The organism is Prevotella multiformis DSM 16608, assembly GCF_000191065.1.
In the GTDB taxonomy this organism is placed as follows: Bacteria; Bacteroidota; Bacteroidia; order Bacteroidales; family Bacteroidaceae; genus Prevotella; species Prevotella multiformis.
Genome location: NZ_GL872283.1, coordinates 426,227 through 541,569, shown reverse-complemented (window position 1 = coordinate 541,569; position 115,343 = coordinate 426,227). Strand labels below are relative to the sequence as shown.

General features: G+C 51.3%; 101 protein-coding genes, 2 tRNA genes and 1 pseudogene (2 of these 104 running past the window's edge). 77 read left to right on the top strand and 27 right to left on the bottom strand.

The window, feature by feature from the left end; genetic code table 11:
• Positions 1-1,961, bottom strand: the 5' portion of a protein-coding gene (locus HMPREF9141_RS07560) for a C10 family peptidase (RefSeq protein WP_007368049.1). It extends 622 nt beyond the left edge of the window; 1,961 of the gene's 2,583 nt are visible here — the first part of the coding sequence; its start codon is at positions 1,959-1,961; the stop codon falls past the left edge of the window.
• A 761-nt stretch (positions 1,962-2,722) separates the two neighbouring features.
• On the opposite strand from HMPREF9141_RS07560, the gene HMPREF9141_RS07555 reads away from it, so the two are divergent.
• The 5 genes from HMPREF9141_RS07555 to radC all read left to right on the top strand — a co-directional run bounded on the left by HMPREF9141_RS07555 (position 2,723) and on the right by radC (position 7,415).
• Positions 2,723-3,511 carry a DeoR/GlpR family DNA-binding transcription regulator gene (locus tag HMPREF9141_RS07555; RefSeq protein WP_007368047.1) on the top strand — a complete coding sequence of 263 codons (789 nt, stop codon included), beginning with the start codon at positions 2,723-2,725 and terminating at the stop codon, positions 3,509-3,511.
• 29 nt (positions 3,512-3,540) lie between these two features.
• A complete protein-coding gene (locus HMPREF9141_RS07550; RefSeq protein ID WP_007368046.1) occupies positions 3,541-4,740 on the top strand; it encodes a 1-acyl-sn-glycerol-3-phosphate acyltransferase in 1,200 nt (399 codons plus the stop codon).
• Between the two features lie 6 nt (positions 4,741-4,746).
• Positions 4,747-5,436: a NigD1/NigD2 family lipoprotein gene (locus HMPREF9141_RS07545; RefSeq protein WP_007368045.1), complete on the top strand. Its 690-nt coding sequence runs from the start codon at positions 4,747-4,749 to the stop codon at positions 5,434-5,436.
• 214 nt (positions 5,437-5,650) lie between these two features.
• Positions 5,651-6,691 carry a glycosyltransferase family 2 protein gene (locus tag HMPREF9141_RS07540; RefSeq protein WP_007368044.1) on the top strand — a complete coding sequence of 347 codons (1,041 nt, stop codon included), beginning with the start codon at positions 5,651-5,653 and terminating at the stop codon, positions 6,689-6,691.
• Between the two features lie 25 nt (positions 6,692-6,716).
• The gene (gene radC / locus HMPREF9141_RS07535) at positions 6,717-7,415 is read left to right on the top strand and encodes a RadC family protein (RefSeq protein WP_007368043.1); all 699 of its coding nucleotides are present in this window, start codon (positions 6,717-6,719) and stop codon (positions 7,413-7,415) included.
• A gap of 1,027 nt (positions 7,416-8,442) precedes the next feature.
• Here radC and HMPREF9141_RS07520 read toward each other — a convergent pair.
• The 4 genes from HMPREF9141_RS07520 to argS all read right to left on the bottom strand — a co-directional run bounded on the left by HMPREF9141_RS07520 (position 8,443) and on the right by argS (position 12,762).
• Entirely contained in the window at positions 8,443-9,732 is a 1,290-nt protein-coding gene (locus tag HMPREF9141_RS07520; protein ID WP_007368041.1) for an L-cysteine desulfidase family protein, read from the bottom strand.
• A gap of 64 nt (positions 9,733-9,796) precedes the next feature.
• Positions 9,797-10,210, bottom strand: coding sequence for a hypothetical protein (locus HMPREF9141_RS07515; RefSeq protein WP_007368040.1), 414 nt, complete (start codon positions 10,208-10,210; stop codon positions 9,797-9,799).
• 139 nt (positions 10,211-10,349) lie between these two features.
• Complete coding sequence (locus HMPREF9141_RS07510) at positions 10,350-10,808, bottom strand: RNase H family protein (protein ID WP_007368039.1); 459 nt, start codon at positions 10,806-10,808, stop codon at positions 10,350-10,352.
• 133 nt (positions 10,809-10,941) lie between these two features.
• Positions 10,942-12,762, bottom strand: coding sequence for an arginine--tRNA ligase (gene argS, locus HMPREF9141_RS07505; RefSeq protein WP_007368038.1), 1,821 nt, complete (start codon positions 12,760-12,762; stop codon positions 10,942-10,944).
• A 232-nt stretch (positions 12,763-12,994) separates the two neighbouring features.
• Here argS and HMPREF9141_RS07500 point away from each other — a divergent pair, with 232 nt between their 5' ends.
• Complete coding sequence (locus HMPREF9141_RS07500) at positions 12,995-13,471, top strand: hypothetical protein (protein ID WP_007368037.1); 477 nt, start codon at positions 12,995-12,997, stop codon at positions 13,469-13,471.
• Between the two features lie 107 nt (positions 13,472-13,578).
• Here the strand turns inward: HMPREF9141_RS07500 and metG are convergent, their stop codons facing one another.
• Together metG and HMPREF9141_RS07490 are read right to left on the bottom strand one after the other, a co-directional pair.
• On the bottom strand, positions 13,579-15,642 hold the full coding sequence (metG, locus tag HMPREF9141_RS07495; protein ID WP_040554674.1) for a methionine--tRNA ligase: 2,064 nt from the start codon (positions 15,640-15,642) through the stop codon (positions 13,579-13,581).
• Between the two features lie 634 nt (positions 15,643-16,276).
• Positions 16,277-17,368: a mannose-1-phosphate guanylyltransferase gene (locus HMPREF9141_RS07490; protein ID WP_007368035.1), complete on the bottom strand. Its 1,092-nt coding sequence runs from the start codon at positions 17,366-17,368 to the stop codon at positions 16,277-16,279.
• A 187-nt stretch (positions 17,369-17,555) separates the two neighbouring features.
• Here HMPREF9141_RS07490 and HMPREF9141_RS07485 point away from each other — a divergent pair.
• Positions 17,556-17,637: transfer RNA gene (locus HMPREF9141_RS07485), tRNA-Leu, on the top strand.
• Between the two features lie 100 nt (positions 17,638-17,737).
• Here HMPREF9141_RS07485 and HMPREF9141_RS07480 read toward each other — a convergent pair.
• The 9 genes and pseudogenes from HMPREF9141_RS07480 to dgt form a co-directional block, all read right to left on the bottom strand.
• Positions 17,738-18,721 carry an ISAon1 family transposase gene (locus HMPREF9141_RS07480; RefSeq protein WP_442512536.1) on the bottom strand — a complete coding sequence of 328 codons (984 nt, stop codon included), beginning with the start codon at positions 18,719-18,721 and terminating at the stop codon, positions 17,738-17,740.
• A 1-nt stretch (position 18,722) separates the two neighbouring features.
• Positions 18,723-19,067: an ISAon1 family transposase N-terminal region protein gene (locus tag HMPREF9141_RS07475; protein ID WP_007368033.1), complete on the bottom strand. Its 345-nt coding sequence runs from the start codon at positions 19,065-19,067 to the stop codon at positions 18,723-18,725.
• 28 nt (positions 19,068-19,095) lie between these two features.
• The gene (locus tag HMPREF9141_RS07470) at positions 19,096-20,052 is read right to left on the bottom strand and encodes a phospholipase effector Tle1 domain-containing protein (RefSeq protein ID WP_007368032.1); all 957 of its coding nucleotides are present in this window, start codon (positions 20,050-20,052) and stop codon (positions 19,096-19,098) included.
• A gap of 16 nt (positions 20,053-20,068) precedes the next feature.
• A complete protein-coding gene (locus HMPREF9141_RS07465) occupies positions 20,069-21,208 on the bottom strand; it encodes a DUF2931 family protein (protein WP_007368031.1) in 1,140 nt (379 codons plus the stop codon).
• A gap of 4 nt (positions 21,209-21,212) precedes the next feature.
• A pseudogene (locus HMPREF9141_RS13875) lies at positions 21,213-22,514 on the bottom strand (phage baseplate assembly protein V); the annotation flags it as partial.
• Between the two features lie 38 nt (positions 22,515-22,552).
• Positions 22,553-23,176: an FG-GAP repeat protein gene (locus tag HMPREF9141_RS07455; protein ID WP_257009584.1), complete on the bottom strand. Its 624-nt coding sequence runs from the start codon at positions 23,174-23,176 to the stop codon at positions 22,553-22,555.
• Between the two features lie 246 nt (positions 23,177-23,422).
• Positions 23,423-26,803 (bottom strand): DEAD/DEAH box helicase, encoded by a 3,381-nt coding sequence (locus tag HMPREF9141_RS07450; protein WP_007368028.1) that lies wholly within the window; start codon positions 26,801-26,803, stop codon positions 23,423-23,425.
• Positions 26,804-27,069: 266 nt separating this feature from the next.
• Positions 27,070-28,065 carry a YqiA/YcfP family alpha/beta fold hydrolase gene (locus HMPREF9141_RS07445; RefSeq protein ID WP_007368027.1) on the bottom strand — a complete coding sequence of 332 codons (996 nt, stop codon included), beginning with the start codon at positions 28,063-28,065 and terminating at the stop codon, positions 27,070-27,072.
• A gap of 117 nt (positions 28,066-28,182) precedes the next feature.
• Positions 28,183-29,520 (bottom strand): dGTP triphosphohydrolase, encoded by a 1,338-nt coding sequence (gene dgt, locus HMPREF9141_RS07440; RefSeq protein WP_007368026.1) that lies wholly within the window; start codon positions 29,518-29,520, stop codon positions 28,183-28,185.
• A gap of 163 nt (positions 29,521-29,683) precedes the next feature.
• Here dgt and dut point away from each other — a divergent pair, with 163 nt between their 5' ends.
• The 8 genes from dut to HMPREF9141_RS07405 all read left to right on the top strand — a co-directional run bounded on the left by dut (position 29,684) and on the right by HMPREF9141_RS07405 (position 39,417).
• The gene (gene dut / locus HMPREF9141_RS07435; protein ID WP_040554669.1) at positions 29,684-30,121 is read left to right on the top strand and encodes a dUTP diphosphatase; all 438 of its coding nucleotides are present in this window, start codon (positions 29,684-29,686) and stop codon (positions 30,119-30,121) included.
• Positions 30,122-30,144: 23 nt separating this feature from the next.
• On the top strand, positions 30,145-31,881 hold the full coding sequence (locus HMPREF9141_RS07430) for a tetratricopeptide repeat protein (protein ID WP_007368024.1): 1,737 nt from the start codon (positions 30,145-30,147) through the stop codon (positions 31,879-31,881).
• Entirely contained in the window at positions 31,878-32,774 is an 897-nt protein-coding gene (gene lolB1 / locus HMPREF9141_RS07425) for a lipoprotein insertase outer membrane protein LolB1 (protein WP_007368023.1), read from the top strand. The genes HMPREF9141_RS07430 and lolB1 overlap by 4 nt, the downstream gene beginning before the upstream one ends.
• Positions 32,775-34,745 (top strand): murein hydrolase activator EnvC family protein, encoded by a 1,971-nt coding sequence (locus tag HMPREF9141_RS07420; protein ID WP_007368022.1) that lies wholly within the window; start codon positions 32,775-32,777, stop codon positions 34,743-34,745.
• Positions 34,746-35,345: 600 nt separating this feature from the next.
• Positions 35,346-37,154 (top strand): AMP-dependent synthetase/ligase, encoded by a 1,809-nt coding sequence (locus HMPREF9141_RS07415; protein ID WP_007368021.1) that lies wholly within the window; start codon positions 35,346-35,348, stop codon positions 37,152-37,154.
• A gap of 147 nt (positions 37,155-37,301) precedes the next feature.
• Positions 37,302-38,417: a peptide chain release factor 2 gene (gene prfB / locus HMPREF9141_RS07410; RefSeq protein ID WP_007368020.1), complete on the top strand. Its 1,116-nt coding sequence runs from the start codon at positions 37,302-37,304 to the stop codon at positions 38,415-38,417.
• A gap of 160 nt (positions 38,418-38,577) precedes the next feature.
• Complete coding sequence (locus HMPREF9141_RS13590; protein WP_007368019.1) at positions 38,578-38,718, top strand: hypothetical protein; 141 nt, start codon at positions 38,578-38,580, stop codon at positions 38,716-38,718.
• A 201-nt stretch (positions 38,719-38,919) separates the two neighbouring features.
• Positions 38,920-39,417, top strand: coding sequence for a CYTH domain-containing protein (locus tag HMPREF9141_RS07405; RefSeq protein ID WP_007368018.1), 498 nt, complete (start codon positions 38,920-38,922; stop codon positions 39,415-39,417).
• On the opposite strand, the gene HMPREF9141_RS07400 is transcribed toward HMPREF9141_RS07405, so the two are convergent.
• Entirely contained in the window at positions 39,377-39,769 is a 393-nt protein-coding gene (locus HMPREF9141_RS07400) for a VanZ family protein (protein WP_174256068.1), read from the bottom strand. The genes HMPREF9141_RS07405 and HMPREF9141_RS07400 overlap by 41 nt on opposite strands.
• Before the next feature lie 72 nt (positions 39,770-39,841).
• Between HMPREF9141_RS07400 and HMPREF9141_RS07395 the strand changes: the two genes are divergently transcribed.
• The gene (locus tag HMPREF9141_RS07395) at positions 39,842-41,203 is read left to right on the top strand and encodes a sodium-dependent transporter (protein ID WP_007368016.1); all 1,362 of its coding nucleotides are present in this window, start codon (positions 39,842-39,844) and stop codon (positions 41,201-41,203) included.
• Positions 41,204-41,321: 118 nt separating this feature from the next.
• Positions 41,322-42,293, top strand: coding sequence for a ComEA family DNA-binding protein (locus HMPREF9141_RS07390; RefSeq protein ID WP_007368015.1), 972 nt, complete (start codon positions 41,322-41,324; stop codon positions 42,291-42,293).
• A gap of 436 nt (positions 42,294-42,729) precedes the next feature.
• On the opposite strand, the gene HMPREF9141_RS07380 is transcribed toward HMPREF9141_RS07390, so the two are convergent.
• The gene (locus tag HMPREF9141_RS07380; RefSeq protein WP_007368013.1) at positions 42,730-44,793 is read right to left on the bottom strand and encodes a DUF262 domain-containing protein; all 2,064 of its coding nucleotides are present in this window, start codon (positions 44,791-44,793) and stop codon (positions 42,730-42,732) included.
• A 904-nt stretch (positions 44,794-45,697) separates the two neighbouring features.
• Positions 45,698-46,264, bottom strand: coding sequence for an elongation factor P (efp, locus tag HMPREF9141_RS07370; RefSeq protein ID WP_007368010.1), 567 nt, complete (start codon positions 46,262-46,264; stop codon positions 45,698-45,700).
• 228 nt (positions 46,265-46,492) lie between these two features.
• On the opposite strand from efp, the gene rpmH reads away from it, so the two are divergent.
• From rpmH to HMPREF9141_RS07355, 4 genes are all read left to right on the top strand, one after another.
• A complete protein-coding gene (gene rpmH / locus HMPREF9141_RS12995; protein WP_007368008.1) occupies positions 46,493-46,648 on the top strand; it encodes a 50S ribosomal protein L34 in 156 nt (51 codons plus the stop codon).
• 191 nt (positions 46,649-46,839) lie between these two features.
• Positions 46,840-47,619 carry a PASTA domain-containing protein gene (locus HMPREF9141_RS07365; RefSeq protein WP_007368007.1) on the top strand — a complete coding sequence of 260 codons (780 nt, stop codon included), beginning with the start codon at positions 46,840-46,842 and terminating at the stop codon, positions 47,617-47,619.
• A 6-nt stretch (positions 47,620-47,625) separates the two neighbouring features.
• Complete coding sequence (locus HMPREF9141_RS07360; protein ID WP_007368006.1) at positions 47,626-48,720, top strand: RluA family pseudouridine synthase; 1,095 nt, start codon at positions 47,626-47,628, stop codon at positions 48,718-48,720.
• Between the two features lie 150 nt (positions 48,721-48,870).
• Positions 48,871-49,869 carry a D-alanine--D-alanine ligase gene (locus HMPREF9141_RS07355; RefSeq protein WP_007368005.1) on the top strand — a complete coding sequence of 333 codons (999 nt, stop codon included), beginning with the start codon at positions 48,871-48,873 and terminating at the stop codon, positions 49,867-49,869.
• A gap of 596 nt (positions 49,870-50,465) precedes the next feature.
• On the opposite strand, the gene HMPREF9141_RS07350 is transcribed toward HMPREF9141_RS07355, so the two are convergent.
• Positions 50,466-52,343: a heavy metal translocating P-type ATPase gene (locus tag HMPREF9141_RS07350; RefSeq protein ID WP_007368003.1), complete on the bottom strand. Its 1,878-nt coding sequence runs from the start codon at positions 52,341-52,343 to the stop codon at positions 50,466-50,468.
• A 300-nt stretch (positions 52,344-52,643) separates the two neighbouring features.
• On the opposite strand from HMPREF9141_RS07350, the gene dusB reads away from it, so the two are divergent.
• Entirely contained in the window at positions 52,644-53,603 is a 960-nt protein-coding gene (dusB, locus tag HMPREF9141_RS07345) for a tRNA dihydrouridine synthase DusB (protein WP_007368002.1), read from the top strand.
• 344 nt (positions 53,604-53,947) lie between these two features.
• Here the strand turns inward: dusB and HMPREF9141_RS07340 are convergent, their stop codons facing one another.
• Entirely contained in the window at positions 53,948-54,313 is a 366-nt protein-coding gene (locus tag HMPREF9141_RS07340) for a helix-turn-helix domain-containing protein (RefSeq protein WP_007368001.1), read from the bottom strand.
• Between the two features lie 153 nt (positions 54,314-54,466).
• On the opposite strand from HMPREF9141_RS07340, the gene HMPREF9141_RS12990 reads away from it, so the two are divergent.
• The 49 genes from HMPREF9141_RS12990 (at position 54,467) to HMPREF9141_RS07100 (ending at position 101,224) form a co-directional block, all read left to right on the top strand.
• Positions 54,467-54,664 (top strand): helix-turn-helix transcriptional regulator, encoded by a 198-nt coding sequence (locus HMPREF9141_RS12990; RefSeq protein WP_083809441.1) that lies wholly within the window; start codon positions 54,467-54,469, stop codon positions 54,662-54,664.
• A gap of 117 nt (positions 54,665-54,781) precedes the next feature.
• Entirely contained in the window at positions 54,782-55,045 is a 264-nt protein-coding gene (locus HMPREF9141_RS07335) for a hypothetical protein (RefSeq protein ID WP_007367999.1), read from the top strand.
• 383 nt (positions 55,046-55,428) lie between these two features.
• On the top strand, positions 55,429-56,082 hold the full coding sequence (locus HMPREF9141_RS07330) for a master DNA invertase Mpi family serine-type recombinase (protein WP_007367997.1): 654 nt from the start codon (positions 55,429-55,431) through the stop codon (positions 56,080-56,082).
• Between the two features lie 39 nt (positions 56,083-56,121).
• Positions 56,122-56,481 (top strand): hypothetical protein, encoded by a 360-nt coding sequence (locus tag HMPREF9141_RS07325; RefSeq protein WP_007367996.1) that lies wholly within the window; start codon positions 56,122-56,124, stop codon positions 56,479-56,481.
• A 38-nt stretch (positions 56,482-56,519) separates the two neighbouring features.
• A complete protein-coding gene (locus tag HMPREF9141_RS07320) occupies positions 56,520-56,921 on the top strand; it encodes a hypothetical protein (protein WP_007367995.1) in 402 nt (133 codons plus the stop codon).
• A 3-nt stretch (positions 56,922-56,924) separates the two neighbouring features.
• Entirely contained in the window at positions 56,925-60,899 is a 3,975-nt protein-coding gene (gene dnaG, locus HMPREF9141_RS07315) for a DNA primase (protein WP_007367994.1), read from the top strand.
• A 550-nt stretch (positions 60,900-61,449) separates the two neighbouring features.
• The gene (locus tag HMPREF9141_RS07310; protein ID WP_007367993.1) at positions 61,450-61,977 is read left to right on the top strand and encodes a hypothetical protein; all 528 of its coding nucleotides are present in this window, start codon (positions 61,450-61,452) and stop codon (positions 61,975-61,977) included.
• 53 nt (positions 61,978-62,030) lie between these two features.
• Positions 62,031-62,384 carry a hypothetical protein gene (locus HMPREF9141_RS07305; protein ID WP_007367992.1) on the top strand — a complete coding sequence of 118 codons (354 nt, stop codon included), beginning with the start codon at positions 62,031-62,033 and terminating at the stop codon, positions 62,382-62,384.
• 52 nt (positions 62,385-62,436) lie between these two features.
• The gene (locus tag HMPREF9141_RS07300; RefSeq protein WP_007367991.1) at positions 62,437-63,426 is read left to right on the top strand and encodes a S49 family peptidase; all 990 of its coding nucleotides are present in this window, start codon (positions 62,437-62,439) and stop codon (positions 63,424-63,426) included.
• Between the two features lie 27 nt (positions 63,427-63,453).
• Positions 63,454-65,457 (top strand): hypothetical protein, encoded by a 2,004-nt coding sequence (locus HMPREF9141_RS07295; RefSeq protein WP_007367990.1) that lies wholly within the window; start codon positions 63,454-63,456, stop codon positions 65,455-65,457.
• A gap of 111 nt (positions 65,458-65,568) precedes the next feature.
• Positions 65,569-66,570 (top strand): hypothetical protein, encoded by a 1,002-nt coding sequence (locus HMPREF9141_RS07290; protein WP_007367989.1) that lies wholly within the window; start codon positions 65,569-65,571, stop codon positions 66,568-66,570.
• 56 nt (positions 66,571-66,626) lie between these two features.
• Complete coding sequence (locus tag HMPREF9141_RS07285; protein WP_007367988.1) at positions 66,627-67,154, top strand: hypothetical protein; 528 nt, start codon at positions 66,627-66,629, stop codon at positions 67,152-67,154.
• A gap of 32 nt (positions 67,155-67,186) precedes the next feature.
• Entirely contained in the window at positions 67,187-67,606 is a 420-nt protein-coding gene (locus tag HMPREF9141_RS07280; RefSeq protein WP_007367987.1) for a hypothetical protein, read from the top strand.
• Positions 67,603-68,928 (top strand): DNA-methyltransferase, encoded by a 1,326-nt coding sequence (locus tag HMPREF9141_RS07275; RefSeq protein ID WP_007367986.1) that lies wholly within the window; start codon positions 67,603-67,605, stop codon positions 68,926-68,928. The genes HMPREF9141_RS07280 and HMPREF9141_RS07275 overlap by 4 nt, the downstream gene beginning before the upstream one ends.
• Positions 68,916-69,245 carry a hypothetical protein gene (locus HMPREF9141_RS07270; RefSeq protein ID WP_007367985.1) on the top strand — a complete coding sequence of 110 codons (330 nt, stop codon included), beginning with the start codon at positions 68,916-68,918 and terminating at the stop codon, positions 69,243-69,245. Before HMPREF9141_RS07275 ends, HMPREF9141_RS07270 begins: the two co-directional genes overlap by 13 nt.
• Positions 69,242-69,889 carry a hypothetical protein gene (locus HMPREF9141_RS07265; RefSeq protein WP_007367984.1) on the top strand — a complete coding sequence of 216 codons (648 nt, stop codon included), beginning with the start codon at positions 69,242-69,244 and terminating at the stop codon, positions 69,887-69,889. The genes HMPREF9141_RS07270 and HMPREF9141_RS07265 overlap by 4 nt, the downstream gene beginning before the upstream one ends.
• Positions 69,882-71,654 carry a hypothetical protein gene (locus HMPREF9141_RS07260; protein ID WP_007367983.1) on the top strand — a complete coding sequence of 591 codons (1,773 nt, stop codon included), beginning with the start codon at positions 69,882-69,884 and terminating at the stop codon, positions 71,652-71,654. Before HMPREF9141_RS07265 ends, HMPREF9141_RS07260 begins: the two co-directional genes overlap by 8 nt.
• 268 nt (positions 71,655-71,922) lie before the next feature.
• Positions 71,923-72,240 (top strand): hypothetical protein, encoded by a 318-nt coding sequence (locus HMPREF9141_RS07255; protein WP_007367982.1) that lies wholly within the window; start codon positions 71,923-71,925, stop codon positions 72,238-72,240.
• The gene (locus tag HMPREF9141_RS07250) at positions 72,237-73,706 is read left to right on the top strand and encodes a hypothetical protein (protein ID WP_007367981.1); all 1,470 of its coding nucleotides are present in this window, start codon (positions 72,237-72,239) and stop codon (positions 73,704-73,706) included. The genes HMPREF9141_RS07255 and HMPREF9141_RS07250 overlap by 4 nt, the downstream gene beginning before the upstream one ends.
• A complete protein-coding gene (locus tag HMPREF9141_RS07245; protein WP_007367980.1) occupies positions 73,703-74,593 on the top strand; it encodes a hypothetical protein in 891 nt (296 codons plus the stop codon). Before HMPREF9141_RS07250 ends, HMPREF9141_RS07245 begins: the two co-directional genes overlap by 4 nt.
• The gene (locus HMPREF9141_RS07240) at positions 74,593-75,561 is read left to right on the top strand and encodes a hypothetical protein (protein WP_007367979.1); all 969 of its coding nucleotides are present in this window, start codon (positions 74,593-74,595) and stop codon (positions 75,559-75,561) included. The genes HMPREF9141_RS07245 and HMPREF9141_RS07240 overlap by 1 nt, the downstream gene beginning before the upstream one ends.
• On the top strand, positions 75,558-76,139 hold the full coding sequence (locus tag HMPREF9141_RS07235) for a hypothetical protein (RefSeq protein ID WP_007367978.1): 582 nt from the start codon (positions 75,558-75,560) through the stop codon (positions 76,137-76,139). Before HMPREF9141_RS07240 ends, HMPREF9141_RS07235 begins: the two co-directional genes overlap by 4 nt.
• A gap of 37 nt (positions 76,140-76,176) precedes the next feature.
• On the top strand, positions 76,177-76,614 hold the full coding sequence (locus tag HMPREF9141_RS07230; RefSeq protein ID WP_007367977.1) for a bacteriophage holin: 438 nt from the start codon (positions 76,177-76,179) through the stop codon (positions 76,612-76,614).
• A 2-nt stretch (positions 76,615-76,616) separates the two neighbouring features.
• On the top strand, positions 76,617-77,135 hold the full coding sequence (locus HMPREF9141_RS07225) for a glycoside hydrolase family 73 protein (protein WP_007367976.1): 519 nt from the start codon (positions 76,617-76,619) through the stop codon (positions 77,133-77,135).
• A gap of 3 nt (positions 77,136-77,138) precedes the next feature.
• Positions 77,139-77,801: a DUF6549 family protein gene (locus HMPREF9141_RS07220; RefSeq protein ID WP_007367975.1), complete on the top strand. Its 663-nt coding sequence runs from the start codon at positions 77,139-77,141 to the stop codon at positions 77,799-77,801.
• A gap of 216 nt (positions 77,802-78,017) precedes the next feature.
• A complete protein-coding gene (locus HMPREF9141_RS07215) occupies positions 78,018-78,962 on the top strand; it encodes an amidoligase family protein (RefSeq protein ID WP_007367974.1) in 945 nt (314 codons plus the stop codon).
• Positions 78,959-79,348 (top strand): hypothetical protein, encoded by a 390-nt coding sequence (locus tag HMPREF9141_RS13870; protein ID WP_007367973.1) that lies wholly within the window; start codon positions 78,959-78,961, stop codon positions 79,346-79,348. Before HMPREF9141_RS07215 ends, HMPREF9141_RS13870 begins: the two co-directional genes overlap by 4 nt.
• Before the next feature lie 183 nt (positions 79,349-79,531).
• Positions 79,532-79,783 carry a hypothetical protein gene (locus HMPREF9141_RS07205; protein WP_007367972.1) on the top strand — a complete coding sequence of 84 codons (252 nt, stop codon included), beginning with the start codon at positions 79,532-79,534 and terminating at the stop codon, positions 79,781-79,783.
• Positions 79,752-80,108, top strand: a complete 357-nt coding sequence (locus HMPREF9141_RS07200; RefSeq protein WP_257009582.1) for a hypothetical protein — start codon at positions 79,752-79,754, stop codon at positions 80,106-80,108. The genes HMPREF9141_RS07205 and HMPREF9141_RS07200 overlap by 32 nt, the downstream gene beginning before the upstream one ends.
• Positions 80,105-81,301, top strand: a complete 1,197-nt coding sequence (locus HMPREF9141_RS07195; protein ID WP_007367970.1) for an SNF2-related protein — start codon at positions 80,105-80,107, stop codon at positions 81,299-81,301. Before HMPREF9141_RS07200 ends, HMPREF9141_RS07195 begins: the two co-directional genes overlap by 4 nt.
• Complete coding sequence (locus tag HMPREF9141_RS07190) at positions 81,298-81,504, top strand: HP1-YO09 family phage-derived protein (protein ID WP_007367969.1); 207 nt, start codon at positions 81,298-81,300, stop codon at positions 81,502-81,504. Before HMPREF9141_RS07195 ends, HMPREF9141_RS07190 begins: the two co-directional genes overlap by 4 nt.
• Positions 81,501-82,757 (top strand): DUF3440 domain-containing protein, encoded by a 1,257-nt coding sequence (locus tag HMPREF9141_RS07185; RefSeq protein WP_007367968.1) that lies wholly within the window; start codon positions 81,501-81,503, stop codon positions 82,755-82,757. The genes HMPREF9141_RS07190 and HMPREF9141_RS07185 overlap by 4 nt, the downstream gene beginning before the upstream one ends.
• Complete coding sequence (locus tag HMPREF9141_RS07180; protein WP_007367967.1) at positions 82,754-83,254, top strand: IbrB-like domain-containing protein; 501 nt, start codon at positions 82,754-82,756, stop codon at positions 83,252-83,254. The genes HMPREF9141_RS07185 and HMPREF9141_RS07180 overlap by 4 nt, the downstream gene beginning before the upstream one ends.
• Entirely contained in the window at positions 83,251-83,643 is a 393-nt protein-coding gene (locus tag HMPREF9141_RS13865) for a hypothetical protein (RefSeq protein WP_007367966.1), read from the top strand. The genes HMPREF9141_RS07180 and HMPREF9141_RS13865 overlap by 4 nt, the downstream gene beginning before the upstream one ends.
• Positions 83,636-83,815 carry a ribbon-helix-helix domain-containing protein gene (locus tag HMPREF9141_RS12970; RefSeq protein ID WP_083809438.1) on the top strand — a complete coding sequence of 60 codons (180 nt, stop codon included), beginning with the start codon at positions 83,636-83,638 and terminating at the stop codon, positions 83,813-83,815. The genes HMPREF9141_RS13865 and HMPREF9141_RS12970 overlap by 8 nt, the downstream gene beginning before the upstream one ends.
• A 400-nt stretch (positions 83,816-84,215) precedes the next feature.
• The gene (locus tag HMPREF9141_RS07165) at positions 84,216-84,470 is read left to right on the top strand and encodes a DUF5053 domain-containing protein (protein ID WP_007367964.1); all 255 of its coding nucleotides are present in this window, start codon (positions 84,216-84,218) and stop codon (positions 84,468-84,470) included.
• Between the two features lie 163 nt (positions 84,471-84,633).
• The gene (locus HMPREF9141_RS07160; protein WP_040554958.1) at positions 84,634-85,158 is read left to right on the top strand and encodes a BRCT domain-containing protein; all 525 of its coding nucleotides are present in this window, start codon (positions 84,634-84,636) and stop codon (positions 85,156-85,158) included.
• Between the two features lie 316 nt (positions 85,159-85,474).
• The gene (locus tag HMPREF9141_RS07155) at positions 85,475-85,783 is read left to right on the top strand and encodes a hypothetical protein (protein WP_040554957.1); all 309 of its coding nucleotides are present in this window, start codon (positions 85,475-85,477) and stop codon (positions 85,781-85,783) included.
• Positions 85,780-86,085 (top strand): hypothetical protein, encoded by a 306-nt coding sequence (locus HMPREF9141_RS07150; RefSeq protein ID WP_007367961.1) that lies wholly within the window; start codon positions 85,780-85,782, stop codon positions 86,083-86,085. Before HMPREF9141_RS07155 ends, HMPREF9141_RS07150 begins: the two co-directional genes overlap by 4 nt.
• Positions 86,082-86,363 (top strand): hypothetical protein, encoded by a 282-nt coding sequence (locus HMPREF9141_RS07145; RefSeq protein ID WP_007367960.1) that lies wholly within the window; start codon positions 86,082-86,084, stop codon positions 86,361-86,363. The genes HMPREF9141_RS07150 and HMPREF9141_RS07145 overlap by 4 nt, the downstream gene beginning before the upstream one ends.
• Positions 86,356-86,631: a hypothetical protein gene (locus tag HMPREF9141_RS07140; RefSeq protein WP_007367959.1), complete on the top strand. Its 276-nt coding sequence runs from the start codon at positions 86,356-86,358 to the stop codon at positions 86,629-86,631. The genes HMPREF9141_RS07145 and HMPREF9141_RS07140 overlap by 8 nt, the downstream gene beginning before the upstream one ends.
• Positions 86,632-86,764: 133 nt before the next feature.
• Positions 86,765-88,099 carry a DNA cytosine methyltransferase gene (locus HMPREF9141_RS07135; RefSeq protein WP_007367958.1) on the top strand — a complete coding sequence of 445 codons (1,335 nt, stop codon included), beginning with the start codon at positions 86,765-86,767 and terminating at the stop codon, positions 88,097-88,099.
• Between the two features lie 275 nt (positions 88,100-88,374).
• Positions 88,375-88,776, top strand: coding sequence for a hypothetical protein (locus tag HMPREF9141_RS12965; RefSeq protein WP_083809436.1), 402 nt, complete (start codon positions 88,375-88,377; stop codon positions 88,774-88,776).
• A 6-nt stretch (positions 88,777-88,782) separates the two neighbouring features.
• Complete coding sequence (locus HMPREF9141_RS07125) at positions 88,783-92,439, top strand: SHOCT domain-containing protein (protein ID WP_007367956.1); 3,657 nt, start codon at positions 88,783-88,785, stop codon at positions 92,437-92,439.
• Positions 92,436-94,535: a hypothetical protein gene (locus tag HMPREF9141_RS07120; protein WP_007367955.1), complete on the top strand. Its 2,100-nt coding sequence runs from the start codon at positions 92,436-92,438 to the stop codon at positions 94,533-94,535. Before HMPREF9141_RS07125 ends, HMPREF9141_RS07120 begins: the two co-directional genes overlap by 4 nt.
• 69 nt (positions 94,536-94,604) lie before the next feature.
• Positions 94,605-97,331 carry a hypothetical protein gene (locus HMPREF9141_RS07115; protein ID WP_007367954.1) on the top strand — a complete coding sequence of 909 codons (2,727 nt, stop codon included), beginning with the start codon at positions 94,605-94,607 and terminating at the stop codon, positions 97,329-97,331.
• Between the two features lie 15 nt (positions 97,332-97,346).
• On the top strand, positions 97,347-98,372 hold the full coding sequence (locus tag HMPREF9141_RS07110; protein WP_007367953.1) for a hypothetical protein: 1,026 nt from the start codon (positions 97,347-97,349) through the stop codon (positions 98,370-98,372).
• A gap of 5 nt (positions 98,373-98,377) precedes the next feature.
• Positions 98,378-100,738, top strand: coding sequence for a hypothetical protein (locus HMPREF9141_RS07105; RefSeq protein WP_007367952.1), 2,361 nt, complete (start codon positions 98,378-98,380; stop codon positions 100,736-100,738).
• Between the two features lie 123 nt (positions 100,739-100,861).
• Entirely contained in the window at positions 100,862-101,224 is a 363-nt protein-coding gene (locus tag HMPREF9141_RS07100) for a hypothetical protein (protein WP_007367951.1), read from the top strand.
• Between the two features lie 138 nt (positions 101,225-101,362).
• Here the strand turns inward: HMPREF9141_RS07100 and HMPREF9141_RS07095 are convergent, their stop codons facing one another.
• The 4 genes from HMPREF9141_RS07095 to HMPREF9141_RS07080 form a co-directional block, all read right to left on the bottom strand.
• On the bottom strand, positions 101,363-102,556 hold the full coding sequence (locus HMPREF9141_RS07095) for a tyrosine-type recombinase/integrase (protein ID WP_007367950.1): 1,194 nt from the start codon (positions 102,554-102,556) through the stop codon (positions 101,363-101,365).
• A 134-nt stretch (positions 102,557-102,690) separates the two neighbouring features.
• Positions 102,691-102,763: transfer RNA gene (locus HMPREF9141_RS07090), tRNA-Pro, on the bottom strand.
• 78 nt (positions 102,764-102,841) lie between these two features.
• On the bottom strand, positions 102,842-104,158 hold the full coding sequence (locus HMPREF9141_RS07085; RefSeq protein ID WP_040554663.1) for a UDP-N-acetylmuramoyl-tripeptide--D-alanyl-D-alanine ligase: 1,317 nt from the start codon (positions 104,156-104,158) through the stop codon (positions 102,842-102,844).
• A gap of 246 nt (positions 104,159-104,404) precedes the next feature.
• Entirely contained in the window at positions 104,405-105,238 is an 834-nt protein-coding gene (locus HMPREF9141_RS07080; protein ID WP_007367948.1) for an SPFH domain-containing protein, read from the bottom strand.
• 485 nt (positions 105,239-105,723) lie between these two features.
• Here HMPREF9141_RS07080 and glpA point away from each other — a divergent pair, with 485 nt between their 5' ends.
• The 6 genes from glpA (at position 105,724) to HMPREF9141_RS07050 (ending at position 113,385) form a co-directional block, all read left to right on the top strand.
• The gene (glpA, locus tag HMPREF9141_RS07075; RefSeq protein ID WP_007367946.1) at positions 105,724-107,331 is read left to right on the top strand and encodes an anaerobic glycerol-3-phosphate dehydrogenase subunit A; all 1,608 of its coding nucleotides are present in this window, start codon (positions 105,724-105,726) and stop codon (positions 107,329-107,331) included.
• Positions 107,332-107,494: 163 nt separating this feature from the next.
• Positions 107,495-108,745: a glycerol-3-phosphate dehydrogenase subunit GlpB gene (gene glpB, locus HMPREF9141_RS07070; RefSeq protein ID WP_007367945.1), complete on the top strand. Its 1,251-nt coding sequence runs from the start codon at positions 107,495-107,497 to the stop codon at positions 108,743-108,745.
• Positions 108,746-108,749: 4 nt separating this feature from the next.
• Positions 108,750-110,003 carry an anaerobic glycerol-3-phosphate dehydrogenase subunit GlpC gene (gene glpC, locus HMPREF9141_RS07065; protein ID WP_007367944.1) on the top strand — a complete coding sequence of 418 codons (1,254 nt, stop codon included), beginning with the start codon at positions 108,750-108,752 and terminating at the stop codon, positions 110,001-110,003.
• 87 nt (positions 110,004-110,090) lie between these two features.
• Positions 110,091-111,581, top strand: coding sequence for a glycerol kinase GlpK (gene glpK, locus HMPREF9141_RS07060; RefSeq protein ID WP_007367943.1), 1,491 nt, complete (start codon positions 110,091-110,093; stop codon positions 111,579-111,581).
• Between the two features lie 184 nt (positions 111,582-111,765).
• Positions 111,766-112,512, top strand: coding sequence for an MIP/aquaporin family protein (locus tag HMPREF9141_RS07055; RefSeq protein ID WP_007367942.1), 747 nt, complete (start codon positions 111,766-111,768; stop codon positions 112,510-112,512).
• Positions 112,513-112,632: 120 nt separating this feature from the next.
• Positions 112,633-113,385, top strand: coding sequence for a hypothetical protein (locus HMPREF9141_RS07050; RefSeq protein WP_040554659.1), 753 nt, complete (start codon positions 112,633-112,635; stop codon positions 113,383-113,385).
• 586 nt (positions 113,386-113,971) lie between these two features.
• Here HMPREF9141_RS07050 and HMPREF9141_RS07045 read toward each other — a convergent pair.
• On the bottom strand, positions 113,972-114,874 hold the full coding sequence (locus HMPREF9141_RS07045) for a hydrogen peroxide-inducible genes activator (RefSeq protein ID WP_007367938.1): 903 nt from the start codon (positions 114,872-114,874) through the stop codon (positions 113,972-113,974).
• Between the two features lie 163 nt (positions 114,875-115,037).
• A protein-coding gene (locus tag HMPREF9141_RS07040; protein ID WP_007367937.1) for a RagB/SusD family nutrient uptake outer membrane protein crosses the window boundary here: on the bottom strand, positions 115,038-115,343 show its end. It continues 1,248 nt past the right edge of the window; 306 of the gene's 1,554 nt are visible here — the last part of the coding sequence; its start codon lies off the right edge, out of view; its stop codon occupies positions 115,038-115,040.

The following is a 115,343-nucleotide window of genomic DNA, read 5'->3' as shown; positions in this document are numbered from 1 at the left end:
ACATCCCGCTTCTTCCCGTCCTCCACCGTGACCTTGTAAGGTCCGTTCAGGGGGCGGTCGTTTACCCTGCAGGTATTCCCATCGGCATTGACGATTGTCACACGCAGCCGGTATTCGCCTGCGGCGGTACCGTAGGGAACGGTAAACGGCAGCCTGACCCTCGTCGTGGCATACATATCGAAGTCCACCTTGTTCTTTGTCTGCGAGGTATAGACAGCTGTCCCCTCGCCGTCAACCAGTTCAACCTTCACAGTTCCGTCAAAGACCTGTGCATCCAGTTTACGGATGGACAAGAGCAGCCTGTTCTCCTCACCGGGAATCAGCCTGCCGTCCAACTGCGGGTCGGCTGCGAGCTGATAGGCAGGTGTCTTCGACGGCAGTTCCAGATAGTCGATTTTCCCATCTGCCACCTCCATCACCACTCGCGGTGCCTTCTTCATCCTTACCCACGTGCCCAGCGTACCGTCTTCCTGCAGCCCGGCCACAATGGGCGACAGCGTGTAAGTGCCGTTGGCCAGTGCAGAGAAGTCGAGCGTAAAGGGTATCTCCTCGTCTATAACAGCCCCTGAAGTCATCTTCTCGTCATTATAGACAAAGCGGACTTTGGTGAATATGCCGTTCCCCTTCTGGCTATAGGGAAAAACGTTTGTCAGTCTGCCGTCCGCATCATAGATTCCCACGCCGATATCACCCATGAAGGGGTCGTTGCTCTGATTGGTGAAATCTTTGTACATCAGCTTCACGCCGGCAGCAGGCACTGCAGGCGCTTCACCCTCGAAAGCCATCTCACTGCCAAGTCTGAAAGCTATGTTCGGCGACTTGTAGGCGATGTCGGCATCAATCTTGGGCGTATTCGGCTTGTTGGGATGTATGGCGATCACGTGGAGCGAACGGTTGAAAGTGAGCGGTTTCCCTCCGAACTCACTGCCTGTGGAAGTGATGTTCAAGGCCGTGACGGAGTAGTAGCCGTTGGCCTGACCGCCCCAGCCGAGGTTCATGTGGAACCGGTCTTCGCTGTCGAAGCCGTCGCAGACCCACGCATGGCCGCCTCCGCCGCCGGCCGACATCCCAGACATATAGAGCGGGAAACCATTTCGGATTTCCTTTTTCAGTATCTCCACGAAGTGGGCAGCCCCCTCGTCAGACCGCCCTATGAGGGAGGCATCGTAATCGAAATAGTCGCGCAAAGCCCGCTCTGCCAGATAGTCCTGTGTACCGCTTGAGGCAGGCGTGTACTGCATGGCCGTGGCGATACCCACGTCGCTCATCAGCTTTGCCACGGCATTGTTCTGCCGTTCCGTAGCCCTCACGTGGGCATAATCGGGCAGCATGTCCCCCCAGTCGTAATGCGACTGGGAGAAGTCGGCCGACCTGACAGTATTGTCGTAAGTCACCCGATAGCTTGCCTGTCCCTTTCCCTGCTCCGGCCACCGGTGGTAAAACATGACCTGCGCCACTGCCGTAGCCACACAGCCCGTCGGGTAATCACCGCCCACCAGCAGATTGTAAGGATCGAACTGGCTCCATTTCGTGCTGACCAGCGGGTCCACATGGTCGCCCGCCGCCGTGGCAGCGGCCGCACGCGTGGTAAGCCGCCTGTCCTTCCCCAATATCTCGTAGACCTTCCGGTAGGCATCGAAGAGATAACGGGCCTCGGGACTGAGACGGGTCATGTCGATCGAGGTCTCGTCGCCGTAGGCCAGCACCTCGCCCATCCTGTCGTCGCCGGCAACGACCACGAAGCCCTTTCCGGCAGCATCATTGAAGACATAATAAGGCTGCGGAACCGTCGATGCCGCCATGCGTGTCTTCCGGTTTACGGAAACCTTGCGGTCAACCTTCACATAACGGCGGGCAATGCGCAACGCCGTCTTGAAATCTCTGTTGTCGGCAGAGCCGACCGTGACGGAACACAGGAAGGCCAGTGCAAGGAAGCTCCTGCACAGGAAGGTATCTGACATACGATGACCGTGTCCGCCCTGAATCCCTCGAAATAATAAATGTATCATATCAGGTTTGTAATCCTATTGAATAACCGGCTGCAAAATTACAGTATTTTTTCCAATTACCGGCAGAGAACAAGCCGAAATCGGATGTCCAACCAAATGAAAACGAACAGAGGACGTTCCCGGCAGAGCAAACGGAGAAGAGAACAAGACACAGCAGCAGGATCCGCAAACAACTTGTTTACAGCAGGATACAATGCGATGTATGAAAACCGGGACACCTTTCTCCTTCCCTTATCTCTGCGCTTATGACCTGCTTCACCGCCAGGCGCCAGCCTCCAGCCTGCTTTATTCTGCAGACGGACTGTGACAGGACATGCGTGCGAGCCCTCAGCACAAGGGGTGTCTGCCACCAGCACAAGGGGTGCCTGCCACCAGCACGAGGGGTGTCGGGAAGCGGCAGGGCAGCCCCGTTCCATTCGTCCATATCGTAAGAAGCGGAGACCGCCTGATACGGAAAATGCCTGACAGACAGCAAGGTATGCAGAACATTAAAGCTCCTGACAGACGAAGCTTCTTGAATCCATCGTCCCCGGGCTTTCTGCCCCTGCCGGATTGCCGTCCGGTCCCGTTCGGAAGCTGAAACTGTTAATCTTCTGTTAAACGGACGTGAACGGCCTTGCCTGTCGGTTTATTTTGGCTATATTTGTACAAACTCTTCTAAACGGCAAAGCGAGACGGATTTCTACTGAAAGCTGCCGGAAAACTATGTTGACATGACAAAAGAAGACAGACAGAACGCCATTCTCGAGCAGCTTCTGGCACAGGAGTCCATACTGGTCTCCGACCTGGCGGTTTCCCTGGATGTGTCGCTGGTCACGATCCGGAAAGACCTGACCGAACTGGAGCGGGCAGGGAAGCTGTACCGGAGCCACGGCAAGGCCATCCTCATCAACCCCTTCACCAACAACCGGTCGGTGAACGAGAAGGAGAAACTGAACGCTGAAGAAAAACAGCTTATCGGGGCTGAAGCCGTCAAGCTGCTCACAAAGGACGATTCCATCATCCTCGCCTCCGGGACAACCATCCATGCGCTGGCCTGCAACATACAGCCGGCAGGACGGCTGACAGTCGTGTCGGCCTCCCTGCGCGCCACGATGACGCTGACCGCCAACGACAACATCGACATCATACAGCTCGGAGGCATGGTCAGACACAGCAGCGTGTCGGTCGTCGGACAGTACAGCATGGAGATCTTACAGGGCTGCTCGTTCAGCAAGCTCTTCCTCGGCGTGGACGGCATCGACCTCGACTTCGGCATCTCGACCACCGACATGCGGGAAGCCGAACTGAACCGGGTCATGATGCAGGCAGCACAGAAGACCGTCGTCCTGGCCGACTCCAGCAAGTTCGGCCGGCGGGGCTTTGCCAGGATCAGCAGGCTGGAAGACGTCGACATCATCATCACCGACTCCAAAATACCGCAGACGGTGGCGAAGAAGATAGAGGAAACGGGGATAGACCTCATCATTGCGAAGTCGGCCGGCATAGAACAAAGGACATAAACAGAAAACATACCAATTCACTTACGATTATGAAAATACCATCAGAGTTTGACCCTATCCGTCCGTTCGAGCCGGAGGAGTTGCCGGCTGTCTACGACCGGATCCTTGCTGACAAGCAGTTCCAACAGGTGCTGGCGTATCTCTACCCTGATGTACCCAAGGAGGCGCTGGCGCAGAAGATGCACGCCTGCAAGACCAACCTCGACTTCCAGAAGGCTTTCTGCTATCCGTTCCTCCAGCGTCTCGTCACGAAGCTGAGCCTGGGGTGCAGCATCGATGCGGTGAACATCAACACACGGAACCGCTACACCTTCGTCAGCAACCACCGTGACATCGTACTCGATTCCGCCTTTCTCGACAAGCTGCTCCTCGACGTGGGCTTTGCGACCACCTGCGAAATCGCCATCGGAGACAATCTCCTCTCGCAGGACTGGGTGCGCGACCTGGTACGCATCAACAAATCTTTCACCGTAGAGCGTGCCCTCCATTCCGTGGAGATGCTCCGTGCCAGCAAGCGCATGTCAGAGTACATCCACTTTGCCATCGCCGAGAAAAAGGAGAACGTATGGATCGCCCAGCGGCAGGGGCGCGCCAAGAACTCCAACGACCTTACCCAGCCGGCCATCCTGAAGATGATGGCGATGGGCGGCGAGGGTACGGTCATCGAAAGGCTGAAGCAGCTGCACATCGTGCCGCTGGCCATCTCCTATGAATACGACCCATGCGACTACCTCAAGGCGCGCGAGTACCAGCTGCGGCGCGACGTTCCGTTCTGGAAGAAGACGGCCGAGGACGACATGGAGAGCATGCTGGTAGGCATCAAGGGATACAAGGGACATATCTTCTACAAGTGCGCCTCCTGCATCGACGAATGGCTCGACACGGTGGACGGGGAACAGCCGAAGAACAAGCTCTTTGACGAAATCGCCGCACACATCGACCACGAGATCCACTGCAACTACAGGCTTTATCCGGTCAATTACGCGGCACTGGACATGATTCAGGACACACGTGTCTACGAGGAGTATTACACGCCTGAAGACTATCAGGACTTCGAGCATTATCTTGAAGGGCAGATTGAGAAAATCGACATTGAGAACCGTGATGACAAGTTCCTGCGCACCTGCCTGCTGACACAGTATGCTTATCCTGCCAAGAACTACATCGCCGCATCGCCTGAGAACGGGCGTTTTAAATCGCTGCTGAACCGTCTTACCTTCAAGAAGTGATGCCCCGTGGACGGATTCAGCAAGAGATTTCACGGCATCGTGACGATGGTGACGGCACTCGTGTCGTTACTCATCCTCTCCGCCTGCGACCATGACTTTTACAAGACCGGGGACAGTGACCTGTCCTATCTCCACACCGATTTCGTCGAGGCCAGGACAAACAGTGCGTCCGCCTTCATCTCCGCACGTACGGATGACGGCGCACAGCTGACCCTGCAGCCGGCATTGAAAACACCGTGGGCGACAAAGGGAGACACCGTTTACCGTGCACTGCTGCATTATAATAAGGTGGAGAAGGGTGTGACGGAACCGGTCGGCATCAGCCCGGTCGCCGTCCTGCACATACGTCTCTCCATCGATCTTCCGCAGGTACCGGCCGATCCCGTGACCTTTGAGAGTGCGTGGGTAAGCCGGAACAGGAAGTATCTGAACCTCGGACTGAAGCTGAAGACAGGACAGAGCAGCGGAGCACGGGCCGTCCAGTCATTGGGCATCGTCTGCAATTCTGTCCGCCGGCAGCCCGACGGCGGCCGCACCTTCTATCTGCAGCTGTACCATCAGCAGAATGGTGTCCCCGAGTACTACAGCACCCGCGTCTTTGCAAGCATTCCCCTGGCGGACCTGAAAGAGAAGGATTCCATCGTCCTGGACATCAATTCCTACAAGGGAAAAGTCAGGAAACGCATCGCCTTCTGACCGGAAAGAAAGGATAAGCCGGCTCTCCCCGCAGGTCGTCCAGGCAGCGGACATACGTGCGCCGTCTGCGGCGAGGCCTTACGGAACAAGGCCGGAGAGGAGTAGTTTCCGGGTACGGCCTCCGGCGGAGGACAGCATATCAGGAGGGAGTCCTCTGAATAGAAGCCGACAGTCTGCCTGTCATTTACAAACAAAGTGTCATCTTTGCCCTATTATGAAGTACAGCATCATCATTCCTGTATTCAACCGGCCGGAGGAGGTCGACGAACTGTTGGAGAGCCTGCTCGGACAGGAGGAAAAGGATTTTGAAGTCGTCATCGTGGAAGACGGCTCGCAGATTCCATGCAAGGAGGTCTGCGGAAAGTATGCGGACAGGCTCGACCTGCATTATTACCAGAAAGAGAACTCCGGCCCCGGACAGAGCCGCAACTACGGTGCAGAACGTGCCGGCGGAGACTATCTGCTCATCCTCGACTCTGATGTCGTACTGCCGAGGGGGTATCTTCGTGCAGTCAGCGAAGAGCTGGACCGTAAGCCGGCCGATGCCTTCGGAGGCTCCGACCGTGCGCACGATTCCTTCACCGATACCCAGAAGGCCATCTCCTATTCCATGACTTCCTTCTTCACGACCGGCGGCATCCGGGGCGGCAAGAAGAAGCTCGACAAGTTCTATCCCCGCTCGTTCAACATGGGCATCCGCCGTGATGTCTATCAGGAACTGGGCGGTTTCTCCAAGATGCGCTTCGGCGAAGACATCGACTTCTCCATCCGCATCTTCAAGGCGGGCAAGCACTGCCGTCTGTTTCCCGAAGCATGGGTATGGCACAAGCGGCGCACCGACTTCCGCAAGTTCTGGCGGCAGGTCTACAACTCCGGCATCGCCCGCATCAACCTCTACAGGAAATACCCCGAATCGCTCAAGCTCGTCCATCTCCTGCCGATGGTGTTCACCGTGGGGACGGCTCTCCTCGGCCTGCTTGTCCTCACGGGCATTCTCCTGCTGTGCTTCCCCGGTACAAGAGCGGAAGGATGGTGTCTCCTCCTGACAGGACTGATACCGCTGCTGCTGTACAGTGCCGTCATCTGCACCGATTCCGCCCGTCAGAACCACAGTCTGAAAATCGGACTGCTCAGCATCCGTGCGGCGTTCACCCAGCTCACCGGCTACGGCTGCGGATTCATCAGTGCCTGGTGGAAACGCTGCGTATGCGGTAAGGACGAGTTCTCTGCATACAACAAGAACTTCTATAAATAGAGTCCATCAAGACGGATGCAGGATTATGAATGAGGAACTCAACCGGCTGTCCATCAACCACTGGGCGGAAGCCGACCGACCGCGTGAGAAGCTCGAAAGGCTGGGAGCGGCAGCGCTCAGCGATGCCGAACTGCTTGCCATCCTGATCGGCTCGGGTACTGCGGACGAGAGTGCCGTTGACCTGATGAAACGCATCCTCAACGACTGTAAGAACAATCTGAACACCCTGGGAAAACTGTCCATCCGTGACCTGACGACCTACAAAGGGATCGGGCCGGCAAAGGCAATCAGCCTCCTTGCGGCCTGCGAACTGGGGAAAAGGCGGCAGAATGCCGCTGCCGAGAAGGCTCCGCTGCTGGACAACGCCAAGAAGGTGTATCAGTTCATGCACACGAAGATACAGGATCTTGACATTGAAGAGGGCTGGATGCTGATGATGAAACAGAACTTCCGCCTCATTGAGGCAAAGCGCATCTCCATCGGAGGACTCACGATGGCACCGGTAGACATACGGCTCATGATGAAAGAGGCACTGCTGAAAAACACCACCATACTGGCCTTCTGCCATAATCATCCAAGCGGAAGCACGAATCCGAGCCGGGAGGATGACAAGCTGACGACATCCATCCAAAAGGCATGCAGCGTGCTCCACATTCATTTTGCAGACCATGTGATACTTGCTGACGGCAGCTACTTCTCCTATCGGGAAGAGGGGGAGCTATGACCATGGGGGGCGCGTAAGGGAGAGAATATACCTAATAAAGGGTGTTCAGAAACGGGATGATGCATGTTCTTTTCTTTGACCCATACCATGAAAATAATCCATACAGATAATAAATAAAGCAGCTCTGATAGGGCTGCTTTATTTATTTCCATCAAATATGACAGGATCTCCCACCGGCATCAAAAGTACTTTCCCTTTCGGTCCTTTCACTCCGGGAAATATGCAGAATCCGCTTTTAAAAGACCGGAGACACATCTCAACAAACAAAAACAAACGGCTGAAAAGGGTTCTTCCGTTAAATGCGTAGATTAGAAATAGAATAAAGGCTTATATACTTGCAGGGGATGACCATTCAAAACCAGATGGTCTTACAAAGGAGGACAAACTACAGGATGAAGTGCAGGAAAGGAAAATGGATACGATGCCTGTCCATCAGCATTTCTTTCCGTCTTCCGCAGACAACTTTTTCCCATATCACCGGTGTTTGTAAACTGTTTTCATGCACTACAAGCTGGCACATGGTCTTCTGGCTTCTAAAAGATGCCTGATTGACCTGCAACAGGTGCTCTCTTAGCGTGTTACCAACGCCCTTTTGAAGTCCAATCAAGCACCTTTTACGAACGACTTGATAACCTACTGATTGACTGCTGGTTACAAACCCACTTTTTGCACGTGTATTTTTATATCTGAAGATGATCTGTCTGAAATTGTGTAATGGTTTTTCAAAATATTATCAGTGTCTTCACGTATCAAAATGAAAAAGTCTTTGTATCGGAGGATGATAACAGGATAGACAAGTTGACAGTCTTGGCCATGTTTTGTTGAATGAATCACTTCGGTTCTTCCGTTCAAGCTATACGAAAAGCATTCACGCATTGAACGGAAGAACCCTAAAAAGGACTTGTCTTCATGGAAAGAAATATCTTCTTTCCATGAAGACAAGCATGAAAAACACGACAGGAAATCATTTCTTACCGTGAAGAGGGAATCACAGGAGATGCGGAATCAGGGACGCAGCGCACCCTGCTCAATTGCACTTATGCGTCATGATATTCAGCACCATATCATCGGTGTTGCACATCGCTTCCTTACCGATGCTGGTCAGATTGCGGATGGACTTGTCGACATCTTCATCGATGATTCCCTCGGCTGCCGTCACGTGTTTGCCCTCCATGGACAGGGTGGCGGAAAGGATAGCCGTGGAGACACCGGACGAAATCTTCAGCGAACAGCTGGGCTTGGCACCGTCGCAGATCATGCCGGTAAGATTGGCTATCATATTCTTTACCGAATGGCAGACATTCACGTAATCACCTCCCATCAGATAGGTGATGCCGCAGCTGGAACCGATACTTGCCACCACACAGCCGCAGAGGGCCGACAGCGCACCGAGGCTCTGCTTGATGTAGATGGCGGTAAGGTGACTCAGGACGAGCGCACGGATGAGTTCTTCCCGCGTATTCTCGTTCTCCTTGGCAAAAACGGCTACCGGATTGGTGGCACAGATACCCTGGTTGCCGGAACCGCTGTTGCTCATCACAGGAATCAGGGCACCGCCCATGCGGGCATCGCAGGCAGAAGCTGTCTTGGCTATGATGTGCGAATAGATGCTGTTCCCGAAGATGCCACGGCTCAGCGGACGGTCCATGATCTTCCCCAGGCAATGCCCGTAATTTCCCTTCAATGCCTCCGCCGCTGCACGGAGATTGTAGCGTTTGGCTTCCAGGATGAAGTCTATTTCCTCCACCGGAGCAGTTGTGGCAAACTCCCATACCGTACGGAGATCCAGACAGAGCTGCGCAGTATCAGCAGCAGCCGCACTCGGCTTCAGTCTGTCGAGCAGGACTTTCCCGTCGGTCTCTTCGAAGACAATGTTCGTATGGCTGCCGCTGATGACGGCCGTCGCACAGTGCCCGGCGGTTTCACAGCAGACTTCTATATACAGTTTCTCCGTGATACCTTCCTTCAGCTTGATGTCAATCCGGTCCTCACCGATGAACCGTTTTCCGGCTTCCAGACTTTCCGGCGTAAGATCCTTGATGACCTCCAGCCGGTAGTCCGACTTCCCGATCAGGACACCCAGGGCAATGGCGATAGGCAGCCCGATCATCCCTGTGCCCGGGATGCCCACTCCCATGGCGTTCTTCAGGATGTTGGCGGAAAGCAGTACGCTGACTTTTTCCGGTTTCTCTCCCAGCAGCTCTGTGGCACGTGCGGCACACAACGCCACCGCCATCGGCTCCGTACAGCCCACGGCAGGGACGACCTGCCGGTGGATCAACTCGATAATCTGTTCTCTGATATTCGGCTCAAGCATAATGATTGTTATGGGTTTAGTCTGACGCTGTTATGATCACAAGGGTTATTCAGTTCCTCCGGCATCAGTGTGCCAGAGGCAGGATTTCGCCTAATTCCCGGCGCATAGCATCCATCTTCTGCCGTCGTTCGATAGAGAAAGTAGAGTCGTGCGCCTCCACGTAGTCGAACAGACAGTACGCTTTCTCCTGCAACATCTGCCGCAAGGGCTGCCCTTTGCAGCTCGCTTCGGCATACAGCAGTTCCGCAAGCATGCCGATCCGATCTGTCCGCTCGTCCTCCTTCCACTGCTCTCCGGCATATTTCAGCAGGTCGCCGACAGAGAGGTTGCGCAGGTCATCATATTCTCCGACATACTGTCTGTAAAGGTCTTTCAACTCCTTATCCCGCTTCAGGTCGTCTTCTTTCTTCACGAGAAAACGCGACACGGCAGCGTTGAATTCCTCTATCAGGCGAATAAAATAATCTCGTTGTAACATAGTAGGTTTCCGTTTATGGTACAAAAGTAAAGAAAAAAATGGTATAAATCCACTTTTCATGGAGTTTTTACACAAAAAGTCAATGGGAACGTTTCCCGGCCTGGGCTGTGAAACAGATAATACCCGCTCCTAAAGAATCTTACTTCTTCCGGCCGAAATCGGCCGGAATCTCGCCCCACTGCCTTGTCTCCCATTTGATGACAGGTGTCGTGACCTTATGGGTCTTGAGCCAATGCTCGGCACGGGCGATGACCTGATAGAGCTGTTCGGTCTCCGCATTGCGGACAAGTGTCGTCTTGCAATGCTTCTTGTTCACCCACAGGATGGCATTGTAGGAATCGCTGTAGATGACCTTGTCTGTTATTCCCTGCCGCTCCATCAAGGCCAAGGCGTGGACGATGGCAAGGAACTCTCCGATGTTGTTCGTCCCCAGCACGGGGCCGAAATGAAACACCTGCAGCCCGGTCTGCAAGTCGACACACCGGTATTCCATCGGTCCGGGGTTTCCGGAACAGGCGGCATCGACAGCCCAGGCAGCCCGTCCCTCTGAGACTGGGGAAGGCTGCGTACCTGTCCGTTGCTTGTAATCTGTTGGCATGTTATCTTGTCATGTATTCCTGGTCCGACCGTCCGGCCAGACCAGCTTCCATCGCTCATATCGCTTTCCCGGTTTTTCCTGACGGCAGTCCGTCAGGCCTCCTCCCCCTTCGGGGAGAGGGCGGGACTTTCCCTTACATTCTCTCCGGCACCTCAATGCCCAGCAGTGCCATACCGTTCCTGATGACTTTTGCCACATTCTTCGCCAAGACAAGCCGGGTGATCTTCTCGGCCTCGGTGTCAGCGCTGAGGATGCTGTAGTCATGGTAGAACTGGTTGAACTCCTTGGTCAGTTCGTAACAGTAGTTGGCGATGCCGCTGGGACTGTAGTCGATGCCTGCCTGTGCGACGGCAGTACCGAAGTCGTTGAGTTTCTGGATGAGTTCTATTTCCTTCTCGTTCAGCGGGGCATCATCGGCCAGCGATGCCGGCAGGAGGATGTCCTGCGCCGCTGCCTTGCGGAGAATGCTGCGGATGCGGGCGTAAGTGTACTGGATGAACGGACCCGTGTTGCCGTTGAAGTCGATGGACTCCTCGGGATTGAAGAGCATGTTCTTGCGTGCGTCCACCTTGAGGATAAAGTACTTCAAAGCCCCCATTCCCACGATGCGTGCTATCTCGTTCTTCTCTTCCTCGGTGATGCCCTCGAGCTTGTTCACCTTGTCTTCGCTGAGTTTCTTGGCATTCTCTATCATGGAGGCGACCAGATCGTCGGCATCGACAACCGTACCCTCACGGCTCTTCATCTTGCCGTTCGGCAGTTCGACCATGCCGTAGGAGAAGTGTACAAGATCCTTGCCCCACTTGAAGCCCAGACGGTCCAAGAGGATGGAAAGCACCTGGAAGTGGTAGTTCTGCTCGTTCCCGACGACGTAGATCATCTTGTCGATGGGGAAGTCGTTGAAGCGCATCTCGGCCGTACCGATGTCCTGCGTCATGTAGACCGACGTACCGTCCTTGCGCAGCAGGAGCTTCTGGTCCAGCCCCTCTTTGGTGAGGTCGGCCCATACGGAGTTGTCGTCCTTGCGGAAGAACAGTCCCTTCTCCAGACCTTCTTCCACCTTCTTCTTGCCGACAAGGTAAGTGTTCGACTCATAGTAGATCTTGTCGAAGCTCACGCCCAATGCCTTGTAAGTCTCGTCGAAACCGGCATACACCCAGCTGTTCATCTTCTCCCACAGCGCACGTACCTCCGGGTCGCCCTGCTCCCACTTGACGAGCATCTCGTGTGCTTCCTTGATCAGCGGTGCTTCCTGTCCGGCTTTTTCCTTGGCGGCATCAGGTGTCATGCCCTCCTTCTCATACTGTTCCTGCAACTGTCTGCACTCTTCTTTGAAGTGCTTGTCGAAGAGGACATAGAAATCACCGATCAGGTGGTCGCCCTTCTTGCCGGCCTTCTCGGGCGTGATGCCGTTGCCCCACTTCAGCCAGGCCAGCATCGACTTGCAGATATGGATGCCGCGGTCATTGACGATGTTTGTCTTCACCACCTTGTTGCCGTTGGCTTCCATGATCTGTGCCAGCGACCATCCGAGCAGGTTGTTGCGCACGTGGCCGAGGTGAAGGGGCTTGTTGGTGTTCGGTGAAGAGTATTCGATCATTACCAGCGGACTGTCTGCCGTCACCCTTTTCTCACCGAACTTCTCATCGGCATTGATGTCGTTCAGCAGTCCTGTCCATGCCGCCTGTGCGATGACAAGGTTGAGGAACCCCTTGACGACGTTGAAGTCGGCAACCGCCTTGCAGTTCTTCTTCAGGTATTCGCCCAGTTCCTGCGCCGTCTCCTCGGGCTTCCTGTGCGAGGTCTTCAGCAGCGGGAAGGTGACGAGGGTGAGGTTGCCCTCGAAATCGCTGCGTGTCTTCTGCAGCTGGATCATCTTCTCCGGAACTTCGGTTCCGTACAACTCCTTGACAGCTGCAAGTGCAGCACTGGTAATTTGCTCTTCTATCTTCATCTTTCGTTTGTCTTTTATTCTGATTGCAAAGTTACGGAAAATCAGCCGAATAACGGAGAAGCTGGATTGTTAATTCATCATTCATCCTCCCATATTCTTATTCCGGGCAGCCTCATCTCCTTGTTTCCGATCTTTCCCAACACATGTTTTTACAAAAAAAATACGAAAAACACTTTTACTTTCCATATAAAATCTTACCTTTGCAAACGATTAACTTCTAAATTAAAACAACATGACAAAGAAATTCCAGCAATGGGCGTATGCCCTTGCGGCGGGCGTGATTGCCCTGACAATGTGTTTCAGTATCAGTGCGTGCAGCAGTGACAATGACGACAACAACGGAGGTGACGGAATCAGTCCTGTCCTTTTCAGCGACTTCAATGGGACGATTGGCGTCAACTATCCATTGGGATTTACCGGCCAATTCGTAGGTTTCTCCATCCCGAAGAGCATGGCGGGAAAAGAAGTCGACCTGACGAAGCCGGGCGAATGGACTGCCGGCGGCTCCGTTGTGAAAGGACTGTACAACTATGATGAACATTTCTTCCAGAAAGGCAGCTATGTCTATCTTCGCCAGACCGGCGAGCACGAGATAGAGCTCCGCTTCAAGTTCATCTGGAAAGACGGGACAAAGGAAGGCAGCTACAAGGGCAGGATGACCACACAAAAGGATGCCCTCGACTGGGCGCACAAGCAAGGTCTGTATTAACAGACAAGACTTCCGACGGACAGGAAAATCCCTGTATCAAAATGAAACAGGCGGACAGACGAAAGGGTCTGTCCGCCTGTTTTGCGGTTTCATACAGGGCATACGCATCATCCCACCTGGCTGCCGGGCTTCACCTCGCCCAGCGTCGTCGTGACGGTGAGCGACCCGTCGGAGTTGACGGCCGAGAGAATCATTCCCTGGCTCTCGATGCCCATCATCTTGCGGGGGGCGAAGTTGGCAACGAAGAGAACGTCCTTGCCTATGAGCTGTTCCGGATCGTAGTAGGCGGCGATACCGCTGAGGATGGTACGCTCCGTACCGGAACCGTCGTCGAGGGTGAACTTCAGCAGCTTCTTGCTCTTCTTCACCTTCTCGCACCGGAGGATGTGTCCTACACGGATGTCCAGCTTCTCGAAGTCGTCGAAAGGAATCTCCTTCTTCACCGGCTCGGCCTTGTAGGCAGCCTCCTCGTTGGCCTTGCGGGTCTCTTCCAGCTTGCGGAGCTGTGCCTCGATGGCCTCGTCTTCAATCTTATCGAAAAGGAGTTCCGGTTCGGCCAGCTGCTTGCCGGCAGGAAGCAGGTCGGTAGACCCAAGCTCGCTCCAGTCGTATTCCGTCATGTTGATCATGCTGCGGAGCTTCTTGCTGCTGAACGGAAGGAACGGCTCGAAGGCGATGCTGAGGTTGGCGACGAGCTGGAGCGAGAGGTTGAGGATGGTCTCCACGCGCTTCGGATCAGTCTTCCATACCTTCCACGGCTCACACTCGGTGATGTACTTGTTGCCGATGCGGGCAAGATTCATCGCCTCCTTCTGCGCCTCGCGGAACTTGAACGCCTCGAGATAGGCCTCCACCTTTTCCTTGACATCCTTGAACTCCTGGATAGTCTGGCGGTCGACATCGTGCAGCTCGCCGCAGGCAGGAACGACACCGTCCCAGTACTTCTTCGTCAGCTGCAGCGCACGGTTCACGAAGTTGCCGTAGACAGCCACCAGCTCGGAGTTGTTGCGCTCCTGAAAGTCCTTCCAGGTGAAGTTGTTGTCCTTGGTCTCCGGAGCGTTGGCTGTCAGCACATAGCGCAGCACATCCTGCTTTCCTTCAAAGTCGCGGAGGTACTCATGGAGCCACACGGCCCAGTTCTTGCTCGTGGAAATCTTGTTGTCCTCGAGGTTCAGGAACTCGTTTGCCGGCACATTGTCGGGCAGGATGTAACCGCCGTGCGCCTTCAGCATCGTCGGGAAGATGAGGCAGTGGAAGACGATGTTGTCCTTTCCGATGAAGTGGACGAGACGCGTCTCCGGGTCCTGCCACCACTTCTGCCAGCTGCCGAAACGTTCGGGGTCGCTGTCACACAGTTCCTTGGTGTTCGAGATATAGCCGATCGGCGCATCGAACCATACGTAGAGTACCTTTCCTTCAGCCCCTTCAACCGGGACAGGGATGCCCCAGTCGAGGTCGCGGGTCATGGCACGGGGCTGCAGGTCCATGTCGAGCCAGCTCTTGCACTGTCCGTAGACATTCGGACGCCACTCCTTGTGGTCCTTGAGAATCCACTGCTTCAGCCACTCCTGATAGTTGTTCAGCGGCAGATACCAGTTCTTCGTCTTCCTGATGACAGGCTGCGAACCGGAGATGGTAGAGTGCGGGTTCTTCAGTTCCATCGGGCTGAGGTCGCTTCCGCACTTCTCACACTGATCGCCGTAGGCGTTGGGATTGCCGCAGTGAGGACATTCGCCCATGATGTAACGGTCGGCAAGGAACTGACGGGCTTCCTCGTCGTAATACTGTTCGCTCTCCTTTTCGACGAGCTTGCCGTCATCGTAGAGCTTGCGGAAGAAGTCGGAAGCGAACTTGTTGTGGGTGGGACTTGTCGTGCGGCTGTACACGTCGAACGAGATGCCGAACTCCTCGAACGAATCCTTGATCAGCTTATGATAGCGGTCGCACACGTCCTGCGGCGTGACACCTTCCTTCTTGGCACGGATCGTGATGGGCACACCGTGCTCGTCGCTGCCGCCGATGAAGACGACCTCCCGCTTCTTCAGCCGGAGATAACGCACATAGATGTCTGCCGGGACATACACGCCGGCAAGATGTCCTATATGTACACCGCCGTTGGCGTAAGGCAGAGCCGCTGTCACCGTGGTGCGCTTGAATTTCTTTTCTTCCATAAATATATGCTTGTTGTTTCTTTGCTCCAATCTGACGAATCTGTACCAAGGCGCTATTCCCCTTGCACTATACACATCCGGAAATCTGCTGCAAAGTTACTGTAAATAAGGTAAACAGCAAAGAAATTAGAGACAAAAGCCTGTTGCGGTCCATGCCGTCATCACATTTCTGCCGACTTTCCCGAGGGGCTGCCAAAACATACAGGCGGACAAAGATTGGCCTCCGCAGCCCGTGCGGTTCACCTGTCAGCAGCCATCCTACCCGGCTCTCTCAGCCGGAGGGCTACGCCTCTTAACCCGTCAGCCAGGCCTGAAAGCAAGACGAAACGCTGTCAACCAAAAACATTAGATTACGGTCTGAATCCGACTTCACGGTCGGGCGGCATGTCCCGGACGTCTGGGAATCCTGTTCCCAACGCCCGGGAACAGGACTCCCAACGGCTGGGAGCAGGATTCCCAACCGATTGGGAACAGCAGTCCCGGCAGCCGCACCATGGGAGGACTGCCCTCCAGCGGAAAAGGAAACATGGGTCTCGTCTTATCCTCTTCCGCCGCTCGTGAAGGAACCTGCGTGTGTCATAGGACAATTGAGTGTCTATAATAGACGGAAGAGGCGGGGCAGGCTCCGGAAACCTCATACATACGTCTCCCCTTTCTTCATCTGTACCTCATTGACGTATTTCCTCACCAGTGCAGAAGAATCCTCTTTTTTGCAGATAAACAGCACATTGTCCTTCTCTGCCACGATATAGCCGTCCAGACCGTTGATGACCGCCAGCCTGCCCTTGGGCAACTTGATGATGTTGTCCGTTGCGTTCTCAAGAATGACATCCGAATCGACGACGACATTGTCATTCTCGCATTTGCTCATCGCCTCGTAGAGTCCATGCCATGTTCCCAGATCCGCCCAGCCGAAATCACATTTCATCACATAGACATTGTCCGACTTCTCCAGCACCCCGTAGTCTAACGACATATTCGGATAGAGCGGGAAATTCTCCTGCATGAAGTTGTCTTCCGCCTCTATCGTGGTAATCTTTTCCTTACGCTCCTCCGTGTGCAGGAGGGAGGGGAGGACTTTGGAAAGACTCTGCCGGAAGTAGCGGGCATTGGCGAGGAAGAGACCTGTGTTCCAGTACCATTCCCTGCTGTCCATGAACATCCGGGCAAAACTCCTGTCGGGCTTCTCCGTGAACGCCTGCACCTTATATATACCGTTCGCCCCCGTATAGACACCCTTCTGTATATAGCCGTAACCGGGCTCGGGACGGGTCGGCCTGACACCCATCGTGAGCAGTGCGTCGTTGGCCTCGACAAACTGCAGTCCGTCTTCAACGTTCCGGCGGAAGTCCCCGTCGTTGACGATATGCTGGTCGGAGGGCGAAACGACGAGGTTGGCCCTGGGGTTGGACATCATGATGCGGTGTACAGCCCAAGCCACGCTGGGGGCGGTGTTCCGGTGGATCGGCTCTGCCAGGATATGCTCCATGGGGATCTCGGGGAGCTGGCCGCGGACAATGTCAAGGTATTTCCGACTGGTATTTATATAGATGTTCTCCCTGGGAAGGATGCGGACAAAGCGGTCGAAGGTCTGCTGGAGCTGCGTCCGCCCTGAACCGAAGAAATCAATGAACTGCTTAGGATACCTGTCCCTGCTGCAGGGCCAGAGCCGTCTGCCCTTACCGCCAGCAAGAATCACGCAATAGTTGTTTTGTTTCGTAGTCATTATTTGTCTAAGCTAACCTGTTTCTATCCCCAAAGATACCCTATATATATCATACCTCCAAATCTTTTTTGTTTAAATACCAAAAATCACGACGAATCATGGAACGCCCGAGATTTTGTCACTTAAAAATTTGCCGCATTCAGATTTTCTCCCTAACTTTGCACCTGTTGTTCCGACAACAATTTATGCCCAGATGGCGGAATAGGTAGACGCGCTGGTCTCAAACACCAGTGGAGCAATCCATCCCGGTTCGAGCCCGGGTCTGGGTACTATAAATCCCTTGCAAATCGCTGATTTACAAGGGATTTTTCTTTTTCGGCATGTACTAAAAGTGGGTCAGTCCTAAAACCCAGTTGCAAGCCTATCCTCTTAAGCACACAATTTCATAAGCCTATATAAAAAGAAAGGAATATCTGTCACTCCTCTGAACTGTGCCCTGAATGCCTTAACCTTAGCATTGAATGACTCGGCATTTGCATTTGTAGCTCTGTTTACAAAGAAATTGAGTATGGTTTGATAATGATTTTCAAACGTGTCAATCACTGTGTAGAAATTGTCCACTCCCAGCTCTTCAACCTCATTGAACCATTTAGCCAGCTTCAGCCTTGCAGCATCCTTGATGCTCTTGATGTTATAAATATCGGTAAGTTTCATAGCCAGCTCATATGCCTTTTTCAGTGTAGGATAATGTTCAAAGATGATTTGTGCCCTGGTTTTCTGTGCTTCAGTCCACCTGGTCTTGTGCTTGGTCAATATGAACTTTGCCCTGGCGAGCAACTGCTTACGCGTGTCACCATTGCTGTATCTAAATGGTATATATTCCTTTCCCTTACTTTTAGCTTCTTTTATCTCCTCATTCTCTTTATCTCTTGCCATCCACCGGTAAGCGATACGCATGTCATCCAGAGCATCATAATACAGTTTCTGCACATGAAACCTGTCATTGGTAATGAGTGCTTTGGGAAAAACAGAGCGGGCTATGCGCATCATCGAGGATGACAAATCGAGTGTTATCTCCTTGACAGTCTTCCGTTTAGAAAGGTTTATCTTCTTGAGAATCTGGATGACGTCCTCTGCCTTGGTCCCTTTAACCACAGCTACCAAAGTCCCTTTTCTGCCCTTTCCCGCCTTGTTGGTCAGAAAAGTATAAACCTCGCCACTGCTTAGACAGGTCTCATCAATACTTAGACTCTCACCTATGTTATTTTCAAACAACAGCCAGTCTTGAGCATGATCCAGCTGATCCCAGCTGCGGTAGTCACTGAAATGTTCCTTGTACTGTGTGGATAACTGCTTGCCATTTACGCCATAGTGCGCACCGATGCTTGCGATGCTCTCTGCAGTGGACTCAATTCTATTCTTTTAAAAAAGAAACGAACTCGGGGGATAGTCTACTGCCCTCAGCCGTCAAATCATCATATGAATAAGTAAATATCTCTCCGTTGGAACTGTCACGCCACTTGCGACGGCGAACATGGAGGTAAACTGCTTTGCCACGAAGGGGGAAGTCCTGAATTACACGCTCGCTGGTAAAACCATAACTGCTTACAGTGCCTAACTTATGGTCTGACTTTTCCATAAAGTTACGCTCGTCAAGCCAAAAATCAAACTGGGAAACACTCTCGTGAATATCGACAACACCAAAGTAGTCGGCAAGTACATCTGGAAAGATGCAACGTAATAGTTGGTCACTCTTCATGATGCAAAGGTAATAAATACTTATGAAATTATGCGCTTAAGAGGATAGGCTTGCAACTGGATTTTAGGACTGACCCGAACTTTATAGAATTCTCATCTGTTAAATCATATGTTGACGGCCATTTTTCCCATTCTTTCACATGTGTGTTAGTATTAAAATAATAGAGATAGTCAACCGCATCTTGATTGTAGCCTCCACCTATATCAGAATGTGCTCCAGGAAGGACTATCTCTATATAGTTTGAGCGTAATTTCTTACCTTTTTCCTTTATGCTTGTTACAGGGAAATGTTCTCTATACTCGTTCGCCGCTACAAGGTGTACTACTTTTTTAATATCAGATTGTAATTTTAGTTCAATGCCAGATAAAATACTATATTCAGATAAGACCGTGTCAAAGAGACCAAGAAAATTTATACTTATACGATAATTATTTAAAGCGGTTCCAAATTCTTCGTATAGTAGAGGAACTATATTCTGTGGACTAATAAAACGTCTCGCTTCTGCTGCACCACGACTAAAACCAAAAACATCCATTTTTATATTTACAATGGTATTTGGAGGATATTTGTCAGCTAATCTCTTGGTTATTATATTATTAGCCTTTCTAATTTTACTTCCCATACTTTCTATCCAATTACCAGATGCTGCCGAGGCTAGAGAATCTGCTGCGCCTATGGAATAATAAACTTCATTACCAGATTCATCTAATTTACATAAAGGTGAAACCGTTCCAGGTCCTTCTATATAAATTTTAAAATCATGCCCTTGGGTAAAGTATGTGTTATATAGTTTAGCGACATTTGTATAGTCCCCCCTATAACTATCATATAGATTAAAACCCTTATCGTTATATTTTTTGTTGGGATTTTTTACGGTAATCTGTATTATAAAAGTTATTTGATGTACCATCAAAGAATACACCAATATGAATATTAACACTTTTAGTTTTCTTGTCTTTGAGACTTGGAGAGCCATTTCTAACATAAACTTGTCCCATGTTTTATTCTCCTATAAAATTAAGAATATCATTACCATCTTGAGGATGATTATCATAAATTACAACCGCCTTGTCATCAGAGTCATTAACTCCTTGCTTAAAGACATGAATCTTTGTCTTTTCAAATTTATATTTCTTGTTGCCCGCTTCCAAATAGATATCGAACCAATTATTATATTTACTTACTTGAATGATAATTTTTCCTGGCTGAGTAGGATTGTTGCCATAAACATCCATAAATGCTTTCTTCACTTCTTCTTCATCAAAATAAAAATGTCCCGTATAGAGCATATCATCTGCAATCCATTGGAACTCTATCTTGTTGGGTCTTGAAGGCTGTTCAAAATATCCAGGGTCATCATGATTCAGTATCTCACCATTGGCAAAATTAATAATAAAATTCCCTTTGCGTAACTCTGTTTGCTTATTTTCAAATTGTATATCAAATTGATAGTTAAAACGCTGCGCATAAATTCCCCAGATTTTGTCATACTCTGATCCATGTTCGATAATGTAAGGTGTGTCATATCCATCGGCACAAAGACTATCAACAGTTTGATATGCATTATAAAAGTCTTCGCTGAATTCTTTAAGTGTCATGTGTATTTCTTCCCCCTTTAATGTATCGCAAATCAGCACCCTTCTTAAATTTCCTATTCCCAAGTATAGCCATAGATGTCCTCCTGGAAGAATTGTTACATCCAACTCGTTAAAATCCATATTACTTTCTCTCCAATGGCTATAAAATCCTTCCCTAAAGGCTTTTAGAAGTTTGTTTTGTATTTGTTGGGAAAATTTGATATTTGCCCTATAAATCTTTTTATCTGCTATTGATACCCAAACCATGTCTATACCTTTGGGAATACTTACTTCACCAGTGGGTGGATTCACAGAATAAGTTGTTGCATTAACGTTTCCAAGTCCACGCAGAGTAGACTGATCTATTACATCTGTCGTCTCATTATTATCCCCATAATAAACTTTTGCATACTTTATTTGTGAGCAATAATGGACAGGGGATGAGATATAAAAATTCCAACTAAACTTTGTTCTCATGTCATTCTTTCCGTTTGATAAGCCCTTGCATGACAGTGTTGTCACGCAAAAGACCAAAATAAATAATACAGGATAAATCTTCTTCATATTCTTATTCTTTAGCTATATCCACATTGGTGCTGCTTTTAAGGTATAAATTATCTTGTGATGTAATTGTGGTGACCCCATACGATTCGTAAGTTGAGTCTTCACTTATTTTTGTTTTAACTGACTTCATAACGCTTAAGTTCATATTACCATAAATGTCGGTCGTTTGGTCACCACTAATAGTCGATTTGACATTTTCCATTATACTCAATACGGAACTTCCATTTATAGAAAGCGAAGAATCTTTTCCGATACTGACAGACGACTGTTCTCCCACCTGCATTGTGAAGTTCTTACCCACATTTACATTCATGTTCTCTGATGCATTGATGTTGACATTCTTTGTGTTGACATTTACTTCTTCGGCAGAAGATATGGTGATGGTGCCATTTAATTCGTCAATGAAGATTTTATTGGCACGAGTTGTTTGTAGAAGGATAGTGTGGGCGGTATCGTCAAAGGTGACGGTCGAACCGCTTCGGGTGGTAAGACTTTTCTTGTGGTTGGCAGCAAAGCCTCCGCTACCTGTAGTTCCGTTAAACAGGCTACCCATAACATATGGTCTTGCAGGGTCTCCATGACGGAAACCGAGGAGGACTTGGTCGCCTACCTCTGGGATAAATACAAAACCGCGATTGCTCCTTACGTCCTTACTGCTACCGCCATCTGGTGTCATCACACGCACCCACCCTGTCTGCATACCATCCGTTTGCCAATTCATACGCACGCGCACACGGCCTTTACCCTGTGGGTCAGCATTGCTAAGCACAGTTGCCATCTGTGTTTCTGCTAATGGCATACGAACCTTTGGACTTGGCAGTGCTTTTATCGTTGCAGGGATAGCCTTGAAGCGGTTTTTGTAGTAGCTTCCTTGGCTCACCTCATGGGTTATCTCGATAATGATAAAGTTACCCAAACTCTCTTCTGATAGGTCTCCTACACGTTCCAAGAATGAACTGTAGAGACTTATAACGGAACCTACACGCAGGATCGGTACCTGACTCTCAGCTGTGATATAATGTGTCTCAGCAGTCTCAGCAGCTTGCTTACGTCCCATGTAATTGATGAGCTCCGTTTCATTGCTGACACGTGGCAGTGCATGCTGTCGTGCGGGTTTTGAGAACATTCCCAGTGATGCACGGAAAGCCTCACCCGCAAGTTTGTCATGACCATATGCCAAGTCTGGCGTCATACGTTGCATCTCACGGTCAGCACCGGAGTGATAAGAGAACACCTGTTCTGAACGTGCCAATGTCTGTAACCCAATGTCAAGTGAAGACAGTGTTGTTCCATATTCTAATCTTAAAGTGTACTTTCTAACAAAACACAAGACACAGGCCGGGACTAACAGCTGAAGTCGTCATCTACCACGGCGGCTTTCCCAAGCTGCTGCCCGCCCTGCGCACAAGATGACAGAAACAGCACGACCCTGAGATTCTCATAATGTGCCGGTACCGAAAGAACCAGGTCCAGCTTCCCGTCACCATCCAGGTCGCCGGCAAAGAGAAGACGGAACCAAGCATCATCCACCTGCGCTTGCCGGACAATCCGCTCTCCGTTCAGCAGCAGACAGTAATTCTTGTAGATGTCCTCCCCTTTCGCCTTTGCCTCCAACTTGTAACGTTTCCCGGAAAAAGTGAAATTACGGACAGTACCGGGTTCAAGGTAAGAACTGTCTGAGAGTTCAACGTCGGCCACCTGTACCTTTCCCATTCTTATGGGCAGCTGATTGACAAACAGAATCGTTTTCCGCTTTCCCCGCAGGTCTGATGCCAAATCACCTGTACAGGGGTCTTCCTCTTTCCGAATTCGATAATGCGCCTTTCCAACGTAATAATCCTTTCCTTGCTGGTAAAGTTCAGCCCAGTCCCTGTCTATCAGCGTGTCCGGGTCACACAGGCGATAGAGGAAGGGTACAAGAATCTTATACGTAAGCGGCTTCGCTTTCACGGTTTCTGCAACCTCCATTTTCTTTGCGGAGACTGTATCTTTCCGCAATACCGGTTCCTCATGAACGCTGCTGACAGGTTTCCTGTCCGTACACGACAGGAGCATCACACAAAGAACCGGCAATAAGAAAAGTGTCTTTTTCCTCATCATAATCATACGCTTAACGCCTTCCGGCATACGACATCTTCCATCTAAACACATTGCAAAAATAATGTTTTTCCTTGTATATTACAACCTGCCGGCTGTACTTTTCCACATACCGTTTCAACAGCCGTCTTCGTAGTAGCCACCTTTTTCCTTGATGTAGTCGATGAGTTCTGCGAAGAGCGGGTTCTGTCTTAACGTTGCCTCATTGCCGGTAAGAACCAGCTGCTTGCGTGCCCGTGTGATGGCGACGTTCAGCTTCCGGTCGATGGGCTGGCCGTCCTCATAGAAAGTATTGGCGGTGAGGAAATCGAGCTGGTAACGGCTTTGAATCGTGAAGGAATAGAGGATGATGTCACGCTGGCTGCCCTGGTAGCGTTCGACCGTGTCGATGCTGATTTCTTCCAGTCCCGGGATGCCGAGTTTCTCGATTTCCTTGCGAATCATGGCTATCTGATTGCGGTAGGGAACGATGACTCCCACGGATTTCTGCGGATTGAAGTCGCTGCCGAGCTGCCGGTGCAGACGGCGGAGCAGATCGGCAATGATCCGTGCTTCTTCCGTGTTTACCTTTTCGGAAACATTCAGTTCCCGGCAGGGTTTTGAAGGAATGAAGATCATGCGATGGGTCTTCAAGATGTCGTCAGTCTCGTCTTCGCTTACTTCATGATAAGGCAAGGTCCGTTCCAGCTGATGCGCCAAGGGCACACATTCCAGTTGCTCTTTCGCATAGAACCTGCGGTTGGCAAAATCGGCAATTTCAGGGTGCATTCGTCCTTGTCTGTGCAGTGTGCCGATGAAGTCTGTGCGTCCTGCTGCCCGCTCTGTGAGGATGAGCCGCTCGAAGAGGGAGTTGGCGCAGGAGGTGAGGTGGATAGCTTCCAGTGTTTCGTCTTCGACAATCACTTCCGCATCACTCTGTTGCACAACCGCCGGCAGCTGTTTGTGGTCGCCGATCAGTATGAACTTCCGGATTGCCCGCTCTTCCCCGTGCCGGCTTGTCAGCAGCCCGATAATATTCGGTTCTAATATCTGACTCGCCTCGTCGATGACGGCGAGGTCAAACTGCTTGATGTTGAACAGGGCAGAACGGGAATTCATCGTTGAGGTGGTGGCTACCACAATCCGCGCATTCTCTAAGGTCGACCTGATGGTGTGAAGAGACGGGTTCCCGTCGATGACCTCCTGTAACAGATGGTCGCTGTATTCCGGGGAACAACTGAACTCATTACCCACGCGGATATAATCGAGCTTGTTCGCTGAAAGCATGTTGCAGATCTCGTCGACAGCACGATTTGTATAGGCCAGGAGAAGGATTGAACTTTGAGCCTTGGGCTTTGGGCTTTGAACATTATTACATTCTGCTAACTGTTCACGCACAAGGAACTGCAGTGCCTGTGAGGTCTTCCCCGTCCCCGGAGGACCGATGAGGAGAAAATAGTCCTGCGCCTGCTTTGCTTTCAGGAGAATCTCGTCATAACCGGGATGGTAACTGTGCGACAATCTCAAAGTCTTGTCCACACGTGGCGCACGCTGGCCGAGGAGCAGCCGGCGGCGGTCTGTTTCCGAAGTGATGAACGTGTAGAGGCTCCGGATGGCCGATGTGCCGCCGATGTCGCTTCCGGCATGTTCGATGGCGAAGCGTTCTCCGCTGATCAGGTCGGGGTTCTGCTGTCCGTCGCTGAGGTGTACGACGATCCGGTCGCTGTGTATCTCCTGCAGCGATCCCTTGAAGAGAATGCTTTTCCGCACGTCCGGTTCTTCGTTTTTCCTGTACGCATAGAGGTAGACCATGTCTCCTCTGCGGAAATTCGGCAGGAAGTCATCCCCCTGCCGGGGTATGCAGAGTGTCACCGTGTCGTAGCCGTTGGACGAAGTGCTGCGTTCTTTGCCCATGAGAGTCAGTTCTGTGTAGATGTTGCCTGTCTCTTTCTTCTCTGCCAGGGGCATGTTCCAGAGGTCGGCACAGCTGTTTCCCACGCCCTCCTGTGCTCCCACTTTCGATACAAGCTGTTCCTTGATGACGAAGGTCATCATACGCATGAAGTAGGCCCGTTCCAGACTGTCGAGCCGGTGGAGGGGTGCAAGCGTCTCCGTAAGCTGTGGCAGGAGGTATTCATGATAGAACCGGTCGTTCTGTTTCCCGGTGTTCAATGTCTGTGGGGTAAGCAGTGGCAGTATTCTGCCAAATCCGTTCTCTGCCATCCAGAACTCCGTCGCCACGGCCTGGTTGCGGAAGCGGATGGCCTCGTGCAGGAGCGATTGCAGCGGCTCCACCTCGAGCAGTCCGTCGGGCAGAGGATATTTCGAGTACATCAGCCGGATGTGTGCCTGTTTCGGGGTAAGGCGGAAGTTGTATTGCAGAATGCCGTAGTAGAGGAGCAGCTGTACATAATGTTTCTCCACATGGAGTGACCCGTGCGGATTCCGGAACTTGCGTTCGATAAAGATGTTCTTGCCCGACTTCTGTTCGACAAGCAGCTTCAGGTCGGTCGTCATCAGGTCCACACGTCCCTGTATGCCCAGCTGTTCGCAGACGAAAGACGGCTCGAGGATGGCTTTTCTACGGTCGAAAGTGCGGAAGATTTCATCCACAATGTCCTTGATGTTCTCCACCTGCCGTCCGGCCTCCTGCTTGAAGGCTGCGGCATCAAAGTCGGGGCAGGTGGCGAAGTCCAGTGCCTTCTCCCGGAAGTTGGAGCGGAAGGTGTCCTTGATGTCGTAGTGTCCGGGATGGTTGATGATGTCATCGAGTGCAGCCCCGGCGAAGTTACCCAGCACGGTGTATTTGTTGGCAGGCCGTGTACCGAGCCGGTTGACCGTGAAGAGCAGCGGGTGATGCCCGTAACTCTCAAAGCAGTTGGCGATGGCGGATATATCCAGCAGATAGTCGGGCTCTACGACGATGAGCCTTGGCACCACCTTCCGGTGTGTGACGGTGCAGTCGAGGAGGTTCAGCTGCATCCCCTCGCGCAGCAGCGGTCGCAGATAGCTGAAGTCGACATATTCCGGCGTGTCCGTATAGTCTACCGTCAGGAGCTTCTCACTGCAGTCCTGGTTGGTCACGGCCACCTGTATGGTCTTCTCGTTCCACTTCCTTACGATGCAGCGGATGTAACGGTAGTTTGCAATCTGTATGTGCTCCGTCATGCGTCCGTGTTCCGGTATCCTGCCGACAAGGAACGGGGGGACCGGCTCCTGTACGACGGCAGAGACGAAGAGAGCGAGGGCACGGCAGTCGTAAGCCACGTCGTCGGGCAGGACGGGTGCGCTGGAATTGCTGTGCCGGCGCATCTTCTGGATGGCGACGATGTCCTGTGGAGCTATGTTATGCTGCCGGCAGAGCGACTCTACCTGCGACGAGAGGTTGCCGAAACCGTGGCGGGTCTCCTTCAGTCCTTCGTGACAGGCGATGACGAGTGCCTCGTGCATGATGCGCGGCTGTGCTTCTGCCGGCGCTGAGAGGATGTCGGCGATGCGTGTGAAAAGTTCGTGTGCCATAGAAAAGTATCTCTCCGTCCTTCCCGAAGAAGAGGAGTTGAAATTATGCAGTGCGTGAGGACGGAATCTTTAGTGTATGTCCTGTGTGAAAGCTGTTGCCTTGAAACCGGGTCATTACAGATTGTCTTTGCAGTCAGACGGCACTTGTCCTGAATTATTTCCATGAAGAGAAGAATTTCTTTTCACGAAGAAAAACATTTCTTTTCATGAAGAAAAATATTTCTTTTCACGAAAATAATTCCGCAAAGATAGCTTTGCCCTGTTCTTTACTGTCCTCCCAGGCGTTCAAAGAAAGTGATGATTTCTTCCCAGGTCTTGAACTCATCGCTGCCGAAGTGCAGTGTTGTTCCGAGGAAGTCGTCGTTTCCGGTGCTGCTGATGAGGTAGTCGCCATAAAGAAGCTGTGGCTGGTTGGTGAAGACGACGTGATTCCATGCCGGCGTACTGAAGGTCTCTTCAATCCATTCCTGCTGTCTGGCAATGGCTTCCGGACTGTTCGTCGGGGCAGGACAGACGAAGAAGACGTTGTAGTTGTCGAGTAAGAACTCGTAGGCTTTGTGGAGGCTCGACTTCGGTTTTCCGTACCCGTCGGCAAGGGTGTTCTGGTCGATGAATACTGTCCGGCGTTCGCACCCCTCCTGACGGTCGTCAATCCATCGGACGACCGGCATGAGATAGTGGAAGATGGCCTTTTCTATGAGGCGGTGTTCTCCGTGGAAGCGGATGGCCTGCGGGTAATGCTCCCGGAACAGATCGAAGGTGTGTACGACGGAGTCGGCATCGCCGAAGAGCCCGAAGACGTGCTGCCGTTCCTCCTCGTTCACCTGTGAGAAGCATTGCTCCGTCATGTCCCTGTATTCCTTCACCAGTGCTTTGGTAACGATGACCTCCTGTACGCCGTCCTGCCGTTCGTTCTGGTAGACCTGTTTCCCCATCATATTGCTCTCGGTAAGGGTTGCTCCCATCTGGAAAGCAGGGTTTACGCAGATGCGGTCGATGCCATAGAGCATCTCCGTGTACATGCCTCCCATCGACGTGCCGATGATGAGGTCGGGCTTCTCTGTGCCGACGAGATTCCGCAGCAGTTCCATCGCCTCTTCGGGATGTATGGGGAGGTCGGGGGCGATGACGGTTGCCTGGGGCATGTAGTCGCGCAGAATCTGTGCGGTGTGGGTGGATCCGGCTGACATGAAGCCGTGAACGTAGATGATTTTCTTCCCAGCCATGAGGTCGGGGAAGGTTTTCTTATATTGATTTTCCATAAGCGGTGATAGGTGGTGATGGGCGGTGTGATAGGCGATGATGGGTGGTGATGAGTCTTACCCTGACTGGCTTCCGTCAGGCACTCCCCTCCTTCTAAGAGGCTGGGGGAGGCTTCACTATACCAGCGGCAGGCTGATTCCGTTTATCTTCTGATAGATGTCCAGAGCATAGATGTCCGTCATGCCGCTGATATAGTCGAGCACCGCCATGATGCGGGTCTCCTTGTCGGGACTCTGGATGTCGTACTGGCTGGAGAAGCGGTGGATGAGCTGCCGGCTGTGGAAATGGTCCGGCTCGACAGCTGCACCGATGAGGGCTTCCATGAGCGTCTCCATGATCTTGTAGCCTGACAGCTCGACGTCGAGAACGGCCTTGCTGCGGTAAATCTTGTCTTTGGACACCTCCGTACAGTGCCTGTAAGCCTGACAGGGCAGCTCGGAGATATGTTGGATGAGCGACCCCTCGAACGTCCCGTTGAGAATATCCTCCTCGCGTTCGACAAAGACCCTGACGCACTCTGCCTCCAGCAGGCCTACGGCACAGGCCCGGAAGTAAACCACCTGTTCGTTCCGGTCGGTCACCCCTTCCTCCTCTATCCGCCTGCGGATGCTCTGCTTCGCCTGCTCATCGAAAAAGCCGAGAAGCAGATCGGCGGTCTCCTCGAACGACAGGAGCTTGAGCTTGTGCGAATCCTCGATGTCCATGATTTCATAGCAGATATCGTCTGCTGCCTCCATCAGATAGGTCAGCGGATGTCGGACGTAGCAGATGCCTTCCGCCGAACCGTCTTTGCGGATGATGCCCAGTTCGTCTGCTATCTTCTGATACGTTTTCTCCTCCGTGGCAAAGAATCCGAACTTGCCGTGCTTCCCTGCATAGGAAGAGCTGAAGGGGTACTTCACAATGCTGGCCAGCGTACTGTAAGTCATGACGAATCCGCCCTCCCTTCTGCCCAGGAAACGGTGCGTGAGCAGACGGAAGGCGTTGGCGTTGCCCTCGAAGTGGGTGATGTCGTCCCAGAAGCGGCGGCTCACATCCTTCTCCAGACCGGCTCCCGGCCCTTCGATGAAGAATGCCTGGATGGCCTTCTCGCCGCTGTGACCGAACGGAGGATTCCCCATGTCGTGCGCATAGCAGGCTGTCTGTACGATCGTGCCGATCTCTTCGAAGAGCGTCCCGCGCAGCTCCGGATGGACTTCCGTCAGTTTCCGTGCTACGTCATCGCCCAGCGACTTGCCCAGTGAAGCCACCTCCAGCGAGTGGGTAAGGCGGTTGTGTACGAAGACGCTGCCCGGAAGCGGAAACACCTGGGTCTTGTTCTGCAGCCGCCGGAACGGTGCGGAATAAATCAGCCGGTCGCTGTCGCGTTTGAACTCGGAGCGGTCGTCGTGCCGCAGTGCGTGCCGGTCTTCCTGTCCGAGCCGCTTGTTGGAGATGAGTCGTTGCCAGTCCATAAGTGTTGGGTGTTGATGAATTGCCGACGGGGTGTCGGGTTGAGGCGGAATATTGAAAGCCACACGCAAAAGTAATTAAAATTGGCTAAAAACCATCTTTTTAGCCCGTATAAATATAGTTTTATGGTATTAATTGCTTAATTTTGCACCTTATTATATGACAATGATACGGATAAAAGTAATCAATAAAGGGCATCAGCAGCTTCCTGCCTATGCCACTTCACAGAGTGCGGGGATGGATCTCCGTGCCAATATCGACACCCCGATTGTATTGCAGCCCATGGAGCGGAGGCTCATTCCTACAGGACTTCACATCGCTCTTCCTGCCGGATTCGAGGCACAGGTGCGGCCACGCAGCGGACTGGCCCTGAAGCACGGGCTGACCGTCCTCAATTCTCCAGGCACGGTCGACGCCGATTACCGGGGAGAAATCATGGTGCTGCTCATCAACCTGTCCAATGCGCCTTTCACTGTCAACGACGGTGAACGCATCGCCCAGATGGTCATCGCACGCCACGAACAGGCGGCGTTTGCCGAGGTGGAAGAGCTGGACGAGACCGAACGGGGCGAAGGCGGCTACGGACATACAGGCCTGAAGTGAAGACAGAGAAAGGGATCCGATAAATGTTCGACAAGAATATACTGAACGTCAAAAAGACGCGCCGGCTTTTCCTCGTCCTGCTGCTGACGGGGGCTTCGCTGGCGGTGCAGGCCGACCGGAAGGACAGTCTGCAAAGCTATGATTACTTCTATCTGGAGGCTTTGCGGCAGCAGGACATGGGCAACCTGACAGCTGCCTTCGACCTCCTGTGCCATGCCCGTGACCTCAATCCGCTGGCGCCGGAGGTGTATTTCCAGCTGGCGGGCTATTATGTGGACATGAAGAACGACTCCCTGGCACGTGCATACTTCGAGAAGGCGGCGGCACTTGACCCGGACAACACGGCCTATCAGGAGAAGCTCGGACAGCTCTACGTGACGCAGAAAGATTATCCCGACGCCATCAGAGCCTATGAACGGCTCTATGATTCCAACAAGGCACGCACCGACGTGCTGCAGCTGCTCTACCAGCTCTACGGCTCGCAGAATGATTACCGGAAGATGATCAGTACGCTGGAACGGCTGGAGACCGTCGAAGGCAGCAACGAGCAGATCTCGCTCAGCAAGATGCAGATCTACGAGCAGCTGGGGGAGAAACGCAAGGAGTATGACGAACTGAAGTCGCTTGTCGACAGCCATCCACTCGACCTCAACTACCAGGTGATGTTCGGGAACTGGCTTCTGCAGAACGGCAAGAAGAAGGAAGCCCTGCAGAAATACCGCGACGTGCTGAAGGAAGATCCTGCCAACTCGCCCGCCCGGCTCTCGATGATGGATTACTACAACAGCATCGGCGACCAGCCGACTGTAAATGCCATCCGGCAGGAACTCCTGCAGTCGGCCAAGACGGAGCAGAATACAAAGGTGGAACTGCTGCGGCAGGTCATAGCAGCCAGTCAGAAAGACAACAACCCCGACAGCACGGAAGTCATGCGCCTCTTCTCCACGGCCCTGGCGACCCCGCAGGAAAATGCCGACATCCTCATGCTGAAAGCGGCCTACATGACACTCCGCAAAATGCCGAAGGCCGACATCAACCGGGTCTACGAACAGGCCATAGAAGCAGAACCCGACAATTCGAGGGCGAGGATCTTCCTCATCCAGAACATCTGGGAGACGGAGGACTACGACCGGGTGATCGCCATCTGCCGGCCGGCTCTGGAATACAATCCGGACGAGATGGCGTTCTATTACTTCCAGGGAATGGCGCAGTACCAGAAGCATGAGAATGATGCCGCCCTGGCGACATTCCGGAAAGGAGTCGACCAGATCAGACCCGACAGCAACCCCGACATCGTGTCGGACTTCTACGCCATCATGGGCGACATCCTCCACGAGAAAGGACGCAACGGAGAGGCCTTCCAGGCCTACGACAGCTGCCTGCAGTGGAAACCGGACAATACGGCGGCGCTGAACAACTATGCCTATTACCTCAGCGTGGAGAAAAAGAACCTCACGAAGGCCGAGCAGATGAGCTACAAGACCATCAAGGCCGAACCTTCCAACAGCACCTTCCTCGACACTTACGCATGGATTCTCTTCCAGGAGAAACGGTATGAGGAGGCGAAGATCTACATCGAGCAGGCCATCCGAAACGACTCGACACTCAGCGGGGTCGTCAAGGAACATGCCGGCGACATCTATGCGCAGACCGGCGACATGGAGAAGGCCCTCGAGTACTGGCGGCAGTCGCTCGAAGGGGGCAATGCGAGTGCCACACTGAAAAAGAAGATACAACTGAAAAAATACATAGCAGAATGAAAACGACAAAGATCTTGCTTGCCGGCATGACGGCTCTCCTACTGGCTTCATGCGGTACACATAAAACGCTGATGGAGCAGAAGCCCGCGCCCGGCGACACGCCCCGGCCGGCAGCGGACTCGACCAGCCATAAACTTTCCTACGTACAGCACATATCCGACAAGGCGCTTTATCAGAAGAATGTCGTGTCGAACCTTACTTTTACGGTCAACAACGGCCGCAAGGACATCACCGTTCCGGGCATTCTCCGTATGCGCAAGGACGAGGTCGTCCGTCTGCAGCTGCTCATTCCGATCCTCAGAAGCGAGATAGGACGCATCGAGTTCACAAAGGATTATGTCCTGTTCATCGACCGCATCCACAAGCAATACGTAAAGGCAGGCTACAACGATGTCGCCTTCCTGCGTGACAACGGCATCAGCTTCTACACGCTCCAGGCGCTTTTCTGGAATCAGCTGTTCATCCCCCGCCAGCAGAGAGTGAGCGAGGCCGATATGTCACAGTTCTCGGTCGACACCCATCGGCTGGAGGTTGACGGCAGTGCGAAAATCGTTCTGAGGGATGGCAAGATGACCTACAAGTGGGTCATACCGGCCCTATGGGATCAGATTGCACACACCGCAGTCTCTTACACCAGCCCCACCCACGGCACATCAGAACTTTCCTGGTTCTATGAAGATTTCAGACCCTTCGGCTCAAAGCAGTTCCCCGCCAGTCAGTCGGTAGAAATCCATACGCCGGCCATCGGTCAGCGGCCGGCGAAGACGCTCAAAGCCAGCTTTGAACTCGACGGCTTCAGCGACGCCGGCGACTGGGAGCCTTTCACAACTCCTTCGGACAAATACAAGAAAGTAAGCGTAGAGGAAATCCTCGGCAAACTAATGAACTTTTAAATGAAACGACTTTTTCTATCATTCCTGTTCTCGTCGATCGGGATGCTGACAGTCTTTGCACAGCATACGAAGAAGAACGGCGCAAAGCTGAAGACACCTGTCATCCAGCCCATACAGGCTCCCTCCACCGGCACCGGGAAAGGCGGGGCCGCACAGAAGAACGCACATAAAATAATGACCGGGATGCCGGCTTCCCGCCTCAAAGGGCAGCGGAAGACCGCCGGCAAGGAACAGCCACAGGCTAAAGGCAGGCAGGTACAGGTAAAAGGCCAACCGCAGGCAAAGCCCGTACAGGGCACACATGGGAAGACGGCAGGGCGCAATGTGCGTACCGGCAGGAAAGGTGCCAAAGCTCCGGCTTACGTGACCACGGAGGAAATCAAAGGCCTGCAGAAACAGAACCAGCAGCTGCAGAAGGAAATATCAGAACACGAGGAGGAAGTGAAGGTGAAGCAGAAGGATGTCGACAACCGCCTGCAGAAGATCGTCCGCCTCGATACGGAGATCGGACAGCACCAGAAGACCATCAACAACATCGCCACCGACATCAAGGGACTGGACACGAACATCGGCATCCTGAAGGGACAGCTCTCCTCCCTTGAAGCGCAGCTGGGCGAACGGCGCGCCCGCTTCATCCGCTCCATGCGCTACATGGCACGCCACCGCAGCATACAGGACAAGCTCATGTTCGTCTTCTCGGCCAAGAGCCTGACGCAGATGTACCGCCGCCTCCGCTTCGTGCGGGAGTATGCCGCCTACCAGCGGGCACAGGGCGAACAGCTCAAGGCCAAGCAGCAGCAGGTGGACCAGAAGCATACCCAGCTGAGACAGGTACGCGGCAACAAGAGCAGTCTGCTCTACAAGGACCGGCAGGTACACGCCCAGATGGAACGCAAGCGTGTCGAACAGCAGGCAGTCGTGGCCTCTCTGCAGAACGACCAGAAGGTGCTTCAGGGAGTAATCGCACAGCGCCGCCAGCAGCAGCAGGCACTGAATGCACAGATCGACCGCCTCATCCAGATAGAGATACAGAAGGCACGTGCCCGTGCCATCGCTGAAGCCAAGGCGCAGGCGGCGGCACGGGCGGCCGCTGCGAAGAAACGCGCAGAGGAGCTGGCCCGCAAGAAGGCGGCGGCCGAAGCGGCGGCACGCGAGAATGCGCGGCGCATCGCAGAGGCGAGGGCACGTGAGGAGAAAGCCAAGGCGGAGGCACGTGCGGCGGCAGAAGCGGCTGAGAAAGCACGCCAGGAAGCTGCGGCACGTGCCTCCGCAGCCCGCGCCGCAGCCGAAAAGGCACGGCAGGAGGCCTTGCAGAAGGAGCGTGCTGCCGCCCGTGAACGGGCCATCCGCAAGGCCGAACAACAGGAAGCTGCAGCCCGTGCCGACCAGGAGAGGGCAGAGGCAAAGGCCGCACAGGAGAAAGCACGTGCCGACCAGGCTGCCCGGGAGGCTGAGGCCACCCGTGTGGCGGCCGAGCGCAAGGCGGCGGCCGACCGGGAGCGGGCGACCCGTGAGGCAGCTGCTACAAGGGCTTCGGCGGCAGAGAGCAATGACATGCTCAGCTCTGCCGACCGTGCCATAACCGGCAGTTTCGCCAACAACCGCGGACGGCTGCCGATGCCGCTGTCGGGACACATCGTCAGCCATTTCGGCCAGTACAACGTTGCCGGCATGTCGAACATCCGCCTGAACAACGACGGCATCAACATCAAAGGCGCACCGGGAAGTGCTGTCCGCAGCGTCTTCATGGGCGAGGTGAGCGGTGTCTTCATGGCAGGCGGCATGAGCGTGGTGATGATCCGCCACGGTATCTACATCACCGTCTACGCCAACCTCGGTTCCGTCAGTGTCGGCAAGGGACAGAAAGTAGGCACAGGGCAGACCATCGGAACCGTCGGCAGGAGCGGCATTCTGCAGTTCCAGCTGCGCAAGGAGACGGCCAAGCTGAACCCGGAACAGTGGCTGCGCTGATCCGGCTGACACCTTATTATATATGGGAGGCCCGGAGAGGAGTGATGTGAAGACTCTTCTCCGGGCCTCGTCCTGTCATACGACTTCTGTCGCCCGCAATCCTCCGTCGGCAGAAATGACGGTTGTCTGTGAAGGTAAAAAAAGGATTCTGCGGAGAGGCCGTGGAATGCGGATGCCGACGGGCTTTCATGTCCGCAAAAAGCAGGTTTCGAGCTGTCTGATTTTCAGTTGGTTACAGACCCGTTGGAAAGAGGTGCCTGATTGCCGTGCAAACAAGGCCTGATTGAAGCCCAAGTGAGGCCTGATTGAAGTCCAAGTAAGGCTTGTTTGGAATCCGGGTGACGGCCGGTAGGATTCCGGAGGGAATCCGGTCAATTTCCAGACAGGAAGGAGTGCTCTGCGAAAGAACATTATTGTTCTTTTCTTCGCAATAGAACAAGAGGGAGGGAGAGAGGGAAATTGCAATTAAACACTTAAATTATTTTCTGTTTTGCAGATAAATGTTTATATTTGCAGAAATAAACTGCACCGGCAGGTTGAAAGCAAGTCTCTTTTGCCCTCTCCCATGTTTTTTTGCAGCATACATAAAACCAGAAAACAATGCAGACAAACAGTCATCTTTCTGTTCTTATTCACGAACAAGCCAAGAAATACGGATCGAAAACGGCACTGACTTTCCGCAGCTTCGGCAGTCTGAAGTGGAAGAATGTCTCATGGAACCAGTTTTCAATGCGGGTGAAGGAGGTTTCAAACGCCCTTTTGAACCTCGGAATGAAACCGCAGGAGACAATCGCAGTATTCGCACAGAACTGCATACAGTATCTTTACACTGACTTCGGTGCATACGGTGTCCGCGTAATCAGCATTCCCTTTTACGCCACCAGCTCAGAGCAGCAGATACAATACATGATCCAGAATGCAAGCGTAAGATTCCTTTTCGCAGGCGAACAGGAGCAGTATGACAAGGCGCACCGCGTCGCCGCGCTCTGTCCGACGCTGGAACGCATCATCGTCTTCGACCCGAGCGTGCGCATCAGCTCGCATGACCCCAACAGCATCTATTTCGAGGATTTCCTGAAGTTAGGAGAGGGACTGCCCCGGGAACCGGAAGTTGAGGAACGCTGGGCGGAAGCGAACGACGAGGACATTTGCAACATACTTTATACAAGCGGGACGACAGGCGAGAGCAAGGGCGTCTTGCTGACCTACAGGATGTACCGTGCCGCCCTGGAGGCGAACGGAAAATGTGTTGCAGTGAACGAAAACGACCGCATCATCAATTTCCTGCCTTTCACGCACGTCTTCGAACGCGGATGGTCCTACCTTGCCCTCTCGGAGGGTGCGCAGATGATTGTGAACACTTATCCGAAGGAGATCCAGCAGAGCATGCGGGAGACGCATCCGACGTGCATGTCGGCCGTACCCCGATTCTGGGAGAAGGTCTTTGTAGCCGTCAAAGAACGCATGGACAATTCCAGCGCCGTCCAGCGCAAGCTCTTCTATCACGCTCTGGGTGTCGGAAGGAAACGCAACGTACAGTATCTGGCACGAGGGAGACGTGTCCCGCTGGCACTGGAGATGGAGTACAAAGTCGTCAACAGGACGATATTGAGCCTCGTCCGCAAACAGCTGGGACTGGAACATCCGAACATCTTCCCGACAGCGGGTGCCTACGTTTCACCGGAGGTCGAGGAGTTCGTACACAGCATCGGCCTGAACATGATCGTCGGCTACGGTCTGACGGAAAGTCTGGCCACGGTCAGCTGCGACCGTCTGGGCGAGCCTTACACCATCGGTTCTGTAGGACGGCCGATAGACAGCATCGAGATCAAAATCAGTGATACGGGAGAAGTGATGCTGAAAGGACCGACGATCACGCCGGGCTATTTCCGCCGTGAAACAACGAATGCGGAGTCTTTCGACAAGGACGGCTTCTTCCATACAGGTGACGCCGGTTACCTGAAGGACGGAGAGCTGTTCCTGAAGGAGCGCATCAAAGACCTCTTCAAGACCTCCAACGGCAAGTACGTGGCACCGCAGATGGTGGAAGGAATGCTGCTGGTGGACAAGTTCATCGAGCAGGTCTCCGTCATCGCCGACCAGCGGAAGTTCGTCTCTGCACTGATCGTTCCGGAATACAGCGTGCTGGAAGAATGGGCCAAGGAGAACCATATCGGCTTCAAGGACCGGGAAGATCTGTGCCGGAACAGGCAGGTCAATGCAATGATGCGTGAGCGCATCGACACCTTGCAGCAGCGGCTCGCACCCTACGAGCAGATCAAGCGTTTCACCCTCCTTCCGCATCATTTCTCGATGGAGAGCGGTGAGCTGACGAATACGCTGAAACTGAAGCGTTCGGTGGTCAACCGCCGTTACCAGGACGTGATTGACAAGATGTATGAGGAATAAGCGAAAGGGTGGATGGCCAGCCGGACGCGTCAACGGAGCTCTTCTGAGACAGTATTACCGCTGTTGACAGTCCCCGCCAGTCTTGCTAGTCCTGCTAGCCTCGGCAGGAGCCGCCCCCGCATACACCGATAAAAGAAAAAAGAAACAATGATAACAGCAGACCAGCTAAAAGACATCCAAGTGCGTACCGACGCACTGCACCGCTATCTTGACATCGACAGGAAGCGGATAGAATTTGAAGAAGAACAGCTCCGCACACAGGCTCCCGACTTCTGGGACGACCCGAAGCGCGCACAGGAGCAGATGAAGAAAGTCAAGGAAATAGAAAAGTGGATCAAAGGCTACGATGAGGCGCGGTCGCTGACAGACGAGGCACAGCTCGCATTTGATTTCTACAAGGACGAACTCGTCACGGAGGAAGAGGTCGATACGGCTTACGACAAGGCGTTCAAGGTGATCGAAGACCTGGAGCTCAAGAATATGCTGCGCCAGGAGGAAGACCCGATGGAGTGCGTGATGAAGATCAACTCCGGTGCCGGCGGCACGGAGAGCCAGGACTGGGCATCCATGCTCATGCGGATGTATATGCGCTGGGGGGAGGCGCACGGCTACAAGGTGACCGTCTCCGACATCCAGGAAGGGGACGAGGCCGGCATCAAGAGCGTGACGATGAAGTTCGAGGGCGGAGAATACGCCTACGGCTATCTGAAGAGCGAGAACGGCGTACACCGTCTGGTCCGCGTCAGTCCGTTCAATGCACAAGGCAAGCGCATGACGAGTTTCGCCAGCGTTTTCGTCACGCCGCTGGTGGACGATACCATCGAGGTATATGTCGATCCGGCACGTGTCAGCTGGGACACTTTCCGATCGAGCGGTGCCGGCGGACAGAATGTCAACAAGGTGGAGTCGGGTGTCCGCCTGCGTTACCAGTATGAAGATCCGGACACAGGAGAGCAGGAAGAAATCCTCATCGAGAATACGGAAACGCGCGACCAGCCCAAGAACCGTGCCAAGGCCATGCAGCTTCTGAAGTCTCAGCTCTACGACCGTGCGATGAAGAAACGCATGGAGGAGCAGGCGAAGATTGAGGCCGGAAAGAAAAAGATCGAGTGGGGCAGCCAGATCCGCAGCTACGTCTTCGACGACCGGCGGGTGAAGGATCACCGCACCAATTACCAGACATCGGACGTGGATGGCGTGATGGACGGCAAGATTGACGCCTTCATCAAGGCTTACCTGATGGAGTTCCCGTCAGAAGAGTAGCCCTCTCTCTCCGACCCTCTGAAGGAGGGGAGCGGCTGCAGAAGCCGGTTGGCCCAAGGCTCATCACACCCACGGCCTCCCCCTCCCCCCGGAGGGGATGAGGAGGTCATCATCACCGCTCATCGCCTAAAAAGAATCAACCTTTTAAAAAAATATAACTATGAGTGAAAGAAGCAAACTGAACCGCAAAGCACGGGAACAGAAACAGGAAAAACAGGCAAAACGTGTCATCTTCTGGATCGGTGCAGTGCTGATCCTATTGGCGATAGCATACGTAATCGTGGCGACCGCAACCATCTGACCCCGCAAAAGAAGCTGTCCGGCTACTGCTGCCGGAACACCTCCCTGAAGAAACAGCCGCCTGGCTGCTACGACAGGCAGCATATATTCGCATGGGGGACAACGGCAACCAACTGCCGCGACAGCACACCTCCACAACGGAAGGAGGCGGCATCCATCAGAAGGAGGAGATTGTCAGAACACATTAACAAGAAAGCAACCGATGAGTGGATTGGAGATAGAAAGGAAATTCCTGGTACATAAAAGGATGGACTGGAAACGGCTGGCAAGCAGCAGCAGCCATATACAACAGGGCTATTTCGCCGCCGTCAACACTGTCCGCATCCGCATCCGGGATGACAGGGGCTACCTGACCATCAAGGGGCCGTCCCGTGACGGCGGTCTGTCACGATACGAATTCGAGAAGGAGATAACGCTTGAGGAGGCACGGAAGCTTATGCAGCTGTGTGAGCCGGGCGTGATAGACAAGCACAGGTATCTCGTCCCTTTCGGCGGACATATCTTCGAAGTGGATGAGTTCCATGGTGACAACGACGGGCTCGTCATGGCCGAAGTGGAACTGGGCAGTGAGGAAGAAGTCTTTGAAAAACCCGACTTCATCGGTACGGAAGTGACCGGGAACCGGCATTTCTACAACTCCTACATGCGGAGAAATCCGTTCAGGACCTGGCGCGACAGCGTGCCAGAAGAATACCGATAGCCAAGGCTATCGTCGAGCCTGCCGCATCTGCGAGGAAGTCGAGCCACTCTCCGCTGCGCCGTCCCCCCGTACAGCTGGCCTGGAGGATTTCGATAAGTCCGCCCATGACGACCGGCATGAACCATGCCCAGACTGCAAGGAAGCGGGAGCCGGCGGGCTTGACCCTGTACAGGTATTCGAGGCTGATGGTCAGACTCAACACCAGGTACATCACACTGTGCGTCCACTTGTCAATGAACCTGACCTCGCTCAAAGGAGTCTCCGGAATGTCCATGAAACACAACACCCAGATACCTGCAATGATGATACAGCTGAATGGGAACCGGATTAAGATATGCCGATATAATTTCATATTTTACTTCTGATCTGATACAAAAGTAGATATTTTTTTGTAATTTTGCGTATCTATCCAAAGTAAATTTACATGGTTCAACAAAAAAGAGCAAAGTTCGGAAGTAAAATAGGAATGATTCTTGCCACAGCAGGCGGCACCGTCGGTCTGGGCAATGTGTGGCGTTTTCCTTATATGACAGGGCAGAACGGCGGTGCGGCCTTCATCCTTATCTATATCGGCTGCATCCTGCTGCTGGGACTGCCGTGCATGGTCAGCGAGTTCATCATCGGCCGTCATGCAGCCTCGAACACGGCACGTGCCTATACGAAGCTGTCCAACGGGACGGCCTGGAAATGGGTAGGCTACCTGGGAGTCCTCACAGGCTTTCTCATCACCGGTTACTATGCCGTTGTCTCCGGCTGGTGTCTACAATACGGTCTGGCCTCCGTCATGAATCACCTGCACGGGTCACCGGCCTATTTCCAGTCCTATTTCTCAGGCTTCTCCACCAGTCCGTGGAAGCCGGTGCTGTGGACAGCCGCCATCCTCCTCATCACCCATTACGTCATCATCCACGGAGTGCGGAACGGTATAGAGCGTGCCTCGAAGATCATGATGCCCGCCCTTTTCCTGCTGCTGCTTGCCATCGTCGTTGCGTCCTGCCTGCTTCCGGGAGCGGGAAAGGGAATCGAGTTCCTCCTGAAGCCCGACTTCAGCAAGGTCACGGGCGATGTCTTCCTGGGCGCTCTGGGGCAGTCGTTCTATTCCATGAGCATTGCGATGGGCTGTATCTGCACCTATGCGTCATATTACAGCCGCCATACCAGACTGCTGAACTCGGCCGTACAGATCGGCTTCATCGACACCGTCGTCGCCATCCTTGCCGGCCTGATGATTTTCCCGGCAGCCTTCTCCGTGGGGGTAAGACCCGACAGCGGGCCTTCGCTCATCTTCATCACGTTGCCGAATGTCTTTGAACAGGCTTTTGCCGGCATGCCTGTCGCGGGCTACGTCATCTCCCTGTCGTTCTATCTGCTTCTGTCCATGGCCGCCCTAACCTCCCTCATCTCCCTGCACGAAGTGAGCACGGCCTTCTTCCAGGAGGAGCTGCACATCAGCCGCCCCCGCGCAGCACTGATCGTCACCGCCTGCTGCACCGTCATCGGAGCAGTGTGCTCTCTGTCCCTGGGCGACTGGAGCTTCCTCAAGTTAGCGGGTACAGACCTCTTTGACGTATTCGACTTCGTGACCGGACAGATTTTCCTTCCCGTCGGCGGTCTTCTTACCTGCCTGTTCATCGGCTGGTACGTACCGAAACAGCTGGTCAGGGATGAGTTCACCAACTGGGGAACAGCCCGCAGCCCATTCTTCGGGACATACTATTTCCTGATCCGCTTCATCTGTCCGGTAGCCATCCTTGCCATCTTCCTGCATCAGCTGGGCGTATTCTGAAACTCCCTCCCCCCTCCTCTGAGAGGGGAGGGGACGGAATCCTACTCACCCCACGCTATCCGCCGGCATCCCTGTCAACGCCGGCATACACCGAATCCACCTGAAAATCTCCCTCCACATGAACCTTAAATCTCTCTTCTATCTCCACCATTCCGACCGGAAAGTAATCCTGTCCCTGCTGGTCTTCGTCCTCATCTGCCTTGGACTGATTGTCTTCGTCGGCAGCCGAACAGAAGAGACGGCAGCTGGAAAGGACGATTCCCTCCCCCTCCGGCCGGCCGCTTCCTTCCCGAGACGGAAACAGCTACCGGTATATGAAATGGAAAACGGCAAGCAGCTGTTCCCCTTTGATCCCAACACCGCTACGGCCGATGAACTGCAACGGCTGGGACTGGCTCCCTTCCAGATACGCAATATCCTGAAATACCGTTCCAAAGGCGGAGTCTACCGGTCGCCCATGGACTTTGCCCACCTCTACGGACTTACACGCAGACAATACAGAGAATTAGCACCTTACATCACGATCGGCGATGACTATGAACCGGCCTCTACCCTCCCCTCCGTACAGCATTACATCGCCCGGAAAGAGGCTGAGAAGCAGGCGGCCCATGCGGCTTACGAGGCCTACAAAGCCAGGAACACATACAAACCTTACAAGGAATACGACCGCGACACCATCCGTTATCCGCTGAAACTGAAAGCCGGAGAGCACGTCAACCTTGCTGCCGCCGACACCAACCAGCTGAAGAAAGTCCCCGGAATCGGGTCGGGCTGGGCACGTGCCATCATCAGTTACGGCAGACGGCTGGGCGGATACGTGGCCGTAGGACAGCTGCTGGAGATAGAGGGGTTTCCCGAGGAAGCGCTGCCTTACTTCTCCATCAGCGATCCACATACGGACAAGATAAACCTCAACACCGCTACGCTCAGTCAGCTGCGCCGCCATCCTTACCTGAACTTCTACCAGGCAAGGGTCATCTGCGACTACAGGAGGCTGAAAGGAAAACTGACCGGTCTTGCCCAGCTCCGCCTGTCCAAGGACTTCCCTCCAGAAGCCATCGAACGGCTGCGTCCGTATGTCGTATTCTGATCTGCAGCAGCCGTCACCCGGACGGAAATACTCCAGAATGCCGTGCAGCAGACCATGAAAACATCAGCCGGGTTTAAAAACAAGACGAAAAGCAGTCAACCAAAGCCACCCAACCACACCGCCGACAGCATTCAGGAAGTACCTGAATCCGGGATAAGTATTATGCAGTTCGCCTTTTTCAGTTCGTGCAATGCCTCTTGGGGCTCATTCTTTTGATTGAGACCGAATTCAGATGGAAAATCCAGAACCAGAGCCATAAGCCAGCCGGACAAAGGAAACGCTTTTTCTTTAGAGGATTCTGGACAATGTTTCTTTTACATAACAGCCTGTTCCAAAGCCTGATGAGAAGATTTTCAATGCCGAAAAGCATACTCACCATCCGGTTCCGAACTTCTCAGAAAAATGTTTTTCCGTATTTTTAGATGTTGCCATAATGCTACTGTCTTATCGGTTTTAGCCCAAATTGTAAATCATCCTCGTCGATCTGATACAGACGGAAGAGGTTCTTCAGAATGGCCATTTTGTTCCATGTGTTGCTTCTTGAAGGACGGTAGTACAATCCTTCGGCTATTTTCTTATAGTGCCTACTTGCCTCAGTAGTGGAGAACCAGACATTCCTGTTACTTTTAGCCTCCTCATACAACAGAATAGGATTGAGAGCAAACAGTCTGTTGATAACAGCCCACATCATTTCTGACCATTCACCCACATCTTCCCTCTCTTCTTGGAAGATATAGTACAGTATCTTACGTCCGGTAGAAATACCGTTGTCTTCTGACAGACTGACCACATCATCATCCTGCACCTCCGGCACGAAGTCTGTTTCAGGATAGCTCCAAATAGCCTTCGCCAAACATGAAAGTTCTTGCTTTCTCTGTTCCAGCTCCTCTTCACTCCATTTGTCAAACTGGGCGATGTAATGGTTCATCCTCAACCCACTCTGCTTAAAGCCATTCTCCATATCTCGCTTTTCAGCGAAGGGTCTGTTGCTGTACTTGATGTTATAACCAGTTAGCGTAAGGTTTGATATGGTGTGCAGCCATTTCTCCTGTATGGTTTCCCATTCTGTGCCAAGTTCCCGCTTCCAGGCATTACTCAATGTCTGTGGCATGATATGCTCTATGGTCAAGATGCCTTCCTCCATATTCTCCACCACATCGTTCTTTTCTTTGCTGCTGCCATTCTCCAACCGTTCAAAGATGTACATCTTGTTCTTGGTCCGCATTGAATAGACCTTTTTTGTCGTGAAGCCGTTGATAAACTCTTCATCCTTGGGGAACGCACTCGACAGCTTCTTGCTTTCAAGGATATAAATCAGTACGGATGAATAGTTGTCCGTTTCCTTTTTGTTCTTCAGGACCGTATCATGAAGTGTCGCAAATATCTTGTTAAGTGCATTGGTCGGCAGGTCGCACATCAGGCGACGGAAGATGAAGGTTTCGATGCACGAGAATACTTTATAGATTTCCGCCAACGGCAATCCCGCCTCCCTGGCATAAACGAGGAATGCCATCAGGAAGGGATAGGCAACCGTCATTTCAAGCAGATCCAGTCGTCTGGCAATCTCATTGGTGTCTTTAGCGCCCACCTGAAAAGTCTTGATGCCATGATAAGCATCGGCATAAACAAGCATTTCCTGCAGCACTCCTTCTATGCCGTCGTAACGCTTGGTAAATTCCTTAAAAGCGAAGTATATCTTCCTTTGATTAGGAATAGTTCCTTGCTTAATGGTCAGATAATTCCTGACGAAACCGTCCAGCTCGTTACCACTGCATTTTTCTATCTTATTCCAATACCGGTCGTAGAACTGTTCCTGAATGTCCGGGGGCAAGTTCATCAATACGAAGTTCCTTATCTTGTCGGCCTCCGTCAAATCAAGCCCAGTAGAGTTCAGGCTCTCGAATATCAACTGTGGATTGTCGCCGTGCTGCGGTTCCAGTTCTATATCAATGATCTCAAGACTGTCAATGGCCCTGTACAGTTCGTCTGGTGTCAGTTCCTTTATCTGCACAATCCTATCGTAGAAATAGTTGTAGTTGACAGTAACCTTAGAATCTTGAATATATTCCGTCTCTTCGTTATATATCAGCCGGTCAAAAGCCGTACAGTCATCACGGAAGGGCTTCAGCCGGACCTTTCTTTCATCCCTCCTATACTTATCTATGATATACGTATCCTCCAATATCTCCGGCAACCTTGAATCACCAGGAACACAGATACCCTTCTTCATGGCATTGATCATTGCAATAAGAATCAGCGAGATAGTGGTTATGCGCTGTTGACCGTCAATGAGTATAACTTCGTCCCTGCTGTGAGCATACGACACTATGCTACCAAAGAAGTGAGTGTTTTTCCCTTCCTTGACGACACTGACAAGGTCGTCGAACAACTGTTTGCAGTTTTCACGCTTCCAGTCGTAATTTCTTTGATATACGGGTATGATGAATCTCTTTCTAGCCCCTTCAAGGAATTCCAGCAGATGCGATGCAGTCCCTTTCATAATTGTTATTGTTTCAGAATGTCACGGACTATATTAAACCTTGATCCCGCGACTAAACACGTAATTTATTATTAATTTATTTTACAAGTCTCTGAAGAACAATACATTCCCCAGAGTTCGCTGTCTGTAGAATTTTCACCGATTTTATGGTGAAAAACAATATCGTACAAAGTTCTACTTAGCATGGCAAAGATAGCAATAAAATATGAGAACATCGTCCCTTATGGTGGTATTTCCTAATGGGATGGACGATTTTAAGCGCACCGGGCTGGACGAACCGGTAGCCGCCGTCTGGATGTCTGCTGTCTGAACCAAGGTCATCAGCACAGTGACATCATGCCGTTCCGTGCCTGTCACCGCAGCGGCGGGCATAGAGGAAATCGACACCGCGTCATTTGCATTCGAGGCCCTCCTTTCCGAACACCATATAAGCATTCAATCTGCCAGCCGAGTCTAAAAACAAGAAAAGAAAGCAGTCAGCCAAAAGCATGGACACTGCAGGGAATCCTGTTCCCAACCGGTTGGGAACAGGATTCCCAAGCCTTGGGAACGACATTCCCGAAGCCCGGGAACAGGATTCCCGGCCGACGGGACGGACTTTGTATGTGACAGGAATAAAGAAAGAGGATGTATCAGACAGAAAGTCTGATACATCCTCTTTCTATGAATCGGAACGGCCTGCCTTTTCCGCAGACGGTGCGTGTCAAGGCATTCTCCGAAAGTCCGCATACCGGCATGCCGGTATGCGGAGCCCGCCAATCCTTCTGCTCCCTTTCAGCTTCCAGAAGGCTTTTTCTGCCCTTTCCGTACCAGCTACACAGCCTGCCATGCGCTACCCAGAAGAAGGCAGAATCCGTCCGCCTGGAAGGCGAAGAACCGCCCAAGGAGAATCCTGGAGAGCGTCTTAGGAGTTCACACGACCCAGATAACTGCCGTCGCGGGTGTCGATCTGGATCACTTCACCCTCATTGATGAAAAGCGGCACACGGACAACAGCCCCCGTCTCAAGCGTCGCCGGCTTGGTGGCGTTGGTAGCCGTATTGCCCTTGATGCCCGGCTCGCTGTGGGCGATGGTCACGGTCGTCTTGACCGGCATCTCGGCCAGGAGAATCGTGCCGTCAGAGGTATCCGTAACGACTTCTACCACATCTCCCTCCTTCATGTAGTCAGACCCCGTGATCTGGTGCTTAGGGATAGGAATCTGCTCGAACGTCTCCTGGTTCATGAAGATGTAGCCCGTAGCATCCTGGTACAGATACTGGTAGGGACGACGCTCCACGCGCACATCCTCGAGCTTGAAGCCTACCTGGAACGTACGCTCCAGCACGCGGCCGTCGGACACATTCTTCAGCTTCGTGATCATAACGGTGTTACCCTTGCCCGGCTTGCGGTGCTGGAAGTCGATGCAAGTCCAAATCTTGCCATCAAGACGAATACATGTTCCGATCTTGATTTCCTGTGAATTAATCATAATCTGTTAATATCTAATTTGTTACTTTTTTATACGGTACAGTCTCGCTAATGCGGTGCAAAGTTACGGAAAATATAGAAAAAAACATAAATAACAGACGTAAAAAACACCGTTTCCTTGGTTAATTCAAAAAGATTAAGTAATTTTGCAGCCCGTAACGGCAGACTCCCCTTACTGCCGGCCACACGTACATCAACGATAAAAACAACAATAAAATAGGACAAGAAGATGAAAAGAACATTTCAGCCGCACAACCGTCGCCGTGTAAACAAGCACGGTTTCCGCGAGAGAATGACAACAAAGAACGGCCGTCGTGTACTGGCTGCCCGTCGTGCCAAGGGTCGCAAGAAGTTAACAGTGTCTGACGAGCACCACGGAAAGTAAGGAAGAGCGCGCATTCCCCTCTATGGGATTTCATGCGGAAACGGAAAGAAGTAGAGACTATTCTTTGCTTCTTTCCGTTTTTTTATCTAACTTTGTCCCGATATAGTGAGATGCGCCGGCGGACCGACTGGCCGGCAGACCGACTGGCGGACGGGCGGACCGGCTGGCGGACCGACAAGCAAACAATTTGAATGACAGCAAGAGAATTCTTCCATAAATTCAACAGCACGTATGTCTGGGGCAATATCCTTGCCATCGTCATCCTTGTGCTGTTGCTGGCAATAGGAGTCAGGTTCGGCCTCGACTTCTATACCCATCACGGCGAATCCATCGTGGTGCCGGACGTCGTCCACAAGCAGTACGACGAGGCGGTCGACATCATGGACAAGATGGGACTGACGATAGAAGTGACCGATACCGGATATGTAAAGGAACTGCCGCCGGACTGCATTCTCGAACAGTCGCCGGCGGGCGGCAAGCGCATCAAGTCCACCCATGTGATCTATGTGACCGTCAACGCCGCCAGCGCACCGTCGCTCGTCATCCCCGACATCATCGACAACAACTCGCTCCGCGAGGCACAGGCGCAGCTGCTCTCCATGGGCTTCAAGGTGGGAGAACCCGAATACATACCGGGCGAGAAAGACTGGATCTACGGCATCCTCGTCAATGGCAGGCACGTACAGGCGGGCGACCGCGTGCCGTCGGATGCGGTCATTGTCCTGCAGGTAGGCGACGGCACACGTGAAATCAGCGACACGGCGGGACTGAACGAGCCGCAATACGAGGATGTAGAGGTAGAAGAGAAAATGCCGAAATACGATGAAGTGGAGGAGTACGTGGAGGTCCCCGTCGACGAGAACGGCAACGAGATAAAGGACGAACGGGGCAAGCCGGGAGCCGGCAGACCGGCCTCCGGCCCCTCCTCCGGGCTTCCCGCCGACCCGTCCTCACCGAAACCTACAGAGTAAAGACACATGACAACTGACGAAGAAACGCTATACGACGACGAACTGGCCGGCGACCTCCTCGGCGCAGAGGCGGATGAGGAGGCGGACGGCGGATTGTATGAGCACTTCCGGGTCGCCGTCGACAAAGGGCAGGTACCTGTCAGAATCGACAAGTTCCTCTTTGAGCGGATGCAGCATTCCAGCCGCAACCGCATCCAGAAAGCCGCCGACGCAGGATTCATCCATGTGAACGGTTCTCCGGTGAAGAGCAACTACAAGGTGCGGCCGGAGGATGTCATCACACTGATGCTCGACCGTCCGAAGCACGACAACACCATCGAGGCGGAAGACATCCCTTTGGATATCGTCTACGAGGATACGGTGCTGATGGTCATCAACAAGCCTGCCGGACTTGTCGTTCATCCCGGCGCAGGCAACTTCCACGGCACGCTGATCAATGCCGTCGCCTGGCATCTGAGAGACATGCCGGCCTTCGATCCGAATGATCCGGAGGTGGGGCTGGTACACAGGATAGACAAGGACACCAGCGGACTGCTCGTTGTCGCAAAGACGCCTGATGCGAAGACAGCACTGGGAAAGCAGTTCTTCAACAAGACGACACACCGCAGTTACAATGCCCTCGTATGGGGCAACTTCACGGAAGACGAGGGACGGATAGAAGGCAACATCGCCCGGGATCCGAGGGACAGGCTCCGCATGACGGTCTTCCCTCCCGGCTCCGAAACGGGGAAACATGCCGTGACACACTACCGTGTCCTCGAGCGTTTCGGCTATACGACACTCATCGAGTGCATCCTCGAGACAGGCAGGACACACCAGATCCGTGCCCACATGAAGCACATCGGACACCCGCTGTTCGGCGACGAACGCTACGGCGGGACCGAAATCCTGCGGGGACAGCGGTCGAGTTCCTACAAGGCATTCATCCGCAACTGTCTCGCCTGCTGCAGCCGCCAGGCACTGCACGCACGCACGCTGGGCTTCGTCCATCCCGTCACGGGCGAACAGATGAACTTCACCAGCGACCTGCCCGAGGACCTTTCCTCACTGCTTGCAAAATGGAGAGGATTTATCAGCGGACAGCTGAAGGCCGATGATTGACAACTGTATCGGGGAAAATCCGGCCGGACCGGGCTGACGACACCGGCAGAACCCGGCGCGGCAGCATCGCGGAAGGCATCCGGTTCCGATGCGAAGAAGACACCTGCCGGCATTCATGGCATCCCCATCCATAAAAATAAAAACAACACAATGAAAGATTCCAAGCGGACAATCGCCATCGTATGCGGCGGCGACTCTTCAGAACACGATGTATCCATGCGCTCAGGGCAGGGACTGTACTCCTTCTTCGACAAGGAGCGTTACAACATATACATAGTAGATGTGAAAGGTATCGACTGGCATGTCGAACTGCCTGACAGAAGCCTTGCGCCCATCGACAAGAACGACTTTTCGTTTGTCGAGAACGGCAGGCGCAGGGAGTTTGACTACGCCTACATCACCATCCACGGCCAGCCGGGAGAGAACGGGGTCATGCAGGGCTACTTCGACCTCATCCATCTCCCCTATTCCACCAGCGGCGTACTTGTCGAGGCGATGACCTTCGACAAATTCGTGCTCAACAATTACCTGCGCGGCTTCGGCGTGAAGGTGGCCGACAGCATCCTGCTCCGCCGCGGCGAACCTTACAATGAGGCGGAAATCGAGAAGCGGCTCGGCATGCCGTGCTTCGTGAAGCCTGCCGCCGACGGCAGCAGCTTCGGCGTGTCAAAAGTGAAGAATGCCGACCAGCTGGCACCGGCCCTCCGGGTGGCTTTCATGGAAAGCAACGAGGTGATGATAGAAGGGTTCATGGACGGAATGGAAATCTCCCAGGGAGTTTACAAGACGAAGGAGAAGGCTGTCGTGTTCCCGGCGACGGAGGTAGTGACGAGCAACGAGTTCTTCGACTACAATGCCAAATACAACGGACAGGTGCAGGAAATCACCCCGGCACGTATGTCGCCGGAGACCGCCGCACGTGTGGCTGCCGAGACAAGCCGTATCTACGACATCCTGCATGCCAACGGCATCATCCGCATCGATTACATCATCTCGAAAGACAAAGACGGCGAGGACGTGGTCAATATGCTGGAAATCAACACCACACCGGGAATGACCGCCACCAGTTTCATCCCGCAGCAGGTGCGGGCGGCAGGCCTGGACATCAAGGAGGTGCTGAGCGAAATCGTGGAAAACCAGTTCAAATAGTCCTGCCGGACATCCGCCGCCGGAAACGCAGATGCAGTCCGTCGGCAGACATGGAAGACAAGAGAGGGTATCAGACCGCCTGTCCCCAACGGACAACAGGCCGCCTGATACCCTCTCTTCTTTCCATGCAGACAGGGCATTGAGAAGCCGCCATAACACCGAAGTCCGGCAAACCTTCAACGGCATGGATATCCCTGCATCAGCTCCTTCCAACAGGCGGTCCTTCCTCATTCTCACCGTGAGCCGCCCTCGGACCGGTTACAGATTGCAAACGTGCGGAGCCTCAGCACGAAGGGTGACAGCCATCAGCACGAGGGAAGTCAGTACCCGACACGAAGGGTGGCAGACGCCGGAACAGCTGCAGAAAGCGGGGCGTCAGGTGCGTTTCCGTTACTATTCCGCATATCGCAAGGGGCTGATGACCGACTGATACGGAAAGCGTTTCCCGGACAGCGACAGAACCCTCATGCACTTCCGCACACGTGGAAGGCCTTTTCTCCTCCATGCCCATGGACCAGGCCGACGGCTCTCTATCCTGTACAGGAGAGTTCCCGTCAGGTCGAAACGGTACACTGCGCGCCGCCGTCCATGGCTTTTTATCTTGCACGCATCGCATTGAGGACGGCAAGAACCATCACACCGACATCGGCAAAGACGGCCATCCCCATGCTCGCCAGTCCGAAAGTGGCGAGGACAAGCACGGCGACCTTGATGCTGATGGCAAACCAGGCGTTCTCCCGGGCAATGAAGATCGTGCGGCGGGAGAGGCGGATGGCAAGGGCTATCTTCGAGGGCTTGTCGTCCATCAGCACGACATCAGCCGCCTCGATGGCAGCATCACTGCCCAGCGCACCCATGGCAATCCCCACGTCGGCACGTGCCAGGACCGGCGCATCGTTGATGCCGTCGCCCACGAAAGCTACGGTCTCCCCGTCCTTCTTCGCCGCCAGAATCCGCTCGATGTGGCTCACCTTGTCGGCAGGGAGCAGCCCGGCATGGTACTCCGACACCTTGGTCTGCGCCGCTGTCAGCGCTGCCACATCCTCCTTGTCACCGGTCAGCATGACCGTCCTGTCCACTCCGAGCCGCTTCAGCCGTTCTATCGTCTCGGCAGCATCCTCCTTCAACTGGTCGGAAATGACGATGTGTCCGGCATATTCGCCGTCGATGGCGACGTGGACCGTCGTTCCCGCATAGCCTGCACAGCGTGTACAGGGATGGAGCGTGATGCCGAGCGACTGCATCATGCGGGCGTTCCCCACACTCACAGTCCTGCCATTGATGCGTGCCGTGATGCCCTGACCTGCCGTCTCCCGTATGTCTTCCACCGTACATCTGTCGGCTTCATGGGGATAAGCCGTACGGAGGGCGACGGCGATCGGATGGGTGGAGAAACGCTCTGCATGGGCTGCCAGATGGAGCAGTTCCTGCTCGGAGACGGTCTCCGGATGAACCGCCTCGACCTCGAATGTGCCCCGTGTCAGCGTCCCCGTCTTGTCGAAGACCACCGTGGAGAGCTTTGCCAGGACATCCATATAGTTCCCGCCCTTGATCAGGATGCCCTTACCGGACGCTCCGCCGATACCGGCAAAGAAGGCCAGCGGGATGGAGATGACCAGCGCGCAGGGACAGCTTACGACCAGAAAGGTCAGCGCCCGGTAGAGCCAGGTACCGAAAGCGGCGGCATAACTGTCATAGAAGAAAGGCGGCAGGAAGGCCAGCACCAGCGCCGAAAGCACCACGACAGGCGTATAGATGCGGGCAAAGCGGCGGATGAACGACTCGCTGTGCGACTTGTTCTCGCTGGCATGCTCGACGAGCTGGATGATCTTCGAGGCCGTCGACTCGCTGAAAGGCTTTGCCACACGCACCTTCAACACACCCGACAGATTGACACAGCCGGAGACGACCTCCATCCCCGCCTGCACGTCACGCGGCATGCTCTCGCCCGTCAGTGCGACGGTATTGAGACTGGAACAGCCCTCCAGGACCGTTCCGTCCAGCGGAATCTTCTCGCCGGGCTTCACGATGACCGTCTCTCCGACCCGCACCTCCTCCGGACTTACGCGGTCGGTCTTTCCGCCTCGCTCGACAAATGCCACGTCAGGACGGATGTCCATCAGTCCGGAGATAGAGGCACGCGCCTTGTCCTCCGCATAATCCTCAAAGAGTTCGCCGAGCTGGAAGAACAGCATGACGAACACCCCCTCTATGAACTGCGGTTCCGCACCCGGCAGGAAGCCGATCAGCAATGCGCCGACCGTGGCAAGGCTCATCAGGAAGTCCTCATCGAACGGGTCGCCCTCCATGATCCCTTCTATGGCCTCGCCCAGCACATCATAGCCGATGAGCAGGTAAGGTACGAGATAAACAAGCAGCACCTGCCACACGGGAAGTCCTGCAGACTGCTCCACCAGCCAGGCTCCTGCCAGGAGTACAGCCGTGAGAATGATTCTTATAAGTTTTCTGTTCATAATACAAAACCTGTTACTGATCTGTTATTCTGGCGCAAAGATAAGGATTATATTCTGCAACCGGGTTGCAAACTTGCAAGCCAGGAAGGACTTCAGGCATGACGCCGGAATACGCCGCTCCTTGCGGGCAAGGCTCTGGCTGCACTCATTCTTACCGCAATGCGGACGGCACGCCGGGCTCTCCCCGCCCCGACCTTCTCCTGCTCATCTGCCGCCATTTCCCTTCATTGATGCGATGCCGTTCACATTTAATATCTCTATCCTGTCATTTTTCAACGCCTTTTCCTTACCTTTGCACCCATGAAAATAGGAACGATAGATTTCGGGGAACGCCCCCTGTTCCTGGCTCCGATGGAAGACGTGACGGACATCGGATTCCGGAAGATGTGCAAACGGTTCGGTGCGGCAATGGTCTATACCGAGTTCGTATCGGCAGATGCGATCATCCGGAGCATCAGGTCGACACTCTCCAAGATGGTCATCGACGACCGTGAGCGTCCCGTCGGCATACAGATCTACGGCAGGGATGTAGCCTCAATGGTCGAAGCCGCCAGGATCGTGGAACAGGCAGGACCTGACGTAATCGACATCAACTTCGGCTGCCCCGTAAAGAAAGTGGCGAACAAAGGCGCCGGATCGGGGATGCTGAAGAACATTCCGCTGCTGCTGGAAATCACCCGCGAGGTGGTCAAGGCGGTCAAAGTACCTGTCACGGTGAAGACCCGGCTGGGCTGGGATCACGACCACCTGATCATCACCGACCTTGCCGAACAGCTCCAGGACTGTGGCATCCAGACCCTGACAATCCACGGACGGACCCGTGCGCAGATGTACACCGGCAGCGCCGACTGGACTCTGATAGGCGAAGTGAAGAAGAATCCCCGCATCCATATCCCGGTCATCGGCAACGGCGATGTGAAGGACGTCGGGGATGCCCGAGAGAAGTTCGACCGGTACGGTGTGGATGCCGTCATGATCGGCCGCGCCACTTTCGGCTGTCCGTGGATCTTCGGAAAAGGAACGGAAAAGCTCACACTCGACGACAAGATTGACGTCCTGGAAGAGATGCTGCGCATCAACGTGGAGCGCATTGACGAATACCGGGGCATTCTCCATACCCGCCGGCACCTGGCGGCCTCTCCCATCTTCAAGGGCATCCCCGACTTCAAGCAGACGCGCATCGCCATGCTCCGCGCCACGAAGAAGGACGAACTGCTTGCGATACTCGAAGACTGCCGGGAGAGACTGAAGAGGTCTTAGCCGCCGGAAAGCAGGGGCGGCAGCGCCTGTCCAGGCTCACCAGCCTCCGGCCGGGAAAGCGGTCGGCAGCAGCCCCCAAAAAAGCAGAAAGGGAAGAAACCATGCGGTTTCTTCCCTTTTTTTCTGTCGGGATGACCGGACTTTCGGTTGTATAAAGTTTAACTTTAACTTACTGATATTCAATGGGGCATATTTATATTATTAGCTGTATATCGCCGACTTCTCGCCGACGACATCGTTTCCATACCTGCTTATAAATCAAATATTTGAGTGATTTTTGGAATCTTGTTTATGGGATATTATACCGTAAAATCACTTTTGAATACCTCTTGGATACATCTTGATTATACGGCATCCTCCACTTTTTTACCAGATTCTTCTGGTATATTTTCTACAAGTTTCGCTGTAAGTCGGTCGATAGTCTTCAGCTGGCTCTCTATAGTTTTCTGCTGTGCGGAAATGATGGAATATAGTTTTCCTTCCTCTGTTTTTTTTATGCTCTTTTCCCCCATAACCAGCCAGTTAGCATCAATACTATCAAAGCATTCTATTATCTTCACTATCGTTTCATAGTTGGGTGCGTTCCTGCCCGAGATGATGTTTTTTGCCGAAGACCAGGATATCCCCAGCTTTTTGGCAAATGTACTTACCGTATGCCCCTCTTTAGTCATTATTTTTACAATCCGATCAGTAATAGTTTCTTCTGCCATTTTTATTGTATTTTAGAAATGAGAGAAATAATCACTCATTTATTTGTTTATATCAAATAAAAGTTGCACCTTTGCATCATGAAAGAATTTTTGCGCTACGAAAATAACAAAAAAAGATCGTCGGTGCAATGAAAACATAAAAAAAGATTAGAAATGGAGTTTAAAGAGTATGTTAATTCACTGCCCAATCAGCGAAATGAGGTAATGGCAGATTTGAAAAAACTGTGCAGAGTATCTTATGTTACTGTTTACAGATGGCTTCGAGGGGATTGTACTCCTGATGCTTTAAAAAGAAAGATCATCTCTGATTATCTGAATATTCCTGAAAAGGAACTGTGGCCAAATGTATGACGAGTGTCAGATCTGCGAATCCCATCGCAACTGTATCAATGGGCTGTATTGTCTTAAACTGAAAAAGTACGTTCAGTACGCCCTCGAAAAGGAATGTGAAACCAAAACTAAACAACAATGAGAACAAAGGACTTTGAAAAAGCAATTGATGCTTTAAACTTAGGCATCATTATCGATGAAGTGAAATTAAGACATTCTGATGTCCGTCAAGTCACTGCTCACCAGGGCAGCAAAGGTATCGTATGGGATGAAAACGGTCATGCTTTCACTACCAGTCTGAAAAAAGACATATATATTGCACCCAATGAGGATGGTGTATGGGAGCGTGTGAAAGGCTACCCTCTTAACAGAAACAAATTGTATGACCTTAAATTTGAATAACTATGGCCAGCATTAGAAAAGTTAGAAAAAAGGCTTTCCGCAAAATGGGATTTAGGATGTCTCTTCAGTTTCATTATAAGGATCCTAATCAAAAATTAAAATTAACGCCAACGGTACGAAAAAAGATCAGGCAGGGAGTAACAGAATATCTAAGAAAGAAATGTTTATAGATAAAGATAACTGGGGAAACTTCTCTATCCAAGATTTGTCAGAGCGAGAACTTCGACTAATACACGAAGCACTTCGAGTATATGTTCAGAGTCAACTTGGGCGTCTTCATCCAACTGACAATATAATGATTATGCGGTTTGATAGTGAGTATATAGCTATATGTTTGCAAAGAAAAAACTTTCCAAAAATGGTTTGATTTAAAATATATAAATATGATATACGGGTATATCAGAGTTAGCAGCGATAAGCAAACGGTAGAGAATCAACGTTTTGAGATTACCAACTTTTGTAAACATCAAAATCTTTCAATTGACGACTGGATAGAAGAAACTATCAGTGGTACAAAGAACTATAGCAAACGAGAACTTGGCAGGTTACTTAAAAAGGTAAAAAAGGACGATATTATCATTTGCAGTGAATTGTCTCGCCTTGGTCGTAACCTATTTATGATTATGGAGATACTGAATATCTGCATGACAAAAGAATGTCGCATGTGGACTATCAAGGATAACTATCGCCTTGGGGATGATATTCAGAGCAAAGTCCTCGCCTTCGCTTTCGGACTTTCAGCAGAGATAGAACGTAATCTTATCAGCCAACGAACCAAGGAGGCATTAGCACGAAAGAAGGCAGAAGGCGCAAAACTTGGGCATCCCAAAGGATTTCGTTGTAGGCTTAACCCCAAATGTGTCAACAGGCATGAATGGATTATCAAGGAACTTAATAAAGGAACAGAGAAAACAGTTGTTGCCAAAAAGTTGAAAGTATCAAAAACCACCTTTTACCGATATCTTGTCTATACAGGACTTCATACACCAATAAATTGCATGCAGAAAGGGTGGGAAGAGTATGGTGTCTATCATTAGCTAATTTTTGGATGGACAATTAAAAGTGAGGAGATTGAAATGTTAAGGGACTTATGGAATAAAACGTGCATATCGGCTAATATTCCGGCAATAAGTATGGATACATGTGCGAGAATTCTTGCAGTTGTATACGTACATGGTAATAACGAATCTTTTGTTTATAACAAGTCTTTCCTTTCGGATTTACAATATGTAAAAGAAAGATTTAGACTGAAAGGAGGAGAAATTCCTGATGCAGATTTCTGCGAGTTAGTAAAAAAATATGTGGCTAAACTTGAGAGTTACATAGAAGATCATAAAAGTGATAATTGTGATAATTCTGCGATATTCAAATCGCACATACCCAATTGGGCTATTGAGCTTTTTTATGATAGGTATAAGATTAAATTAATAAATTAATCTTTCGAAGAAATATTCTAACTAAAAGTCGTAAATTTATGAAAGCTGCGAATAAACGATGGACGGAGCCTGAAGAGAGCTTCGTAAAACAGAATCTTGGCAAACTGACCTTTGACCAGATGGGCAGAGTTTTGAACAGAAGTTCTATGTCTGTTCGCCTCTTTTGCTTGCGCAATCGCCTTACTGTCGGATTGCAAGTCAAGCGCAATATCCTTATGGAGATGTTGAAGATAAAGTTCCGCCACCCGGAAGACTTCACTCCAACGAGAGTCTTTTACACGGAAACAGAAATAAATCAGCGTCGATTTTGGGATTTATATTATGGTAGAAAGGCCATCAGCAGTAAAGAGTATGCTGCCGTGGCAGACTATCTTGGCATAACGATGCAGGAGGAACTTGGTTCACGCCAGTTGGAACTGTTTGAGGAAACCGAGGAATAAATTATGGTTGACAAGAATTTCATTGAAAAGGTCAAGTCGGCCTTAAACATTGTAAATGTAATAGAAACCTTTACGCACCTGCACAAGACGGGTGCGAATTACAAGGGTGTGTGCCCTTTTCACGACGACCATTCTCCTTCTATGGTCGTCAGTCCGTCAAGGCAGACCTACCACTGCTTCGTATGCGGAGCGAGTGGTGACGTAATCTCCTTCGTGCAGCACCATCTGAACCTCAGCTTTATGGAAGCCCTGCGCTGGTGTGCCGTGCAGGCCGGAATAGAATTTCCTGCAAAGGAACTCTCTCCGGAGGAGGAAGCCGCTTACAAGAAGAAGGAGGCGCAGCGTATCGCAATAGATGCCGCAGCGAAGTTCTTTCAGAAGAACCTTGCCCAGGCAGAGAGCTTTCTTGCTTCCCGTGGGTATAGCCTTTCAGACAAAGCACTGACCGACTTCGGCGTCGGCTATGCTCCCATGGGCAACCTCGCCCTTTCAGAACTTTCAAAAGCCGGATATTCACAAGAGCTATTGCAGGAAGTAGATGTACTGGGTAATAGCGAAGGTCGCTTATACGACAGGTTCCGTGACAGATTAATGTTCCCGTTCTATGATATGCAAGGCCATGTCATAGGTTTCTCCGGCCGGATCGTTACTCCAAGAGAGAGGACAGGCAAATATGTGAACACGGGTGAAACGCCACTGTTCACGAAAGGGAAACACATCTTCGGATTATACCAGGCACGCAAGAGCATAGGAAAGGAAGGCTTCGCGTATCTTGTCGAAGGTCAGTTTGACGTTATGTCTCTACATAAGGTTGGTGTAGAGAATGTAGTCGGTGGAAGCGGGACGGCATTCACCGATGACCAAGTAAAGCTGCTGCTTCGCTTCACAGATGATATCGTCATGATTTACGATGCCGACGCTGCCGGCATCAAGGCATCGCTGAAAAATTGTGAGCTGCTGCTGAAGGCCGGCGCAAAAGTACGCTGCATCCGTCTCGAGAAAGGCATGGATCCCGACGAGTTTGCAAAGGCGAACGGCAGTCTTACAGCAAAAAAGCTGAAGGGACTGACGGAACCTTTCCCCAAAGCATTCAAGCGTATGCTTCTTCCACGTGGTTGCAAGGATGAGACAGTTATCACAGACTGTTTGAATTCCATTTGTTCCCTCGTAGCGTGTGTACAGGATTCCGTTTTGCGCCTCGAATACGTCAAGTCCATTGCAGAAGACTTCAGAAGCAGGATTGGCATTATAGACAACAAGGTGCGAAGCATCCGTACCAGGCTGAAGGAATCATCCGTTCAGACAAACACGCAGACTGGTATCTTCGGTATCGATGCGCTGAAGGAGAATATCGAAAGCGACCGCCCTGCAATTATCACCTCTGTTATGCAGGATTTCCTCGACGGCTACGGCGAAGAACCCATCGTATTCGTGTCCGGTCGGCCGTCTGGCAATGACATTCAGGAACTACGACGTGTCTATTGCTACTTCGTCTCGTCAGAGACAGGTTGCAGCATCGCCGATGACGGAGACGAAAACAACTACCTGCATACTCTTGCAGAGATGTATCGTGCAGGTATCAAGATAGAAATGATCTTCAGCGATAGTACAGGTTCGTTCCTGGACTATTACATCGCATTGCACGGTAAGTTCCTCGAGAACTTCAATGGAGATCGTGTTCCTCTCGTCTCACGTTGTATCGAACTGACATCTTACGCTGACGACACCGTTATAACCATAAACAGAAATCATTACTGCTCTGTACTAAAGCTGACGAAGGGACAGTTTGACGAGATAAGAAAACCATTCGTTCTCAAGCGCAAGTCTGCGATGAAGGTCAGCATGCAGGCAGACAACCTCGAGGATGAAGAGTTTGACGTGAACGAGCCTCCAGACTATGTACAGGAGAACGAAGAGTACAGGAGGATGTGGAAAGAGTGCGGCTATTACCCGCGGCTCAACAAGAAGAGCGAACCGGTGTGCTATATGTTCCGCAATAAGAACGGCAACGGGATGACGCAGGTGGCCGACTTCTTCATGACTCCTCTGCTCCATATCTTTTCAGACGATTTCGAGCAGAACAAGCGTGTATTGCGCATCAACCGCAGATATTACGAGACACCGATATACATCGAGATCCCTTCCAAGGCCATGCTGAAGATGTCGTCGATAGAAGAAGTGCTCATCAACTACGAAGCGGTGAACTTCAATGGTGAGGAATGGCAGTGGAAGGCCATCAAGACCTATATGAGCCGGCATTTCGTTATGTGTTCAGAAGTCAAGACCTACGGTAATCAGCAGAGCGAGGGGATGAGCCGCAAGGCCGACGAGCAGTTCTTCGCATTCGCCAACGGCATATTCCACAACGTAGAGGGCGCATGGCGGTTTGACCCGGTCAATGAACTGGGTGTGGTCACGCACAACAAGAACAACTATTATCTCCCTGCTTTCTCAACCATCTACGCAGGAAGTGGGAAGCAATCAGATAAGTACGAACTGATAAGTCAGCTCGTATACAAGGAGGTTCCAGCTGAGAAGAAGGTAAGTTTCGAGAAATGGGCTTCGCTCATGAACCAGGTGTATAAGATTAACGATAATGGCAAGTGGGCTTTAGTCTTCGCTATCATGTGCGCCTTCAGAAGCAACATCCACTGTATCGATAGGCTCTTCACCGCCCCTTTCTTCATGGGTCCGATGTCGTCAGGTAAGACACAGATCGCTATATCCATCCGCTCGCTATTCATTTCGCCTAACATTCCTATCTTTAACCTTAATACTGGTACCGATGCCGCCATGGCCACCATCATGGGTATGTTCAAGGATGTTCCTGTCGTGCTTGACGAGTACAACAACAAGGATATCAGCGACACGAAATTCCAAGCACTGAAAGGTATCGTATATGACGGTGACGGCAAACAGAAACGGAAGGGGACTTCAGGAAGGGAAATAGAAAACGACAAGGTGTTCGCACCTGTCATCATCTGCGGCCAAGAGACGCCGCAGCGTGATGACAACGCCCTGATGAGTCGTGTAATCGTCTGTGAAGTACCGAAGCCTCGTAACCGCACACCGGAAGAGGTGCGCATCTTCGAAGAGCTGAAAACGATTGAAGACCCGAACAAGATCGGCTTGTCGAATGTCCTCCTTCAGATTCTTGAACTCCGGCCTATGTTCATGGATCACTTCCGCCATCTCAAGCAGGAGGCATACAATGAGCTGAAGCAAGATGTAATCAATTCCGGGGAAATGGACCGCCTGATGAAGACAGCTTCTTTGTTCCTCGGCACTGTGAAGCTGATAGAACAGTACTCCAGCCTCCGGCTGCCGTTCACCTACGCAGAGTTCTTCAAGATCGCACAGGAGAAGATCCGTTTCCAGCTTTCACTCATCCGGAGCACGGACAAGCTGGCCATGTTCTTCACGGCCGTCAACAACATGATTGATACCAAGCAGATAATCGAGGGCAGGGAATTCCTTATCGAGCAGCCCAAGAAAGTCACAGGTAAGGACTCACGTGGCGACTCCAAGACCTTCACCTTCGAAGCAGGTTCAAACATCATGTTCCTGCGCTTGAGTGCAGTATTCAGTATCTTTGACAGAAGCGGCTATAATAATGAAAACAGTACACTCTCAACCATCGAGCAGAATCTGCGCAGTCATGTTTCTTACATCGGTACTGTTTCTTCGAGAAGATTCACGTGGGAAGAAACAGTCGACGACGTCCGCTACGATGACAAGGTAACGATGGTTAAGATTCGCAAGCAGAAGAGCACATCTACCAGCGCAATCATCATAGACTACGACAAGTTTGTCGAGTCATACAACATAGACTACAGAAGAGAATATCCTGAAGACGGCAGTCAAGACAGCAGACCGGTCAAGACTGAAGCAACGAACACAACTGAAGAACCACAGAAAAAACCTCTTCCGCAAGATCTGCCATTTGAACCGGCAGACGGAAGTGCCGAACCTTTTTAATCAAGGTTTCGATTATTCCTCAAGCAGAGCCGTGCCAGTTCGGATGAATAGGCACGGCTCATTTTCATTTATCTAACTCACATTCTTTATCACTTTCCAAACCACATAAGGCGGCGAAAAATCCCCCGTACCCCCAATTTTCAGAAGAAACAAGGAAAACACGACTTTTGAAAAATAAATTTTCAGAAAAACACCGTCCTACAATCCTACAATCCTACAAATCGTTTTTCTTTTCAAACCTATAATATACATATATACCTATAAATCAAATAGTTATATTATTATTATAGGAAATAGGATTTTATTGTTTATTTGTAGGATTGTAGGACGTTGTAGGAAATAGGATTTTTCTTGTTTTTCTCTGTTTTGGATTCGTCGTCCTACAAAATATGTGTTTTTGTAGGATTGTAGGACGACAAAAAGAGGTGAAATAATAAAACTTTTGAGTGATAAAATGTTATTATCTCATTGATAATCTGTAACTTTGCATTAGTTAAGCCTGATTTTGTAGGAATGTAGGACGGTAGGACGCTAAAAACCGAAAAAAGATATGGAGAAAGAAAAATGGACTGCGAAACGAGTGGTGACAATCCGAATAGAACAGTATCTTGCAGAATATATATCTGCAAAATATTGTAAAAATGATGCTACTGGTGGCATTAAGATTCCATGCAATACAGATTTGTATTTCTGTGTCTGGGAAAACATGGCCAGACAGCGTAGCAACCAGCCGGATGTCTTAGACGGAAACCTCCGCATCCACCTCCCTTTCCGCAAGGCCGGGACAGCGTGCAGCCCTTGGAAAGACCCGGCCTATTACAACTACCTGTCCCCGGCAGCAGCCAAGGAGATAGAGATTCAGATACGAAGAATGTTCAACTTCGAACTGCACCGTGTTCTGCTGGAGAACGAGGAGTTCGGCCGGCGGCGCAGGAACCTCGATGTCATCTACGACTTCATCCATGCCTACCGGCTGAAGTCCATCTCCTCGGATGCTCTCTTGAAGAATTATTATCGCTTCCGCAACCGCCTCCGACCGAAGAAGACACGTAAGTATCAAAAAGTAGCAACTGATTAACGTTTTTTAATACATACCGAACTGCTATTTATGTCACTCAAAAGTTATATATTATGTTAGAGTTCTTAAACGCCATTCAGGTGAGCCTTGTAAATCCGGACGGGCACGGAAAGGGAAAAGTGTATGATTTCGTTGCAGACACCTTTTCGTATATTCCACAACTTACTGACAATGAAGCTGGTAATTATTGGAACTGCGACAAAACCATAGTAATAGACTTACCCGACGAGGAAACCCGTAGGACCTTCGCTGTAGAGAGAAGTGCCATCGTTACTGTCAAGACATCCGATAGGAAAACTCATAATATCGGCACATCCAATATTCCTGCACGAGTCCAGATTTCTTCAAATCTCACCTCCGCCAATCTCGTTATCAAGTGTAAAATGCTTACAGACCCTCTTTTGTAGGTCTTTTGCCTACACCTTATTATATAGTAAATTCGCATCAAAAATAATTTTGATGAAAGAATTACAGTCTCTACTCTCTTCGGGGAAACCCTTGTTTATTACCGTTGATGGATTCCGACAGGCTATGCTCACTGCGTTTCCACTCAACGGTAAAACGCAAGATAATCCCGAGGTAAAGGCTGCGTTCGGCATGACTAAAGCTGAAATGATAGCCTATCTTGATACCCATACCTGGTATCAGCTTGAATCTCATATCGCACTCTTGGATATTCTGAAGACAACAAACCAGGAGAATACCGCCCCTGTTACACTTACTGATGAGTTCAGTGATGAGCAGCTGCCTGACAACAGTATTGCCTATCACCGTGTGTTCGGTATCGTAATGGCCGACTCGTATTACTGGTTCTCAAGCAAGCAGCTCCAGTCAGACCTTCTTGCAGCCGAAGCCAACCCGCAGATCTCCTGTCACTTCCTGCACATCAATTCCCCCGGCGGTGAAGCGTGGTACCTCGACCGGCTCAGCGAAACACTGCGTAGCTGCGAGAAACCTATCCTCACCTTCTACGAACAGATGTGCTGTTCGGCCGGATATTACATCGGCTGTCACGGCCAGCGTATCTATGCAATGACACAGAACGATTATGTAGGCTGCATCGGTACTATGTGCAGCTTCTACGACTTTGAGCCTTACTTTGCAAAACTCGGCATCAAGAAAGTTGAAGCAAAGGCCACGAACTCTGATCTGAAGAATAAGGTGTTCGATGATCTTCGACATGGGAAGGATGCCAAGTTCGTGAAAGAGATACTCGACCCGATGAATGTGCAGTTCTTGGATGAAGTCCGTTCACAGCGGAGTAAACTCGCCGACCTACCTGATGACGCACCGGTGCTGCGTGGCGAGACCTTCTATACTCCTCAAGCCGTAGAAATAGGTCTTGCAGACGGCAGCAGAACGATGGTTGAAGCAATCTCAGAGGCTTCGACGATGGGTCGTGAATATACTGAAGCAAAGAAACTGGAGACTGCCATTTACAATATATAATGTGTTTACTTTAATTTTTTGTTATTTATGAGTTTAAAAGAAAAACTGACAAGTGTCATCGAGCTTCTCGGCTTCAAGCAGAAGTTCGCAGACAAAAGCCTTTCTCAGGATGAGTTCAACGCGCTCGTTGCAGAGTATCAGAAGAAGTACCAGAGTACGCTTGCTGATGATATCGCATCCGAACAGGCTGCAAAGAAAACTGCCCGGCAGGCGGAGGAGTTCCAGACCATGCTGAACACGATCCAATCCGTCCTTGCCGGCGGCGAGCCATCATCGACAGCTGACGATAACGGCACACAGCAGCCTGCACCGCAGGGCAACGCCACGCTTGAAGGCATCCTCGAAGGCATCAAGGGTATGCGTGCCGACATCCAGGCGATGGGCGCAAATCCTGCACCTGATGTTCCTGCACAGACGGTCAATGCTGTTCCTCTCAGTGTGAACGGTTTTGCCAACACGGCCGACTACCTCTTCGGCATCAAGCACTCTCTTTTCTCAATGAAAGACCGCTGGAACAAGATCGCTGCCAACCCACGTGCTGCAGCTGCACTGCCTGAAGTTGACGACCAGGTGGACGGTGTCGCTTTCTACAAAGCAGCCTGCAACTATGCCAAGTCGCTCAAGGACCGCTACCAGTATCTCCAGCAGAACAAAATGCTTGACGCTACTGCATTGGCTAAGGGAACTTACGCCACCAACTATGAAGGCGTGGACAACGCCGGTGTAGGCGACCAGTTCGTCGTACTCCGTCAGGATGCACTCATCGCACGTGTTTTGCAGGTGCGTGACCTTACTCAGTTCTTCCCAGTCGCATACGGCTATCAGGACCGTGGACTCGTTTTTAATGCCTTCTTCGATGAAGTGTCACAGGCTTACCAGTCTGGTGAAGTCTTCAAGGGCGGCATGAAGATTGAAAACCACATGGGCTATGTAGACGACGCCATGATCAAGATGGAATGGGGTCCGATGAAGGAACTCGAGCGTAAGTACATCGGCTATCTCAACAAGGAGGGTTCTGACCCTATCAAGTGGACAATGATTGAGTATCAGCTGCTCAACACTCTTCGTGCTGCACAGGTCGAGCAGAACAAACGCCGTATGCGTGGTATCTACGTGAAGCCTGATAAGGGCGTTGCAGGCAGCTACCTCAATGCAGCCACAGGCGTTCTATACACCCTGCTGCGCTATGTTCACCAGTACGACCTCAAGCCACACGATGAGAGCACCTACCGCACCTACACGCAGGCAACCTTCCTCGCTGCCGTTCAGGAGTTCATTGCAGATGTTCGTGCTTCAATCACTGAAGACATGGACCTCGACAACCACTTCATTTATTTGAACAAGAACCATCAGGCATGGTGGATTAAGAACGTTCGTTCTACCTATGGTAAGGACACAGACTTCGCTGGACCTATGGGTGCATTGAGCGTGGTACCAGACACTACGATGCGCATCATTTGGTTGCCTTATCTTGGTCAGACTCCATTCATGATGCTTCACGAGCCAGGTAACATTCAGTTCCTGGAGTATGTTCCGGGCGAGATGCTCTCTGTGAAGATGCAGGAGAACATGGAGCAGGTGCGCGCGTGGAGCGTGTGGAAGGAAGGTACTTCTGCTTCGTTCACTGGCAGGCGTTTCGCCACCAAGAAGGAGATGGACGACAACCACTATGAGTGGCAGCAGATCTTCATCAATCTTTTCGCTGCGACGATCACCGACAAAGTCGACGGAAACAACGGCTTCTGGCAAGTCACCGACAGCACCACGTCACAGACGACCTTCACCGACATCGAGAATGCGAAGGCAGGTGTGGCTTACTGCATTGAGTGCGGTGACAAGACGAAGCTGCCGAAGATCACCAAGTCCGGCAAGTTCGACAGCATCACCGATGCCTTCACCGCCACAGCCGTAGGCGACTACATCATGGTGATTCTCGGCAGCGACAACAAGTTCCGTGAGTTGGAGCGTTGCGTCGGCGGCAAGCGCACCATCAACAAGGAGTTGCAGCCGAATGTGCCGGGTGCTCGGTAGACGAATGATTAAGGGACTGGGAGGAGAGTCAAAGGGACGGAAAGCCTCGGTAACGGCTTGTCTTCCCGGTCCCTTTCTTTAAGAAAGTAATTATCATTAACAGAAAAAGAAATGAAAAAGCCCAATATTCAGAAACGCCACCGTGCGTACAATCCTATGAAGGGATTTAATTATGCCAACCGCCAGGCACGCAAAATGTTCATGGCAACGTTTGCCATCTTTGGTGTGCTCATGCTGTTGGCTGCGCTGATTGACCACTCTCTCGGTGCAGCAGCTGGTTCTGGTGTCACCCTTGCCTCTATGGCATTGCTCGGTCATCTTGATGATGTCTCAGACCGTGACACCCACGGCAGCGACATCTCTTATATTGTCTATCTCGTGGCTCTCGATCAGATCGACCGCACGAAGGAGTTTCCACAGCCGAATGCCAATCGTGAGGTGGCACCGATCCCGTTGAAGCCGAACGAGATTCCGCACTATTTCGAAGCACACGACATACCAACCTTCACAGGAACCACGGAGAAGGGCGACATCACCACCACAGGCGAGAACCAGTTTGTCATCATCATGGGTGGCGCACGTGTAAACCTCTATAACTTCATCGAAGAGTACTCGGGAGGAAAATTCATCATCTTCTTCAAGCACGTCAAGAAGAAGGAGTGGTACATCCTCGGCGAGCTGGAGCGTCCTGTCATCCTCTCTAACACGGAGACGAAGGACGACAAGGACGGACGTTACACCACTTTCACTTTCAAGCGCAGCTCTGTAGACCTGCCGCTCGTCTATACAGGCAATCCTGCGATCACAGCAGCTACCGCCATCGCAGCAGGTGCAACCGCCATCGCCATCACGGCAGGCAGCAACACCTACACGATTCCTAACGGAACATCGGCTGCCGCCGCCATCGCTACGGTCAGCGGACTCAGCAAGAGCGACAAGGGCAGGTACATCACGCTCATTGGTGCGGGTGCCGATAAGCCTGCCACCATCGCTGACGGTTCTACCTTCGTACTCGAAGAGGGTGCTACATGGACAGCGAAGACAGGTGCGTCTATCACCTTCCGTGTTCTTGACACCACAACACTTGTCGAGGTTTCAAGAACTGAAGCCTAACCGCTCACCCCTCCCTGACACGGGAGGGGAGTTATTCACCATTTTACTTTTACAATATGTACAGCGCAAAAGAGAAATTAACGCACTTCCATAAGTTGGTAAGCCCTACAGTTGTGGAAGCCGACCTTGCCCTGCTGCACGAGAAAGCACCACACCTTACCGATTTCACACGCTTCGACCTTGCTCCAGAGAAGAATCACGAGGAGATACTCTTCTTACTTCTCGACCATTGCGAGCACGACGAAATCGTACGTAATCGACGTGAGTTTGCTAATCAAACAGCCGACGAGGATAATGAGAACATCAACGCCAATAACTCTTCTGAAGATGGCGACGAGGACCCTGAAACACTCAACAGCAATGGAGATGAAAGCCCAGACGCTGACGGTGGCGAAGGCGACGAGGATCCATCAACAGAAGAGGGTGGCGAAAATTCATCTGAAGAAGGTTCTGAAGATAACGAGCTTACAGGGTCATCATCAGAGGATCCTGCTCTCCTTTCAGAAGATAAGGATGACGATTCTTCTAAGAAGGAGAAAGCGGAAGCAAATCCAAAAAAAAAGAAGATGAGTACCCGAGAATAGAATGGGATAACCTGCTTGATGCGGACGTTCAGATGGCGACTGTCATCTATAACGACCGCATCAACACTTGGCGAAAGATGAAGCAGCTCGACGAACTGCTGGAGACAAAGCCCACCGCACAGGCTGTTGCTGAAATGGCAGAACTGCGCATCCGCAATCTTCAAGCATTTGCCGAGCTGCAATCATTAAACGATACTGGTAAGTTCCTCTGCAAGCACCCGATACTCTTCGGACGCTCAGAGATAGCCCAGCTCATTAAGTTGCTTCGCTCCGACCCAGCCGAGTTCCTCCGTCAACACAAGAACGTTCTCGACAACATCAAGCGTTACAGATCGTATATCAAGCGCAAGGATCGTAAAGAGAAAAGAGGAGCTGATAAAAGGAACCTCGAAAGATATCAAGAAAAGGAGCGACTTTTCAAAATGGTTCTTGAACAGCATAACAAATCATGACAATGGAAAATTGCATAAAAGTTTTTAATTTGGGCGGTCTGCCGACTGCCCCGCTGGACTCTTTTATCGAACTTCAGGAAGACTTCAAAAAGCCTGATGCAGACAAACTGTCGAAGCTTCAGATGCTCATCATCACTCGTGGTTTCAAGTATTCATTCAAGGTATGGAAAGACCCTGACGGTAAACTGTGGATTATTGATGCACACCAACGAAGGAAGGCTCTCCTTGGACTTCGCTCCTATGGTTTCAAAATTCCTGAGATTCCCTACGAGGAAATCCAAGCATCTAATAAAAAAGAAGCTGTCGAAGAAATAGCGGCTTATAATTCAGAGTTCGCCCAGAAGAATCCTGATACTCTTCTATTCACGAAATATAATATCAGTAGCGATGACCTTGCAAAGTTCAATCTTGGTTATGAAGTGAAACAAAATGACTTCTCTATCGGGACTGATAAACTGTTTACTTCTGAGAGTGATACAACAGAGATACAAGAGGACGTCGTTGACACCCTTCCACAAGAGGATAATGATATCTTTGCTCGTCCAGGCGATGTTTTCAGACTTGGTGACAATAGATTGATGTGTGGAGATTGTCGCTCGAAAAAGGATATCGTTACCCTAATGAATGGACGAGTTGCAGATATGATTCTAACAGACCCTCCTTATAATGTTAATTACGAAGGTGGGGGAGACAGCAAGCTAAAGATTCAGAATGACTCTATGGAGAATGACTTGTTCCTTCGCTTCTTGCAGTCTGTATTTAATGTAATGTTTTCCATTGTCAAGGCTGGAGGTTCATTTTATGTTTTCCATGCAGACTCTGAAGGTGAGAATTTCCGTAGGGCTATTCGAGAAGCTGGATTCAAGATTGCACAGTGCTGTATTTGGGTCAAGGATTCTCTTGTGATGGGTCGGCAAGACTATCAATGGCAGCACGAACCATGCCTATACGGTTGGAAACCAGGTGCTGCTCATTTTTGGAACTCTGACAGAAAGCAGACTACAATTTGGAATTTCGATAAGCCAAAAGCTAATAGAATCCATCCGACCATGAAACCTATTGCACTGATGGCATATCCTATTACTAATAGTACGAAGAATGGTGATATTGTTGTCGATGTATTCTCGGGTTCTGGTTCTACTATAATGGCGTGTCAACAGACGGACCGCATTGGTTATGGTATGGAAATCGACCCGAAATATGTATCAGCAACTGTAAGAAGATTTATGTCAATGTTCCCGCAACAGCCTATTCTGTTAGAAAGAGATGGCGTAGTCTTATCGGCAGATGATACTAAAAAAATAATTCTATGTCAGAATTAGCAGAAAAAGAAATTCTTTCAGATGAGTATGTGAATCAAATCAGAACGTTCGGGGCGTTAAACTACACCTCCGAACGTATTTGTCAGCTGCTTGGCTTAAAAAAAGCCAAGCGAGAAGCATTGCTATACCGCATAACTATTCCTGGTGATGTGTATTACGAAGCTTACCTGCAAGGCCTCGCACTTGGAGAATACAACATAGACGCTGAACTTGCTAAGAAAGCAGAGAAAGGAGATAACGAATCTATAACTTTACTTGAAGAGCGTAAGAATGAGCGTGCTGAGAAAGACCTCCGCCAACAACTATTTGGTATATGAAAAGTGAAATTGAGAAGTTAGACTCCATCCACCCTGACCTTATATCTGCATTCTTGACGAATGGAGAATGTGACGGCATTCCCAAAGATGTAAAGCTGTTCTTGCAGCAGTTACAATGGTCTGCTGAAATATTCGAGCATGAACGTAACATAACAAGAGCAGCTAAGAAACTGAAGCTACGTATTAATGCAGAGCAACGAATAAAGATAGAGGAACGCACTTGCATGGCGAGAATCTATCAAGCAATCAACTACTTCCAAGTTGATTGCAATGTTCCTATAAAGGTTTGGGAAAGCAATTTTGCAAATAAGTATGAGGATCTTGCTAAACTCTGCGCCCTCAATCGCGATTATAAAGGTATGAAGTCGTGCTATGATGCAGCCCTTGAGTGCCGTCGCAGGTCTTCCGAGATAGCAGAAGCTGACAGGGATTTAGGAGTTCTCTTCTTGATTTCACCTGAACTAACTCCAGAGGAACTTGGCTTTTCCAAGAAGAGTCTCAAGGACATTGCAGCAAAGCACAATCAAGGTTTTTATGTCACGCTTATCGACTCGCTGCCTATCGAGCAGAAGGAGAAGAAGCGACTGCTGCGTGATGCGGACATACAGGAAGCTGAAATCGTGGAGGAGATACAGAATGACTGACGAACAGACAATGCAGAACGACGAACAACCAACAGCCGACTTTGAACACTATTACATGAACCGTGTTCAGCTGTTAGCGAACATCATCGACCCGAATATGCTCTATGCAGAATGGGCTCGTGCTACTGGTAAGACGGAGGGCGTTATCGTTCCCCGACTTATCCGTGTAACGAATGATATGCCTGGTGAACTCTCGTTCCTTGTGCATAAGACTTATGTTGCACTGATGACAAACGTCTGGCCTAACATTCAGGCATCGTTCTCTCGTCCTGTCATCGTGAATGGCAAGCAGCGAGCAATGTTGGAGTATGGTATCGACTATGTGGTGGGCGAAGCAAAGCTACCCTCACACTTCCGTCGACCACGCTACCCTATTGCCTACGCCAAGCACTCGGTCATCTTTCGCAATGGTGCGCACCTTCAGTTAGTATCTTCAGACCAGCCTGAGAGTGTCGCTGGTCGTAATGCCGTGCACGCTTTCGTCGAGGAGATGAAACACAACAGCGGAGAGAAACTAAAGTCACGACTCTTCCCTTCCCTCCGTGGTGGTTCAGCTGACATCCGTCGCTCTGCTTACTATGAAGGCGTAACAGGTGTGAGTGATACCGCACGTGTCGACCTTGGTGAGGACGATTGGTTTGAGGAATACGAAAACAAGATGGACCGACAACTCATCGAGGAGATAGCCAGTGTATCGCTCGCTATCAATCAGTCGCTCTACAAGCAGTTTATGCTTCAGCAGGAACTTCGTAATACGAAGAACCCAGTCACAATGGAGAAAATCAGACTGGAGAATGAACGCCTTAACGCCTTTGTTGCACGATGGAAACCACGATTAGCGGATATGCGAAGGAACGCAATCTACTATATCCGTGCTTCATCTTTCTGCAATAAGGACATTCTCGGTCCTAAGTTCTTCAAGACCCAGCTCGACACGCTCGACATGGATGAGTTCTTGACTGCTATCTGTGCTATTCGACACAAGGAGGTGACTAACAAGTTCTTCACCACCTACGACCACGAGCGACACCAGTTCAAAGACAGCTATATCTATGACCAGATACTGAAGCTGAACCTCAAGGACCACTTCACCCTGACCGCTCGCTATCTTCGTCACTACGATAAGCGTGAACCGCTCTACATTGGGTATGACCCTGGTAACTTCCAATCGCTCATTGTCGGACAGAAGAAAGATTATGGTAGTCGCTTCGACATCATCAAGGAGTTTTGGGCATACATACCCGATGACCAGCAGAACCTTGCACAGCAGGTGTATTCTTTCTTTGGTACTGATGCGGTAAACAAGATTATCCACCTTTATCCCGACCGTGCTGGTAACAAGACACGTGAGGAATTAGAGCAGATAACTACTGACTCACTGACGATGAAGGCAGCCTTAGAGAGTTACGGCTTTTCTGTTATTCTTTACAACGACGGTGCTCCTACCATCTACCACTGGCAGCAGTTCCGCCTTTGTCAGTTGCTCTTTGGTGAGAGGCTTCCTTTACTTCCGAAGGTACGCATTGATGAGAACGAATGCCCTAACCTTTGCAGTGCTATTCTTATCAGTCCGTTGAAAAAAACAAACGGTAAAATAGAACTCGACAAAGCATCAGAGAAGAAGGAGGAACTCAAGCGAAGACCAGGACTGACAACACAGCTTCCAAGTGCGATGATTTACCTTTTATATGGTCTTTATTCTGACCTAATCAAGAAGGAACTAAGCAGTTATCCCGATGATTTGCCCGAAAATCTCACTATTTAACGCCTGATAATGTAGCGGATATAATATAATAAGTGTCTGAAAATCGACAATAACGAGGGTTATTTGCAGAGGTCAAAAACTCACTTTATTGAAAGTCAACGGTTTACGTTTTGAAAACAAAAAACAAAATTAAATAAACAACGGAAATCACCACGCACCGCTGATTCGGCGTATTGAGGTGCAACCTCGCAAAAGGCGGGAAATATGACGGCAGGGGCTGTTCCTCCGTCCTTTGCGAAAGGAGTGAAATTGCATAATTTCGCAGGTGATGGGAAAGACGATCGAGATGAACGGCATCGATGCGATGCAGTGGGCGAGGGAGATCAGCAGGGTGCCGCAGGGCGACTTCACGCTGTGTTTCTTTCCCTACTCCCGTTCACAGGGTATGGCAGGCGAGCAGATAGTGATAAAGGAACATTGCAAGTACCGTACGCAGCTGCCGGAGGACAGGTTCGCAGTGGATTCAGAGAACTACTTTCTCTTCACGGACGGAGACGGCAACCCGAAGATGTGCTATCGCATCCTCATCAGGTATATGGGCTTCCCGCAGGACGGATATAAACTACATAAGATAAATTGGTTATGACAGACAGTATCGAACTATACGGCAACGCCGGCACATACGTCACGGACGGCAACGTGCTCTCCTTCCAAATAGGAGAGGGACCGCAGGTGTTCAATGCGCCTGGGCTGCTCGTGCCGCAGGGCAGGCATCCGTTCCTGCACGAACACCAGTGGATGAGCGTGAACGGATACCAGGTGTGTATGCGCGGTATGAACAACGCGCTGTGTGAAGAGGTAACGATGGAGATAAAGCAGAACCGCCTGCTGCCTCGCCTGTATAGCAAGGAGATTAAGATGCTCTATGGTAATGGACCATGCGCCTATATGCAGACTGTAGAAGGTGGTAAGCTGCGGCGTGAGTACACCGCACTGCCTGCGTGGGATGAGTGGTTGAACTCCTGGCAGGAGCATGGTATGGAAACATCTGCACAGGAATTCGCCAAGACCTGTATCAAGAACTATTACTGGTTTGGTGATTACTTCGTCAAGTGGCGGTTCTCACGTGGTAAGCGTATCGGTATGCCACCTGTGGCTGGATTGGAACCTTTGGAGAATAAGCACTGCCGTCTTGCTACTACTCGTAAGGATGTAGCCTACGATCAGATTAACTATGGAGACTTTAACAACATAGCTGTAGGACGGTGGACATACGGCATGGGTAACTACAAGATATATCCTAAGTTCGCATTGTCAGAAGTTGACAACTATCTCTATGCTGCCGTGTCGCACCACAGAGAAAAATCAGTCGACGAGTTCTATGGAGTGAACGAGACACATCAGGGCGCACGTCCATATATTCAAGGAAGCAATAAGACCGCCTCCTACATTAACTCCTTCCTGCGTAATTCCCTTGCAGCGAAGATACACATCATTATCCCGAATGCGTGGGTATCGAGTAAGCGCAATCAGCTGATGAAATTGTGCGAGGAGAATAAAATACGCAATTCCAAGAAGCAGGATCTCGTCAAGTACAACGGCATCAGCATCGGTACGGAATACCGCGAGTCGCTATTGGTTGAGTATATGCGATTGGAGCTGCGCAAGATAGGCGACTATCTGAGCGGTGCTGACAATCAAGGCAAGGCCTACTCTTCTATTTCATTCATGGACAGCTCGGGCAACGAGCAGCAGTGGAAGGTTGAGACCATCGACCTGAAGTATAAGGAGTATATCGAGGCGTTGATTTCCTACGATAAGCGAGCTGAAGAAGCCCTGCTGTCAAGTGTCGGCTTGGATGCATCCATCACGGCCGTCAGCAAGGACGGTGTGATCAGCAAGTCGGGTTCTGACGCTTACTATAACTACCTTATCTATATAATGTCGCTCACACCAGAGGACGAGATATGCGCAGAACCGTTTAATCTCGCTCTCCGATTGAACTTCCCCGAGCTCTATAAGCAGGGCTATCGCATCGGTTTCTACCGTGAAGTGCCACAGCGACAGGAAGACATCGCACCGAAAGACAGACTAAATCAGCAGCAGTCATGAAGAATGTATTAGTAGATATTTTCAAGGATTTTGGTTCGTTCAGCAAGTACGCTCCAGGTGTCGAAACGAATATGGACCTGAACGACCTGCTTTCGTCAGGTCTTACCGCTCGCAAGCGTGTTGAAACCATCATCACCGCAGAGGTGTTCAATGCCATCGTCAGCAGTTCTGATGAAACACTCACAGAGCCCCTGCGTTCTGCTGTGGCGAACATGACGATGGCGTCACAGCTGATTTTCGACAGCATCAATCGCAGGAAGAACCATGTAGACGTCTATAAGTACGAGATGGAAGGGATGAAGCGTGCGTATATGGACAATTACTACAATGCGATGGATTCTGTCATTCAACGCCTGATGTCTACCGAGGTGACGAGTGAAAATACCGACTCTCCAGCTGCTTTGTGGCAAAAATCACGATATTACAAGATAATCGACAGTTGCAAGATAAAGACGACCGAAGCATTCGACTCCATCTATCCAATAGACCTCTCTTACTTCTTCTTCTTCCGTATTCTCCCTTTACAGAAGGAGACGCTCGACGAACGTCTGTCTGCTTACTACGATAGACTCACGGATGAGAACCGTGAGCGGGTAGACCCGATATTGACGCTCGCACTGCTCAAGAAGACCGTTGCTAAGTCGCTCCGTCGCTTCGACATCTTGGAATTTCCTCCGACTATCCGTAATCTCTTCGATGATAGTCACGCTTCACGCACGGGCAAGGACGAACACGACGCTGCGCTTGCTCTTGCTGATCGGCTCGACCTCGAAGCAGAGGAACTCATCTCGAATGCAGATACGCTGCTCTCTACAGATGCCTCAGTGGACTTCTGCTCTAATTCAGCATACAATCATCCTGATGATAATATTATAATGCTACCATAATGAAGGATATTGAACTTGTATATAAAGGTGAGATACATCGCATTCCTAACCGTTGGGATGCGATGACCGACCGCCAGTATATCCGACTTGTGGGTGACTTCCTTCGTATGGCAGCCGGCGAACTATCCGCAGGAGAGGTTCGGATTAACTGGTTATGCGACATCATGGGATGGGATAAGCGCAAGTTCCATTCTGAAGAACAGATTGCTAACCTCGTCGCAATCTCCGAGCAACTTACGTTCATGTTTCAGATTAACTATCCTGATAACAATAGCGTATTGGATGGTGTCGACGAGGAGACTTACGAGTTGTGTCGTCGTGTAGATCCTTACCGCCTGCACATACCGCTTGCACGCGTGCTGCGCCGTCTCGATTATCAGTATGTAATCGACCTCTGTTTCTGTACGCAGCTCATCCCTTCTGTTCGGATTGGTGAGCGTTCTTATCATGGATATAGAATTGAAACAGGCTTCAGTATGCTTACCTGCTCGCTTACTGCTCTTCAGTATATCGAGGCGCAAGCACTTATCGAGCGGGGCGAAGAGTCGCTCCCGCTGCTCGCCGCCATTCTCTACTATACCGAGAAAGAGTATCATTCCGAACGCGCACACGAATTAGCTAACGATTTCGCTGAACTCCCTCTCGAAACGCTCACGGCTATATCGTTTAATTTTCAGGCATTCAATAATTATCTATTCAGCAAGACTTCATTTTCTCTCCTGTCTAAGTTCGTTCATAAGCCCAAGCAGCCTATCACCACCGATGCCTCTGATGCACTCTACGACCTATCCAAGGAGGGACTTGGCGACGCAAAACAGATAGAACAGATGAACGTACTTACTTATCTGAAGGTGCTGCGCAAGAAGACTATCGATGCGGTCAAGGATATGAAGGGTTTTGGCTGGGATAAATTAAAAATCAGTGAGGAGGTGGGGTTGCCTATCTCTGTAATCGATAAGATATTATGATTAAAAATCAGTTTCTCTATTTCGCACAATATCCGTCAAAAGAGGGTGTTCGTGCTATTCTTACCAATGGTGCGAGTGACTTCCCTGGTTATAATGACCTTGCGGAGTCACTTGATAAACTTCCCAATGTGTCGCGACTTCCTGAAATAGCCAACTATGTCTATGGGCAGTCATTCGATGAATTGAAGCAGCGTATCGATAAGCTGGTAGGTTCGTTCCTGTTCGTTGACTACGGTGAACTGAATATGTCTGCCGATGGGCGCAACTCTTATCAGATAACCCAGCGCATTGCCATCACCGTGGCGAACAAGATGCCGAACCGTGCGGACGCTGCCGAATATATGCTTGCTTCCGACCGGACGCTCCAGCTGCTCTCCAAGATTCACGCTTGGATGATAGCTGACGCTGAAGAAGGTAATATCGAGTGGATTTCCCGGGGCGAACTCGACAAAGCGGAGATCATTCCCTTCGTGGCCACGGAATTATCCTCTGTCGGGTGGACGCTGATGCTCTCCTGTGTTGCTCCGGACACGCTCGGAACTCACCTCCTCAGTCGGTCCTTTGGCAAACAGACGTAGTAAAGTAATTTTGTAACACGATTAAAGACAGATTACAATGAAAAAGCTACCCATGATATCTATCGTTTCACTGCCACTCTCCATAGTGGCCGACTACTCGCAGTACCTCTATCAGGACTGGGAGTTTGCCAAGTGGATAGGCGTCGCTATCATCATCGACACTATCCTAAGCGTGTGGAAGCATCTCCTCCACAAAGATGCCTCAAGCGAGGCCTTCTTCAGTAAGTTCAGCAAGAAGATTGCTATCTACATCCTGCTGCTCATCCTTTCCAACGTACTTGCCAACTTTAAGGTGAATGGAAGTGTGGTCGGTACTACCCAGTGGATAGGAACTTATCTTTGCGTGTTTATGATGGTGCGAGAGTGCTTCTCCTGCGTTGAGAACATCCAGGCCATCTATCCCATATTTCCCACCTCATTCGTCCGCCGTCTGAAAGACTTCAATGACAAAGGCGAATACATCAAAAAAGACTGATCATGGCAACAGCAGCACAGCGTGATTTTGCACGCAGCATCTATGCAGCAGCTCAGAAGGCTACTGACATCGCCCCCGAGTTTGTCACGGCGCAGGCCATCCTCGAAAGCGGATGGGGCAAGTCGCGCATAGGAAAGTTCAACCTCTTCGGTATCACTCGTGGCAGCAACTGGAAAGGGCATACCGTCCTTATCCTCACCCACGAGTACTTCAACACGCCTAACCGCACATTCGTTGCACCAGAGAAAATCGTGTCCATCGCCAAGTGCAGGACCGGCAACAGATGGTATTACACCGTTTACCGACTATTCAAGGACTTCGATTCCCTTGAGGAGTGCCTTCAGGAACATACCCGCCTGCTCCGCAAGCCCGGTTATGCCGATGCCTGGCCCTACCGCCACGATGCCGAGGAGTTCGCCCGCCGCATCTGCGACAACAAGGGCAGCAAGTATGCCACCTCACCAGTCTATCAGCAGCAGATGCTGCAGATGATCAAGACAGTACGTTCAATTTGTCAGTAGCCTATGTTCACACAGATAAGACGCAGACTGCAGGTCATCACCGCCGTCCTCATGGTGGTCTTCGCCGGCCTTGCGCTGGTTGCCTTCCGCGCATACAGCGACATGAAAGCCGACCGTGACCGGCTGAAGGAGAACCAGAGCCTTCTCCTCCATAATGGAGAAGTGGAAATCAAACAGACGAACACAGGCAGCAGTCAGGCTTCCGTCCCGGCACTGACGCTCCGCCCGTCAGAGTTCCGCCGGAGCGGCGACACGCTGCTGCGGACGGCCAAGGCCGCAGGGATAAAGGCTTCCCGCATCTCCGAAGCGGCCACGGCGGCTACAACAACACACGTAGACTTCGATGCACGGGTGTTCCGTACGGTGGTGCATGACACATTAAGAGACACCGTCCTTTGTTCAGCAAGTCCGCTGCCAGCCCTGCCCCCGTCGAAGCAGCTGCAGCTGTCATGGAATGACCCGTGGGTGTCCCTGTCTGGAACGATTGCCGACTCCGTCTTTCACGGTTCGCTCACCTCCACCGACACTCTCGACATCATCGTCCACCGCGTTCCCAAGCGGTTTCTCTTCTTCCGCTTCGGATGCAGGCAGGTGCGCATGGACATCATCAGCCGTAACCCTCACACACGGCTCACCTACGCACGGTATCTTCAGCTGATCAGATAAAGGTTTCATAGGTTTTAGTTGTTAGTTTCATAAGGTTTGTTTAGGTTGACTCGAGCCGCCGCAGCGATTGCGCCGGCTCTTTTCGTATCGTTCTTTAGCTATAGATAATTACTGCTAAACCGCTGATTATAAAGGCGGTATTACTTGCGTGTACCCTATTATAGTGTTACCTTAGCAGTACAATTAGAAACAAAGAACATTCAAAAAACAAAGATTATGAACGAGCAAATTCAGAACATTCTTAACGAGAACGGAACGAAGACTTCAAAGATTCAGAAGCTCCTCACCCTTGGACTTACACGCAGACAGGTTGCTGACCTTGTAGCAGGTGGTAATTACGGATTCGTGCAGAACGTCTACAAGCGCATGATGCAGGGAATGACACAGAACGCAGCGCAGGCAGCAGCAACGGTTCTTCCACAACTCGACTACACCTTCAACCGCAACTTCGGTATCGAGATTGAAGCTTACAACTGCACACGTGAACGCCTCGCAAGAGAACTTACCGCAGCAGGCATCAGGGTAGAGGTTGAAGGTTACAACCACACTGACCACACCGACCATTGGAAGCTGGTTACCGACAGCAGCCTTTCAGGAAACAACACCTTCGAACTCGTTAGCCCAATCCTCCACGGAGAGCAGGGGCTTGAGGAACTTGAAAAGGTCTGCTGGGTGCTCGACCTCTGCAACGCTAAGGTTAACGACTCTTGCGGACTTCACGTTCACATGGACGCTGCAGAGTTCGACCTTCAGACTTGGAAGAACCTTATTATTACTTACAAACGCCTTGAGAAGATAATCGACCACTTTATGCCTTTAAGCAGACGCAACAACCGCTTCTGCAAGGGGCTTACCACCATTACAGAGGCAACCATCAACCGAGCTTCTAATATCAGCGATCTTAGAGCAGCTTTCTACCACAACCGCTACCACAAGATAAACCTCGAAGCATACGCACGCCACCGCACGGTAGAGTTCCGCCAGCACGGAGGTTCAACAAACTTCACAAAGATGTCTGCCTGGATTCATTTTCTCGCAAAAATGATTACCTTTGCAAAGCAGGGACAGGTACAAGAAGGAACAACCCTTCAGAACATCCCCTTCCTCACCGAAAGCGAAAAACTTTACCTAAAGATAAGAACAAAAAAATTAGCAGTATGAGAAGAATAAAGATAGAAACAAGAGATGGTCTGCAAAAGCCGACCATCTCTCCAAAAGAACTCGTTGGTGCTATTATTACCGAAGCAAAGCTACAAAGCCAGCTCCCTCATAATTTAGTTCCCGAACATCACCGAGTAGATTCACCAAAATTCAAAACCTACCGCATTAAAGGAGACAACCACAGAATTGTAGCATACAGCCCCGAGGAGTTCCTCCGCCAGCTCCATGCAGGCAGCCGTTTCGACAGCGAGGGCACAGATACGGAATATATGCAACGCTTCGCTCACCGCTTGCAGGAGCTCGAGGGCTACCTTGTTTCCACCGACAGCCCCGAGGCTTTCCTTGCCGACCTAATTAACAGAGGTTTCGTGACCGTTGAATTATAAAACACGATGCTCGTTCTTTGTTGCCGTAGCAGTCCCGAACTGTTACGGCTTTTTTTTCAATATTGAGAAAAACAAACTTTCTTCAAAATAATTTGAAAAACGCTTGCATATATCAAATGTTCTTTGTATCTTTGCAGTGTACAATTAAAGAAGGTGAGACACACCGTAAAAACTGTAGAAGACATGAAACGTATAGAAGCACTTTTAAAAAGTGGTGTAATCAACACTGAGTTGGAATATACCTCCCAAAGCGAGAGTTCCTCTGTTTATTTTTTCGTTTATCACGGAGAGGATGAACAAGGGAAGTTTATACTTTTTGGTTATGTGCAGAAAACAAATACTGCTCATAACGCAGTAATTAACGGAGAGAATATCCACGCTTTCCACGTGGAGCTGACAGACGATGATTATAACAAACTTGAATATCTCTGGTAATATGAAGAAGACACAATGTTTCTCCGTTCGATTAGAGAGCTTATTCTCTATTTCTGACAAAGCTTATAAAGCTCGTTCTTATGATGGCAGCGAAGATATTTTACCAAAATCTTGTGTCTTTGGTAAAGACCATGAAGTGAAAAAGAGCGATGCGTACTGGGTAGCTTCTTGGATTCTTCCAAAGAAGAAGATTCAGTATAGCACAAAGAAAGAAGCATGGTTTGACGCTCATGGGAAAAGACTTCCTGAGTATAGTAGTGTTCGATACAAACCTAATCAGGTTGAACCAGTTTTAGACAATAGCGTAAAAGAGCTGGAAAGATGAACGGCTTACTGACACGACAAAAAGACTGCATCCAACATCTGCTAAAATGGAAGGTTGGTGCAGTTTTTATGGATGCTGGAACGGGAAAGACCCGTGCTGCAATGGAGATCGTTAACACGTCTCCATGTGAGAATGTTATATGGATAGCCCCACTCCGTACCTTAGACAATCTTAAGGCAGAAATAGCAAAATGGGGAGGACTGAAAGGAACGGTCGATTTCTTTGGTGTGGAGAGTATCGGACAATCGGATAGAATCTACCTGTTGGTCTATAATCTGTTATCCTCGGGCAAAAGTACATTCATCGTTATGGATGAAAGCCTGAAAATCAAGAATATGGAGGCAAAGAGGACCAGGCGTCTTCTTTGCCTTTCACGGAAGGCGGAATATAAACTTATACTCAATGGAACACCGTTGAGTAAGAATCTGCTTGACCTTTGGTCACAGATGGAGTTTCTTGATCATCGTATTCTTAATATGAGCTACACTCAGTTTAAAAATACTTTCTGCGACTATACAACATTTATAAAAAAATGTGGAAGAACAACCATAACACGTGAGTTTATCAATGGGTATGAAAATATAGATTATCTCCACTCGCTGATAGAACACTACGTATATAAATGTGACTTGAAATTAAATATAAGTCAATACTATAATACTATAAATTTTAAGATTGGTGAGAAGGAAAAAGAAGAATATATCAACATTAAAGAGTTGTTCCTGGACAACGAAATGTTGGAATACAGAAACAATAATATCTTCCTTGAGATGACTCAGAAGATGCAGCACGCATATTGCTGTACAGCTGATAAGTTTACCAAGGTTGACGAGCTGTTTACTAAGATTCCACAAAAAGATACTATCATCTTCTGTAAGTACATAGACAGCCGGACTGAATGTGAGCGTAGATATAAGGAGGCAAAAGTCCTCTCTTATCAAAAAGAGGCTTTTGGGCTGAATCTGCAGCACTATCAGTATATGATCTTCTTTGATAAAATATGGGATTATGCCCTGCGAATGCAAGCAACCCGTAGAACCTTTCGTACAGGACAGGAGTCTGACTGCATCTATTATGATATGACAGGCAATGTCGGACTCGAGGATATGATTGATACTAACATTGAGAAGAAGATCTCTATGACTGAATATTTCAAGCAAAAGACAATTGAGGAAATAAAAACTGAATTATGAAGGATTTTAATTTAACATCGGCAAAGGATGGGGCAAAAGTTTGTACCAAGGACGGTAAATCCGTTCGCCTACTTGCTTTTGATCGGGAAAGTGCGTCTTTCCCAATTGTTGGATTAATAGAAAACCGGAAAGTCTGCTGTTATACTATCGACGGCAAATACTACGCTGATAAAGATTCTGACAACGATTTAAGGATGGTATGAATGTATATGAAGCTGCAATAAAAAGACTCAATATCATATTTGATAAATTCAATTATGTATATGTTTCTTTCAGTGGTGGTAAAGACAGTGGCGTGTTGCTGGAACTGTGTGCTAAAGTTGCTGAGGAACGTGGCGTTCGATTCGGGATCTTTCATATGGACTACGAAGCGCAGTACAAGATGACCTCTGAATACGTGGAACGTACGCTTGAGCGATTCAAGAACAAGGCGGATATTTACCACGTCTGCGTGCCATTCAAAGTCACGACAAGTACAAGTATGTTCCAGTCCTACTGGAGACCATACGAAGCAAGCAAGCAAGACCTATGGGTGAAGAAGCCTCCTGTCTATGCGATGACAGAGAAAGACTTTCCTTTCTTCTCTGATAAGTTGTGGGATTATGACTTTCAAGACGAGTTCGGGGAATGGCTTGCTGCAAAGTACAAAAGTGTATGCTGTTTGATAGGTATCAGAACCGGGGAAAGTCTAAACCGGTGGCGTGCCGTACACAGCGACCGGAATTATAGAGTCTGGGAAGGGTATTCCTGGACAAATACTGCAAAGAAGTGTGTTGCAGCTTACCCGATACACGATTGGGCTGTAGAAGATGTTTGGACGGCGAATGCCAAGAACCGGTGGGACTATAACAGATTGTATGACCTGTTTTTTTATGCAGGCGTTCCACTTCACAAGCAGCGTGTCGCTTCTCCATTCTTGGGTGAGGGAATGGAGGCTATACACCTTTACCAGGTGATAGAACCCGATACGTGGGGACGTCTTGTCGGACGTGTCAATGGGGTTAATTTTGCTGGTCTATATGGCGGAACAACTGCTATGGGGTGGCAGAAGATAACTAAGCCGGATCATTTCACGTGGGAACAGTATATGTACTTCCTGCTCGATACTTTGCCGGAAGCGACAAGGAAGAACTACCTCGACAAGCTTGCTACAAGTGTCAAATTCTGGAAAGAACGGGGTGGATGCCTTGACGAAGACACCATCAGCAGACTTAAAGAGGCCGGAGTCAAGATAGAAGTCGGAGGCACAACGAACTACAAGACGACGAAGAAGCCTGTCCGGATGGAGTATCAGGAAGACTATACAGGCAAGAACTTCAAGGATATTCCTACTTACAAGCGTATGTGTGTCTGTATTATTAAGAATGACCATCTTTGCAAGTATATGGGCTTTTCGCTTACGAAGAATGAATTGGAACGTAGAGAAGCTATTAAGGAAAAATATAAGGACTTATGAAATCACCCGTATATAATGTGAAAGCTGTTCCTATAGAACAGATACAGGCAAACAGTTACAATCCAAACCGGGTAGCACCACCCGAAATGAAGCTGCTGTATGAGAGTATTAAGGAGGATGGATATACGATGCCTATTGTCTGCTATAAGTTACCCGACGGAAAATATGAAATCGTAGACGGATACCATCGTTATACGGTCATGCTCACCCATAAGGATATTTACGAGCGTGAAGGTGGTAAGCTGCCAGTCGTAGTTATAGACAAGGATATAAGTAATCGTATGGCTTCAACGATTCGTCATAATCGTGCGAGGGGTAGCCATTCCATAGAGTTGATGATGAATATTGTAGGCGAACTGAAAAAGTCTGGCATGAGTGACCAATGGATCATGAAAGAGATTGGTATGGATGCTGATGAGCTGTTACGCTATAAGCAGCTGTCAGGTATTGCAGAACTTTTCGTTGATAGAGATTATACAGAATGTAAAGAGATATGAAGAAATTTATTATTCAAAAGAGCAGCATTCAGCCTAACGGCTGGGTGTTGACCGATACAGAAAACAAGGTCGTTATAACATTTGAAGACGGCTTGTTTAATGAGAGTCAGAAGGTGACTCTCTTAGAAGACAGTTCTGCAACAGCGGAAGAACTCGCTCACATCGTCGGTGAGATGGGTAATTGGGTCGCTCGACACCATGGAAGTAAATGCTTCCGTAAGACCTACGGATTTGAGATTAGTGAGGATGACACGAAGCGTTATCTTTATCGCAGAAAATCTCCACGGTGGAGAATGGAAATAGAAGAAAAAAGAGTAACAGCGGAAAGTCTTGCAACTTCATTACGCAAGGCTGCAGAATTTTTAATCAAAAGGAATCGTTATGAGTAATAACAGAGGTGGCGCACGTCCGAACGCTGGACGTAAATTTTTAGGCAAGGTTCCGCTCAACTCACGAGTGAGCGAACAAGCAAAAGAGCGATTAACGCAATTAGCGATTAAAAGTGGTGTATCCATTTCTGAAATGCTCGAAGTGGTTATCAATAGTTATCAATTTCGTTAAGTCACGAAAATGTTTAGACGAGGTTCTCTTTGAACCTCTTTGCCATGGTGATACAAATATCATCATGGCTTTTTAAATGTTAAATATTCAATCTTACTACGATTTTTTATAGTAAATATTTGCACACTACGAATATTTGTAGTACCTTTGTATTGTCAAAAGAAAACAATGAGAATATGAAACAAAAAAAAGAAATGATGGAGGTTACACCCGAAGAACGGGAACTCCTCGAAAGAATGAGAAATTACAATCGCTCTTATCCAAATGGCTATCCACAACTCCTATGGGATTTACAGGAACTCTTCGACAAAATGGTCCGACAGCCATACGAATAAAGCTAAAAACCTCTCCCCTACGAGGGAGAGGCACAATAAAGTAAAACTATTAAAAAAAAGAAACAATGGAAACTGTTATGACAACCCCAGTAGTAGTTACTGATATGAAAAGAAAAGTACAAGACATCTTAATGTCGGTTTCATGGCGTGATTTTGCCAATACCTACTTTCAGAAGTCTTCCTCTTGGTTTTACCACAAAATGGACGGTATCGACGGCAACGGAGGTGCAGGTGGTTTTAACCAACAGGAAACTGAACAGCTGCGAGGCGCACTTATTGACCTATCCAACCGTATTCGTCGTGCAGCAGAAAATATTTAGGCGAGGTTCTCATTGACCTTAAGACAAAAGTCACTCATCGCCTATGAGTGCATTTTAGCCTCTCGCAATGCGAGGGGCTTTTTCTTTTCATTTTTTTGCGTTATTATTCGTTTTTTGTATCTTTGCTCCGATTTACGAAACAAAAACTAAGAACTATTACATTATGGAACATCAACTTATTGTGGAAAGCGACCTTATCGCTTACCTATCTCAGAAAGAAAACATTAACACATTTATCAATTTCTGTATCCGTGAGCGGATGAAGGCTGAAATCAACATGGCGATGAGAAAGGTTAGAAGACCATCTCTGGAAGAAAGAGAAAATAATCATATCAATTCTGATACACTGAAGCCTCTTAGTGCGGAAGAAGTAGAAAACCCTAATACGCCTTTCTTCGGTAAGAAGATAGTTATAACAGGGCAGTTTCTCGCCTTTCCGAAACGTGATGTCTTGGGAAAACTTCTAAAGCAGTATGGGGCTGATATGAATACTTCTATCAGCAAAAAGACGGATATAGTCATTATGGGCTATGCAGCAGGACCAAAGAAGAAGGATTTAATCAAAGACCTCAAAGGGCAGGGTTTTCCGATTCAAGTATATAATGAGGACCAGCTGCTGAGAGTTTTTGACGAATATCAGATACCTCATGATGAACTACCTGACGAGAAGCCTATTGTTATAGAATAATTTTTGCGTCACGCAAAAAATACTTGCGTTTTTATTTGGCGGTTACAAAAAGACTTCTTATCTTTGCAACTGTCAAACAATGTGTAGTAATACACAAATAAGGGCGAGAAGAAATTTCAAGCCCCGAACTTATTAAATTTCGATGGGCTTATTTTTATGCCCATACTTGCAGCCTTCTGCAATGAAGATATGGCGGATGCCTTCCAGTGAATTTGCCCTTGTTGGTGTAAGACACATTGTTTGACGACAGGAAGAGCATCCGCTTTTTCTGTATCCGTACCTGACGGATTCAGGCAACAGTCAAACAATGTGCAACATGCAACAAGTAATCGAATTCGAGAGCTCTGCAAAGCAACAGCAGCCTATCGACGTACGTGCTACGATACAGCAGAAAATCAAGTCTATTAATCATTGGCTCGACGCCAAAAGCGAGTTCTACAGCCGTATCTGCGAGTTCTCAGTTACCCGTCGTTTGGTGATTAGAGTTAATCTTGTATCTTTGTGCGTGATAGTAGCAGCTGTAGCCATCGAGCAGCAGCCTATTACATCTGTAGTTTCAACCCTCTGTGCAGGCTACTTAGTATATCGCATAAATAAATCAGAAAAGAAAGGAGGCTGTGCATGAAGATTGTACAAGACCCTTCCGTCTATGGCTTTAAGGCTGAGACGGGGCTTTTCATCCCAGCTGGAGATATTTCTTTATTCCCGGGATTGCTGAAGTCCATACGAATAAAAGTACAACGAGAGGCCGATAAAGTGTCGCGTATGTATGAGCATTACAAGGATATTCACGAGTCCGGGTATGCTACATCACGGGAATGTACGCTGATGAATAAGTGGGAAGAGAAGTTGCAGACTCTTGAAGGATTTATCAACACATTGGCAGAATTTCAATCTTTTTTGGAACAGAAAGGAGGCAAAAAATGAAAACCACTCTCATTCATCTCAACGAGCAGGCCACCGAGACTCTCGAAGCGATGCTCGATCCTGGCTATATTTCTGAGCGTACCGAGCGTCTGCAGGCCATCGAGGATTTCCTTATCGACCAGTGGCGCGATGCCGGCACCATCAAGCCAGATACTGCGCTCACCTTCCTCGACACCCTGCGCTCACTGCGCAAGGATCTTACAACATTTCTCACGTCGGTAGACCCTTCCGGTGAAGCCGGCTGTCGTCAAACCTTTAACCCTTCAGACAATGAGTAATCAGAAAGAAACCCCTGAGCGGCCCATCACCGATATCAGCATCTATGTGGCAGCTCTCTCCGCTACCTACCGCCCAGCTTCGGCACCTGCCGAAGCCACACATTTCTTCTCCACTTCCGAAGTCTTCGATGCCATTCGTGGCATTGATCCCTCCGCCAAGGTGAGCGCAGAGCAGGTGTTTTCCGCCCTTCGTGATGCAGGCTTTAAGTTCTGCAACCGCCCCGGGGCGCAAGGTTTAGAGTTCAAATGGATGTTCCGTGAGCGATAATTTTCTTTTTTGTCAAAGCATCCATTCATTTGGATGTTTGTTTGTCAGGGCACTTCGTCGTGAGATGAGGTGTCCTTTACAACCAAAGAAGAAGTACATAAATTTGCCATAGACAAACAAACAGGTAAGATGAATGAGAAAAATTATCAGACATGCCTCGCTCTTCAGCGGTATTGGCGCACCCGAACTCGCAGCCTTATGGCTCGGATGGCAGAATGTTTTTCATTGCGAAATCAACGAGTTCTGCAACACAATCCTCAATTACTGGTTCCCAAACTCCATCAATTATGAAAACATCAAGACAACAGACTTCTCAAGGTGGCAAGGACAAATCGACATACTCACAGGAGGCTTCCCTTGCCAACCTTTCAGTTCAGCAGGACGGCGATTTGGAGCGGACGATGACCGCTACCTCTGGCCAGAGATGCTACGAGTCATCAGGCAGATACAGCCCACTTTCGTCATTGGTGAGAACGTTGCTGGTATCCTCTCGATGGTACAGCCCGGCGAAGAGGTTAAGGTGGGAAGCACAACCTCTCTCTTCGAGGAGAACGACGACATTTACCAAAAAAAGCAAGGGTTCGTCGTCGAAACCGTCTGCTCAGACCTTGAGCGTGAAGGATACTCCGTCCAGCCGTTTGTTGTTCCGGCTTGTGCCGTCGGTGCGCCCCATCAACGAGACCGAGTGTGGTTCGTCGCAAGAAGGAATGTTCCCACATCTCCTACTGACACCATGTACGAGGGAATTCTGCGAAGACCCGGCGTCAATGAGAGCGAGGGCAAAGCGCAACGGCTACAAGAACGGAACGAAATACAACAGCCTACTGAGCCAAGTAGTCTACTCAGACATGCTCCCGACACCTTTAACACAGGGGCTGAAGGTATGCGAGGACGGCAAGCAGAAATTCCTTTCTCTCGGGCTGCTTCCCACACCATTAGCGGTGGAGATACAACACAGCAAGCGTATCAAGGCTCTGAAGAAGAAAGGAGGAAAGACGATGGGCAGCAGAGCCAACGGCGAGCAACGCCCCAATGGTCTGATGGACTTCTTCAACTTCCACGGCATACTGCCGACACCCTGCGCCCAGGACTTCAAGAAGAGGGGAGTGAACTCCAAACAGAAGGGATTACCCGAGATGTTCCGCAAATGGGACTGGCTGCTGACACCAGGGGCGAGCGACGGGATGAGGACCATGATGACAATGGACAACCTCAAGGGGCACCGCAAGAAGAACGCTGCACAGAGCAACCTGTCGGAGCAGATTGCCCACAAAATTGGTGGAGGGACTTCCCAACTGTCTCCCCTGTTTGTAGAGGAAATGATGGGCTACCCTTTGATATATCTCGTCTTACCATTCCTTTTACAAGATGGCGACAGGAATCGATAAAAGCCCTCGGCAATTCTATGGTACCGCAAGTTGTCCTCGAATTGTTCAAGGCAATAGAGGTGGAGATTTTCGAGGATTAACTTGCGTTATTCCTAATAAAAATTTATATTTGCATTAAAATAAACATTAGATTTATGGAACTGATACAAGGTCTATCTTTTGTAATAGCACTCGTTCTCATGCCGATTTTATGCAGAGGGCAGGTTTTTATTATTAAATTTCTCTACCTCATCTGCATGACGTTGCTGACCCCGATATTCGGGTATCCAGTCTACCGGTACATCATGAGTCACTAATAGGATGTCCTTTCATTCATGACTGTCTGTTATTATATTTGCACTGTAAAAAGGCAAATATGGTAACAGACAGTCTCATTCGTAAGAAGTTCGTTCGCGACACCCTTCAGCAGGGTATTTCCAAGATTTATGCTACGCAAGAGTCGGTCGTGCGCAGCAATTATCAGCTTCGGTCAGGACGGCTCCTTACTTCTCTCTCCAAGCATTCTTCCGATTCCAGCATATCGGGTGAATCTTACACAATCTTTGTTCGTATTTTACCCTACCTCCGCTTTTTGGATATGGCATACCGTCAGCGCAATGACCGCATAGCCAAGTCCAGACGGCGTAACCTTGCGCTTTATAACCGTGTTGTCTGGGGTGTCCTCTATCATGAGACATTCCCGCAACTTTGTTACGGCTTTACGGACGAAGTACGTAAGGGCATCCGTAATCAATTGGAATCATCACTTAATCCATAACAAACAATGGCAAATAAACATCTATCCGAAGACCACATACAATATGTTGTTGATGTAAAGACGAGCAAAGCACAGCAGGAACTGTACCAGCTGGAGCGTGCAACAGCCGATCTCCGCAAGGAGATGAAAGCCCGACAGAATACAATGCTGGAACTGGAAGCAGCTGGCAAGAAAGAAACAGCCGAATACAAACGTCTGCAAGCAGAGGTAAAGAATTACAATGCACAGATAAAAGCTAATGAAACGAAACTCCGCAGTCTTCGTTCGGCTATGGACATCAATGCAATGACAATGTCTCAACTCAAGAAGCAAGCTCGTGACCTTCAGACAGCTCTTAACAACACGTCGAAAGCAGCTAATCCGCAAGAGTACGGGCGGTTAGCTTCAGAGCTTCGTAGTGTCAATGGACGTATCTCGGAGTTGAAGCGTGATGCTTCTGGACTGGGTGAATCGATGGGTAAAGAGTCTACGGGCATCATGGGTAAGTTTGAAGGCATGTTCTCGTCTATCTCTGGAGGATGGACAAAGCTCGTGGGTGTTGCAACAGCTGCTGTCGCTTCCATCTCCGCAGTCATCGAAGGAGCCAAGTGGTTCTATAATTACAACATGGAAATTGAGGAAGCGCAACGTCTGACTCGTGAGTTCTTCAACATACAAGGAGACGAGCTCGTCCACACGCAGAGTCAGATATCTGCTCTCGCTGAACAGTTCGGTAAGGACTACAAGGAGGTACTCGGTACTGTAGAGTCACTTACCAATCAATATGGTATATCTACTACTGAAGCTATTAATGCTATTAAGGACGGCTTGCAGGCTGGTGCTGACCTTAACGGTACATTCCTTAGTCAGATTCAGCAGTACGGACCTGCCTTCAGTGACGCAGGTGCATCTGTGAAGGACCTCGTCGCAAGTATCACGCAGACCCGCTCTGGTATCTTCAATGAGGCTGGTATGGGGCTGATACAGACCGCGACGAATCGTATTCGCACGATGTCGACTGCAACACAGGGTGCGCTGAACTCTATCGGCATCTCAAGTAAGCAGCTTGAAGCAGACCTTATCTCAGGAAAGACCTCCATCTTAGAGGCTATTAAGATGATTTCAGGCAAGATTAAGGAACTGCCTGAAAACTCTATGCAAGTGGGTCAAGTTATGAAGGCTGTTTTTGGAAAAACTGCCAGCAACGAAGGTATGAAGCTTGTGAAGACCTTAGCTGACATGTCTACTAATATGGACGAACTGAAGGGCGTGACAGGAGAGTATGGTGAGTTACAGCGCGAGGAGGTTGAAGCCCAAGCAGAACTTAATGAGAAGATGTCTAAGTTCTTCGGTCTTGGCGAAAACGGATTTGACGAGCTTACTATGAAAGCTAAGATATTCGGAGTTAAGGCTTTGTCTAAGATTATCGATTACACGGTTAAAATAATAAACTACTTTATCGACCTCTACAATGAGTCCAAGATATTCCGTATCGGAATTGAACATGTCAAAAATACCTTCAAGAACACGTGGGAGGTGTTCAAATTTGGAGTCAACCTTGTCATTGATGGATTCAAAGGAATGGGTCGAATGGCGAAAGCATGGGCAAAGGTGATTGAGGGTGCATTCTCATTCGATGTCGATAAGATTACTACAGGAATAAAGGGACTTTGGGACGCTTATAAGGATACATGGACTGAGATAGGTCAGGACGCTAAGAAGATGGCTGCGAACGTTCGCGGAAACTTCATCGATGCGATAAACAATACAGTTGGAAAGAAGAAGGTTGCACGTATCTCTGTTGACGTTACTCCAGATGTTAAGACTCATTCGAGTAATCCGAACTTAAAAGAAGAAAAGCACCGTACGATAGAGAATGGAGTAAAAGATCTTAAGAAAAAGAAAGAAAAGAAGAAAAAAACCACTGACCCTGACGATGTAGCGAGCAAGTTATTTGCGCACGATCGTGCACAAGATCTTGATGCTGAGAAGCGAAGATACGATAAGAGTCTGAATGCATTAAAGGAAGCACTTGCTAAGAAGACCCTCACACAGGAGCAGTACAGTGCATACGTGGCTGCTCTCAATATTCAGCATCAGAATAAACTACTCGATATCGAGAAGACTTACTTGCAACGCTCTGAGAATATGGTATTCAAGGATGCTGCGAAGAAGAAGGCGTTACACGAAGGGCAAGTTAAGGCTGTCGCTGACCAGCAGCAAGCTGCGAACACTGCATATATCGAGGCAGAGAAAGAGTATTATGAGTCCTTGGACCAGATACGACAGTCAGCTTCTGCTAAACCGCAGACTCTTCAGCAAGAATGTGATGCGAAATTAGTAATCCTGGATGGATATTATAAGGCTTCCTTGCAGCGTGCGAAAGACAATGGAGAGCGTGAGAGAGAGGTTACTGAAGCGTACGAAGCTGCTAAGGCTGCAATCGTTGCAGAGTATGAGCAGAAAAAGGAAGAGGAGCGTGCTCGTGCAAAACAGGAGTACGGCCTTGAGACGTTCGATGAACAGCAAAAAGCAAAAAGGAAGAAACTTGACGAAGACTACGCAAAAGGACTTCTCTCGGCAGAAGAATATGAAAAAGCAAAAAATAATCTTATAAAAGAAGCTGAGGAATATAGAAATCAAATACTCCAACAGTATGGTCTTGCAAAACGCAAAGATATCTATCAAGAAGAACTCGAGCATCTGAAAAGTCTGTTGCAGGCTGGATTTATCAGTCAACAAGAATACGAGGAAGCTGTCTCACGTTTAAGACGCGAAAAATGGAAGGAGGACTTTGAGAATTACAAGGGGCTTTTCGTTGACGCTATGCAATCACTTCAGCAAGCAGAGATAGCGAACGTCGATGCTAAGTATGATGCTGAGATTGAAGCTGCGAAGAACGCTGGTAAAGACACTACGGAGCTTGAGAAAAAGAAGGCTAATGAGAAGCTGAAGATTCAAAAGAAATATGCGGATGTTAACTTCGCAATTCAAGCAGCGCAAATCATCGCATCCACGGCTTCTGCTATCGCTAAGACTTTCTCAGAATTGGGTTTCCCTGCTGGTATTCCTGCTGCTGCCTTGATGGGTATCACGGGTGCTGCTCAGCTTGCAGCAGCACTTGCAGAGCGCAATAAGGTGAAGCGAATGACACTAAGCGGAGCAGGCAGTTCCGCCTCTGCTTCAGGTTCACGTGTCGCAACAGGACTTGAGTCCGGAGGTAGTATTGACGTAGAGCGCAAACAGGATGGCAAGATGTTCCATGCCGATTATGATCCAGACAGACGTGGGTTCATCGATAAACCTACCGTCATCGTAGGAGAGGGCGGATACGGACATAGCAAGGAGTGGGTCGCTTCGAATGCTGCTGTGGAGAACCCTACGATAGCTCCATTCATTGACATCATCGATCGTGCGCAGCGTGCAGGGACTATCCGCACGCTCGACATGAATAAGTTTCTTGTTCAGCAGGCGCAAGGTCGTGCCTCTGGTGGATATGTCACCCCAACGGTTAACGATGTGCGTGGTATGGCTAAGGACTCCTACAAGGATACGCTCATCGAGCGATTAACGGATGTCCTGGACCGCATCTCCACAGAGGGCATCCCCGCCAGCGTGGCACTGAACGAACTCGAACAGAAGCAGCAGCTGCTGGACAAAGCACGAAAATTCGGAAGCAAATGAAAATAACCAATCTGGAAAAGAGCGAGGACTACAACCTCCGTCCCGGTACGCAGATACAGATCGAGCGTACCAATCCCTTCTTCAACGACTACGGCGAGCAGACCGCTCCGCTCGAGCTGCCCGCCTCGGAACGCAACCGCCGCCTGCTCGGCTTCCCCGACTCTTTCGGCCGCCGGGTGAAGATGTCGCCTGCGGACGTCACCATCCAGGACGGCGAGTACTTCGCGCAGTGCCGGCAGGTGGTGCTTTCCGCACAGTACGGAGGCGGCATCTCCACATCGTTCTACGTCAACGACGGATCGTTCTACTCCCGCATCCAGAACATCAGGCTCAAGGACATCTTCGGGGACGAGTGCATCCCCGGCGTGGACTCCGTGGAGAAAGGGATCGAGTTCTGCCGCCGGCTCCGCACGAACTCCTCGGACGAGTACGGCATCTTCCCCGTGCTGCTCACCGACGATTCCGGCGACAAATCGGGGATGAACTACAAGGTGCTGAACGCATACGGAAAGGAACAGGTGCTGAAGTGGAAGAAAATCTATGAATGGTGGGACTACCAGTTCCCTGCCGCCACGGCGTTCAACCCCGACATGGACGGCGAAGGCTGCGACTTCTACAATGCCGTACAGCGCACGGAGTACGTGGACGGCATCCCCATCACGTTAAAGCCGGGCTACTACATCTCGCCATTCATCCGCGCCAACTACCTCCTGCGCCGCGTCTTCGCTTACTTCGGCTACACGCTCGCGGACAATTTCTTCACACGCACGGACCCGTTCCGGAAGATGGTCGTCGTGAACAACGTCATGGACACACTGGTGAACGGACGGATAAAGGTGGCCGACCTCGTGCCCGACTGCACCTGTGCCGACTTCATCGCCGTCTTCCGCAGGAAGTTCTGCTGTGAGTTCACATCCGACGAGGGACGGCGCACGGCGGACATCGTCTTCCTGCGTGATACCCTGGACGAACAGCCCGTGGCCGACCTCACGCACTGCGTCACCGGAGAACCCACGCTCGCCTACAAGTCCGAGAAGGACTACAAGCGGCTTACCCTATCACCAGAAGAGAAAGTCGACACGGACCTCTCTGACTCCTACGACGACCTCGACTCCATGGTGAAAAACAACCCCTGCGCATACTTCAACCCGGAGGACGGGGCTTTCTACAAGCGGGGATTCTCGGGCGACTACGAAGTGATAACGAAGATAGGCGAAGCGTCACAGGACTACAATACCGGCGGCAGCCTCGAGGCGAAGGAGGTGAAGATACCCGAACTGATGCCCGAGTTCCGGATGCTTTCCTATAAGGGTACGGTTGACGATGCTGAGTTCACTTACGACATGGGGCAGTTCCTGTACATAGGAGCCTACAAGTCGCTCAACTCGAAGATGGTCATCGCCGGGAAGGACAAGGAGGAGACCTCCGAACCGGCAAGCAGGCAGAAGACGATGCTCGCCTTCAGCTATCTGTCGGCCGGCCGGCCGGAAGGGACCATCTCCCCGCACGACCTGTCCGACAGCACGCATCCCCGCATCTTCGACTATGCGCTCTATTACAACGGCCCGCAGGGCATCTTCGAACGCTTCTACCGTGACTACGACCTCCTGCTCCGCAACTCCCTGCACGACATGAAGGTGAAGCTGCTGCTGTCTCAGTCACAGAAGCAGAACCTGCCGTCAACGGCAAAGGTGGTGATACGCGGCGTTCCGTTCCTGTTCAACAAGCTCAAGTTCACGCTCGGAGGCAAGGACGAACCGGTGGAATCCGATCTCTACACCGTAACGCTCATGGAACCCGTCAGCGAGGCACCTGCCGTCAGCGGACAGCTGAAGGCGATGGATGCCCGGTACAGATGGGTGGGACGCGAACGCGTGACGGAAGTGGGCTGGGACGAGTACGACGGATCCGGACCTGACAAATGGCGCACGTTCGTTACCGTCTATCCACCGCTGCCCTCTGCCGAATACGTCGGGAAGCCTTACGGACGGCAGGTCTCCTACACCGAGCAGCAGACCCGCCACGGAACGGCATTCCGCCATGCGAAGTACAAGTACACCCGGACGGAAGTGTGGCTGGAATGCGTGCCCCTGTGAAAGACGGATTTTCCTGTCCTTTACACTTCAAATACATTCCAATACCTTTGCTCAAAACTCTGACGACACATGGATATACTGCATAAACCCGATGCGCTCAGCCTGACAGGCTCGATGGACCACCTGGTCCTCTCGGCGGCGGACGACGTATCGTTCGTCCTGAAATATGCCGACAGCGGACAGACAATCGTCCAGCACGTTTATACCCCCTCCAAGAATGGACGTATAGAGGTCGATCTGGAGCGGATCATAACACCGCTGCTGTCGTTCCGGCTGCAGGACAGACAGGAACCCTACCGGCAGACGGACATCGCACGCCGGTTCAGGATCGAAATCAAGGAGAAAAAGACGAATGCCGCCGCATCATACGCTTTCACGGCCCTGCGTGCCGGCATCGACCGCCTCGCCGATACGGCCGACGCATGGCTCAAGGGGAACTTCCTCACCTGGCAGCCGACGGTGAAGCCCGTCACTTACTACACGCCCGAGTTCCTCACCTACTATGCCGTGGAGGATTCTGTCGTGAAATGCAAGGCCTACACGGAGCAGGACGGTGGTCATGCGGAGGATATCCTGACGCTGGCCAGCCTGGGCAAAGACACCGTATGGACCGTCCCCCTGCAGTATGCCGTCATCGCCGGAAAGACGGGGAAGCTGCCCTCCTATTATGATGTATGGGTGGAAGACACCGCAGGCACACGCCTCACTTACGTGCAGCGGTACTACGCCTCCGGCATCCGCAGCGAGCAGGAACAGTGGGTGCTTTTCGAGAACTCGCTGGGCGGCATCGACACCTTCCGCGCATACGGAGACTCGGAAAACACGGCGAAGCACACGCACAACATCGCTGAAATCGGCGACGATGCAGAGGAGTACCGCGTCGATACCGTCCGGGAGTACAAGAAGAACACCGGGCATCTCTCTCTCGAGGAGCGCAAGTGGCTGCTCGACTTCTTCCCTTCGCTGGGGAAGTTTCTCTACGCAGGCAATCATATTCGCCGAATCGTCGTGACGGAAAGCGATGCGACATGGAAGACTTCGGAGCTGCCGTCAGCCTACAGCTTCACGTACCGTTATGCCGATGCCCGGCCTTACCTCAACATCACGCGTCCGGAAGGTGCCGCACTGCGGACGCTTGACATCAAAATACCCGACATAGGGTCTTTTACCGTCGCCCCACGCCTGGCTGAGCTGGAACGGCTGCCGCTGAGCGGTGGGGCACTCTTTCCGGTGCAGAGTCCTTACTCAGACCACTGGAACATCACTTCGGCCGCCGCCCTGCTCGCCTGGTTTGCAAGCGAGGTGAAAGCGAACTACGGGGATGACGGTGCGTTCGGGCATCGGCACGACAATATGTCGGTGCTGCAGGCACTGAACCGTATCGGCAATTATCTGACGCTCGATGCACAGAAAATCTCTGCCGGACTGGCGGATGTAGCCGTCTCAGCACAGTCGCTCGCCCCGGAGAGTACCGACTGGGACAAAATTGTCCGAACGGACAAAGACACCCTGGTCCGTGCCGTGACAACCTTCCTGAAAGGAATTTATGTGGCCGGCGGCAGAGGTATAGACAAAGACGGCACTGCAAATCTTCTCGACCTGTTTTCACGCTATGTCACGGCAGAATCCCTTAAAAGCAGGGACTTCCATTCAGGCCTGCTCGACGGCTCGGGCTACGGAATCTACGAGGACGAGCACGGAAAGAGCGTGGCGGAGGTGGACAGGCTCGAGGTCAGACAGAAGGCGACCTTTGCCGAGTTGGAGTACATACGGCTGGCATTCACCACAGGCGACGTGGGTTATACGAGCGCAGGCGGCAGAATCGCTTTCGTGAAGAAGACAGGGAACGTGTTTCGTTGCTACTTCTTGGCTGATGACGGAGAAAAGCGTGTCGCCAACGAGTGGCGGGTGGGTGATATGGCTATGTGCAGGACGGCGAACCTCCTGTCACGGACGACGAAGCAGGCGGCCGACCGCTACTACTGGAGGCTGGTGGTGAACACAGGCGAGGAGACAACCGGCGGAAAGCCGTATTACTTCATCGACCTGTCCGACACCAGGGGAAGTCTCGAACTGACCGTTGACGGAAAGAAGCATGTCTGCGTGGGCATGGACACGAGCACGGAGAACGACGTGCCGCAGGCGGAGGACGACATCATACAATTAGGAAGCCAGACCGACCCAGACAGGCAATACGCTTATGTCATCTATGTGTCGGAGGGAAAGCGGGTCGATTATGCCGGCATCAACGACTACGACCTCACACGGCACATCGTCAACGAGTTCTCGCCACGAGGAACAACGATACGCTCCGACAGCTTCAAGGTCATATCCGGAGCAGGGACAGGCACGAGCAGCCCCCTCGTCTGCGAGCGCGGGGCGTGGTACGATGGAGCCGTGTCCGGGCACTACGATCACTGGAGCCACAACAACGCCACGTGGCTCTGCATCGTCGGCAAGGGTATGACCACCACCGCCGAGCCCAAGGACGGCAGCCCGGAGTGGCTCAAGGAAACCTACGGAGAAAGCAGTACCGAACTGGACATCTTCACCGACCGTGGGAATATCATCCGCAACGGACAAGGGACCGTCACGCTGACGGCTGTCGTCACGCATGGCGGCAAGGATATAACTGACACATTTCCTATGTCCGCTTTCTCGTGGACGAGGAACAGCGGAAACAAAACATACGACACAGAATGGAACAACAGACACGTTGGGGTAGGGAAAACCATTACAGTGAATGCGGCAGATATATTCAAACGTGCAGTGTTCGAGTGCATATTAGACAATTAATTAAAAATAGATATTATGGCAACAACAGCAAGAAACCAGATTACCATTGTAGATTTGAATGACGCAAAGAGCGTACAGGTGTATTTCACAGCCACGCAGGGCTTCTCGCAGGGCTACAACCCCGACACGCACCAGTTCAGCCCGAACTACCCCTCGTCAAACAACGTCATTACGCCCAAGGTGTATGAGACAGGAGACGCGAACGACCACCTCGCCCGCTGCTCGAACGTGAAGTACACCATCGGCGGAACGGCCTATACGGCAAGCTCAGGCAACGCCTCCTACGTGGTCGGGGCCGACGGCACGATGACAATCAAGGCCAACCTTTCCGGCAACCTCAACGTGACGTTCGAGGCGGACTACACCGACGAGGACAACATCGTTTCGAAGATCGGCGGCTCGTTCACCATTATCCGCAACGAGAGCAGCGGGGCCCTCTTCCAGGTGGTGCTCACCGCCCCCAAGGGCAACATCTTCGACAAGTCCGTGCCCGGAGACCTCACCGTGCAGGCGCAGGCCGTACGCGGCGGCGTGAAGGACGACACGAACGTCGCCTACGGCTTCCAGCAGTTCGACATCGCACAAGGCAAGTGGGTGTCTGTTGCGGCGGGAAGATCCAACGGCAAGACGCTGACAGTGAAGCCTGACGACGTGCTGAACTTCCAGACTTTCAAGTGCATTGCCACCGATGCCGGCGGAACGGACAAGGCGGCCACGGCAGAGGCCATTATCACGTTCGAGGACAAGACCGACCCATACACTGTCGAACTCTACTGCCCGACAGGCGACAAGATTGTCAACGGCACTGGTTCTACGACCGTCAATGCCCGTGTGTGGCAGGGAGGCAAAAAGATTGAAGACGAGAACACACCGGCGGCGAGCCGCAAGTTCAACTATGCGTTTGCGAAGTTCGACAAGGACGGCAAGCCGCAGAACTGGAATGGCACCACCTCGAACATAAAGACCGGCAATCCGATAACCGTGCTCGCTGCCGAGGTGAACACGAAGACGACATTGGTCTGCGAAATCACTAAAAAGTAAGGATTATGGCCGTCGCAAGAAACCAGATTACAATAACGAGCGAACAACGTGATTACACTTTCCTCCGTTACTCGGATGACGGAGGAAAGACGTTCACGGCGGCGCGGCCCATAACGCAGGCGCAGGCCGACGCACCCGGGAGGAACCTCGCACGCGGCACGGCGGATTTCAGCGGCGGAAAGGCGAACTGGAACATGGACTACAGAATCAAACCGACGGACGAGAAATACATGGGTCTGACGGTCATCCGCATTCCCGATTCGTGGAACCAGGCCGGCTCGATAGTCCCCTGCAGGGCGGGCAAGACCTACACTTTCTCCTTCTGGGCGAGGGTTGATGAGCTGGAAGGTGGCAGATGCGGCGGTGTCATCCGTAATTGCAGAAAAGGTGAACACTACGAATACGTGAGCTATGACGGTATCAAGACAGGCAATAGTCTGTACCTTACATATACGAAGGAGTGGAAACGTCACACGTTCGTCCTGCGCTTCCTGAAGGATGCTCCTAATGCGGCGTTCAGCGTGGAGAAAGACGCAAATGGCAACACGCTGTTCGTCTGCGGATTCAAGGTGGAGGAAGGCGAGACGGCGACGCCATGGTCACCGGCCCCTGAAGACCAGCAGAGGGGCACGACCCCCGGCAAGTACCTCGGCACACTCGTATGGGACAAGCCCTACCCGAGCATGGACACTTCCGCCTACACGTGGAGCGAGGTGCAGGGCATTCAGGGCGAGCGTGGCGAGAAGGGCGAAGCGGCTGAGGTGTATCGTTTGAATGTTGTTGAGGAAACGGCAAAGGTTACGCCGGCAGGGGTTTTATACGTCTCTCTTTCGTATAGTGTTCTTCATATTCAGGGAGGCAAGGTTGAAAATGTTGGTAATCTGGATGATTTCAGGGTCGTGTGCGAATCCGATACGCATGATAGTGCAACTGTTGAAAAAGGTATCGGTTTCGTGTGTAAATACACGATGAATGACTATTTTGCCAACTCTAATCGTCCGAGTTTCTTCCGTGTTCAGCTGTTCAGGGGCAATGAGTTGCAGGATGAGCGTGTGGTGAATGTTCAGCTGGAAGCGGCTTCTTATGTCGAGGTGGTTGGCGATTTGCGCAAGACCGTCTCGCAGCACGGAAGGAACATCTCCAGGATAGAGCAGAAGGCGGACGGCATATCGCTGAAGGTGGAGGGGATGAAGAACGGCGTGAGGAATCTCCTGAAAGGAGGCAGGCTGAATGTCTCGTTCTCGACCTACGGACTCCCGTCCGCTTTCCGTCTGAAGCTCAAGCCCGATACCGACTATACGCTGACGGTCTGCGGACGCATCAGCGAGGATGCGCTGAAGAAGGGACAGACGCTGCGTACGTACGTCTTTGACAAGGACTGGAAGTGGTCCGCTGACTTCGGCATCCAGTCCACGTCGGACACTGCGGCATCCGTCACGTTCCGCATACCGGCAGACAGACATTCGCCGGAAGACTACTATATCAGCTGCTTTCCGTTCCCGAACCAGGAGCCAAAAGGGAAGAACGGTGAGGTGACCGTCAGCTGGATAGTCCTCACGGAGGGCACGCAGGCGGCGGCATCGTGGATTCCGGCAGAGGGGGAGGACGTGGAAGCACGGATGAAAAGCGCAGGGATGGAGATAAAAGACGGCGAGATAACCCTGACGGCCAACAGGACGAAGATACGCAACAACAAGGGCGAGGACATCGCCGTGTTCAACGAGGACGGTACCGTCGACGCCCGCCGCATCCTGATGCGCTGCCGGTTCGGGAACATCACCTTCGGAGAGGTGGACGGCTACCCGAACATCATCATCACCAATGCGCTCAACCAGCCGATGCTCATGCTCAACCACAGGGGCATCGTGTCGCCCTACGGAGCGGACATCGTACTGCTCAACTGCAGCGAGTACTTCACCCGCCGGGACGAAGCCGTGCTCGGCGTGAACATCGTCGTGAGGGTCACCAACATGGGATTCCAGGAGCAGACGTTCGGCGACAACATCCGCCTGACGGCGACCCTCGGGGGAGGGCTCAACAGGACGCTGACGCTCGTGCTGGGCGAGTACCACGTCAAGGGCATCGCCGACCCTGGAATAGCGGTGGCGGCGAAGCAGCCCGTCACGCTGAAGATCGGCGAGACCGGCACGCTCGTCTACGGTGCGCACCACACCGTCGGGAGCACGTCGGGAGGAAACCTCGTAGCACAGTCCGTGTCGTTCTCCGTCAGGGCGACGTATGCCGACAAGGTGGTAGACGGCAGCTACACGGAACGGCTCGACGCTTCGGACGGGCTGCCCGACTTCTCCGGCGGACTGCCTGGAGGCGGACTGCCTGGAGGCGGGAACATCCTCTCCGGACTCTGACGGATGGTGCAACGTGATACATACGTGTCGGAAAGCATAACGCCTGTCCTGTGAACGGAAGCCCTTGGGACAGGCATGAGGGGCATTCTTTTTAAAAAAACTGGATAACAGGAAAGGACAGAAATGAAAACAGTATCTTCGAAAACAGAGAAGACGGTGGTGGCCGACCTCGGCCGCTTCCGCCACGTGGTAAGTTACACGGCAGACGACACCGACCCGAAGGCCGTCAAGGTCATCCGCCTCGAGGACAGCGTCGTGAACCTCGCCGCACCTGGCGTGGCCAGCACTCCGAAGGGAAAGCTCGCATACGACGGCGTGAGCATCAAGGCAGAGGAGATAGACATCTGCCCCTGCTTCGCATCCATCGTGGAAGACCTCAAGGCCGTCTGCGGGGCGATAGAGCACGGCGAACCGCTCCCCGACAGGGCGTTCCCGGCGGAGGAGCAGGCGGAAAAGGAAGAGAAACTCGAGGACAGGGAGGACTGACGCATGGATTCGCAAAAGCCGTTGAAGCCTGAATGAGACGGGCTCTCCCGTTTTCTCCTTTCAGAAGAAAATATTTTGTAGGAAAGATGGACAGGAGGAAGCGTACAAGGCTTCCCTCTGTCCGTTTTTATGAAGAATCTACAGCACTCCCCGGTAATTTAGCAGCAGACGGTTGGCCTGCTGAATGTCCTTCGGCGTATAGATGTCCGTAATCAGTATCGACGAGTGGCGCGCCTGATCCCGCACGCTGAGAATATCCGTGTTGGCGCGGAGCATGTTCGTTATACCTGTATCTTTCAGGCTGTAAAACTTGTAACGGTCCGTCATCTTCAGAGCCTTCCGCACGTGATGGTGCCAGTAGTCCCTGAATGACTTTTCGCTTCTCCGCTCTCTTCCCGGGGCGAAGCCGTCGCTGAACAGGTAATAGTTCCCCGGGCTGTCGAAAACGCGCAGGTCGATCATCAGTCTGAGCACATGGTCAGGCATGGTCAGAACCGCATCGTTGTGATTCTTTGTATTCGTTCCATGCAGCAGCAGCGTTTTCTTGTTGATATCAAAATCGCCCACTTTCAGATAACTCATTTCTTTAGGGCGGACGAAGAGATAGTGTAGGATATAACAGGCCAGCAGGAAATGTCTGTTGTGTTCCTGCAGCCATTTCTTTATGTTTTCCAGTACATCGTCGGGTATTACGTCTCTGTTCTTGAATTCTCCTCTGCGCCGGACAATGGAATAACTCTCGGTCGGATCCGTCGGGATGTACCCGCGCTCAAGAAGATACCTGCAGAAGGTCTTGAGCCAGGAAAGGTAGTTGTTTCTGGTACGGATGGTGTTATTCCTGTCCACGAAAACATAGTCAAGGAACTGTCCCACCAACCGGCTGTCAAACTGATAGGTATAAAACAGATTGATCTTCTGTTTCTCCTTCCACTCCTTCAGTATCCTGACCCTGCTGGTGTAGGATGTGACGGACTCTTCTCTCATGTTATGCTCTTTGAAGAGCTTTAGAAGATAGTTTTCGTATTTTCTGCAGACATCATCAAAGGAGGAGTATTCGAGAGGCTGCACCATCTCCACCCACGGATTCCATCCCTGCATCAGTTTCTCCGTGAGTCTTTTGATGAGGGCCTCGCCATACACCCGCTGGTTGCGTTTGCCCTTGATGTGGTCAAGCATGAACTTCTTGATACGGAACTTCCCCCTCGTTGGGTCAAACGCTGAGAGTGAGACATAGCATTCCGAAGCCTGATGAAGCCTCGGAGTCTTCCAGCCGACAATCTCATTGATTGCCGTCTGCCTGTTCTGATTCTGAAGAAAATTTTTTTTAGGCATTTCTAAATTTTGAATGAAATGCCCGGTTGAACTATCAAATAAAGCAGAAGTCAGGCTTCACCGACTTTTCGCCGACCTCTTGCCCCCCGACAAAGCGAAAGGGGTTGACACTCAACCCCTCCGCTTTAATTCTGTCGGGATGACCGGACTCGAACTGGCGACCCCTACGTCCCGAACGTAGTGCGCTACCAACTGCGCTACATCCCGATTGCTCTGTAAGCGAGTGCAAAGGTAATTATTTTTTTTGGAACTGACACAAGTTTTGCGCGCTTTTTTTCATGTTTGTCACAGCAAAGCGGGCAGTTCGAAGAGTTTTATGCCGTTACTCCCCTTTATCAGGATGTAATGTCCCTCCGGACGGCGGCGTTCTATCTCGGCCTTCACCTCCTCCACGTCACGGAATTTGCGGAAGGCGCACCGTGTCTTTCCGAACTCTTCTCCGACGAGCCACACATCGTCTATGCCGGCTGCTTCCAGCTCGCCGACCACCCGCTGGTGCTCCTCTCCGGAGGCCTCTCCCAGCTCCCGCATGTCTCCGAGGATGGCCATCTTGTTCTCCACCTGCATGAGCCGGAAGTTCTCTATGGCGGCAGACATGCTCGACGGATTGGCATTATAGGCATCCACGATGAGCCTGTTATGCGCCGTCTCGGTCAGCTGCGAGCGGTTGTTGCGGGGGATGTAATTCTCCAGGGCATGGTTCACCTGCTGCGCCGTAACTCCGAAGTGCAGGCCGACGGAAATGGCAGCCAGCATATTGTCCAGGTTGTAAGACCCGACGAGACGGGTCTGCACCTCATAGGTGTTGGAGGAGGGCTGAGGGGTGTTGAGCGCCCGCCAGGTGAATTTCAGGAAGGGTGCACAGCTGACGACCTGTCCCTGTACATCGGCGGTGCTGTCCTGCCCGTAAGTGACGATGCGGTCGAACTCCCGCTGCTCCGCCATCTCCGTAAGGTCGGCATTGCTTTCGTTGAGGAAGAGCAGTCCGCCATGTGCCTTGAGGAAATCGTACAGTTCCCCTTTCGTACGTTTCACCCCCTCGAAGCTGCCGAACCCCTGCAGATGGGCGCGTCCGACATTGGTGATCAGGCCGCAGGTCGGTTCTACATACCTGACGAGCTTCTCAATATCACCGGGATGAGACGCACCCATCTCAATGACGGCTATGTCGTGTTCGGGACGTATGCCGAGCAATGTACGGGGCACGCCCACATCATTGTTGTAATTGGCCTCGGTAGCGTGTACGTTGAATTTCTCTGACAGAACCGCCGAAATAAGTTCCTTGCTGGTCGTCTTCCCGTTCGTTCCTGTTATGCCGATGACCGGTATCCCGAACCGGCGGCGGTGCGCACGCGCCAGTTCCTTGTAGGTCACCAGCGCGTCGTCTACGAGGATGAACCGTGCATCACCGGCCTTGGCGTATTCCGCTTCATCGACTACGGCGTAGCTGCACCCTTTCTGCAAGGCCGCCTCCGCAAACCTGTTGCCATCGAAAGACGCACCTTTCAAGGCGATGAAAATACTTCCCGCAGGGCAGCTTCGGCTGTCGGTAGTCACAACGGGATGCTGCCGGTAAATCTTGTAAATCTCCTGTATGTCCATGCTGATTCCTCTATTTTCAGATGCAAAGATAACGCAAAAGGCAGACAATGCAAAGCAATCCCGCCCATTTTTACAGAGGACCGGAAAGCCGGTCTCCGGAATGCAGACGATTCCCGACCGGTCGGGAATCCGGTTCCCGGCCGTTGGGAACACGATTCCCAGCCGTTGGGAACAGGATTCCCAGCCGGGCGGGAACACGGCTCCCGACCAGGCGGGCGTGAAGGCCGGATGCGGCTGCTGCAGCCTCTATCGGCGGATGTTCCACATCGGTGTCTCGCCGCCTCCGATGAGCACGTCGATGTTGGCGCCGTTCTTCTTCTCGATGACATCCCATGCCCGCAGCTGGATGAACTGTGCGGGGGAGAGGTTCAGCTCGGTCATGTAAGCCTTGTCGGCCACGGCTTTGTTGCGTTCGGCCTTGGCGCGTGCAAGCTCCATCTCCGCCCGTTTCTCCTGTGTCTGTTTGGCCTGGATGCTTGCAGCCGTCTTGTTCATTTCCTCCAGCTGCTCTTTGTTCGGCATGACGCGGTCGGTGATGACCTGCTGTATGTCGATAGGGAAGTTGGCCTTCCGCGACAGTGCGGCAACGTAGTTGCGCATGGACTGCTTGATGCGGTCGTCGAATTTCGCCAGCACCTCACGGTTGCTCATCAGGTCGAACGGCGAACAGGACGACACGTATTCGCGCACCTTGTTGCGGAAATAAGGCTCGATGAAGTTCTCGAACCAGTTCTCGCCATAGTTACGCAGCAGGTCGGGCGTCTGTCCTTTCTTCACCTGGATGATCATGTACATGTTGACATCGAGCGGCGTGTTGTCGTTCGACAGCAGGTCGTCGAACTGGAACTGCATCTTCTGCGGGAGGATGTTGAAGTAGACGGCGGTAGTCGTCGGGGCTACCAGCGTGATGGAGTTCACCGGTTCGTCGTCGACGCGTGTACTGCCGAAGAAGATCGGCTTCATCTTCAAGGCCGCCTCTTCATCGTATGAGGGGTTGACAAACGAGAAGAAGGCAAGGCTCGCTACAAGGACAGCCGCAACGATTCCTGCGAGAATCCATATCTTTCTGGGTGCATTCATGTGAGGTAAATTTATTGGATTGTGATTTGTATTCCGTTGGTTGACTTGTCTGGAGGAAGTGTTCATAACCTATATATAATAATGTGAATATTCCGGTCTGCCGGTATCTTTCATGTGCAAAGATAGAGAAAAAAAATGAGAAACAACTTCTACGCCTTATTATTTGACATCGGTCTGTACAGGCTCCCCCCGACCGGACGGAATCAGGAAAGGGACAGCCGTTCCGGACATAACCTACCGTAAGGAAAAACAGAGAAATCATCCTCATTTTCGTTCAGAAAAGCAACTAAACGAAAGAAAAAAACTTCTGAACGAAAGTAAATATGTAAATTATGTTAATTAATTTGGAGCTTTAAAAGCATTTTGTTTATCTTTGCTGCGAAAAGAAACGATTATATTTATGAACAGCAGGCGTATCGTTCACTAAATCTTTCGTTACGAAACATTATGAAGTAAACTTTTGACCGATTTGAACGACCTATACAATGAGCAGCGTATTAAACAAAGACTATGACGTGATTATCATCGGTGGGGGCATTACCGGTGCCGGCACTGCACGCGACTGCGCCCTGCGCGGACTTCGTGTGCTGCTTGTAGAGAAGTCCGATTTCACCAATGGAGCGACAGGACGCAATCACGGTCTGCTGCACAGCGGTGCGCGCTATGCAGTGACCGACCCGGAGTCGGCTTCCGAATGTATCAAGGAGAACATGATTCTCCGGCGCATAGCCCGTCACTGTGTGGAAGAGTCGGACGGCTTGTTCATCACGTTGCCTGAAGACGACATCCATTATCAGGCGACATTCGTCGAAGCCTGCGGGAAGGCAGGAATAAAAGCCAGTGTCATTTCTCCGGAAGAGGCACGCCGCATAGAGCCGTCGGTCAATCCCGACCTTGTCGGTGCCGTGCGTGTGCCCGATGCTTCCATTGACCCTTTCCATCTCACAACGGCGAACATCCTGGATGCACGCCGTCATGGGGCAGATATTCTCACTTATCACGAGGTGACAGGCCTGACTGTCAGGAACGGACGCATTGAGGGAGTACAGCTGCGTGACAACCATACGGGTGAGGACAGCGAGGCGCATTGCCGGCTGGTCATCAACGCCGCAGGTATCTGGGGACACGGCATTGTCGGTATGGCAGGCATAAAGCTGAACATGTTCCCGGCCAAAGGGACGCTCCTCGTGTTCGGTCATCGTGTCAACAACATGGTCATCAACCGCTGCCGCAAGCCTGCCGATGCAGATATTCTCGTACCGGATGATACGGTGTGCGTCGTCGGAACGACAAGCGACCGCGTGCCATACGAAACGATTGACGACCTGAAGGTAACGCAGGAAGAAGTGGACCTGTTGATAAAGGAGGGCGAGAAACTCGCTCCAAGCCTTGCGACGACACGCATCCTGCGTGCCTATGCAGGCGTCCGTCCGCTTGTCGCTGCCGACAACGACCCTTCAGGACGAAGTATCAGCCGTGGCATCATCTGTCTGGATCATGAAAAGCGCGACGGTCTGGCCGGTCTCATTACGATTACAGGCGGCAAGATGATGACCTACCGGCTCATGGCGGAGCAGGCCACAGACCTGGCCTGCAGGAAGCTGGGTGTCGATGCGAAGTGCCGGACAGCCGTCCTCCCGCTTCCCGGAACAGAAGGAAAGTCGGGCGACAGGCCCCGCCACGTCTATTCTACAGCACATAATGCTGCCGAAGGAAGACAGGGCAACCGCGTGCAGGAAGTAAGCGAGACAAGTGAGGAAGACCGTTCGCTGGTCTGCGAATGTGAGGAAGTGAGTGTCGGCGAAGTGAAATATGCCATCGAGGAACTGCACGTCCACGACCTGCTCAACCTGCGCCGACGCACACGGGTGGGCATGGGCACCTGTCAGGGCGAACTCTGTGCCTGTCGTGCGGCAGGTGTCATGTGCCGGACGGGAATGGAGGCGGACAAGGCACTGGCCGACCTCCGCAGTTTTATCAACGAGCGTTGGAAAGGGATGCGTCCTGTGGCTTGGGGCAGTACATTGGATGAAGCGCAGCTTACGGCGGTGATTTATCAGGGGCTGTTGGGACTGGCAGCAGGAAAAGGATGATGGTGTCGGCAGGGCCGGCAGCCATAGTTTTCTTAACAGCATTAGTGGCAATGGAAAATTTAGAAAAGCCAGAAAAGCCAGTGGTATTAGCAAAGCAATAACTACCGGCTGACCCTGAAAATTCTAACGAGGCAAGCAATCTACACAATCAAAACAATCGACGATGAAATACGACATTATAATAATAGGCGGCGGACTCAGCGGACTCACTGCTGGTATCACACTGGCACAGGCAGGCCGTCGCGTCTGCATTGTGTCGGCAGGACAAAGCAGCCTGCACTTCCATTCCGGCTCGTTCGACCTGCTGGGCTATGATGTGGAGGGAAAGCCGGTCACCCGTCCCTTGGAAGCAATCGGGCAGTTGGGAGCAGAGCATCCCTATGCAAAGATTGGCTTTGAAAGGATTGCCCGGCTGGCGGATGAGGCCGAGACGCTTTTGAATGAAGCGGGCGTGAAGGTGAAAGGCGACAGCAAAAAGAACCATTACCGTTTCTCTCCGCTTGGCAGACGGATTCCGGCATGGCTGACGACCGAGGGATATGCTGTGTGCGAAGAGGCGGACACTCTGTCTTGGAAACGTGTGGAAATCCTGAATGTACAAGGGTTCCTGGACTTCCCGACTGAGTTCATCTCAGCCGGTCTCAAGAAACAAGGTGTGGTCTGTCAGGTGAAGTCTTTTACGACAGACGAGCTGCGCCATGCAAGGAAGAGTCCTACGGAAATGCGTGCGACAAACATAGCGAAGGTACTGGCAGACAGGGAAAACCTGCGCAAGGTCGCCGACTGTATCAATGCCGTCAGCGGAGAGGCCGATGTGCTGTTGCTGCCGGCTGTACTGGGCTTCAGTGACGAAAAGAGTCTCGACGAACTGAAGACGATGGTTGAAAAGCCCATAGCATATCTCCCGACACTCCCTCCGTCGGTATCGGGAGTCCGTACGGCTATCCTCCTGAAGCGGCTCTTCGCCCGTCTGGGCGGTACGCTGCTGGTCGGTGACAAAGCCAATGGCGGTGTATTCAAGGACGGCCGTCTCGTCTCAGTCACTACAGATCATCTGCCGGATGAGTCTCTCTATGCCGACCAGTTCATCCTTGCCTCAGGGTCTTTCATGAGCCATGGACTTGAAAGCAACTACCAACGTGTGTTCGAACCGGTGTTCGACCTTGATGTCGATACAGCCGGGAAACGTGCTGAGTGGACGAAGGAAGATGCCTTTGACGCACAGCCTTACATGGAATACGGTGTGCGGACAGACCGGGATTTTCATGCCATAAAGGACGGGCAGACCGTCGGCAATCTCTTCGCCGTGGGTTCCGTACTGAGCGGACACAACCCTGTCAGGCTCCTCGATGGTACAGGTGTTTCACTCTTGACTGCCCTTCAGGTAGCCAGAACAATTACAGAAAGGAGATAAGGTCATGCCAGAAGGAATACAACTGAAGAATATCAGCGGCAATAACTTGGAACAGTGTCTGAAGTGTTCTATCTGTACTGCGTACTGCCCGGTGTCGGCAGTGGAGCCGGCATACCCCGGTCCGAAGCATTCCGGCCCCGACCTGGAGCGTTACAGACTGAAGGACAACAGGTTCTTCGACGAGGCCTTGAAGATGTGTCTGAACTGCAAACGGTGCGAAGTGGCCTGTCCGTCCGGTGTCCGCATAGCCGATATCATTCAGGCTTCACGCATCAAATACAGCACACATGGTCCTATCCTGCGCGACAGGATGCTGGCGAACACTGACTTTGTCGGTACGATGGCGAACAGGGTGGCACCCATAGTGAATACTACCCTGGGCCTGAAACCTGTCAAGGCGGTGCTCCACGGCGTGATGGGGATTGACAAGCATCGCAGCTTCCCGGCCTACAGCAGCCAGAAGTTCGAGACCTGGTTCAAGCGCAATGCTGCCCCAAAGCAGGACGGATACAGGAAACATGTAAGCTATTTCCACGGCTGTTACGTCAATTATAACTTCCCGCAGCTGGGAAAGGACCTCGTGAAGATCATGAATGCAGCAGGCTATGGTGTCCATCTGCTGGAGAAGGAGAAGTGCTGCGGCGTGGCGCTGATCGCCAACGGACTCAGCAAGCAGGCTCGGCGGCAGGGAGAAGTGAACATCAACTCCATCCGGAAGTCGGCTGAGAAGGGCCGGGTGGTCCTCACGACCAGCTCCACCTGTACCTTTACCATGCGTGACGAGTATGCGCATCTGCTGGGCATAAAGACCGACGACATAAGAGAGAGCCTCACACTGGCCACCCGCTTCCTTTACCGGCTCATAGAGCGGGGCGAGATAAAGCTGGCGTTCCGCAAGGACTTCAGGATGCGTGCAGCCTATCACTCAGCGTGCCACATGGAGAAGATGGGCTGGGTGGTCTACAGTACGGAACTGCTGAAGATGATTCCGGGACTGGAACTTGTGATGCTCGACTCCCAGTGCTGCGGCATTGCCGGTACGTATGGCTTCAAGAAAGAGAACTATGAACGGTCGCAGCAGATCGGCTCCGGTCTCTTCACACAGATAAAGGAAGTCAATCCCGACTGTGTGACGACCGACTGCGAAACCTGCAAGTGGCAGATAGAGATGTCTACGGGATATGAAGTGAAGAACCCCGTCTCGATACTTGCCGAAGCCCTGGATGTAGAAGAAACAATAAGGCTGAATGGTGTATAAACACTTATAAACGCCTATCATCGCTTATCACTGTCACCATCGCCTATCATCACCCCGCAAAATAACAACCTACAAATTATTACTGACATGGAGAAGAAGTTTATCCTGGCCCTCGATCAGGGCACAACAAGTTCAAGGGCTATTGTCTTTGACCACAACGGACAGATCAAGTCCGTTGCACAGAAAGAGTTCACACAGTATTTCCCACAGCCGGGATGGGTAGAACATAATCCCAACGAGATCTGGTCGTCACAGGCTTCTGTGATAGCGGAAGCCATCTCCGCCATCGACATCAACGGTCTTGACATTGCCGGCATCGGCATCACCAACCAGCGTGAGACGACCATCGTATGGGACATCGACACCGAAGAACCCATCTACAACGCCATTGTCTGGCAGGACCGCCGTACGGCCGAGTACTGCGACAAGCTGAAGGCACAGGGGCTGACGGACAAGATTCATGAGAAGACCGGGCTGATTGTCGACGCTTACTTCAGCGGGACAAAGATCAAGTGGATTCTCGACAACGTACCGGGAGCACGCAAACGCGCCGAGATGGGCAAGCTCCGTTTCGGCAATGTTGACGCATGGCTGGTATGGCGTCTGACACGCGGAGAGGTACACGTGACCGACGTCACGAATGCTTCCCGCACCATGCTCTTCAACATCCACGACCTGAAATGGGACGAGGACCTGCTGAAACTGCTCGACATCCCTCTGTCCATGATGCCCGAAGTGAAGTCGAGTTCGGAGATTTACGGACACACCCAGACCACCATCTTCGCCCACGAAGTGCCTATCTCGGGCATCGCCGGAGACCAGCAGGCGGCTCTCTTCGGCCAGATGTGCATCGAGCCGGGTGCCATCAAGAACACCTACGGGACAGGCTGCTTCGTGATGCTGAACACGGGTCGGAAACCTGTCATGTCGAAGAACAACCTGCTGACGACCATTGCATGGAAAATCGGCGACCGTGTCGACTATGCCCTGGAGGGCTCTATCTATGTCGGAGGCTCTGTCGTGCAGTGGCTGCGCGACGGTCTGGGCTTCATCACCTCGTCGTCGGAGATAGAAGACCTGGCTTCCACCGTGCCTGACAGCGGCGGAGTCTACTTCGTACCTGCCCTCACCGGCCTCGCCGCTCCTTACTGGGACCAGTATGCCCGCGGCACGATCGTGGGCATCACGCGCGGTACGACCCGTGCGCATATCGCCCGTGCCGCCCTTGACGGTATCGCTTTCCAAACTTACGACATTGCCCAGGCCATGGCGAAAGACATGGAAGCACCGCTTACAGAACTGAAGGTTGACGGCGGAGCCTCCCGCAACAACCTCCTGATGCAGTACCAGTCCAACCTCCTCGGCATAAAGGTCGTCCGCCCGAAGATCACCGAGACCACCGCCCTCGGTGCCGCTTACCTTGCCGGTCTGGCGGTCGGCTTCTGGAAAGACATTGACGAAATCAAGAACCAGTGGCAGGTTGAGCGCAGCTTCGAGCCTCTTGCCGACAGCGAAGAGATGGCTGCTGCCAAGGCCGGATGGGCAGATGCCATCGGCAGGACACTGACAAACAGGTAGACAGACGGCCGGGGGCAGGCGGCTGCGGGCAATAACCGGCGTACCGGGCGATTATAAGATTCCATCATCGCCTATCATCGCTCATCATCGCCTATCATTGCCTATCATTGCCTATCATCGTCACCCCCCCCCCGCCTATCTCCCCCCAGAAATCCTAAACAACAATTACCTAAATTCAATCATTATGGAATATTCTATGACGACCCAGTTCCTGATGGAACTGATTGGAACACTTGTCCTGGTACTTTTCGGAGACGGTGTATGTGCGTGTGTAACGCTGAACAAGAGTAAGGGACAGAATGCCGGATGGGTGGTGATCACTCTGGCATGGGGTCTCGCAGTCTGCATGGGTGTGCTCGTTGCCGGACCCTATACCGGTGCCCACCTCAATCCTGCCGTATCGCTCGGTCTGGCTGTAGCGGGTATGTTCCCCTGGAGTTCGGTCCCTGTCTACATCGCCGCGCAGATGATCGGCGGCGTACTGGGCGGTATCCTCGTGTGGGTTTTCTACAAAGACCACTACGACGCCACCGACAACGACGCTGCGAAGCTCGGGACGTTCTGCACGGCTCCGGCCATCCGGAACTATGGGATGAACTTCCTCAGCGAGGTGATCGCCACGCTGGCACTGGTCTTCATCATCATCAGTTTCAGCACGAAGGGTAACTGCTGCGATCCGGAACACTTCAAGTTCGGACTGGCAGCCCTCGGTCCTGTCCCGGTGACCCTGCTGATCATCGCGCTCGGTATGTCGCTCGGCGGTACGACCGGTTACGCCATGAACCCTGCCCGTGACCTCTCTCCGCGCATTGCACACGCCATCTGCATGAAGGGCGGCAACGACTGGGCTTACTCATGGGTGCCTGTTGTCGGTCCTATGGTCGGCGGTGCCATTGCCGGTCTGTGCGGTGTATGGCTGCTCTCATTGTAGGAATTGGACATGACTGCTTAGCTCGCATTACATAACCAGATGAGGACGGACCGGGAGGCCGGGACGTATGCCCTGCGGAAACCTTGCATCCTGCACGCCCTCATCACAATACCAAAAACTATGACGAAAAATCTATTCAAAATGGCCTGTGCGGCTGCCTTGAGCCTTGTTTCTTTCACAGCCAACGCACAGAAGCTGCACTTTGTATCAGAACTGGAGACAGCCCACCTGTGGCGCGGACTTGAGGTCTCAAAGGGACTGACCTTCGACAACGACGTCTCCATCTCCGACAACAACGACCACTTCCGCTTCGGACTGTGGGGCGGAATGCAGACGGACGGTGACTACAAGGAGTTCGACTATTATGCTTCCTACACCCATGGCGGATTCAAACTCGCCGTCTGGGACATTTACAACTTCTCCGACGGTATCTATGCCAACGACAAGGCGTACCGTATCTTCAACTATAATGCCCGCACGACAGGACATTTCATCGACGCCGCCGTCAGCTACGACTTCGGCGAGAAGTTCCCCCTGAGCCTTTCCTGGTCGACCATTCTTGCCGGGCGCGACCGCGGTGCTCTGAACGACAAGAACCTTTATTCCACCTTCGTGCAGGCTTCTTACAAGGTTTATGAAGACGAGGATTTCGTCGTGACTCCCTCTGTCGGCGCAGCCTTCGCCTTGAGCCCGGAGGACGGCAGCCATGCTACGTTCTACGGCAAGTCGGCCGGTGTCAACGATGTGCGGGTCAACGTGACCTATAAGCTGAAAATCGGCAAGCATCCTATGCCGGTGACGGCTACGGCCATGTGGAGTCCGGAAGCGAACAAAGGTTACTTCCGCGCCTCCATCAAACTGCTTGACATCTGACCGTCTCCTGTGTCTGTCCGGAACAGGCTGCAGGGGGAGGTTATACCGTTACAGTCCTTTAGTAATCTTGACCAGATAAAAGTACTTAGTATTTAAGAAAATCCCCGGTTGTCGTGATGACAGCCGGGGGTTGTTTTTAGGATTTTCTACAAAGAACAGGTATTCTTTTTGTCCTTATAAATTACTCTCCTGTATGTCTGGATTCTTTCTGAAGTCCATGTCTCTCTTTCTTTCGGGAGAGAGGGCGGTACACGGAATCGGAAGAAGATGGAACTACTTGTAAATAGCTCACAGACAGCAATATGGAGTGCCGTTTCGAAGCAGTACTTACTTGCAGGCCAGACAGGCGTTAATTGACGTGCAAGTAAGCCTTGCTTGGAATGCTGGCAGGCGTTAACCGGAAAGCAGGTGAGGGCTGGTTGGAATCGAGGTGACCGTTTTCATTTCCGAAAGCGTAGGTCAGGATGGAAGAGAAGAAGGATTTTCTGCATTGATTGTAAAGTTTTCTCGTCTTGTGCAAGAATAGTCCTTTCCCGTGTCCGCCGTCCGTTTTGGGTGGAGGATGCGCAGGCCCGTCGCCCGGATGCTACTTGCTGATTTCCTCCGGCAATGAATCCTTGATCCATTTGGCAAACATACCGAGCAGCGTACGGCGGATGAAACTGGGCGAGGTCATAAGGATGATTTCACGTGAAGGAACAGGGTGGGCAAACGGCCGGACAAGTCGTTTCTGCCCGTCGTTCAACTGGGACAGGGCAAGCTGCGGAATGAAGGTGACGCCCTTGCCGTTCTCCACGATCCGCATGAAGGTCTCTATGCTTCCCAGGTTATAGCTCTTCTTGCTCCGTGCCGCCGACTTCAGATGGCAGAACTTCACCAGCTGGTCACGGAAACAGTGCCCTTCGTCCAGCAGCCAGAGGTATTCGCCCGACAGGTCGGACGGACGGATGAACTCCTTGCTGAAGAGGGGGTCGTTTTCAGCCACATAGGCGAGGAACTGTTCATGGTAGAGTGGCGTGCAGTCCATTCCCTCCAGGCCGCCGACCCTTGCCAGAATGCCGGCGTCAATATCACCCCTCCTGACAGCCCTGCACATATCTTCTGTCTTCATTTCCGTAATCCTGACGTCCATCTCCGGATGTTCGTTCATCAGCTGGGGAAAGAAGTGCGGGATGAGATAGGGTGCGATGGTGGGCAGAACGCCCACTTCAAAGGTGCCGGTAAGCGTCTGTTTCTCCTCTTCGACGGTCTGCCGGAGCTTCTTTGCCCTTGAAAGCACCTTCCACGCCTCCTCTATCACCTTCATGCCTGCCTTTGTCGGCTGGATAGGCTGCCGCTTGCGGTCGAAGATTTTCACGCCGAGTTCGTCCTCCAGTTTCTGTATCATCGAACTGAGGGTGGGCTGTGTCACATCGCAGTAGTCGGCCGCCTTTGCGAAGTGTCTGAGCCGGTAGACTGCCATGATGTATTCAAGTTGTTGTAGCGTCATCGTCTTGTCAAGTTTGATATGTCACAACAAAAGTAGGAAAAAAACGCCGGACAATCGCATCCCCGACCTGTAATAATTCTAAAATGGCATAGAAAAAGGGGAACCGGCTGCATCATGCAGTCAGTTCCCCAGTGTAAGGAGAATTTATGAGCAGGCTGCGGATCTACTCGCCGTAACCGGGATTCTGCTGTGCCTTGAGTGTCGGATTGGCATCCGTCTCATAACTTGGGATAGCCGGCAGCGACTTGTAGTAATCACGGTTGTAGCTCCGGGCCTCTTCTGTCAGGACATCATGCCATCCCCGGTGGTCGTCATCCGTGTAGCGGGTGATGGTCTCGTTGTTGCGGATGGCATCGAAGAAACGCTGTCCCTCGCCCACGAGTTCCTTGCGGCGTTCCAGTGAGATGCGCGCTGCCGTGATGTCGGCAGCCGTAACCAGGCGTGAGGTATCTGTTGTGCGGTTCTTGAT

Bases quoted from the DNA above. Each gene is read 5' to 3' on its own strand.
- HMPREF9141_RS07080 (WP_007367948.1), bottom strand. From the start codon at position 105,238: ATGAATGCACCCAGAAAGATATGGATTCTCGCAGGAATCGTTGCGGCT.
- HMPREF9141_RS07550 (WP_007368046.1), top strand. From the start codon at position 3,541: ATGAAAATACCATCAGAGTTTGACCCTATCCGTCCGTTCGAGCCGGAG.
- HMPREF9141_RS07180 (WP_007367967.1), top strand. From the start codon at position 82,754: ATGAAATCACCCGTATATAATGTGAAAGCTGTTCCTATAGAACAGATA.
- HMPREF9141_RS07475 (WP_007368033.1), bottom strand. From the start codon at position 19,067: ATGAAGAGTGACCAACTATTACGTTGCATCTTTCCAGATGTACTTGCC.
- HMPREF9141_RS07195 (WP_007367970.1), top strand. From the start codon at position 80,105: ATGAACGGCTTACTGACACGACAAAAAGACTGCATCCAACATCTGCTA.
- glpC (WP_007367944.1), top strand. From the start codon at position 108,750: ATGCCAGAAGGAATACAACTGAAGAATATCAGCGGCAATAACTTGGAA.
- HMPREF9141_RS07420 (WP_007368022.1), top strand. From the start codon at position 32,775: ATGAAACGACTTTTTCTATCATTCCTGTTCTCGTCGATCGGGATGCTG.
- HMPREF9141_RS07155 (WP_040554957.1), top strand. From the start codon at position 85,475: ATGCAACAAGTAATCGAATTCGAGAGCTCTGCAAAGCAACAGCAGCCT.
- HMPREF9141_RS07220 (WP_007367975.1), top strand. From the start codon at position 77,139: ATGTTCACACAGATAAGACGCAGACTGCAGGTCATCACCGCCGTCCTC.
- HMPREF9141_RS07405 (WP_007368018.1), top strand. From the start codon at position 38,920: ATGAGTGGATTGGAGATAGAAAGGAAATTCCTGGTACATAAAAGGATG.
- HMPREF9141_RS07390 (WP_007368015.1), top strand. From the start codon at position 41,322: ATGAACCTTAAATCTCTCTTCTATCTCCACCATTCCGACCGGAAAGTA.
- HMPREF9141_RS07265 (WP_007367984.1), top strand. From the start codon at position 69,242: ATGAAAAGTGAAATTGAGAAGTTAGACTCCATCCACCCTGACCTTATA.
- HMPREF9141_RS07455 (WP_257009584.1), bottom strand. From the start codon at position 23,176: ATGGAGGTTGCAGAAACCGTGAAAGCGAAGCCGCTTACGTATAAGATT.
- HMPREF9141_RS07110 (WP_007367953.1), top strand. From the start codon at position 97,347: ATGGCAACAACAGCAAGAAACCAGATTACCATTGTAGATTTGAATGAC.
- HMPREF9141_RS07115 (WP_007367954.1), top strand. From the start codon at position 94,605: ATGGATATACTGCATAAACCCGATGCGCTCAGCCTGACAGGCTCGATG.
- efp (WP_007368010.1), bottom strand. From the start codon at position 46,264: ATGATTAATTCACAGGAAATCAAGATCGGAACATGTATTCGTCTTGAT.
- HMPREF9141_RS07255 (WP_007367982.1), top strand. From the start codon at position 71,923: ATGGGAAAGACGATCGAGATGAACGGCATCGATGCGATGCAGTGGGCG.
- HMPREF9141_RS07165 (WP_007367964.1), top strand. From the start codon at position 84,216: ATGGAAACTGTTATGACAACCCCAGTAGTAGTTACTGATATGAAAAGA.
- HMPREF9141_RS07450 (WP_007368028.1), bottom strand. From the start codon at position 26,803: ATGGCACACGAACTTTTCACACGCATCGCCGACATCCTCTCAGCGCCG.
- HMPREF9141_RS07160 (WP_040554958.1), top strand. From the start codon at position 84,634: ATGGAACATCAACTTATTGTGGAAAGCGACCTTATCGCTTACCTATCT.
- HMPREF9141_RS07270 (WP_007367985.1), top strand. From the start codon at position 68,916: ATGTCAGAATTAGCAGAAAAAGAAATTCTTTCAGATGAGTATGTGAAT.
- HMPREF9141_RS07190 (WP_007367969.1), top strand. From the start codon at position 81,298: ATGAAGGATTTTAATTTAACATCGGCAAAGGATGGGGCAAAAGTTTGT.
- HMPREF9141_RS07150 (WP_007367961.1), top strand. From the start codon at position 85,780: ATGAAGATTGTACAAGACCCTTCCGTCTATGGCTTTAAGGCTGAGACG.
- HMPREF9141_RS07290 (WP_007367989.1), top strand. From the start codon at position 65,569: ATGAAAAAGCCCAATATTCAGAAACGCCACCGTGCGTACAATCCTATG.
- HMPREF9141_RS07500 (WP_007368037.1), top strand. From the start codon at position 12,995: ATGACAAAGAAATTCCAGCAATGGGCGTATGCCCTTGCGGCGGGCGTG.
- HMPREF9141_RS07215 (WP_007367974.1), top strand. From the start codon at position 78,018: ATGAACGAGCAAATTCAGAACATTCTTAACGAGAACGGAACGAAGACT.
- HMPREF9141_RS07465 (WP_007368031.1), bottom strand. From the start codon at position 21,208: ATGAAGAAGATTTATCCTGTATTATTTATTTTGGTCTTTTGCGTGACA.
- HMPREF9141_RS07490 (WP_007368035.1), bottom strand. From the start codon at position 17,368: ATGACTACGAAACAAAACAACTATTGCGTGATTCTTGCTGGCGGTAAG.
- HMPREF9141_RS07355 (WP_007368005.1), top strand. From the start codon at position 48,871: ATGAAAGATTCCAAGCGGACAATCGCCATCGTATGCGGCGGCGACTCT.
- argS (WP_007368038.1), bottom strand. From the start codon at position 12,762: ATGAAGATAGAAGAGCAAATTACCAGTGCTGCACTTGCAGCTGTCAAG.
- HMPREF9141_RS07240 (WP_007367979.1), top strand. From the start codon at position 74,593: ATGAAGGATATTGAACTTGTATATAAAGGTGAGATACATCGCATTCCT.
- lolB1 (WP_007368023.1), top strand. From the start codon at position 31,878: ATGAAAACGACAAAGATCTTGCTTGCCGGCATGACGGCTCTCCTACTG.
- HMPREF9141_RS13870 (WP_007367973.1), top strand. From the start codon at position 78,959: ATGAGAAGAATAAAGATAGAAACAAGAGATGGTCTGCAAAAGCCGACC.
- HMPREF9141_RS12990 (WP_083809441.1), top strand. From the start codon at position 54,467: ATGGAGTTTAAAGAGTATGTTAATTCACTGCCCAATCAGCGAAATGAG.
- HMPREF9141_RS07105 (WP_007367952.1), top strand. From the start codon at position 98,378: ATGGCCGTCGCAAGAAACCAGATTACAATAACGAGCGAACAACGTGAT.
- dut (WP_040554669.1), top strand. From the start codon at position 29,684: ATGATACGGATAAAAGTAATCAATAAAGGGCATCAGCAGCTTCCTGCC.
- HMPREF9141_RS07260 (WP_007367983.1), top strand. From the start codon at position 69,882: ATGACTGACGAACAGACAATGCAGAACGACGAACAACCAACAGCCGAC.
- HMPREF9141_RS07510 (WP_007368039.1), bottom strand. From the start codon at position 10,808: ATGCCAACAGATTACAAGCAACGGACAGGTACGCAGCCTTCCCCAGTC.
- HMPREF9141_RS07295 (WP_007367990.1), top strand. From the start codon at position 63,454: ATGAGTTTAAAAGAAAAACTGACAAGTGTCATCGAGCTTCTCGGCTTC.
- dusB (WP_007368002.1), top strand. From the start codon at position 52,644: ATGAAAATAGGAACGATAGATTTCGGGGAACGCCCCCTGTTCCTGGCT.
- rpmH (WP_007368008.1), top strand. From the start codon at position 46,493: ATGAAAAGAACATTTCAGCCGCACAACCGTCGCCGTGTAAACAAGCAC.
- HMPREF9141_RS07145 (WP_007367960.1), top strand. From the start codon at position 86,082: ATGAAAACCACTCTCATTCATCTCAACGAGCAGGCCACCGAGACTCTC.
- HMPREF9141_RS07325 (WP_007367996.1), top strand. From the start codon at position 56,122: ATGTTAAGGGACTTATGGAATAAAACGTGCATATCGGCTAATATTCCG.
- HMPREF9141_RS07430 (WP_007368024.1), top strand. From the start codon at position 30,145: ATGTTCGACAAGAATATACTGAACGTCAAAAAGACGCGCCGGCTTTTC.
- HMPREF9141_RS07055 (WP_007367942.1), top strand. From the start codon at position 111,766: ATGGAATATTCTATGACGACCCAGTTCCTGATGGAACTGATTGGAACA.
- HMPREF9141_RS07540 (WP_007368044.1), top strand. From the start codon at position 5,651: ATGAAGTACAGCATCATCATTCCTGTATTCAACCGGCCGGAGGAGGTC.
- HMPREF9141_RS12965 (WP_083809436.1), top strand. From the start codon at position 88,375: ATGGTAACAGACAGTCTCATTCGTAAGAAGTTCGTTCGCGACACCCTT.
- HMPREF9141_RS12970 (WP_083809438.1), top strand. From the start codon at position 83,636: ATGAGTAATAACAGAGGTGGCGCACGTCCGAACGCTGGACGTAAATTT.
- glpK (WP_007367943.1), top strand. From the start codon at position 110,091: ATGGAGAAGAAGTTTATCCTGGCCCTCGATCAGGGCACAACAAGTTCA.
- HMPREF9141_RS07350 (WP_007368003.1), bottom strand. From the start codon at position 52,343: ATGAACAGAAAACTTATAAGAATCATTCTCACGGCTGTACTCCTGGCA.
- dgt (WP_007368026.1), bottom strand. From the start codon at position 29,520: ATGGACTGGCAACGACTCATCTCCAACAAGCGGCTCGGACAGGAAGAC.
- HMPREF9141_RS07235 (WP_007367978.1), top strand. From the start codon at position 75,558: ATGATTAAAAATCAGTTTCTCTATTTCGCACAATATCCGTCAAAAGAG.
- dnaG (WP_007367994.1), top strand. From the start codon at position 56,925: ATGGTTGACAAGAATTTCATTGAAAAGGTCAAGTCGGCCTTAAACATT.
- HMPREF9141_RS07100 (WP_007367951.1), top strand. From the start codon at position 100,862: ATGAAAACAGTATCTTCGAAAACAGAGAAGACGGTGGTGGCCGACCTC.
- metG (WP_040554674.1), bottom strand. From the start codon at position 15,642: ATGGAAGAAAAGAAATTCAAGCGCACCACGGTGACAGCGGCTCTGCCT.
- HMPREF9141_RS07120 (WP_007367955.1), top strand. From the start codon at position 92,436: ATGAAAATAACCAATCTGGAAAAGAGCGAGGACTACAACCTCCGTCCC.
- HMPREF9141_RS13865 (WP_007367966.1), top strand. From the start codon at position 83,251: ATGAAGAAATTTATTATTCAAAAGAGCAGCATTCAGCCTAACGGCTGG.
- HMPREF9141_RS07415 (WP_007368021.1), top strand. From the start codon at position 35,346: ATGCAGACAAACAGTCATCTTTCTGTTCTTATTCACGAACAAGCCAAG.
- prfB (WP_007368020.1), top strand. From the start codon at position 37,302: ATGATAACAGCAGACCAGCTAAAAGACATCCAAGTGCGTACCGACGCA.
- HMPREF9141_RS07200 (WP_257009582.1), top strand. From the start codon at position 79,752: ATGATTATAACAAACTTGAATATCTCTGGTAATATGAAGAAGACACAA.
- HMPREF9141_RS07330 (WP_007367997.1), top strand. From the start codon at position 55,429: ATGATATACGGGTATATCAGAGTTAGCAGCGATAAGCAAACGGTAGAG.
- HMPREF9141_RS07280 (WP_007367987.1), top strand. From the start codon at position 67,187: ATGGCGACTGTCATCTATAACGACCGCATCAACACTTGGCGAAAGATG.
- HMPREF9141_RS07205 (WP_007367972.1), top strand. From the start codon at position 79,532: ATGAAACGTATAGAAGCACTTTTAAAAAGTGGTGTAATCAACACTGAG.
- HMPREF9141_RS07445 (WP_007368027.1), bottom strand. From the start codon at position 28,065: ATGGAAAATCAATATAAGAAAACCTTCCCCGACCTCATGGCTGGGAAG.
- HMPREF9141_RS07365 (WP_007368007.1), top strand. From the start codon at position 46,840: ATGACAGCAAGAGAATTCTTCCATAAATTCAACAGCACGTATGTCTGG.
- HMPREF9141_RS07140 (WP_007367959.1), top strand. From the start codon at position 86,356: ATGAGTAATCAGAAAGAAACCCCTGAGCGGCCCATCACCGATATCAGC.
- HMPREF9141_RS07125 (WP_007367956.1), top strand. From the start codon at position 88,783: ATGGCAAATAAACATCTATCCGAAGACCACATACAATATGTTGTTGAT.
- HMPREF9141_RS07050 (WP_040554659.1), top strand. From the start codon at position 112,633: ATGACGAAAAATCTATTCAAAATGGCCTGTGCGGCTGCCTTGAGCCTT.
- HMPREF9141_RS07225 (WP_007367976.1), top strand. From the start codon at position 76,617: ATGGCAACAGCAGCACAGCGTGATTTTGCACGCAGCATCTATGCAGCA.
- HMPREF9141_RS07515 (WP_007368040.1), bottom strand. From the start codon at position 10,210: ATGTTACAACGAGATTATTTTATTCGCCTGATAGAGGAATTCAACGCT.
- HMPREF9141_RS07360 (WP_007368006.1), top strand. From the start codon at position 47,626: ATGACAACTGACGAAGAAACGCTATACGACGACGAACTGGCCGGCGAC.
- HMPREF9141_RS07340 (WP_007368001.1), bottom strand. From the start codon at position 54,313: ATGGCAGAAGAAACTATTACTGATCGGATTGTAAAAATAATGACTAAA.
- HMPREF9141_RS13590 (WP_007368019.1), top strand. From the start codon at position 38,578: ATGAGTGAAAGAAGCAAACTGAACCGCAAAGCACGGGAACAGAAACAG.
- HMPREF9141_RS07095 (WP_007367950.1), bottom strand. From the start codon at position 102,556: ATGCCTAAAAAAAATTTTCTTCAGAATCAGAACAGGCAGACGGCAATC.
- radC (WP_007368043.1), top strand. From the start codon at position 6,717: ATGAATGAGGAACTCAACCGGCTGTCCATCAACCACTGGGCGGAAGCC.
- HMPREF9141_RS07245 (WP_007367980.1), top strand. From the start codon at position 73,703: ATGAAGAATGTATTAGTAGATATTTTCAAGGATTTTGGTTCGTTCAGC.
- glpB (WP_007367945.1), top strand. From the start codon at position 107,495: ATGAAATACGACATTATAATAATAGGCGGCGGACTCAGCGGACTCACT.
- HMPREF9141_RS07045 (WP_007367938.1), bottom strand. From the start codon at position 114,874: ATGACGCTACAACAACTTGAATACATCATGGCAGTCTACCGGCTCAGA.
- HMPREF9141_RS07185 (WP_007367968.1), top strand. From the start codon at position 81,501: ATGAATGTATATGAAGCTGCAATAAAAAGACTCAATATCATATTTGAT.
- HMPREF9141_RS07395 (WP_007368016.1), top strand. From the start codon at position 39,842: ATGGTTCAACAAAAAAGAGCAAAGTTCGGAAGTAAAATAGGAATGATT.
- HMPREF9141_RS07470 (WP_007368032.1), bottom strand. From the start codon at position 20,052: ATGTTAGAAATGGCTCTCCAAGTCTCAAAGACAAGAAAACTAAAAGTG.
- HMPREF9141_RS07310 (WP_007367993.1), top strand. From the start codon at position 61,450: ATGGAGAAAGAAAAATGGACTGCGAAACGAGTGGTGACAATCCGAATA.
- HMPREF9141_RS07380 (WP_007368013.1), bottom strand. From the start codon at position 44,793: ATGAAAGGGACTGCATCGCATCTGCTGGAATTCCTTGAAGGGGCTAGA.
- HMPREF9141_RS07135 (WP_007367958.1), top strand. From the start codon at position 86,765: ATGAGAAAAATTATCAGACATGCCTCGCTCTTCAGCGGTATTGGCGCA.
- glpA (WP_007367946.1), top strand. From the start codon at position 105,724: ATGAGCAGCGTATTAAACAAAGACTATGACGTGATTATCATCGGTGGG.
- HMPREF9141_RS07285 (WP_007367988.1), top strand. From the start codon at position 66,627: ATGTACAGCGCAAAAGAGAAATTAACGCACTTCCATAAGTTGGTAAGC.
- HMPREF9141_RS07320 (WP_007367995.1), top strand. From the start codon at position 56,520: ATGAAAGCTGCGAATAAACGATGGACGGAGCCTGAAGAGAGCTTCGTA.
- HMPREF9141_RS07085 (WP_040554663.1), bottom strand. From the start codon at position 104,158: ATGGACATACAGGAGATTTACAAGATTTACCGGCAGCATCCCGTTGTG.
- HMPREF9141_RS07520 (WP_007368041.1), bottom strand. From the start codon at position 9,732: ATGCTTGAGCCGAATATCAGAGAACAGATTATCGAGTTGATCCACCGG.
- HMPREF9141_RS07250 (WP_007367981.1), top strand. From the start codon at position 72,237: ATGACAGACAGTATCGAACTATACGGCAACGCCGGCACATACGTCACG.
- HMPREF9141_RS07400 (WP_174256068.1), bottom strand. From the start codon at position 39,769: ATGAAATTATATCGGCATATCTTAATCCGGTTCCCATTCAGCTGTATC.
- HMPREF9141_RS07305 (WP_007367992.1), top strand. From the start codon at position 62,031: ATGTTAGAGTTCTTAAACGCCATTCAGGTGAGCCTTGTAAATCCGGAC.
- HMPREF9141_RS07555 (WP_007368047.1), top strand. From the start codon at position 2,723: ATGACAAAAGAAGACAGACAGAACGCCATTCTCGAGCAGCTTCTGGCA.
- HMPREF9141_RS07300 (WP_007367991.1), top strand. From the start codon at position 62,437: ATGAAAGAATTACAGTCTCTACTCTCTTCGGGGAAACCCTTGTTTATT.
- HMPREF9141_RS07230 (WP_007367977.1), top strand. From the start codon at position 76,177: ATGAAAAAGCTACCCATGATATCTATCGTTTCACTGCCACTCTCCATA.
- HMPREF9141_RS07335 (WP_007367999.1), top strand. From the start codon at position 54,782: ATGAGAACAAAGGACTTTGAAAAAGCAATTGATGCTTTAAACTTAGGC.
- HMPREF9141_RS07275 (WP_007367986.1), top strand. From the start codon at position 67,603: ATGACAATGGAAAATTGCATAAAAGTTTTTAATTTGGGCGGTCTGCCG.